General features: G+C 71.0%; 112 protein-coding genes (1 of these 112 running past the window's edge). 44 read left to right on the forward strand and 68 right to left on the reverse strand.

The genetic code is table 11. From position 1 onward, the window contains the following. Positions 1-40: 40 nt before the first annotated feature. Positions 41-1,849, reverse strand: a complete 1,809-nt coding sequence (locus AB0J55_RS35755; RefSeq protein WP_364258969.1) for a multicopper oxidase domain-containing protein — start codon at positions 1,847-1,849, stop codon at positions 41-43. Positions 1,850-2,038: 189 nt separating this feature from the next. Between AB0J55_RS35755 and AB0J55_RS35760 the strand changes: the two genes are divergently transcribed. Further along, a complete protein-coding gene (locus tag AB0J55_RS35760) occupies positions 2,039-2,833 on the forward strand; it encodes an HAD-IIA family hydrolase (RefSeq protein ID WP_364258972.1) in 795 nt (264 codons plus the stop codon). 37 nt (positions 2,834-2,870) lie between these two features. Next, the gene (locus tag AB0J55_RS35765; protein WP_364258975.1) at positions 2,871-3,671 is read left to right on the forward strand and encodes a metallophosphoesterase family protein; all 801 of its coding nucleotides are present in this window, start codon (positions 2,871-2,873) and stop codon (positions 3,669-3,671) included. Here the strand turns inward: AB0J55_RS35765 and AB0J55_RS35770 are convergent. The 12 genes from AB0J55_RS35770 to AB0J55_RS35825 all read right to left on the reverse strand — a co-directional run bounded on the left by AB0J55_RS35770 (position 3,668) and on the right by AB0J55_RS35825 (position 13,061). Continuing rightward, positions 3,668-4,042, reverse strand: a complete 375-nt coding sequence (locus AB0J55_RS35770) for a YccF domain-containing protein (RefSeq protein WP_364258978.1) — start codon at positions 4,040-4,042, stop codon at positions 3,668-3,670. The two genes, AB0J55_RS35765 and AB0J55_RS35770, sit on opposite strands and share 4 nt — an antisense overlap. After that, on the reverse strand, positions 4,042-4,794 hold the full coding sequence (locus tag AB0J55_RS35775; protein WP_364258981.1) for a PhzF family phenazine biosynthesis protein: 753 nt from the start codon (positions 4,792-4,794) through the stop codon (positions 4,042-4,044). Before AB0J55_RS35775 ends, AB0J55_RS35770 begins: the two co-directional genes overlap by 1 nt. Before the next feature lie 47 nt (positions 4,795-4,841). Beyond that, positions 4,842-6,257, reverse strand: coding sequence for a hypothetical protein (locus AB0J55_RS35780; protein WP_364258984.1), 1,416 nt, complete (start codon positions 6,255-6,257; stop codon positions 4,842-4,844). A 14-nt stretch (positions 6,258-6,271) separates the two neighbouring features. Then, the gene (locus tag AB0J55_RS35785; protein WP_364258987.1) at positions 6,272-6,823 is read right to left on the reverse strand and encodes a DUF3558 family protein; all 552 of its coding nucleotides are present in this window, start codon (positions 6,821-6,823) and stop codon (positions 6,272-6,274) included. Continuing rightward, the gene (locus tag AB0J55_RS35790; RefSeq protein WP_364258990.1) at positions 6,820-7,317 is read right to left on the reverse strand and encodes a hypothetical protein; all 498 of its coding nucleotides are present in this window, start codon (positions 7,315-7,317) and stop codon (positions 6,820-6,822) included. The genes AB0J55_RS35785 and AB0J55_RS35790 overlap by 4 nt, the downstream gene beginning before the upstream one ends. Before the next feature lie 72 nt (positions 7,318-7,389). Next, the gene (locus AB0J55_RS35795; RefSeq protein ID WP_364258993.1) at positions 7,390-8,091 is read right to left on the reverse strand and encodes an ESX secretion-associated protein EspG; all 702 of its coding nucleotides are present in this window, start codon (positions 8,089-8,091) and stop codon (positions 7,390-7,392) included. Positions 8,092-8,126: 35 nt separating this feature from the next. Then, a complete protein-coding gene (locus AB0J55_RS35800; protein ID WP_364258996.1) occupies positions 8,127-9,299 on the reverse strand; it encodes a type II secretion system protein GspK in 1,173 nt (390 codons plus the stop codon). After that, positions 9,296-9,739, reverse strand: coding sequence for a hypothetical protein (locus AB0J55_RS35805; RefSeq protein ID WP_364258999.1), 444 nt, complete (start codon positions 9,737-9,739; stop codon positions 9,296-9,298). The genes AB0J55_RS35800 and AB0J55_RS35805 overlap by 4 nt, the downstream gene beginning before the upstream one ends. Further along, entirely contained in the window at positions 9,736-10,311 is a 576-nt protein-coding gene (locus AB0J55_RS35810) for a 4Fe-4S single cluster domain-containing protein (protein WP_364259002.1), read from the reverse strand. The genes AB0J55_RS35805 and AB0J55_RS35810 overlap by 4 nt, the downstream gene beginning before the upstream one ends. Next, the gene (locus tag AB0J55_RS35815; protein ID WP_364259005.1) at positions 10,299-10,514 is read right to left on the reverse strand and encodes a DUF2997 domain-containing protein; all 216 of its coding nucleotides are present in this window, start codon (positions 10,512-10,514) and stop codon (positions 10,299-10,301) included. Before AB0J55_RS35815 ends, AB0J55_RS35810 begins: the two co-directional genes overlap by 13 nt. Beyond that, positions 10,511-12,124: an AAA family ATPase gene (locus AB0J55_RS35820; RefSeq protein ID WP_364259007.1), complete on the reverse strand. Its 1,614-nt coding sequence runs from the start codon at positions 12,122-12,124 to the stop codon at positions 10,511-10,513. Before AB0J55_RS35820 ends, AB0J55_RS35815 begins: the two co-directional genes overlap by 4 nt. A gap of 37 nt (positions 12,125-12,161) precedes the next feature. After that, a complete protein-coding gene (locus AB0J55_RS35825) occupies positions 12,162-13,061 on the reverse strand; it encodes a hypothetical protein (RefSeq protein ID WP_364259010.1) in 900 nt (299 codons plus the stop codon). Positions 13,062-13,165: 104 nt separating this feature from the next. On the opposite strand from AB0J55_RS35825, the gene AB0J55_RS35830 reads away from it, so the two are divergent. After that, complete coding sequence (locus tag AB0J55_RS35830) at positions 13,166-14,824, forward strand: AMP-binding protein (RefSeq protein WP_364259013.1); 1,659 nt, start codon at positions 13,166-13,168, stop codon at positions 14,822-14,824. 2 nt (positions 14,825-14,826) lie between these two features. On the opposite strand, the gene AB0J55_RS35835 is transcribed toward AB0J55_RS35830, so the two are convergent. Further along, positions 14,827-15,795: a R2-like ligand-binding oxidase gene (locus tag AB0J55_RS35835; RefSeq protein WP_364259016.1), complete on the reverse strand. Its 969-nt coding sequence runs from the start codon at positions 15,793-15,795 to the stop codon at positions 14,827-14,829. Positions 15,796-15,815: 20 nt separating this feature from the next. Then, positions 15,816-16,400, reverse strand: coding sequence for a TetR family transcriptional regulator (locus AB0J55_RS35840; RefSeq protein WP_364259019.1), 585 nt, complete (start codon positions 16,398-16,400; stop codon positions 15,816-15,818). 95 nt (positions 16,401-16,495) lie between these two features. Here AB0J55_RS35840 and AB0J55_RS35845 point away from each other — a divergent pair, with 95 nt between their 5' ends. After that, positions 16,496-17,113 carry an HAD family hydrolase gene (locus AB0J55_RS35845; protein ID WP_364259022.1) on the forward strand — a complete coding sequence of 206 codons (618 nt, stop codon included), beginning with the start codon at positions 16,496-16,498 and terminating at the stop codon, positions 17,111-17,113. On the opposite strand, the gene AB0J55_RS35850 is transcribed toward AB0J55_RS35845, so the two are convergent. After that, entirely contained in the window at positions 17,110-17,346 is a 237-nt protein-coding gene (locus AB0J55_RS35850; protein WP_354823406.1) for a hypothetical protein, read from the reverse strand. The genes AB0J55_RS35845 and AB0J55_RS35850 overlap by 4 nt on opposite strands. Before the next feature lie 130 nt (positions 17,347-17,476). Between AB0J55_RS35850 and AB0J55_RS35855 the strand changes: the two genes are divergently transcribed. Further along, the gene (locus AB0J55_RS35855; protein WP_004559993.1) at positions 17,477-17,863 is read left to right on the forward strand and encodes a cold-shock protein; all 387 of its coding nucleotides are present in this window, start codon (positions 17,477-17,479) and stop codon (positions 17,861-17,863) included. Here the strand turns inward: AB0J55_RS35855 and AB0J55_RS35860 are convergent. From AB0J55_RS35860 to AB0J55_RS35870, 3 genes are read right to left on the reverse strand one after another with little or no spacing between them, the layout of a single operon-like run. Beyond that, positions 17,860-18,336, reverse strand: a complete 477-nt coding sequence (locus AB0J55_RS35860; protein WP_364259025.1) for a DUF2771 family protein — start codon at positions 18,334-18,336, stop codon at positions 17,860-17,862. The genes AB0J55_RS35855 and AB0J55_RS35860 overlap by 4 nt on opposite strands. Positions 18,337-18,346: 10 nt before the next feature. Further along, on the reverse strand, positions 18,347-20,221 hold the full coding sequence (locus AB0J55_RS35865) for an MFS transporter (protein WP_364259028.1): 1,875 nt from the start codon (positions 20,219-20,221) through the stop codon (positions 18,347-18,349). Positions 20,222-20,271: 50 nt separating this feature from the next. Then, complete coding sequence (locus tag AB0J55_RS35870; protein WP_364259031.1) at positions 20,272-21,039, reverse strand: glutaminyl-peptide cyclotransferase; 768 nt, start codon at positions 21,037-21,039, stop codon at positions 20,272-20,274. A gap of 51 nt (positions 21,040-21,090) precedes the next feature. Here AB0J55_RS35870 and AB0J55_RS35875 point away from each other — a divergent pair, with 51 nt between their 5' ends. Beyond that, the gene (locus AB0J55_RS35875) at positions 21,091-23,385 is read left to right on the forward strand and encodes a DUF3027 domain-containing protein (RefSeq protein WP_364259034.1); all 2,295 of its coding nucleotides are present in this window, start codon (positions 21,091-21,093) and stop codon (positions 23,383-23,385) included. Beyond that, entirely contained in the window at positions 23,382-26,195 is a 2,814-nt protein-coding gene (locus AB0J55_RS35880; RefSeq protein ID WP_364259037.1) for a molecular chaperone Hsp90, read from the forward strand. Before AB0J55_RS35875 ends, AB0J55_RS35880 begins: the two co-directional genes overlap by 4 nt. A 27-nt stretch (positions 26,196-26,222) precedes the next feature. Here AB0J55_RS35880 and AB0J55_RS35885 read toward each other — a convergent pair whose 3' ends face one another. Further along, positions 26,223-26,450, reverse strand: coding sequence for a DUF2530 domain-containing protein (locus AB0J55_RS35885; RefSeq protein ID WP_310969660.1), 228 nt, complete (start codon positions 26,448-26,450; stop codon positions 26,223-26,225). Positions 26,451-26,532: 82 nt separating this feature from the next. On the opposite strand from AB0J55_RS35885, the gene AB0J55_RS35890 reads away from it, so the two are divergent. Then, positions 26,533-28,002 (forward strand): NCS2 family permease, encoded by a 1,470-nt coding sequence (locus AB0J55_RS35890; protein WP_364259551.1) that lies wholly within the window; start codon positions 26,533-26,535, stop codon positions 28,000-28,002. On the opposite strand, the gene AB0J55_RS35895 is transcribed toward AB0J55_RS35890, so the two are convergent. Continuing rightward, positions 28,003-28,554 carry a hypothetical protein gene (locus AB0J55_RS35895; RefSeq protein ID WP_364259040.1) on the reverse strand — a complete coding sequence of 184 codons (552 nt, stop codon included), beginning with the start codon at positions 28,552-28,554 and terminating at the stop codon, positions 28,003-28,005. A 101-nt stretch (positions 28,555-28,655) separates the two neighbouring features. Here AB0J55_RS35895 and AB0J55_RS35900 point away from each other — a divergent pair, with 101 nt between their 5' ends. Both AB0J55_RS35900 and AB0J55_RS35905 read left to right on the forward strand, forming a co-directional pair. Beyond that, entirely contained in the window at positions 28,656-29,087 is a 432-nt protein-coding gene (locus AB0J55_RS35900; RefSeq protein ID WP_364259043.1) for a MarR family transcriptional regulator, read from the forward strand. 113 nt (positions 29,088-29,200) lie between these two features. Then, positions 29,201-30,457 carry an MFS transporter gene (locus AB0J55_RS35905; protein WP_364259046.1) on the forward strand — a complete coding sequence of 419 codons (1,257 nt, stop codon included), beginning with the start codon at positions 29,201-29,203 and terminating at the stop codon, positions 30,455-30,457. Between the two features lie 235 nt (positions 30,458-30,692). On the opposite strand, the gene AB0J55_RS35910 is transcribed toward AB0J55_RS35905, so the two are convergent. From AB0J55_RS35910 to AB0J55_RS35930, 5 genes are all read right to left on the reverse strand, one after another. Continuing rightward, on the reverse strand, positions 30,693-31,508 hold the full coding sequence (locus AB0J55_RS35910) for an arylamine N-acetyltransferase (protein WP_364259049.1): 816 nt from the start codon (positions 31,506-31,508) through the stop codon (positions 30,693-30,695). Positions 31,509-31,611: 103 nt separating this feature from the next. Further along, positions 31,612-32,235 (reverse strand): superoxide dismutase, encoded by a 624-nt coding sequence (locus AB0J55_RS35915; protein WP_003088226.1) that lies wholly within the window; start codon positions 32,233-32,235, stop codon positions 31,612-31,614. Positions 32,236-32,425: 190 nt separating this feature from the next. Further along, positions 32,426-33,085, reverse strand: a complete 660-nt coding sequence (locus tag AB0J55_RS35920; RefSeq protein ID WP_364259052.1) for a biliverdin-producing heme oxygenase — start codon at positions 33,083-33,085, stop codon at positions 32,426-32,428. Between the two features lie 74 nt (positions 33,086-33,159). Beyond that, complete coding sequence (locus AB0J55_RS35925) at positions 33,160-33,756, reverse strand: TetR/AcrR family transcriptional regulator (protein WP_364259055.1); 597 nt, start codon at positions 33,754-33,756, stop codon at positions 33,160-33,162. 15 nt (positions 33,757-33,771) lie between these two features. Further along, positions 33,772-35,271, reverse strand: a complete 1,500-nt coding sequence (locus AB0J55_RS35930; RefSeq protein ID WP_364259058.1) for a glutamate-cysteine ligase family protein — start codon at positions 35,269-35,271, stop codon at positions 33,772-33,774. Between the two features lie 210 nt (positions 35,272-35,481). On the opposite strand from AB0J55_RS35930, the gene AB0J55_RS35935 reads away from it, so the two are divergent. The 3 genes from AB0J55_RS35935 to AB0J55_RS35945 all read left to right on the forward strand — a co-directional run bounded on the left by AB0J55_RS35935 (position 35,482) and on the right by AB0J55_RS35945 (position 37,396). Further along, positions 35,482-36,288: an RNA methyltransferase gene (locus AB0J55_RS35935; protein WP_364259061.1), complete on the forward strand. Its 807-nt coding sequence runs from the start codon at positions 35,482-35,484 to the stop codon at positions 36,286-36,288. 31 nt (positions 36,289-36,319) lie between these two features. Then, positions 36,320-36,931 carry a DUF2537 domain-containing protein gene (locus AB0J55_RS35940; protein WP_364259064.1) on the forward strand — a complete coding sequence of 204 codons (612 nt, stop codon included), beginning with the start codon at positions 36,320-36,322 and terminating at the stop codon, positions 36,929-36,931. 111 nt (positions 36,932-37,042) lie between these two features. Next, positions 37,043-37,396, forward strand: coding sequence for an MmcQ/YjbR family DNA-binding protein (locus AB0J55_RS35945; RefSeq protein ID WP_364259067.1), 354 nt, complete (start codon positions 37,043-37,045; stop codon positions 37,394-37,396). Here AB0J55_RS35945 and sepH read toward each other — a convergent pair. From sepH to AB0J55_RS35960, 3 genes are all read right to left on the reverse strand, one after another. Continuing rightward, complete coding sequence (gene sepH, locus AB0J55_RS35950) at positions 37,393-38,238, reverse strand: septation protein SepH (protein WP_364259554.1); 846 nt, start codon at positions 38,236-38,238, stop codon at positions 37,393-37,395. The two genes, AB0J55_RS35945 and sepH, sit on opposite strands and share 4 nt — an antisense overlap. 238 nt (positions 38,239-38,476) lie before the next feature. Then, positions 38,477-39,628 (reverse strand): ATP-binding protein, encoded by a 1,152-nt coding sequence (locus AB0J55_RS35955; RefSeq protein ID WP_364259070.1) that lies wholly within the window; start codon positions 39,626-39,628, stop codon positions 38,477-38,479. Further along, the gene (locus AB0J55_RS35960; protein WP_364259073.1) at positions 39,625-40,287 is read right to left on the reverse strand and encodes a response regulator transcription factor; all 663 of its coding nucleotides are present in this window, start codon (positions 40,285-40,287) and stop codon (positions 39,625-39,627) included. Before AB0J55_RS35960 ends, AB0J55_RS35955 begins: the two co-directional genes overlap by 4 nt. 111 nt (positions 40,288-40,398) lie before the next feature. Between AB0J55_RS35960 and AB0J55_RS35965 the strand changes: the two genes are divergently transcribed. The 6 genes from AB0J55_RS35965 (at position 40,399) to AB0J55_RS35990 (ending at position 46,832) form a co-directional block, all read left to right on the forward strand. Beyond that, positions 40,399-40,938 (forward strand): hypothetical protein, encoded by a 540-nt coding sequence (locus tag AB0J55_RS35965; RefSeq protein ID WP_364259076.1) that lies wholly within the window; start codon positions 40,399-40,401, stop codon positions 40,936-40,938. Then, positions 40,935-42,029 carry a peptidoglycan-binding protein gene (locus AB0J55_RS35970; protein ID WP_364259079.1) on the forward strand — a complete coding sequence of 365 codons (1,095 nt, stop codon included), beginning with the start codon at positions 40,935-40,937 and terminating at the stop codon, positions 42,027-42,029. The genes AB0J55_RS35965 and AB0J55_RS35970 overlap by 4 nt, the downstream gene beginning before the upstream one ends. Continuing rightward, positions 42,026-42,712 carry an ABC transporter ATP-binding protein gene (locus AB0J55_RS35975; RefSeq protein ID WP_364259082.1) on the forward strand — a complete coding sequence of 229 codons (687 nt, stop codon included), beginning with the start codon at positions 42,026-42,028 and terminating at the stop codon, positions 42,710-42,712. The genes AB0J55_RS35970 and AB0J55_RS35975 overlap by 4 nt, the downstream gene beginning before the upstream one ends. Beyond that, positions 42,709-43,914: an ABC transporter permease gene (locus AB0J55_RS35980; protein WP_364259085.1), complete on the forward strand. Its 1,206-nt coding sequence runs from the start codon at positions 42,709-42,711 to the stop codon at positions 43,912-43,914. Before AB0J55_RS35975 ends, AB0J55_RS35980 begins: the two co-directional genes overlap by 4 nt. Before the next feature lie 129 nt (positions 43,915-44,043). After that, complete coding sequence (locus AB0J55_RS35985) at positions 44,044-45,570, forward strand: amidohydrolase family protein (protein ID WP_364259088.1); 1,527 nt, start codon at positions 44,044-44,046, stop codon at positions 45,568-45,570. A gap of 47 nt (positions 45,571-45,617) precedes the next feature. Continuing rightward, entirely contained in the window at positions 45,618-46,832 is a 1,215-nt protein-coding gene (locus AB0J55_RS35990; RefSeq protein ID WP_364259091.1) for a glycosyltransferase 87 family protein, read from the forward strand. Here the strand turns inward: AB0J55_RS35990 and serC are convergent. From serC to AB0J55_RS36020, 6 genes are all read right to left on the reverse strand, one after another. Beyond that, a complete protein-coding gene (gene serC / locus AB0J55_RS35995; RefSeq protein ID WP_364259094.1) occupies positions 46,825-47,949 on the reverse strand; it encodes a phosphoserine transaminase in 1,125 nt (374 codons plus the stop codon). The two genes, AB0J55_RS35990 and serC, sit on opposite strands and share 8 nt — an antisense overlap. Positions 47,950-48,156: 207 nt before the next feature. Then, positions 48,157-49,497: a serine hydrolase domain-containing protein gene (locus tag AB0J55_RS36000; RefSeq protein ID WP_364259097.1), complete on the reverse strand. Its 1,341-nt coding sequence runs from the start codon at positions 49,495-49,497 to the stop codon at positions 48,157-48,159. 221 nt (positions 49,498-49,718) lie between these two features. Continuing rightward, complete coding sequence (locus tag AB0J55_RS36005) at positions 49,719-50,339, reverse strand: response regulator transcription factor (protein ID WP_364259100.1); 621 nt, start codon at positions 50,337-50,339, stop codon at positions 49,719-49,721. After that, positions 50,336-51,496: a sensor histidine kinase gene (locus tag AB0J55_RS36010; protein ID WP_364259557.1), complete on the reverse strand. Its 1,161-nt coding sequence runs from the start codon at positions 51,494-51,496 to the stop codon at positions 50,336-50,338. Before AB0J55_RS36010 ends, AB0J55_RS36005 begins: the two co-directional genes overlap by 4 nt. After that, positions 51,493-52,302, reverse strand: a complete 810-nt coding sequence (locus AB0J55_RS36015) for an ABC transporter permease (RefSeq protein WP_364259103.1) — start codon at positions 52,300-52,302, stop codon at positions 51,493-51,495. Before AB0J55_RS36015 ends, AB0J55_RS36010 begins: the two co-directional genes overlap by 4 nt. Next, positions 52,299-53,138 carry an ABC transporter ATP-binding protein gene (locus tag AB0J55_RS36020; protein ID WP_364259106.1) on the reverse strand — a complete coding sequence of 280 codons (840 nt, stop codon included), beginning with the start codon at positions 53,136-53,138 and terminating at the stop codon, positions 52,299-52,301. Before AB0J55_RS36020 ends, AB0J55_RS36015 begins: the two co-directional genes overlap by 4 nt. Positions 53,139-53,338: 200 nt before the next feature. On the opposite strand from AB0J55_RS36020, the gene AB0J55_RS36025 reads away from it, so the two are divergent. Then, on the forward strand, positions 53,339-54,625 hold the full coding sequence (locus tag AB0J55_RS36025) for an SDR family oxidoreductase (RefSeq protein ID WP_364259109.1): 1,287 nt from the start codon (positions 53,339-53,341) through the stop codon (positions 54,623-54,625). 14 nt (positions 54,626-54,639) lie between these two features. Beyond that, positions 54,640-55,242: a TetR/AcrR family transcriptional regulator gene (locus tag AB0J55_RS36030; protein ID WP_364259560.1), complete on the forward strand. Its 603-nt coding sequence runs from the start codon at positions 54,640-54,642 to the stop codon at positions 55,240-55,242. A 7-nt stretch (positions 55,243-55,249) separates the two neighbouring features. Here the strand turns inward: AB0J55_RS36030 and AB0J55_RS36035 are convergent, their stop codons facing one another. Continuing rightward, entirely contained in the window at positions 55,250-56,398 is a 1,149-nt protein-coding gene (locus AB0J55_RS36035; RefSeq protein ID WP_361101828.1) for a citrate synthase 2, read from the reverse strand. Positions 56,399-56,687: 289 nt separating this feature from the next. Between AB0J55_RS36035 and AB0J55_RS36040 the strand changes: the two genes are divergently transcribed. From AB0J55_RS36040 to AB0J55_RS36065, 6 genes are read left to right on the forward strand one after another with little or no spacing between them, the layout of a single operon-like run. Continuing rightward, a complete protein-coding gene (locus AB0J55_RS36040; RefSeq protein WP_364259113.1) occupies positions 56,688-56,990 on the forward strand; it encodes an urease subunit gamma in 303 nt (100 codons plus the stop codon). A 19-nt stretch (positions 56,991-57,009) separates the two neighbouring features. Next, positions 57,010-57,315 (forward strand): urease subunit beta, encoded by a 306-nt coding sequence (locus AB0J55_RS36045; protein WP_364259116.1) that lies wholly within the window; start codon positions 57,010-57,012, stop codon positions 57,313-57,315. A gap of 1 nt (position 57,316) precedes the next feature. Next, positions 57,317-59,032: an urease subunit alpha gene (locus AB0J55_RS36050; protein ID WP_364259119.1), complete on the forward strand. Its 1,716-nt coding sequence runs from the start codon at positions 57,317-57,319 to the stop codon at positions 59,030-59,032. After that, entirely contained in the window at positions 59,032-59,703 is a 672-nt protein-coding gene (locus tag AB0J55_RS36055) for an urease accessory UreF family protein (RefSeq protein ID WP_364259122.1), read from the forward strand. Before AB0J55_RS36050 ends, AB0J55_RS36055 begins: the two co-directional genes overlap by 1 nt. Next, on the forward strand, positions 59,693-60,376 hold the full coding sequence (gene ureG / locus AB0J55_RS36060; protein ID WP_364259125.1) for an urease accessory protein UreG: 684 nt from the start codon (positions 59,693-59,695) through the stop codon (positions 60,374-60,376). The genes AB0J55_RS36055 and ureG overlap by 11 nt, the downstream gene beginning before the upstream one ends. Then, positions 60,373-61,080 (forward strand): urease accessory protein UreD, encoded by a 708-nt coding sequence (locus AB0J55_RS36065; RefSeq protein WP_364259128.1) that lies wholly within the window; start codon positions 60,373-60,375, stop codon positions 61,078-61,080. The genes ureG and AB0J55_RS36065 overlap by 4 nt, the downstream gene beginning before the upstream one ends. Before the next feature lie 104 nt (positions 61,081-61,184). Here AB0J55_RS36065 and AB0J55_RS36070 read toward each other — a convergent pair whose 3' ends face one another. Beyond that, a complete protein-coding gene (locus AB0J55_RS36070) occupies positions 61,185-62,294 on the reverse strand; it encodes a lipase family protein (protein WP_364259131.1) in 1,110 nt (369 codons plus the stop codon). A gap of 88 nt (positions 62,295-62,382) precedes the next feature. Here AB0J55_RS36070 and AB0J55_RS36075 point away from each other — a divergent pair, with 88 nt between their 5' ends. Further along, positions 62,383-63,093, forward strand: a complete 711-nt coding sequence (locus AB0J55_RS36075; RefSeq protein WP_364259133.1) for a TetR/AcrR family transcriptional regulator — start codon at positions 62,383-62,385, stop codon at positions 63,091-63,093. Between the two features lie 46 nt (positions 63,094-63,139). Here the strand turns inward: AB0J55_RS36075 and AB0J55_RS36080 are convergent, their stop codons facing one another. Beyond that, on the reverse strand, positions 63,140-64,807 hold the full coding sequence (locus AB0J55_RS36080; protein ID WP_364259136.1) for a hypothetical protein: 1,668 nt from the start codon (positions 64,805-64,807) through the stop codon (positions 63,140-63,142). A gap of 229 nt (positions 64,808-65,036) precedes the next feature. On the opposite strand from AB0J55_RS36080, the gene pdxH reads away from it, so the two are divergent. From pdxH to AB0J55_RS36095, 3 genes are all read left to right on the forward strand, one after another. After that, the gene (gene pdxH, locus AB0J55_RS36085; protein WP_364259139.1) at positions 65,037-65,714 is read left to right on the forward strand and encodes a pyridoxamine 5'-phosphate oxidase; all 678 of its coding nucleotides are present in this window, start codon (positions 65,037-65,039) and stop codon (positions 65,712-65,714) included. Between the two features lie 65 nt (positions 65,715-65,779). Continuing rightward, complete coding sequence (locus AB0J55_RS36090) at positions 65,780-67,066, forward strand: MFS transporter (RefSeq protein WP_364259142.1); 1,287 nt, start codon at positions 65,780-65,782, stop codon at positions 67,064-67,066. Positions 67,067-67,089: 23 nt separating this feature from the next. Further along, positions 67,090-67,635, forward strand: coding sequence for a DUF3558 family protein (locus tag AB0J55_RS36095; RefSeq protein WP_364259145.1), 546 nt, complete (start codon positions 67,090-67,092; stop codon positions 67,633-67,635). A gap of 34 nt (positions 67,636-67,669) precedes the next feature. Here the strand turns inward: AB0J55_RS36095 and AB0J55_RS36100 are convergent, their stop codons facing one another. From AB0J55_RS36100 to AB0J55_RS36110, 3 genes are read right to left on the reverse strand one after another with little or no spacing between them, the layout of a single operon-like run. Beyond that, positions 67,670-68,494 carry an MBL fold metallo-hydrolase gene (locus AB0J55_RS36100; RefSeq protein ID WP_364259148.1) on the reverse strand — a complete coding sequence of 275 codons (825 nt, stop codon included), beginning with the start codon at positions 68,492-68,494 and terminating at the stop codon, positions 67,670-67,672. 20 nt (positions 68,495-68,514) lie between these two features. Continuing rightward, positions 68,515-69,384, reverse strand: coding sequence for an MBL fold metallo-hydrolase (locus tag AB0J55_RS36105; RefSeq protein ID WP_364259151.1), 870 nt, complete (start codon positions 69,382-69,384; stop codon positions 68,515-68,517). Continuing rightward, on the reverse strand, positions 69,384-69,962 hold the full coding sequence (locus AB0J55_RS36110) for a TetR/AcrR family transcriptional regulator (RefSeq protein ID WP_364259154.1): 579 nt from the start codon (positions 69,960-69,962) through the stop codon (positions 69,384-69,386). The genes AB0J55_RS36105 and AB0J55_RS36110 overlap by 1 nt, the downstream gene beginning before the upstream one ends. 65 nt (positions 69,963-70,027) lie before the next feature. On the opposite strand from AB0J55_RS36110, the gene AB0J55_RS36115 reads away from it, so the two are divergent. Genes AB0J55_RS36115 through AB0J55_RS36125 form a run of 3 tightly spaced genes read left to right on the forward strand, consistent with a single transcriptional unit; the run spans position 70,028 to position 72,632 of the window. Next, complete coding sequence (locus AB0J55_RS36115) at positions 70,028-70,933, forward strand: aldose 1-epimerase family protein (protein WP_364259157.1); 906 nt, start codon at positions 70,028-70,030, stop codon at positions 70,931-70,933. Then, a complete protein-coding gene (locus AB0J55_RS36120; RefSeq protein ID WP_364259160.1) occupies positions 70,900-71,394 on the forward strand; it encodes a GNAT family N-acetyltransferase in 495 nt (164 codons plus the stop codon). The genes AB0J55_RS36115 and AB0J55_RS36120 overlap by 34 nt, the downstream gene beginning before the upstream one ends. 20 nt (positions 71,395-71,414) lie before the next feature. Continuing rightward, a complete protein-coding gene (locus AB0J55_RS36125; protein WP_364259163.1) occupies positions 71,415-72,632 on the forward strand; it encodes an amidohydrolase in 1,218 nt (405 codons plus the stop codon). A gap of 48 nt (positions 72,633-72,680) precedes the next feature. On the opposite strand, the gene AB0J55_RS36130 is transcribed toward AB0J55_RS36125, so the two are convergent. The 3 genes from AB0J55_RS36130 to AB0J55_RS36140 all read right to left on the reverse strand — a co-directional run bounded on the left by AB0J55_RS36130 (position 72,681) and on the right by AB0J55_RS36140 (position 75,130). After that, positions 72,681-73,286, reverse strand: coding sequence for a Uma2 family endonuclease (locus tag AB0J55_RS36130; RefSeq protein WP_364259165.1), 606 nt, complete (start codon positions 73,284-73,286; stop codon positions 72,681-72,683). Positions 73,287-73,398: 112 nt separating this feature from the next. Beyond that, positions 73,399-73,944, reverse strand: coding sequence for a Uma2 family endonuclease (locus AB0J55_RS36135; RefSeq protein WP_364259168.1), 546 nt, complete (start codon positions 73,942-73,944; stop codon positions 73,399-73,401). A gap of 49 nt (positions 73,945-73,993) precedes the next feature. Next, positions 73,994-75,130, reverse strand: a complete 1,137-nt coding sequence (locus AB0J55_RS36140; RefSeq protein WP_364259171.1) for an acyl-CoA dehydrogenase family protein — start codon at positions 75,128-75,130, stop codon at positions 73,994-73,996. 101 nt (positions 75,131-75,231) lie between these two features. On the opposite strand from AB0J55_RS36140, the gene AB0J55_RS36145 reads away from it, so the two are divergent. From AB0J55_RS36145 to AB0J55_RS36160, 4 genes are all read left to right on the forward strand, one after another. Next, positions 75,232-75,813 (forward strand): TetR/AcrR family transcriptional regulator, encoded by a 582-nt coding sequence (locus tag AB0J55_RS36145; RefSeq protein WP_364259173.1) that lies wholly within the window; start codon positions 75,232-75,234, stop codon positions 75,811-75,813. A 41-nt stretch (positions 75,814-75,854) separates the two neighbouring features. Continuing rightward, positions 75,855-76,796, forward strand: coding sequence for a carbohydrate kinase (locus AB0J55_RS36150; RefSeq protein WP_364259176.1), 942 nt, complete (start codon positions 75,855-75,857; stop codon positions 76,794-76,796). A gap of 198 nt (positions 76,797-76,994) precedes the next feature. Next, on the forward strand, positions 76,995-78,308 hold the full coding sequence (locus AB0J55_RS36155) for a citrate synthase (protein ID WP_364259179.1): 1,314 nt from the start codon (positions 76,995-76,997) through the stop codon (positions 78,306-78,308). A 60-nt stretch (positions 78,309-78,368) separates the two neighbouring features. Then, positions 78,369-79,718: a deoxyribodipyrimidine photo-lyase gene (locus tag AB0J55_RS36160; protein ID WP_364259182.1), complete on the forward strand. Its 1,350-nt coding sequence runs from the start codon at positions 78,369-78,371 to the stop codon at positions 79,716-79,718. On the opposite strand, the gene AB0J55_RS36165 is transcribed toward AB0J55_RS36160, so the two are convergent. The 7 genes from AB0J55_RS36165 to AB0J55_RS36195 are packed head-to-tail and all read right to left on the reverse strand — an operon-like array spanning position 79,705 to position 85,267. Further along, positions 79,705-80,190, reverse strand: coding sequence for a GNAT family N-acetyltransferase (locus AB0J55_RS36165; RefSeq protein WP_364259185.1), 486 nt, complete (start codon positions 80,188-80,190; stop codon positions 79,705-79,707). The two genes, AB0J55_RS36160 and AB0J55_RS36165, sit on opposite strands and share 14 nt — an antisense overlap. Next, a complete protein-coding gene (locus tag AB0J55_RS36170; RefSeq protein ID WP_364259188.1) occupies positions 80,183-81,373 on the reverse strand; it encodes an ABC transporter permease in 1,191 nt (396 codons plus the stop codon). Before AB0J55_RS36170 ends, AB0J55_RS36165 begins: the two co-directional genes overlap by 8 nt. Next, a complete protein-coding gene (locus tag AB0J55_RS36175; protein WP_364259191.1) occupies positions 81,370-82,299 on the reverse strand; it encodes an ATP-binding cassette domain-containing protein in 930 nt (309 codons plus the stop codon). Before AB0J55_RS36175 ends, AB0J55_RS36170 begins: the two co-directional genes overlap by 4 nt. Beyond that, positions 82,292-82,840 carry a hypothetical protein gene (locus tag AB0J55_RS36180; RefSeq protein ID WP_364259194.1) on the reverse strand — a complete coding sequence of 183 codons (549 nt, stop codon included), beginning with the start codon at positions 82,838-82,840 and terminating at the stop codon, positions 82,292-82,294. Before AB0J55_RS36180 ends, AB0J55_RS36175 begins: the two co-directional genes overlap by 8 nt. Next, a complete protein-coding gene (locus tag AB0J55_RS36185) occupies positions 82,837-83,106 on the reverse strand; it encodes a helix-turn-helix transcriptional regulator (RefSeq protein WP_364259197.1) in 270 nt (89 codons plus the stop codon). The genes AB0J55_RS36180 and AB0J55_RS36185 overlap by 4 nt, the downstream gene beginning before the upstream one ends. A gap of 59 nt (positions 83,107-83,165) precedes the next feature. Continuing rightward, positions 83,166-84,707, reverse strand: coding sequence for a glycerol-3-phosphate dehydrogenase/oxidase (locus AB0J55_RS36190; protein WP_364259199.1), 1,542 nt, complete (start codon positions 84,705-84,707; stop codon positions 83,166-83,168). Further along, positions 84,704-85,267: a helix-turn-helix domain-containing protein gene (locus tag AB0J55_RS36195; protein ID WP_364259563.1), complete on the reverse strand. Its 564-nt coding sequence runs from the start codon at positions 85,265-85,267 to the stop codon at positions 84,704-84,706. The genes AB0J55_RS36190 and AB0J55_RS36195 overlap by 4 nt, the downstream gene beginning before the upstream one ends. Before the next feature lie 298 nt (positions 85,268-85,565). Between AB0J55_RS36195 and AB0J55_RS36200 the strand changes: the two genes are divergently transcribed. Next, positions 85,566-86,984, forward strand: coding sequence for an FAD-binding oxidoreductase (locus AB0J55_RS36200; RefSeq protein WP_364259566.1), 1,419 nt, complete (start codon positions 85,566-85,568; stop codon positions 86,982-86,984). Here AB0J55_RS36200 and AB0J55_RS36205 read toward each other — a convergent pair. The 4 genes from AB0J55_RS36205 to AB0J55_RS36220 form a co-directional block, all read right to left on the reverse strand. Next, positions 86,962-87,516, reverse strand: a complete 555-nt coding sequence (locus AB0J55_RS36205) for a gamma-glutamylcyclotransferase family protein (RefSeq protein ID WP_364259202.1) — start codon at positions 87,514-87,516, stop codon at positions 86,962-86,964. The genes AB0J55_RS36200 and AB0J55_RS36205 overlap by 23 nt on opposite strands. Before the next feature lie 65 nt (positions 87,517-87,581). Next, on the reverse strand, positions 87,582-88,679 hold the full coding sequence (locus AB0J55_RS36210; RefSeq protein WP_364259205.1) for an S-(hydroxymethyl)mycothiol dehydrogenase: 1,098 nt from the start codon (positions 88,677-88,679) through the stop codon (positions 87,582-87,584). A gap of 104 nt (positions 88,680-88,783) precedes the next feature. Then, positions 88,784-89,257 (reverse strand): HAD domain-containing protein, encoded by a 474-nt coding sequence (locus AB0J55_RS36215; RefSeq protein ID WP_364259208.1) that lies wholly within the window; start codon positions 89,255-89,257, stop codon positions 88,784-88,786. A 52-nt stretch (positions 89,258-89,309) separates the two neighbouring features. Continuing rightward, positions 89,310-90,161: a sigma-70 family RNA polymerase sigma factor gene (locus tag AB0J55_RS36220; protein ID WP_364259210.1), complete on the reverse strand. Its 852-nt coding sequence runs from the start codon at positions 90,159-90,161 to the stop codon at positions 89,310-89,312. 77 nt (positions 90,162-90,238) lie between these two features. Here AB0J55_RS36220 and AB0J55_RS36225 point away from each other — a divergent pair, with 77 nt between their 5' ends. Then, on the forward strand, positions 90,239-90,688 hold the full coding sequence (locus AB0J55_RS36225; RefSeq protein WP_364259213.1) for a carboxymuconolactone decarboxylase family protein: 450 nt from the start codon (positions 90,239-90,241) through the stop codon (positions 90,686-90,688). Between the two features lie 39 nt (positions 90,689-90,727). On the opposite strand, the gene AB0J55_RS36230 is transcribed toward AB0J55_RS36225, so the two are convergent. The 8 genes from AB0J55_RS36230 to AB0J55_RS36265 form a co-directional block, all read right to left on the reverse strand. Then, complete coding sequence (locus AB0J55_RS36230) at positions 90,728-91,990, reverse strand: peptidase C39 family protein (protein WP_364259216.1); 1,263 nt, start codon at positions 91,988-91,990, stop codon at positions 90,728-90,730. Between the two features lie 71 nt (positions 91,991-92,061). Then, complete coding sequence (locus tag AB0J55_RS36235) at positions 92,062-92,463, reverse strand: PaaI family thioesterase (RefSeq protein ID WP_191306884.1); 402 nt, start codon at positions 92,461-92,463, stop codon at positions 92,062-92,064. A gap of 52 nt (positions 92,464-92,515) precedes the next feature. Continuing rightward, on the reverse strand, positions 92,516-94,240 hold the full coding sequence (locus AB0J55_RS36240) for a TIGR03767 family metallophosphoesterase (protein ID WP_364259220.1): 1,725 nt from the start codon (positions 94,238-94,240) through the stop codon (positions 92,516-92,518). 145 nt (positions 94,241-94,385) lie between these two features. Continuing rightward, positions 94,386-94,973 (reverse strand): TetR/AcrR family transcriptional regulator C-terminal domain-containing protein, encoded by a 588-nt coding sequence (locus AB0J55_RS36245; protein ID WP_364259223.1) that lies wholly within the window; start codon positions 94,971-94,973, stop codon positions 94,386-94,388. A gap of 490 nt (positions 94,974-95,463) precedes the next feature. After that, positions 95,464-96,279, reverse strand: a complete 816-nt coding sequence (locus AB0J55_RS36250) for a carbohydrate ABC transporter permease (protein WP_364259226.1) — start codon at positions 96,277-96,279, stop codon at positions 95,464-95,466. Continuing rightward, a complete protein-coding gene (locus AB0J55_RS36255) occupies positions 96,276-97,172 on the reverse strand; it encodes a sugar ABC transporter permease (protein ID WP_364259229.1) in 897 nt (298 codons plus the stop codon). Before AB0J55_RS36255 ends, AB0J55_RS36250 begins: the two co-directional genes overlap by 4 nt. Further along, positions 97,169-98,458 (reverse strand): sugar ABC transporter substrate-binding protein, encoded by a 1,290-nt coding sequence (locus AB0J55_RS36260; RefSeq protein ID WP_364259232.1) that lies wholly within the window; start codon positions 98,456-98,458, stop codon positions 97,169-97,171. Before AB0J55_RS36260 ends, AB0J55_RS36255 begins: the two co-directional genes overlap by 4 nt. Before the next feature lie 100 nt (positions 98,459-98,558). After that, positions 98,559-100,187 (reverse strand): long-chain fatty acid--CoA ligase, encoded by a 1,629-nt coding sequence (locus tag AB0J55_RS36265; protein WP_364259235.1) that lies wholly within the window; start codon positions 100,185-100,187, stop codon positions 98,559-98,561. Between the two features lie 444 nt (positions 100,188-100,631). On the opposite strand from AB0J55_RS36265, the gene mihF reads away from it, so the two are divergent. Further along, positions 100,632-100,943, forward strand: a complete 312-nt coding sequence (gene mihF / locus AB0J55_RS36270) for an integration host factor, actinobacterial type (protein ID WP_051767699.1) — start codon at positions 100,632-100,634, stop codon at positions 100,941-100,943. A gap of 85 nt (positions 100,944-101,028) precedes the next feature. Next, positions 101,029-102,177 carry an isochorismate synthase gene (locus AB0J55_RS36275; RefSeq protein WP_364259239.1) on the forward strand — a complete coding sequence of 383 codons (1,149 nt, stop codon included), beginning with the start codon at positions 101,029-101,031 and terminating at the stop codon, positions 102,175-102,177. Here the strand turns inward: AB0J55_RS36275 and AB0J55_RS36280 are convergent. Next, positions 102,174-102,860 carry a 4'-phosphopantetheinyl transferase superfamily protein gene (locus AB0J55_RS36280; RefSeq protein ID WP_364259242.1) on the reverse strand — a complete coding sequence of 229 codons (687 nt, stop codon included), beginning with the start codon at positions 102,858-102,860 and terminating at the stop codon, positions 102,174-102,176. The two genes, AB0J55_RS36275 and AB0J55_RS36280, sit on opposite strands and share 4 nt — an antisense overlap. Positions 102,861-102,990: 130 nt before the next feature. Here AB0J55_RS36280 and AB0J55_RS36285 point away from each other — a divergent pair, with 130 nt between their 5' ends. Further along, positions 102,991-104,160, forward strand: a complete 1,170-nt coding sequence (locus AB0J55_RS36285) for an acyl-CoA dehydrogenase family protein (RefSeq protein ID WP_364259245.1) — start codon at positions 102,991-102,993, stop codon at positions 104,158-104,160. A gap of 60 nt (positions 104,161-104,220) precedes the next feature. On the opposite strand, the gene AB0J55_RS36290 is transcribed toward AB0J55_RS36285, so the two are convergent. Genes AB0J55_RS36290 through AB0J55_RS36305 form a run of 4 tightly spaced genes read right to left on the reverse strand, consistent with a single transcriptional unit; the run spans position 104,221 to position 107,489 of the window. Further along, positions 104,221-104,541 (reverse strand): hypothetical protein, encoded by a 321-nt coding sequence (locus AB0J55_RS36290; protein ID WP_364259248.1) that lies wholly within the window; start codon positions 104,539-104,541, stop codon positions 104,221-104,223. 58 nt (positions 104,542-104,599) lie between these two features. Further along, positions 104,600-105,235, reverse strand: coding sequence for a TetR/AcrR family transcriptional regulator (locus AB0J55_RS36295; protein WP_364259569.1), 636 nt, complete (start codon positions 105,233-105,235; stop codon positions 104,600-104,602). Further along, positions 105,232-106,755, reverse strand: coding sequence for an ATP-dependent acyl-CoA ligase (locus AB0J55_RS36300; RefSeq protein ID WP_364259251.1), 1,524 nt, complete (start codon positions 106,753-106,755; stop codon positions 105,232-105,234). The genes AB0J55_RS36295 and AB0J55_RS36300 overlap by 4 nt, the downstream gene beginning before the upstream one ends. Then, entirely contained in the window at positions 106,752-107,489 is a 738-nt protein-coding gene (locus AB0J55_RS36305) for an enoyl-CoA hydratase/isomerase family protein (protein ID WP_364259253.1), read from the reverse strand. The genes AB0J55_RS36300 and AB0J55_RS36305 overlap by 4 nt, the downstream gene beginning before the upstream one ends. Before the next feature lie 48 nt (positions 107,490-107,537). Here AB0J55_RS36305 and AB0J55_RS36310 point away from each other — a divergent pair, with 48 nt between their 5' ends. Next, on the forward strand, positions 107,538-107,867 hold the beginning of the coding sequence (locus AB0J55_RS36310; protein ID WP_364259256.1) for an amidohydrolase. 1,257 nt of this gene lie beyond the right edge of the window; only the first 330 of its 1,587 coding nucleotides appear in the window; it begins with the start codon at positions 107,538-107,540; its stop codon lies beyond the right edge, outside the window.

The following is a 107,867-nucleotide window of genomic DNA, read 5'->3' on the forward strand; positions in this document are numbered from 1 at the left end:
GCGCCCCCCCGGCCGGGGGCTTGGTGTGTGTTCGGGGGGTTTATCCCGCGCCTAACCACTCACGACCGGCGGCTCGGGCGGCGTCGTGGTGGTGGCCGCCGCCCGGGTGGACGTGGAACTTCGCCACCTCGGGCGGGTGCACGACGAACGGCCGCATCATGCCCTCGTCCTCGTGGTCGAGGATGTGGCAGTGGAACATGAACTCGCCGGTGCCCCCGCCGAACTGGCCGGCGACGCTCACCCACTGGCCGGGCCGCACGATGATCGTGTCCTTCCAGCCCTCCTCGTACTTCTCCAGCGGGATGTCGCCGAAGCCGCTGATCGGCGCCGTCGTCCGCTCGGTGGCCTGGTCGAACGTCGTGGTGAAGCTGCGCCGGAACAGGGCCTGGAACTCCGTCAGGTGGACGTGGATCGGGTGCGCCGGCCCGCCGTTCGCCACGTGCACCAGGTTCCACACCGCCCACCGGTCGTGGTCGATGAAGATCCCGGTGGTGTCGTCGAAGAGCCGCCCGTTCACCCGGAACGTCTTCAGCCCGCCGTTCGGGTCCTCGATCTGGATGATCCCCGGGCCGCCCGGGTCGGCGTCGACCTGCTGGAGGTCCCACATCTCCGGGTGGCCCGCGGCGTTGAGCAGCAGCGCGACCCAGACGTGGTCGTGGTCCTCCGGCAGCGTCGTGCCGTGCTGCAGCCGGACGTACGACGTCGACAACTTCGCCGGGAGCTTGAACGGGTCGTGCTTCGCCCGGTCGTCCACCCGGAACTCCATGAGGTCCGGTTCGATGCTGCCCAGCTGCGGGTCGGCGTTGCGCAGCTTCAGCTTCCGGCCCTTGAAGCGGCTGAAGTCGATCAGCACGTCGAACCGCTCGGCGGGGGCCACGGTCAGGCCGCCCTTCGGCAGCTCGGCGGGGGCGGGCAGCAGGCCGCCGTCGGTGCCGATCAGGCGGACGGCGTCGTTGACCGGCACGTTGTTCTCGTCGACCAGGTTGAGCGTGTAGAACCGCGAGTTCGCCGCGTTGAGCAGCCGGAAGCGGTACCACCGGGCGTCGACGTCCAAGTGCGGCCAGATCACGCCGTTGACCAGGTTGAACGGCCCGGTGAACGGGATCAGCGTGCCGTTCGGCAGGGCCGGGACCTTGAACAGCAGCTGCCCGGTGAGCTCCTGGGTCGCCGGGTCGGTGTCGAGGTTCCGGTCGGTGATGATCAGCGGGATTTCGTGGTCGCCGTGCGGCAGGCCGAGCGCGTCCTCCTCGTCGTCGCGGACCAGGTACATGCCCGTGAGACCGGTGTGGACGTTGAAGCGCGTGATCGCCATGGCGTGGTCGTGATACCACAGCGGCATCGCCTGCTGCTGGTTCTGGTACTCCGCCAGCTGCGACGTCCCCTTGAGCCCCGCGTTGTGCGCCCAGCCGTCGTTGCCGGCGTTGGTGCGGGCGCCGTGGAGGTGGACGACCGTCCACGACGGCAGGTCGGCGACGCCTTCGATGATCGAGTAGCCCGGCCGGTCCAGGTCGCGGCCCGGCCGGCTCGCCGGCCCGTCGGTGATCGGCCCCTGAACCGCGGCCAGCGGGAACTCGCCGTCGATTTCGTTCGACCACGAAATCCGCAGCTGCTTGCCGCTGCGCACTTCGATCGTCGGACCCGGGAAATGCCCGGCGTACGTCCACAGCGTACTTTCGGGCAATTCCGAGTGCAGCCGCTGCCGCTGCACGACCATCGGAATGGTGATCGTTTCCCGGCCGCGGGGCCGGAGCACCGGCGGAATGCGCAGCGGGTCGAGGAACTTGGTGAGCCCCCAGTTCGGCGCGGTGATCGGCCCGGCGGCCGCCGGGCGCTCGATGATTTCGGTCATTTGTTTCCCCCTTCGGTGCGGGGGCAGGAAGAATCGCGCGGCGGCGCGCACGCCGTCGACGTCGAAAAGTATTCCCCCGAACCCCCTCGGTGACCGGCAACACGACTCCCCGCGCGCTACCGGCAATTCCTACGGTACCCGTTTTCGGCGTGGACCGCAGGTGTCTCGCGCGCGTGATAGGTTCCGCACATGAACGAACGCCGGTGGACGTACCTCTCCGACATGGACGGCGTCCTGGTGAAGGAGGAGCACCTCGTCCCGGGGGCCGACGAGTTCCTCGCCGAGCTGAAGGCGAACGGCATCGACTTCCTGGTGCTGACGAACAACTCGATCTACACCCCGCGCGACCTGCGGGCGCGCCTGGAGCGCACCGGGCTCGACATCCCCGAGGAGTCCATCTGGACCTCGGCGCTGGCGACCGCGAAGTTCCTCTCGTCGCAGCGGCCGAACGGCTCGGCGTACGTCATCGGCGAAGCCGGCCTGACGACGGCGCTGCACGAGGTCGGCTACGTGCTGACCGAGCGCGACCCCGACTACGTCGTGCTGGGCGAGACGCGCACGTACAGCTTCAGCGCGATCACGCGCGCGATCCGGCTGATCGAGGGCGGCGCGAAGTTCATCGCGACGAACCCCGACGCGACCGGCCCGAGCCTGGAGGGCTCGATGCCCGCCACCGGGTCCGTCGCGGCGCTGATCGAGAAGGCCACCGGCCGCTCGCCGTACTACGTCGGCAAGCCGAACCCGCTGATGATGCGCTCGGCGCTGCGCCGGCTCGGCGCGCATTCGGAGTCGACGCTGATGATCGGCGACCGGATGGACACCGACGTGCACTCGGGCATCGAGGCCGGGCTGCAGACCATCCTGGTGCTCACCGGCATCTCCACCCGGGAGTCGGCCGAACGCTATCCGTACCGGCCCACACTGGTGATCGACTCGATCGCTGACCTGATCGGGCGGACCCTGGACCCGTTCGGCGAAGGCTGAGCGCGAGCCGGGCGGAAGCAGGGCTTATCGTCACCGGATGAGCAAGTCGACGTACGTGGTCGGCGACGTCCACGGGCACCGTGACGAACTCGCCGACGCGCTGAGATCCGAAGGCCTGGTCGACGAGGAGGACAACTGGTCCGGCGGTGAGGACCAGCTGTGGTTCCTGGGCGACTTCGTCGACCGCGGCCCGGACGGCGTCGGCGCGATCGACCTGGTCATGCGGCTCGAAGCGCAGGCGGCCGAGGCCGGCGGCCAGGTCCAGACGCTGCTGGGCAACCACGAGATCCTGGCGCTGGGGATGTACCACTTCGGCGACGAGCCGGTGCCGTCCGACTTCGGCCCGCGCAGCTTCGCCCGCAGCTGGGAGATCAACGGCGGCCTCCTGTCGGACCAGGACCGCCTGACGCCGGAGCACATCGAGTGGCTGACCGCGCGCCCGCTGGCCGCCGTCGCCGCCGACCACCTGCTGCTGCACTCGGACACGCTGGAGTACCTCGACTGGGGCTCGTCGGTCGGCGAGATCAACGAGGCGGCTCGCGAGATCCTCGAGGGCAGCGACATCGAGGCGTGGTGGGACGTCTGGCGCCGCATGACGACGCGATACGCGTTCCGCGGTCCGGACGGCGAGGAGAACGCGCAGAAGCTGATGGACGAGCTCGGCGGGTCCCGGATCGTGCACGGGCACAGCGTCATCGCGGACCAGCTGGGGATCCACCCGACGCAGATCGAGGGCCCGTTCCTGTACGCGGGCGGCAAGGCACTGGGCGTCGACGGCGGCCTGTTCGTCGGCGGGCCGTGCCTGGTGGTGCAGCTGCCGTACGAGCCGGAGTCCTAGGCGATCTCGACGATCTCCTTGCCGAGCGGCACCAGCGACACGGGGATCATCTTGAAGTTGGCGATGCCGAGCGGGATGCCGACGATCGTCACGCAGAGGGCAATGCCGGTGAAGACGTGCCCGAGGGCGAGCCACCACCCGGCGAAGACGAACCAGACGACGTTGCCGAGGCAGGAGGCGACGCCCGCGTCCCGCCGGTCGACGACGGTGCGCCCGAACGGCCAGAAGGCGTAGCGCGCGATCCGGAACGAAGCCAGCCCGAACGGGATGGTGACGATGAGGACGCAGCAGATGACGCCGGCGAGCAGGTAACCGACGGCCATCCAGAAGCCGCACAGGACGAGCCAGATGATGTTCAGCAGGGTGCGCATCAGACGTGCAGCTCCCCGCTCAGGACGGTGACGGCCTGGCCGGCGAGGTGGACGCGGTCGCCGTCCTGCCGGGTTTTCACGGTGCCGCCGCGGCTGGACGCCTGTTCGCCGGTCAGTTCGGCCTTCCGGAGCTGCTCGGACCAGTAGGGCGACAGGAGGCAGTGCGCGGAGCCGGTGACGGGGTCTTCGTCGATGCCGACACCGGGGGCGAAGAAGCGGCTGACGTAGTCGTTGCCGCTCTTGTTGTTTTTCGCGGTCACCAGGAGACGTCCGGTCCAGGTGTGCTTGAGCTTGCCGAGGTCCGGTTCGAGGTTTCTGACCGTTTCGGCGTCTGGCAGGACCGCGAAGAGGTTCTCGACGCCGCGGCCGGTGTAGAGGATCTCGACGCCGGGCAGGATTTCGGACAGGTCGTCGTCGGTCGGCTGCGGCGGGTCGGAGGGGAAGTCCATTTCGACCCAGCCCGCGTGGGCCCTGGCCCGCAGTTCACCGCTCTTGGTGACGTAGGTCTGCTCACCGCCGAGAACATGGGTGACGGCGAGGGTGGCGTGCCCGCAGAGGGCCACCTCGACGGCGGGCGTGAACCACCGGAGCGACTTCGTCGTGGTGACGAAGAAGGCGGTCTCGGCGTGCTTCATCTCGGCGGCGACGGCCTGCATCCAGGTCTCGTCGGCGGGTTCGTCCAGCAGGACGACCCCGGCGGAGTTCCCGGCGAAGGCGCGATCGGTGAAGGCGTCGACGATGAAGAAGCGCATGTCACCAATGTAGCCGGAGGTTTTCCGGCTTCCCTCGGGTCTGTCCCTTAGGTGGTCTCCCCGATGGTGGGCTTCACGACCTTTTCGCCGTCGGGCCCGCGTTCGGCCTTGAGTTCGAAGACATCCTCGTCGACGGCGTACTTGTTCTTGTGTTCTTTGTCGTCTTCTTTCTTTTTGCCACCGGCGGCGGTGGTGGCGCCGGGGTTGCCCGCCTTCCCCTTGGCGGCGGCTGCGGCGGTCGCTCCGCGCTCGAGGCGTTCACCGGTTTTGCTGCCGGTCTTGCCGCCTTCGCTTGGGGTTTCCTTGAGGCCGGCGCTACCGGAGACTCGCGACCCGGCGAAGCCGGTGCCGGGGCGTCCGGCGCCTTTGCTGCGGGTGAGGTCGTTGCTGCTGCCGGAGGTGCCACCGGTGGTGGTCCCGGGCAGGGCGAGCCCGTCCGGCGTCATGCGGCCGAAGGTGTTCGCGGCGGGGGTGGGGCGGAAGTTGGTGTTGCCGGTGAAGGTGCCGGTGCCGCTGGTGGTGCCTGGGGGGACGTAGGTGGTGCTTGGTGGCGTTGTGCCTGGTCCTCCGGTTCCGCCAAAGCCGCCGGTTCCGCCAGGTCCACCGGGAACGAAGGTGCCGGTGGTGCCGCCGGGTCCGGTTCCGCTGGGGCCGGTACCGCCGATGGTGGGGGTGCCGGTGAAGCTGGTGCTGCTGGTGCCGTGGAAGCCGCTGACGGAGGTGGAGTCCCCCTGCCCGAGCTGGGGAGGCGGGGTGTAGGTGGGCTGGGTGCTGGCGGTTTCGTGGTAGGTGGAGTCGAGGTTCTGAAGAACTTGAACGGCCTGCTGATGAGCGGCATCAGCCTGCTGCTGCTTGGCCTGGATGCCGGCCATGGTGGTGTTCATCCCGATGAGGTTGCCGGATTCGTACTGCTGCCGAGCCTTGTCCATCTCGGCTTGCTGGTCGAACCCGGTGGGTTCGGGCATGTTGGTCTTGGCGTAGTGCGCGGCAGCCGACTGCTGGGAGTAGTGGTTGGACGCCAGCTGCATCGCGTTTCCGGTTTGTTCGGTGTGCCCGGCCGTACTCTGGAAAAAGGTGTTCGCCTGGTCAGCCGCCGGCCCCTGCCACGAACCTCCCGCTGCGGTCGCGGCGTCACGGAACTGGTTCGACGCATCAGCGAGCCAGTTGCCGTAGACATTGGCCACCCGGCTGCGGTCGTTGAGATCTTCGAGGTCGAGGTTCTTGTGAACCATGTCGTACAGCACTTCGTGCGGCTGGCTCGCGTAGTTCTCGTTGGGCGCCGGCGCACCGCTGCGGAGCGTTTGCCCTTCTTGTAGGAGCTTCCCCTGGGCGACCGAGTAGTCCGACGCAGCCTGCTGGGTGAGCCGTTGCCCGTCGGCACCGTGGCCGTGAAGTTTCTGGGCGGTTTCCGCGTAGTAGTCACCCTCGGACTTGCGGTGCTGCGCCCGGTGCGGCTGACTCATGGCAGGACTCCGTATCAGTTGTTCTTCGGCAGAAGTGGCTCGACTTTCGGAGCGACGTCCTCGACCTTCTTGCACGCGCCGGCCGTGTCCGATCCGAAGCTGATCGACAGCAGGGCGCGCGAATCCCGCACCTGGAACCGGACAGCGCATTGGCCGGCAACGTGCAGGGGCTCCTGCTCTTCGACCGCCGGACGTCCGTTCACCTTCCCGTCGCTGGCCTGGGCGGGGTTGTTGACGTTGTCCTTGTAGTTCCCGCCGGCCTGCAGGACCAGCCCGACGTCCTGCCCCGGCGTGTCGCCGGAGGTTGGCTTGCTGGTCCGGCAGCTGTGCGTCGGATCCGCGACTGCCGGCTCGGCCTTGGGAAACCCTTCCCCGGCGAGGGCCTGGTCGAGCATCGTGCACGGGTTCAAGCCGGCGAAGGGATTACCCGGATCAGCAGTCGGGCTGGCCGTGGCAGGAACTGACGAGCTCGGGGTTGCCTGACCGCCGACTTGGCTCGTGCAGGCGACGAGTCCGAAACCCAGAGCGAGGGCAGCGAACGCGGCTGGAACGCGTCGTGCGATCAATGTTCCTGCAGCCCCTTGTTCAACTCGGCGAACGTCGTGCTGTGGGCGTCCTCGGTTTCCCGGTAGTTCTTGCGCGCGATCACCATGGCTTCGCGAGCTTGCTGGACACCGTCACGCATCTTTTCGAGGTTCGGTATCAACGACTCCGGGTCACCGTTGGCGACCTGCACGTTGAACTGGGCAACAGCCTTGGCGTAGTCGCTGCCGCCCATTTGAGCCGGGTTCGCCAACCGGTAGACATCGAAGAGCATCTTGCCGAAACCGTCGATGAAGAAGTCGCAAGCTTTGATGTAAGCCTGGAACCCTTCTTCGTTCACCGCGAACTGGCCGCTCTCCGCCAGCGCCTTCAGATGGCTACCACCTGTGCTGACCCGCTGAGCGGCCTCCGAGTCCACCGGCCCGTCGAGCAGCCCCGACAGGAAGTTCGACCCGGCGTCCCCGGCCGCGGCCGGGGGTGTGAACGACCCCGGGGCCCCGAACTGTGAACCGCCCATGACGCCCTCCCCGTCGTCTCGGCACCACCCTGCGTGGTTCCCTCGCACTGTACTAGTGACGAACCGGTGGCGTCAGTGGTTCCGGCCACGCTCGTGGAGCCAGGTCCGCAGGTGAGAACCATCCGAAGGGGTGAATCGGACCCGGGACTCGCCGCCCGGCAGCGGCTCCGAGAACATCAGGAAACGGCCGCCGTCGTTGTCGATGAACGTTGTCGTTCCGGCCGGGTGCAAGGGGCCCTGGCCGGTTCGGACGGACAGCTCGAACGTGCCGTACCGGTGCAATGGCCACGATGAGAACTCCGCGGCCGCGGCGGTGTCCTCGCGGGTGCCGGGTGCGACGAACGCCAGCTCCGCCAGGGGCACCGGCCGGTACGGCGGGAGCATCCCGACCACCAGGTCGGCCAGGCGGTCCGGCCGGGTCTGCGCGAACAGGATCTCCTCGCCCGCCAGCTCCGAAAACACGCCCAGGCCGTGGCCGATCGAGGCTCGATAAAACACCTGGCGGTCGTCCGTCACCTCCGCGGCCCGGACGATGATCAGCACCTCCGGCTGCGTCCACGCGCGCAACGTCTGCTCGACCTCGATGTCCAGCTTCTCCGGACCCGCCAGGCCGCGCGCCCGCAGGGAGTCCCAAGCCGCCGCCAGGATGCGTTCGTGCTCCTCCAGCGTGTGGCCCGGGCTGCGGATCTCGAACGGGTGCCAGTTCGCCGGGAGGCCCGTGCGGCGGACCGCGGCGGTGACCTCCGTCAGGCCCAGCGAAAATTCCTCCGGCACGTCCCCGAGCGTAGCGGAACCCCTACCCCGCGCCGTCAAATGTCGAGCTGGCGGACGCCCGTATCCGGCGTCTCCACCCGGCCGGCCGTCGCCCGTCCGCGGAGGCGGACGATCTCGTGTGGCTGCATGCCCAGCGCCACTCCGAAGGCTTCCACGTCCGGGAAGCCGCCCTGACGCCGGCGCTGCTCCAACGCCGATGCCACCTGCGCCGGCGAAAGACCCAAGGCCGCCAGCGACTCGGCCGGAGCCGTGTTGACATCGACCGGGGCGGGAGCCGGTGGTGGTGCATCCGGGACGTAAGCCTCGAGCATGTCGTTCTGCCGCAGGTCGCGCGTGCCGAGGCCGATCGTGAACACCCGCGCACCCGCGGACGTGCGCACCGCGATCCCGTCCCGGGCCAGGGAAAGCACCGTCAGCCGGGGTGGGAGCACCGTGTACCGCTCGTTGAACGTCGTGCCGATCGGCCGCAGCACCCGGACGCCCGCCCCCACCGTGAACGCCGACCGCCGCCCCTCCGGCACCTCGACCGCCGCCACTACCGCACCGTTGCCGAGGTCGCTCACGCCGTGCACCGCCGCTGTCCCGTCGCGCCGCTCCAGCGCGTCCTGCGCCGTGAACGCGGTCAGCGTGTCGCCCGGAAACGGCGGTGTGTCGCACTGGAAGCCCAGCAACACCGTGCCCACCTGATCCCGCGTCAGCGAATCGAGCGGCCCCGAAGGCCCGAACAGCCCCAGGACCCGCGCCGGCTGGCTGCCGCGCGCCAAGACACACAGCGCCCCGGACCGCAGGACGCCGTCGGTGACCCGCACCTGCGCGTGGAAGCCCGTCAGCTCGTCGAACGCCGGCGCCAGCACCGACGCCACCCCTTCCCGGCGGCTCAGGTCCGGGCCCACCTCGTCGTCGGTGTACAGCTCCAGCGAGTCGCCCTTGGCGAGGTCCCGGCGCCCGGTCGCGACGAACACGTCCTTCAGGAACCCGGCGTCCGTCACGGGCTCGACATCGCTGGAGAAGAACTTCTTCCGCACCATGATCCCGAGCCGCAGGTTGTCCTGGACGATCCGGTCGCCCCGGAGCAGCCGCGCGCGGGCGCCGCGGACCGCGCGGCCCGAGCTCACCTGGCCGCCCGGCAGCTCGCCGAGGCCGGGGAGGGTGACCGAGTCGTGGATCGCCTTGCCGAACTCGATCAGCCCGACCCTGGTCTCGGTCACGACGTGGCGGCCAGCGTGACGCTGATCGACTGGTCGGCGTTGACCCGCTCCGATTCGACGCGCATGCCCGCCTGGGCCGCCCGGTCCTTCAGCCGGGCCAGCACCGCTCGCTGCACCTCGGCCGCGTAAGCCTCGTCGACCGACAGGACCAGCCGCGACGCTTCGGCGGGCACCAGGCCGGGGCCGTCGACGTGCGCCACCTGGACGCCCTCGGCGCCGTAGGTGAACGTGATCCGCCTGCCCTCCCACTCGGCCGTGACGGCGTTGCCGTCGTCGGTGACCCGGGCGCGCAGGCCGGTCAGCGCGCGGGCCAGCAGGTCGCGGTGGCGCATCCGCGTCCGGACCGTGACGACACCCGGCTGCGCCTGCGCATGCGCGGCGAGGGTGGCCGCGTCGAGCTGGGCCAGCGCCGCACTGCGCAGCTTGAGCGTGACACTCATCGGTGATCCCCTTCGAGCAGCGCTTCGAGTACTTCGGTGGTGGCGAACCCGTTCAGCTCGATCCCGCCGTCCGGGGCGATCCGCAGCTCGAGGCGATTCGGCGTGGCGAAGATCGACTCGTCGTAACGGTCGCTCAGGAAGTGGAACCGCTGGTTCGACGACCCCACCCACGGCCGCGACGGCTCCGGCCGGTCGGCCAGAAACGGCCCGTCCACCAGCAGATCCGTCGAATCCAGCAACCGGGACGGCGGCAGGTCCTCCAGCACGTGCCCGGTGAACGTCATCACCGAAAGCCCCGCAGACCGGACTGCGGAAGCGAAGTGCCCCAACGGCTCCACCTGGTCGAAGGGCTCGCCGCCGAGCAGCGTGACGCCTTCGATGCCCTCGACCGCCAGCACCCGCGCGGCCAAGTCCCGCCACGACAGGGAAAACCCGCCGCGGGTCGTCCACGTCTGCGGGTTGAAACACCCCGGGCAGCGCACCGAACACCCCTGCGTCCACACGGCACACCGCACGCCCGGCCCCTCGGCGAGGGTGACGTCGACGATCCGGTGCAGGTTCAGGAGTTCCATTGCGACTGCTGCTGCGCGGCGGTGTCGTCCACCGAGGTGGAAGTGCGCCGGTAGTCCTCGGTGAACTCCGACGTCACCGTCTCCGCGCCGAGCAGGTCCTCCAGCAGCGGGATGTAGTCGAGGCACTTCGAGCCGGTCACGCCGTGCGTCTCGGCGCTGATCGAGCCGTCCTTGCCGATCGTCACGGTCACGCGGTGCGTCATACGTCGATCGTCCTCCCACTCGGTGACGCCGGAGGCGGCGGCACAACCGGTTCCGGAGCGGGCACCGAAGTGTCCGTCGCCGCGACAGCGCGCGTCTCCGCCCAGTTCCGGATGGCCAGGATCTCGTCGGCCTGGGTGACCGACAGCGGCACGGTCGACTTCACCGCCCGCACGAGGTCGTCGCGGCGCAGCGGCCGCTTTTCGGCGAACGCGTCGACCAGGCCGGACAGCACCGCCTGCTCGATTTCGGCGCCGCTGTAACCCGCGCTGAGGTCGGCGAGCTCGGCGAACAGCGCGTCGTCCATGGACAGCTCGCCGGCGACGAACGGGTCGGTGACGCGCTTGCGCAGGTGGATCCGCCAGATCGCGGCGCGCTCGGGCGCCGACGGCAGGTCGACGAAGAAGATCTCGTCGAACCGGCCCTTGCGCAGGAACTCCGGCGGCAGCGAGCCGACCTGGTTCGCGGTGGCCATCACGAACACCGGCGCCGACTTCTCCTGCATCCACGACAGGAACGTGCCGAACACGCGCCGCGCGGTGCCGCCGTCGCCACCGCCGCCCGCGCCCGCGAGGCCCTTCTCGATCTCGTCGACCCACAGCACGCACGGCGCGATGCCCTCGGCGGTGCGGATGACCGTGCGGATGTTCTTCTCGCTCGAACCGACCAGCCCGGCGAAGACGCGGCCGAGGTCCAGCCGCAGCAGCGGCAGCCGCCACATGTTCGCGACGCACACCGCGGACAGGCTTTTGCCGCAGCCGGGGACACCGGTCAGCAGCAGGCCCTTCGGCGCCGCCAGGTTGTACGCCGACGCCGCCGGTGTCCACGTCCCGGTGCGCTTGGTGAGCCAGCGCTTGAGCCGGTCGAGGCCGCCGACGGCGTCGAAGCTCGTTTCCGCCGGCACGATGTCGAGCATCCCGGACCGCCGCACGGCCTGGCGCTTCTCGGCGAGGATCAGCTCCAGGTCGCCCGGGTCCAGGCCGCCGCCCTCGACCAGTGCCCTGGCGAACGCGTTCTCGGCTTCAGGCAGGGTGAGGCCCCGCGCGGCGGCGACGATCATGTCGCGGTCGGCGCGGTCGATGCTGATCCGGACGTGCTGCCGGTGCGCGGCGACCATGCTGTCCAGCAGCTCGCCGATCTGGCGCTGGTCGGGCAGTGGGAAATCGACGACGGTGGCGTCGTGCTCCAGCTCCGGCGGCACGGGCAGCGACGGCGACACGAGGATCACGCTCAGCGGCACCGGCCGGGTCTTGAACGCGGCGGCGAGCTCGCGCAGCCGGCGCACGACCTCGGGATCGGGCCGGTGCCCGCCCTCGGAGACCAGCGACGGGTGCAGGTCGGCGAACACGAACACGGCGGGCTCACCCCAGCCGTAGACCCGCTCCAGCGCGGCGGACGCAGCGCGCGTTTCGTTGATCGGCGGCCCGCCTGCCGGGGCGAGCCCGGTGGTGGAGGACCAGACGTACACGCGACGCGGCGTCCGCAGCCGGTTGGCGTCTTCGGCGACCGCACGGATTTCTCGCAGCACCCGCTGCTCTTCGTGCGTCTCGACGACGAGCAGCGGGTAGCGCGCCTGCAGCAACTGGGTCAGCTCGTCGCGGAACCCGGCCATCGATCGCCCCCTCGAAGTCCTTTCGGACCCTACCAACTCACGCGCCGACGACCAGGACCTCGTACGTCGGGCTGGTGGGCGGGTAGCCGCTGTAAATGTGGGAGTTGACGACGGCGAGGCGGTTGCCCACCTTGATCGCCGAGACCGGCTGGTCGAACAGCGGATCGGTGATGGTCCCGTCAGCCGTGCCGTGGCTCAGATCGCCGTCGAGACACCACCGGGTGATCTTGTCGTCGAGCTGCACGGCCCAGAGCCGGTTTCCTTCGAGCACGAGGCTGACCACGCTGGGTGCGTTTACGCCGGCGATCTCCGAGCTGACCCCGGTGCGCGGATCGATCGTGTACACCTTGCCCGGCGTCGTCGCGGCCACGAGCAGGGTGTCGCCGGACGGCGTGGCGATGATGTCGTTCATGAAGAAGTCGCCCGGCGAACCGCCCGCCCCCGGCCCGCTCAGCGGCAGGGTGCGCGGGGTGCCGAGCCGGCCGCCCACGACCGGCACGAAGAACAGCTGCGGGTGGTACGAGTCGGTGAACCACGCGCCCTGCGGGGTCACCACCACGTCGTTGACGTAGGACGTCTGCGGGTCGCCGAAGGTGTAGTCCGCGACCTTCGCCTTGGTGCGGACGTCGTAGACGTAGGCCTTGCCGCCGATCGCGCCGGCGACGAACAGCAGGTCGTGGCGCCGGTCGAAGTCCACCCCGGCGGCCATCTGGCCCGGCGGCGCCTCGATGAAGCGCTCGGCCGTGCCGCGCCCGAGGTTTTCGCGGAAGATCGTGCCGGCGATGAGGTCGCCGGTGTAGTAGGTGCCGCCGCCGGCGGCGGTGATCCCCTCGGCGGACGTGGCGCCGGGCAGCACGATCACCTTCGTCGCCGCCGACGCCGGTGCGGCCACCGCCAACAGCAGGACCGCCGTGACCAAAGCCAGGATTCTCCGCATCGGATTCCCTCCCCTTTCCCAGGAATGATCCTGCCACCGAGCTGGCTGATCAGGCACCTGCTTCCTAGACTCGGCGGCAGTCACCGCCGACTTCAGGAGGCACCATGCCTGACGCGCCCGCCCTGCCGAGCTACGCCTCGGGGACGTCGCAGGTCCCGCTGCTCGGGGACACCATCGGCGACAACTTCGACCGGACGGTGGCCGCGTTCGGCGACCGCGACGCGCTGGTCGACCGGGCCGGCGGCGGCCGGTGGACCTACCGCGAGCTGGCCGCCGAAGTGGACGCGCTGGCGCTGGGCCTGGTCGCGCAGGGCATCGGCAAGGGCGACCGGGTCGGGATCTGGTCGCCGAACCGGGCGGAGTGGACGTTCCTCCAGTACGCGACGGCGAAGATCGGCGCCATCCTGGTCAACATCAACCCGGCGTACCGGTCGCACGAGCTGGCGTACGTGCTGAACCAGGCGGGGATCCGGCTGCTGGTCGCCTCGGACAGGTTCAAGACCTCCGACTACCCGGCGATGGTGGACGAGGTGCGCGAGAAGTGCGCCGCGCTCGAGCACGTCGTGATCCTGGGCGGCGAGGGCTGGCAGGCGCTGCTGGACGCGGGCCGCGGCGGCGACCCGGCGCAGCTGGCGCACCTGCAGGCCGGGCTGTCGGCCGACGACCCGATCAACATCCAGTACACGTCCGGGACCACGGGCTTCCCCAAGGGCGCCACCCTGTCCCACCACAACATCCTCAACAACGGCTACTTCGTCGGCGAGCTCTGCGGCTACACCGAACAGGACCGGGTATGCATCCCGGTGCCCTTCTACCACTGCTTCGGCATGGTGATGGGCAACCTGGCCTGCACCAGCCACGGCGCCTGCATGGTCATCCCGGCCCCGGCGTTCGACCCCCGCGCCACCCTCGAAGCCGTCGCGGCCGAGCGGTGCACGTCGCTCTACGGCGTGCCGACGATGTTCATCGCCGAGCTCAGCCACCCGGACTTCGGCGAGTTCGACCTGTCGTCGCTGCGCACCGGGATCATGGCGGGCTCGCCGTGCCCGGTCGAGGTGATGAAGCAGGTCATCGACCGGATGGGGATGAGCGAGGTGTCCATCTGCTACGGCATGACCGAGACGTCCCCGGTGTCGACGCAGACCCGCGCGGACGACTCGATCGAGCGCCGCGTGTCGACGGTCGGCCGGGTCGGGCCGCACCTGGAGGTCAAGGTCGTCGACCCGGAAACCGGCCTGACGGTGCCGCGCGGCGAGCCGGGCGAGCTGTGCACGCGCGGGTATTCGGTGATGCTGGGGTACTGGGAGCAGCCGGACAAGACGGCCGAGGCGATCGACGCGGCCCGCTGGATGCACACCGGCGACCTGGCGGTGATGGACGCCGACGGCTACCTCAACATCACCGGCCGCATCAAGGACATGGTCATCCGCGGCGGCGAAAACCTGTACCCGCGCGAGATCGAGGAGTTCCTCTACACGCACCCGGACATCCTCGACGCGCAGGTGATCGGCGTCCCGGACGAGAAGTACGGCGAAGAGCTGATGGCCTGGATCCGGATGCGCGAGGGCGCTTCACCGTTGACCGCGGAGGCCGTGCGCGAGTTCTGCAGCGGGAAACTGGCGCACTACAAGATCCCGCGGTACGTCCACGTCGTCGAGGAGTTCCCGATGACGGTGACCGGGAAGGTCCGCAAGGTGGAGATGCGCGAGAAGTCGATCACCCTGCTGGGCCTGGAAAACGCGGCCGCCACCAAGCACGCCTGAAGTCAGGAGACCGCTGCGGCCGCCTCCGCGATCGCCTTCGCGTCCTCTTCTCCGAAGGTCTCCTCTAGCTGCTCCGGCGAGTAGTCGACGTCGATCTGCTCCACCGGCATCCCGCGCGCCGACTCGATCGCGCCGAGGCGGCGCTGGGCGCGGTCGGCCGCGTACTGGACGATCTCCTGCGGGTCGTTGTCGAACGGCAGTTCCTCGAACTGGTCCTGCACCCACTGGATCATGTTCAGCGCGTGCGGCAGCAGCTCGCCCATCCGCTGCTGCACCGCGTCCCACAGGGAATCGTCGGCGGCCACGTGCCGGCGGCAGGTGAACGTGCCCCAGGCCATGTGGCGGCGCTCGTCGTCGCCGATGCGGCGGACCAGTTCCTGCATGCCCGGCAGGATGTCGTGCTGGGTGCAGATCAGCTGCCACGAGTAGTAGCCCGTCAGCGCCAGGCTGCCCTCGATCACGTGGTTGTACGTCACGCTCGCGCGGATCTGGTTCAGCGGGCTGGGATCGTCCTCCAGCGCCCGCAGCGACTGCGGCAGCTCTTCGTAGAACAGCTTGCGGTAGTGCGGGTTTTCGGCGACGAACGGGTGGAGGTCCTCGGTCAGCCCGACCGCGTCCATCCAGCGCCGGAACACCTCGGTGTGCTTGGCTTCCTCGAAGCAGAACTGCGTCAGGTACATCTCGTCGCCGAACCGGCCGGTCGCCGACATCGCGCGCATGAACGGCTGGATGTCCTCGGTGACGGCCTCCTCGCCGGCGATGAACTGCGCGACCAGGTACGTCGTGCTGCGCTTCTGCTCGTCGTTGAGCGTGTCCCAGCCTTCGCGTTCGCGGCTGAAGTCGATGTCGGCCGGGTTCCAGAACTTCTTGTTGCCCTTGACGAACAGGCGCAGCGGGAACGAGTCCCAGTTCAGCCCGCCCTTGCGCAGGGAGGAGAAGCCGGTCCGCAGTTCCGGCAGCGTGTCGGTCATCGTGTCACTCCGAAAGAGATTCAGTGGACGAATTGGCGGATGGCGGGGGCCATGACGGCGGTGACGGCGTCGGCCGCCTCGGCCGCCGAGTGCGTGGGAAGCACCAGGTGCGACAGGGAGAGCCGGACGACGGTCTCCGCGAGCAGGGCCGCGCTTTCGGCGGACAGCCCGGGTTCGAACTCCCGGTACTGCTCCGCGGCGAGGTCGGCGGCCGCAGTGAGGATCGGCTCGCCCTTCGTCGTGAGCAGGGGCAGCAGGTCCTCGCCCGCCTCGGTGCCGAGCGCCGCCGCGACCAGGCGGTTCTCCCGCGCGTGCTCGATCGTGTAGACGACGGCGTGGTGGATGCCCGCCAGGAGCCCGTCCGCCGTTTCGAACCGCTGCCGGATCCCGTCGAGGAACTCCGACGCGGTGCGCAGCGCCACCGCCTGGGTCAGCGCCGCCTTGTTGCCGAACTCGTTGTAGACCGTCTGCCTGCTCACGCCGGCTTTCGCGGCGACGTCGGCCATCCGCAGGCCCGCGTGGCCGCGGTCCGGCAGCAGGTCGGCGGCGGCGTCGAGCAGTGCTTCGCGCAGGGACGCCTTCGTCCGCTCGGTGAAGCTGGTCACACCCTCACCTTGACACAGATCGTTCCGCTGTCAAGGCGCTGTACATGATCGGTTGACGTGTAAAACTGTCGGTGCTGGCGGCTACGGTGTCGGTCGTGGGCATCACCGTGGGGTTCGACCTCGACATGACACTGATCGACGCCCGGCCGGGGATGGCCGCGGCGATGAACGCGCTGGGTGCCGAATCCGGCCTGCCGCTGGACGGCGAGGCGTTCGCGGCCAACCTCGGGCCGCCGCTGGACGACATCCTGCGCGGGTTCGAGGCGCCCGAAGAACGCATCCCGGGGCTCGTCGACCGGTTCCGCGCGATCTATCCCGAAGTGGTCGTCCCGAGCACGGTCGCGCTGCCGGGCGCGGTCGAGTCGCTCCGCGCGGTGCACGCCGCCGGCGGGCGCACGCTGGTCGTCACCGGGAAGTACGGGCCCAACGCGCAGCTGCACGTCGACGCGCTCGGGCTCGACGTCGACGAAGTCATCGGCGAGCTGTGGTCGACGCAGAAGGCCGAGGCGCTCCTGGCCCACGACGCCCGCGTGTATGTCGGAGATCACGCGGGCGACATCCGGGGTGCCCTCGCCGCCAATGCGATCGCGGTCGGCGTCACGACCGGGCCGTGCGATCGCGCGCTCCTGCTGAGCGAAGGGGCGGAGGTGGTGTTCGAGTCGCTGACGGAGTTCCCGGACTGGTTCGGGAAGACGTTCGCCGCGGTGTCCTAGTTCTTGGCGCGTGCCTCGATCACCAGGGCGATCAAGCCGAGCAGCAGGCCCAGCGGCGTGATGACCCCGGCGGCGACCGACAGCCAGATCGGCAGGTTCTCCAGGCCGGCGGCGAACATGATGAACACCGCCAGCACGGCGAGCATGCCGAGGCCGAAAAGCCCGATGCCGACGCGCATCAGGAACGGTTTTCCGGGAGCGGCCACGGCGGCCTCCTTCGTCGCCTTACTCATGACGGAGAGGGTATCCGGCGGTATCGGCTTCTCCCCAGGGCGTGTGGCGAGATACCCTTTACCCAGCGCGCCCTGGGTACGCCCCGGGCGCGTTAGTCATGAGCGGACAGCAGAAGGACTGGTGAGGGAAGTGCCGACCGGCAAGGTCAAGTGGTACGACGCGGAGAAGGGGTTCGGGTTCGTCACGCAGGACGGTGGCGCCGACGTCTACATCCGCAAGGCCGCGCTGCCGCAGGGCGTCGAGGGGCTCAAGGCCGGGCAGCGGCTCGAATTCGGCGTGGCCGACGGCCGCCGCGGGCCGCAGGCGCTCTCCGTCCGGCTGCTCGACCCACCGCCGTCCGTCGCCGAGGCGCGCCGCCGCCCCGCCGAGGAGCTGCACGGCCTGATCGAGGACATGATCAAGCTGCTGGAGCTCAAGGTGCAGCCGGACCTGCGGCGCAACCGCTACCCGGACCGCAAGCACACCAAGCAGATCGGCGAGATCCTGCGCGCGGTGGCGAGGGACCTGGACCCCTAAGCCTCCAGCCGCAGGCCCCAGACGTCGCTGGGCAGCAAGCCCGACTCGCCGGTGCTCGCGTTGAGCACGGCCGTGTACTTCTGCACGTCCACCGCGGAAATGCGGTCGGCGGGCGTAGGCGGTGTGACCGTGTAGGCGTAGCGGTCGAGCGACGTGAACGGGATCGGGTCGCTCTGCTTGTACTCGCCCTGCGGGGTGACGTACTCGTAGACGATCTGCCAGGGCGCGTCGGCGACCTCGCCGGGCACCGAGATCTGCACCGGCTTGCCCGGGCGGACCTTCAGCGTCCGCGTGTCGCCCTTGGCGCTGCACGGCTGCGCGAGTTTCTGCGAGTAGTCGCAGCTGAGCACCGGCGTGGTGTTGATCGTGTGGCCGTCGGCGTAGAAGGTGACCTCGGCCGGGCCGGGGGCCGAGCACCCGGCCACCGCGAACCCACCGGCCGCAAGCAGGGCCACCACCCGGGAACGTCGCATGCCGCGGAGCCTACCGGCGGGGTGCGGAGTCCCTGGGCAGGCCCTGGGCCGGGAAGCTGCCGGTCGGTTCCGGCCGCAGCGGCCGGTCGCCGCCGAGGCCCGGCACGAGCGAGCCGCCGCGGCGCACCAGGTACGTCTGGGTGAGGCCGACGGCCAGCACGACCGTGATCACCAGGAAGCCGATCCAGTACGTCGGCGGCAGCAGCAGGCCGACCGCCCCGCCGAGGCACCAGGCCAGCTGCAGCACGGTCTCCGAGCGGCCGAACGCCGACGCGCGTGACTCCTCGGGCAGGTCCTCCTGGATGACGGCGTCGAGACTGATCTTGGCCAGTGCGCTGGCGGTGGCACCGATCAGGCCGACGATCGCGGCCGTGGCCAGCCCGGGCAGGATCGTCGCGACCAGGGCGGCGAGAACACAGCCGGCCACGCAGCCGACGATCACCTGATCGGGACTGCCGAAGTGCAGGCGCGAGCCCAGCGCGTTGCCGAGGAACCCACCGGCGCCCGCCGCGGCGCCGATCACGCCGAGCAGCAGCAGCTGCATGAACGGCGTCTGCCCGCTGCCCTCGGTCTGGGCCTTGACCGCGAACGCGGCGAACATCATGAGGAAGCCGGTGAGCACGCGCACCGAGCCGTTGCCCCACAGCGCGACGACGATGTGGCGCCCCAGCGGCTGACGGCGTTTCTTCTCCTTGGGGTGCGCCGAGAGGGACGTCGGCACCTCGCCCTCGGTCGCCTCCACCCAGGCCGGGATCCGCATCGACTGCACCGCCGCGGCGACGCAGATGAGCGCGGTGAACCACAGCGCGCCCGCCGAACCGCTGATCGCGTTGATGCCGCTGGCCAGCGCGCCGAACACGCCCGCCGCGACCAGGCCGAACGTGGTCAGCCGGGCGTTCGTCTTGGAGAGCGTGATCTCCGACGGCAGCACCCGCGGGGTCACCGCCGCCTTGAGCACCGTGAACGACTTCGACAGCACCATCATCCCGAGCGCGGCCGGGTAGAGCAGCCAGTCGTCGAAGTGCAGCGCCATCACGACGGCCATCAGCCCCTGGCCGACCGAAGACGCGCACATCGCCAGCCGCCTGCCGCGCTGCACCTTGTCCAGCGCCGGCCCGATCACCGGCGCGACCAGCGCGAACGGCGCGATCGTGATGAGCAGGTAGAGCGCCACCTTGCCCTTGCTCTCGCCGCTGGTCGCGGCGAAGAAGAGCGTGTTGGCCAGCGCGATCGCCATCGCCGCGTCGCTGGCGTAGTTCAGCATCACGGCGTAGGTCAGCGAGGTGAGACCGGACTTCTCGGCGCCGTCGGCCTTCGTCGCGCGCTGGAAGGCGTCGACGGCCTGGCCGGTCAGCTGGCGGCTGCGCATCGCCGCCACCCGCGTGACGGTGATCTTCTTCGGCAGCTTCGGCGTGCCGCCCGGCGTCCGCGGTTCCTCCCGCGGCGGCGGCTCCGGCCGCGGTTCGCCCGCGTAGCCGCCGGTGTCGTAGTGCTCGTACTCGCCGCTGCCGGGATGGCGTTCGCCCTGGTAGAAGCCGCCGGGCGGCTCGCGGCGCACGGGCTCGGTGCGGTGCGGGTCGTAGGGCCGCGCCTCGCGCGGGGGCGGCCGGTGGTTCGTCGGCGCGGCCGCGGTGGGTGCTTCGTCGGCGTTCGGCACCCGGCCGTCGTGGAACCCGCCGCGCGGCGGCTGGACGGGCCGTTGGACCCGGGTCGGCGGCGGCGCGCTCTGGTGCGCGACGCGGGTGGGCGGCGGCTGGGTGCCTGCCGCGTCGCGCCAGTCCCTGGCCTGCGCCGCGCCGGGTTCCGGCGTCCAGCGCCGCTTGGACTTCCGGCCGCGCGGCTGACCCGGCGGAGTGCCGTCGGAGCGGGAGCCGAAGAGTGCCACGTGTCAATCCTGCCTCATCGGCGGCCGGTTCCGCCTGCTCATCCGTGCTTTCACGACGGTACCGGGACGAACCTCACCCGGAACGTGACCGGCCACTGCTTCCCGGTGAGCAGGAAATCGCCGGTGCCCGGAACGGCGGCGATACCGTTGAGCACGTCTTCGGCGCCCGTGGCGTTCACTTTCGCGCGCAGCTGACCTGCGTCGATCGTTCCGGTGATGCGCCCGGAGGCGGCGTCGATCCGCAGGACGGTGTCGGTGTGCCAAACGTTTGCGTAGACGTCGTCGCCGACGCACTCGAGTTCGTTGAGCTGGTCGCGGCCGACGTCGACGCTCCCGGTGACGGCGAAGGTCTTCGGGTCGCGGAAGGTGAGCTGCGAGGAGCCGTTGCTCATCACGAGACGCCCGTCGGCCTGGTGGCAGAGACCCCAGCCTTCGCCCTGGAAGGGCACGCGCCGCAGCTCGGCGAGGGTCTGCGCGTCGCGTTCGATGGCGAAGCCGTCCTGCCAGGTGAGCTGCCACAGCGTCGGCCCGAGGACGGTGACGCCCTCGCCGAACAGCGGTGACGGCAGGGTGGCGGTGGTTTTGGGCGGCCCGCCCGCCGGCCCGGCGGTGAGCGTGGATTGCCCGGCGAGCCCGGTGCTCTCGTACAGGGTGTCGCCGGCGAACTCAAGGCCTTCGGTGAAGGCGGCGGGATCGTGCGGGAGGGTCCCGAGGACCTGGACGGTGAGCCGTTCCGGGCCGGCGGGTTGTTCTTGGGCACCGGCGCAGCCGCCGAGCGCGGCGGCCAGCAGCAGGGCGGTGACGATCGGCGTGCGCACGATGAACAGCCTGGCACGGGCGCCGCGGATGCGTGCGGCACAATTGGCCGCATGACTCTGCTGCTGACCCTGGACGACGGTTCCGTGCAGCGCAAACTCGCCGATGCGGTGGAGTTCGCGCGAGCTGCGGTGCTGGAGGACGCACCCGAGGAGCAGCTCGGCGCGCACGTGGGGGTCACCCGCGAAGACGCGGTCACGGCGAGTCACCTGTTCGAGGCCCAGGTCCCGGGCTACGGCGGCTGGCGCTGGTCGGTGACGGTGGCCGTGGCGGGCGACGACGAGCCGGTGACGGTCAGCGAGGTCGTGCTGGTCCCGGGCCCGTCGGCGCTGGTGGCCCCGGCGTGGGTGCCGTGGGAGCGCCGCGTCCGCGCGGGCGACCTGGGCGTGGGCGACATCTTCCCGACGGACGAGAACGACCCCCGCCTGGCCCCGGCGTATCTGCAGTCGGACGACCCGGCGGTGGAGGAGGTCTCACGCGAGGTGGGCTTGGGCCGCGTCCACGTGCTGTCCCGGTTCGGCCGCACGGAAGCGGCGGCCCGCTGGCACGCGGGCGAGTTCGGCCCCCGGTCGGACATGGCCCGGAGCGCCCCGGACGTGTGCGGGACGTGCGGGTTCTTCGTGCCGCTGGCGGGTTCGCTGCGCGGAGTGTTCGGGGTGTGCAGCAACGACATAGCCCCGGCGGACGGCCACGTGGTGGACGTGGAGTACGGCTGCGGAGCCCACTCGGAGGTAGAGGTCGAGGTGACGTCCTCGGTCCCGGTGGCGGAGCTGGTGTACGACGATTCGTTGCTGGACTTCGCCCCGGCGCCGGAAGTGGTGGAGGCGGCCGCGGCGGAGGGCGAGACGGGGATCGCGGAGTCGGACGTGTCGCCGGCGGAGGTGGAGCCGGAGGTCGCGGAGGCTGACCCGGAGGCGGAGGTCGCGGAGCCGGGGGCCCCGGAGGCTGAGGCTGCCGTGGTGGAGGCTGCGGTGGTGCCGGCTGAGGCCGAGTCGGCGGCGGTGGCTGAGCCGGAAGTCGCGGAGTCGGAGCCTGCCGTGGCGGAGGCTGCGGTGGTGTCGGCTGAGGCCGGGTCGGCTGCGGTGGCTGAGCCGGTGGTGGCGGAGGCCGAGCCGCTGGTGGCGGAGACCGCGGATCCGGTTGCGGAGGCTTCGGTGGCGGAGCCTGAGGCCGGGTCGGCGGGGGTGGCTGGGCCGGTTGGTGCGGTGGCCGAGCCGATGGTGGCGGAGGCCGCAGATCCGGTTGCGGAGCCTGAGGCCGAGTCAGCAGCGGTGGCTGGGCCGGTTGGTGCGGTGGCCGAGCCGATGGTGGCGGAGGCCGCGGATCCGGTTGCGGCGGGTGAGCCGGAGGTTGTGGCGGAGCCGGTTGGAGTCGAGGCCGGGCCGGAGGATGCGGAGTCGGCAGTGGCGGCCGAGCCGGTCGAGGCGGCGGCTCCGGTGGTGGCTGATGTCGCCGAGCCGGCGGTGGCCGATGAGGCTGCCGAGGTGTCGGCCGTGGCCGAGCCGGTTGCGGCTGAGGTGCCCGAGCCTGCGGAGGCCGAGCCGACCCAGGCCGAGGTGACCGATGCTGTCCAGGTGGAGGGAGCCTCGGAGCCGGTTGCGGCGGAGGCTGAGCCGGAGATCGCGGAGCCGGGGGCCTCGGAGACGGAGGCTGCCGTGGCGGAGGCTGCGGTGGCGTCGGCTGAGACCGAGCCGGCGGCTGAGGCTGAGCCGGCTGGTGCAGTGACCGAGCCGGTGGTGGCGGAGGCCGCGGATCCGGTTGCGGTGGGCGAGCCGGCGGTTGTGGCGGAGCCGGTTGCGGCCGAGGCCGGGTCGGAGGATGCGGTGGCGGGCGAGCCGGTTGAGCCGGCTCCGGCGGCGGCCGATGAGATTGCCGAGCCAGCCGCGGCCGATGAGGCTGCGGAGCCGGCCGACGTGGCGGTGGTTGCTGAGCCGGTTGCGGGTGAAGTGCCGGAGCCTGCGGATGCTGAGCCGGCGCAGGCTGAGGTGACGGATGCGGTCGAGGGGGAGCCGGTGGTGGCTGAGGTGCCGGCGCCTGCGGGAGCGGAGCCGGCGCAGGCTGAGGTGACGGATGCGGTCGAGGTGGAGCCGGTGGTGGCCGAGGTGCCCGAGCCTGCGGAAGCCGAGCCGACCCAGGCCGAGGTGACCGATGCCGTCGAGGTCGAGGCAGCTCCGGAGCCGAGCCGGGGCGAGGTCGCCGATGCGGGCGCGCCTGTGGCTGCTGAGTCGGATGCGGCTGAAGTTGATCCCGTTTCCTCCGAGGTTGCCGAGCTTGCCGAATCGGGGGCGGCGTCCGTGGGGGACCGACCTGCCGATGAAGCGCAGGCCCAGCTCGACGAAGACCGGTGAGCGACTTCGCCGCCGCTCCCGGAGATCCCTTCGGGACCGCGCAGCTTCGGGACACCACCCTGCGCTCCTGGCGGGAGTCGCCCACTCGGCTGATCGAGGACACCAACGTCGAGCGTGACCTGCGCGTGGGAGCCTACCGGGATCGGCTCTTCGTCGAACTTGCGCAGAATGCCGCCGATGCCGCCATGGCCGGGGGCGCTCCCGGGCGGGTTCGGGTGTCTCTTGTGGACTCCGAACTCAGGTTCGCCAACACCGGCGCGCCGCTCGACGCCCGCGGTGTCGCGTCGCTCGCTTCGCTGCGGGCCTCCGGCAAGACCGGGGGGACCGTCGGGCGGTTCGGTGTCGGCTTCGCTGCCGTGCGGACCGTTTCCGATGAACCTCGCGTCCTCTCCACCAGTGGCGGCGTTGCCTTCTCCGCCGCGCGCACCAGGGAAGCCGCCGGTATCGATGGTGACGTTCCCGTTCTGCGGCTGCCCTGGCCCGCACCCGCCGAGGTTCCGGCCGGCTTCGATACCGAGGTGCGGCTTCCGTTGCGGGACGGCGTCGACGGGGCGCGGCTTCTGGATGAACTCGCCGAGGATGCCGGTGATCTGCTGCTCGCCCTGCCGTGGCTGGCCGAGTTCGAAGTGGACGGTCGCGTTTGGACACGGGGAGCCGATGGCGATGTCGTCGAAATCCGGGGACCGGTAACAAAAACGCGCTGGCTGGTCCATCGGGGTGACGTCGTATGGGCCGTCCCGGTCAAGGACGACGGCACGCCCGAGCCGCTCGAAGAAGACGTTCTGCGCGCGCCCACCCCGACCGATGACGGGCTTTCGCTGCCCGCCCGGCTTCTCGCGTCCGTTCCCGTCGAACCTTCGCGCCGCCGGGTGCTTCCCGGGGCCGAACTGACGGAGGCGCTTGAGCGGGCCGCCAAGGAGTACGTGGGGCTTGTCCGGCTCCTGCCGGCCGAGCATCGGTTCGCGCTCGTTCCCCGGCCCGGGTTTCCGAAGTCTACTGTGGATGCCAAGTTGCGCGACGAGGTGCTCGCCACCCTCAGCAGTGAACCGTGGCTGTCCACTCAGGATGGTGCCGAGGTTTCCGGCCGTCAGGCCCGGGTGCTCGACGTCGACGTTCCCGGGCTGCCCGCGCTGCTCGCCGACCTCGTGCCCGGATTGCTGAAGGGCTCTGCCCCCGCGCAGTCTCTGAAAGCCGTGTCGGCGCAGGTGATCGGTATCGAAGAGGTGCTGGAAACGCTGACCGGCGTGGCGAAAGATCCTGGCTGGTGGCGGGAACTCTACGCGGCTCTGGCGATCGCCGTCGAATCGCACGCCCTGGCCGGGGAACGGCTGGACGGGCTGCCCGTTCCGCTGTCCGACGGCCGGACGCTGCCGGGGGCCCGGGGCAGCCTGCTGGTGGAAGGCTCGACCGAACTGCTGGAACTGTTGTCCGATGTGGACATTCCGGGGCTGCGGCTGGTGCACCCGGCGGCGTCGCATCCGCTGCTGGAACGGTTGGGCGCCAAGCATGCCGATGCTCGGGAGCTGCTCAACTCGGATCAGCTGCGGGAAGCCGTCGAACGCAGCGTCGAAGATGTCCGGTCCGGTTTGGACGGTACGACGCTCGCCGGGGCCGTGCTGCGGCTGATCGCCGACTGCGGGGACGATGCCCCGCGCTGGGCCGGTGCCCTTGCCCTGCCCGGCACCGATACCTGGCGCCGGGCCGACGAGCTCGTTCTTCCGGCGTCGCCCCTGCTGGACATCTTCGACGAAGAGGTCTTCGAGGAGGATGGGGCGCTCGACGTCCTCGACGAAGACTTCGCCGGGGACTGGCCACAAAGCACACTCGAAGCCGCCGGGGTGCTCGACTCGTTCGCGGTCGTCGTCGACGACGAACCGCACGAGCCCGACCACGACCTGCCCGACGAAGAAGCCTGGTGGGACTCGCTGCCCGAGCCGCCCAGCACGCTCGTCGCGATCCGGGACCTCGATCTCGTCGCCGACGACGCCTGGCCCGCGGCCCTGCGCCTGCTCGCCGCGCGGCCCGGCACCTGGCACGCCCTGCGCACGCCGCTGGGACACGCGGCCTGGTGGATCGCCCAGTACGCCGTGCTCGAAGGCGCCGCGCCGAACGAGTGGCGGCTGCCGGACGCCGATCTGGCCGGGCTGTACGACGAGATCCCCGACGTCGGACTGAACGAAGACCTGCTCGAGATCGCCGGCGTGCGGGCGAACCTCGACCTGTCCAATGTGGACGAGGTGGCGGACCTCCTCGACCGGCTCGCCGATCCGGCGCGCACGGTTTCGCCCGGGCTGGCCACGCGGGCCTACGCCGCCGTCGTCGAGTCCGGGATGGAGCCGGAGGCGCCGCGGGCCGTGCGGGCCGCGGACGGGTCCGTTGTGGACGACGCACTCGTGCTGGACGTGCCGTGGGTCGCCGGGGCTCTCGAGCCCGGTCAGTACGTGGTCGCCCCCGAGGATCCGGAGCGGCTCGCGGACCTGCTCGACCTGCCGCTCGCGAGTGGCGCGCCTGCCGAGGTGACCAGCGAAGGCGAGTACGCGCCCTGGGCCGAGCTGCCCGCGCTGAAGCTGGTCGCGGACCAGCTCGGCATCCGGCTGCCCGACGGCGGCGTCCTGGTGCACGACCCGCTCACCGTGCGCATCGAGGGCGCCGAGCACGACGTCCAGTGGTGGTCCGACGACCGGCTGCACGCGGCCGACACGTCCGAGGGCCTGGCGCGCGCGTTCGCCTGGGCGGCCGGGCGCTGGCCCGACCGGCACCTGATCACCGCTCTCCTCGACGACCCGTCGCCGCGGACGCTGCTCGCGTAAGCCGCAGAACGGCAGAGCCGCGGAACGTCAGAGCCGCTGGGCCGACTTCGAGCCCCGGCGGGCGGCGGCGCGCTGCCAGGCGATGATCGCCATCCCGATGAAGCCGAGCGCGAAACCGGACAACGCCGTCTGCACCCACAGCCCCGAAGTCGTGAAGAAGAGCACCACCAGCGCGACAGCCCAGATCGAGGTGCCTACGATCACCACCGGCGTCAGGTCGGTCAGCTTCTTGGGCAGCTCCGGCGTGTGCCGCAACGAGCCCGTAACCTCCGGTGGATTGATCGGTTCACTCACGAGGTGCAGGGTACTCCGCAGCAGCGAGAGAATGGGCAGGCGAATGGCGGAGCAGGAGACGACCCGCACCGGGACGTCCACACTGGACCGGTTCTTCAAGATCACCGAGCGGGGCTCGACCGTGCCGCGCGAACTGCGCGGCGGGCTGGTCACCTTCGTCACGATGGCCTACATCGTGGTGCTGAACCCGCTGATCATCGGCAGTTTCTCGGCCGACGACGCGGGCGCGCACAAGGACGTCCTCGGCGGCATCCTCCCGGTGCCGCAGGTCGCCGCGGTGACCGCGCTGGTCGCCGGCGTGATGACCATCCTGATGGGCCTGGTCGCGAACTACCCGTTCGCCATCGCGACCGGACTGGGCATCAACAGCCTGGTCGCGGTCACCATCGCCCCGCAGATGACCTGGCCCGAGGCGATGGGCCTGGTCGTCATCGAGGGCGTGATCATCGTGCTGCTCGTGCTGACCGGGTTCCGCACCGCGGTGTTCCGGGCCGTGCCCGCCGCGCTGAAGTCGGCGATCGCCGTCGGCATCGGCGTCTTCATCTGCCTGATCGGCCTGGTCGACGCCGGGTTCGTGCGCCGGCTGCCGGACGCCGCGCACACCACCGTCCCGGTGGGTCTCGGCATCAACGGCTCGATCGCCTCCTGGCCGACCGCGGTGTTCGTGGTCGGCCTGCTGGTCACCGGCATCCTGGTCGTGCGGAAGGTCAAGGGCGCGATCCTGATCGGCGTGCTCGCGTCGACCGTGCTGGCCATCGTCGTCGAGGCGATCGTCAAGGCCGGGCCGTCGCAGGGCACCAACCCGAAGGGCTGGAACCTCGGCTACCCGGCGCTGCCGGACCAGGTGCTCGGCCTGCCGAACCTGTCCCTGGTGGGTGACGTCTCGTTCGGCGCCTGGACGCGCCTGCCGATCATCACCGTCGTGCTGCTGGTGTTCACGCTGGTGCTCGCCGACTTCTTCGACGCCATGGGCACCATGACCGGCCTCGCGAAGGAGGCCGACCTGCTCCCGGCCGACGGCCAGCTGCCCAACGTCGGCAAGGCGCTGTTCGTCGAGGGCCTCGCGGGGGCGGCCGGCGGCTTCGGCTCGGCCAGCTCGAACACGGTGTTCGTCGAGTCGGCCTCCGGCATCGCGGAGGGCGCGCGGACCGGCCTGGCCAACGTCGTGACCGGCGTGCTGTTCATCGCCGCGATGTTCCTGACCCCGCTCTACCAGGTCGTGCCGGTCGAGGCGGCCGCGCCGGCGCTGGTCGTGGTGGGCGCGATGCTGATGTCGCAGGTCCGCGACATCGACTTCACCGACTACTCGATCGCGCTGCCGGCGTTCCTGACCATCGTGGTCATGCCGTTCACCTACTCGATCGCCAACGGCATCGGCGCCGGCTTCGTCAGCTACGTCGTGATCCGCGCGGCCACCGGCAAGGCGCGCCAGGTGCACCCGCTGATGTGGGTGATCGCGCTGGCCTTCGTGGCGTACTTCGCGGTGGGGCCGATCCAGGCGGCGTTCAAGTAGTCAGCCCCGGATCTTCAGGGCTTCGTCGAGGATGCCCCGGTTGCGCTCGAATTCGGCGACCGGGGCCTCGAACCGCACCGTCACCAGGGCGTCGCCGGCGCCGAGGCCGACCACGGTCACTCGCCGCGGCACGCCATCGCGGGAGTAGGTGAAGTCCCATTCCGCGGCGTCCCGGTCGGCGATCGGGGCGTGCCCGGCCACTGTGCCGCCCTGTGAGCCGGCCAGCGCGCGCAGCCCGCTCACCGGATCCTCCTGCGTGATCGCCACCCGGTCGGTCTCGAGCAGCAGCTCGCCTTGGCGGTAGGTCGCGCGCTCCTTGTCGCGGCTCACGCTCCACGACGGCACCGGGATCTCGATGGCCGAGCCGGGCCCGGTCCCGTCGGCGAGCTGGTAGATCTCCAGCTTGCCGACGGCGATCGCTGGCGGGTGCGACGACGACGGCGGCGGCGGCGCGGCCGCGGGTGCGTCGTCACCGCCGCCGAGGAACTGCGCCGCCACGATCGCCAGCACCGCCGCGCCCACCACGGCCGTGCCCACCAGCTTCTTGTTCATCCGGCCCCCAGGTCTCGTCCTCGGGAGGACGCACGGGCCGCGGACCGGGTTGCGGCAGAGATCACCCGTGCAGCCGAAGTTTCGTAAGGTATGCTAACTATATGTCCGGCGACACGCACGAACGCTCCTTGGCGAGCCGTCTGCGTCTCGCGGTGGTCCGGCTCAACCGCCGGCTGCGGGCACAGCGCGTCGGGGACGACCTGACGTTGACGCAGGTCGCCGCGCTGTCCACCCTGCACAAGTGCGGTGCGCTGACCCCGGGTCAGCTCGCCGCGAAGGAAGGCGTCCAGCCACCTTCGATGACGAGGGTGATCGCCGCGCTCGAGGAGCTGGGGTTCGTCGAGCGGCGCCCGCACCCGACCGATGGCAGGCAGGCCATCGTCGAGCTGTCCGAGAGCGGGCTGGCCTACGTGCAGAAGGCCATTTCCGTGCGGGAGGCCTGGCTGGACCGGCAATTGGCGGAACTCGGCGACGATGAGCGCGAAGTGCTCTCGAAAGCCGCTGAGATCATCGACAGGATGGCGGGGAACTAACCACGGTGACGGCCACGGGTAGCGAAACCAAGCGTTCGATCCAGACCACTGCTACCCGGGACACGGCCCCACCGCCGTCCGCTTCACCGCCCTCCGCAGCCAAGCGCGGCGGCATGTTCGCCTCCCTGCGGGTCCGCAACTACCGGCTGTTCTTCACCGGCCAGGTCATCTCGAACATCGGCACCTGGATGCAGCGCATCGCCCAGGACTGGCTGGTGTTCACCCTCAGCGGCAACAACCCGATCGCCCTCGGTGTCGCGGTCGCGCTGCAGTTCACCCCGACGCTGCTCCTCTCGCTCTGGGCCGGCGTCCTCGCCGACCGCGTCGACAAGCGGCGGCTGCTCACCTGGATCCAGACGGCGGCGTGCCTGCAGGCCGCCGTGCTGGGCGTGCTCGACATCAGCGGGATCGTCGCGCTGTGGCAGGTCTACGTCCTGTGCTTCACCCTCGGCGTGACGGCCGCGCTCGAGGTGCCCACGCGGCAGTCGTTCGTCGCCGAGATGGTGGGCCGCGACCAGATCGCCAACGCCGTCGCGCTCAACTCGTCGATCTTCAACATGGCGCGGATCGTCGGGCCGGCGATCGCCGGGTTCGCGATCACCTGGATCGGCACCGGCTGGCTGTTCATCGCGAACGCGCTCAGCACGGTCGCGGTGATCACCGGGCTGATCCTGATGAACCCGGACAAGCTGTTCCGCGTCGCCGCGGTACCGCGGGAGAAGGGGCAGCTGGCCGAAGGCCTGCGGTACGTCCGCCGCCGGTCGGACCTGATGACGGTGATGGTGCTGGTGCTGTTCGTCAGCACGTTCGGCATCACGTACTTCAGCTCGCTCCCGATCGTCGCGGCGAACGTCTTCCACACCGCGGCCGACGGCTACGGCCTGCTCTCGACGCTGGTCGCGGTGGGCACGTTCACCGGCGCGGTGATGTCGGCCCGCCGGGGGACCAAGGGACGGCCGCGGGTCCGGCTGATGCTCGTCTCGGCGTTCTTCCTCGGCGTGTTCGAGCTGATCACCGGGTTCATGCCGACGTACCTGACGTTCGGCCTCGGCCTGATCCCGCTCGGCTTCGCCACGATGACGTTCCTCAACACGGCGAACGCGCTGGTGCAGACGTCGGTCAGCCCGGAGATGCGCGGCCGCGTGATGGGGCTGTACGTGCTCGTGCTGATCGGCGGCAACCCGGTCGGCGGCCCGATGGTCGGGTGGATGGCCCAGCAGTTCGGCGGGCGGTCTCCGTTCTACATCGGCGGGGCGGTTTCGGCCGTGGCCGCGGTGGTGTGCGCGGTGGTGCTGATCCGGCGGGGTGGCGTGTCGTGGCCGGTGAAACGGGGGCTCGGGCTGCGCGTGCTCAAGCGGACGAAGGCTTGACGGGGCGTATCGGTTCGAGTTCACGCCGTGACCGTATCGGCGGCCACCGACAAAAACTCCGCTTCGAACACCCGGTGTCCCTCGAAAGAGTGAGATCGGGGTCTCCGCGCCGAACCTCTTGCCGTCGAAGATGAGGTTAGGCTAACCTCATACACGTCCGCTTCGTGGTGGGAGCGGCAGTCAGTTCGGGAACGGACGGAGCCCCGGCCCTGGGAACCCCAGGCCGGGGCTTCGTTCACGTCAGCGCAGTGTCCGGCTGGGGCGCGCCGTGCGTCAAGGGACTCTCACCCGGCGGTACCGGCAGCCGCGTCAACGTCATCCCGAAGTACACGCGGTACGCCAGGCGGATCGCTTCCGGAGAAGGCAGGCGAACCTCGTTCCGCACCCCGTCGACCGTCTCGATCAGCCTGTCGCCGGACAACGTCACCCGGCCCTGGGACGTCGGGCGGGAACACGTCAGGGACTGCGTGAAGTGCGACTCCGGCGACGTCGTCTGCCACCACGCCATCGGGACGAAGTCGGCCAGCGGGCGCGGGCGGCGCTCCAGGCGGTACTGCGGCTTGCCGTCCATGACCACGTCGATGTCGCCGTGCGGCGCGTCCAGCAGCAGGAACTCGCCCTCGGGGTCGTGCTGGGCGTCGACGGCGGACAGGCGCAGCGGATACCGGGAGAACCGGCCGAAACCGACGTCGACCAGCCAGTCCTCCGACGAGTCCAGGGAAACGACGATCGCCGCGTGGTCCAGCGGCGGGCCGGGCGTGCCGTCGGCGTGGAACACCTGCGCCGCGTGCAGCGAAGCGTCGTACCCCAGCGCGCGCAGCAGGGCGGCGAAGAGGCCGTTCAGCTCGTAGCAGAACCCGCCCCGGCGGCGGTGCACGACCTTGGCGAAGAGGGCGTCCTCCGCCAGGACGACCGGCTCGCCGAGGTGGCTGCTCAGGTTCTCGAACGGCACCGCGGCCAGGTGGCGCTCCTGCAGGTGACGCAGCGTCGCGAGATCGGGCGCCGCCGGCCGGGCGACGCCGAGGCGGTCCAGGTACGCGTCGATGTCCATGCGGCCAGCCAAACACCTCGACCGCGGTCGAGGTCAAGCCATTTTCACCCGGCGACGAAAAACGGGGCCCTCCCGGAAGGGAGGACCCCGTCAGCGCGGAAAATCAGCCGAGCAGCAGGCCGTTGCCGCCCGCGACGGCGTTGTCGAAGCGCTTGGAGATCTCCGCCCAGTTGAAGATGTTCCACAGGGCCTTGACGTAGTCCGGCTTCACGTTCTTGTAGTCCAGGTAGAACGCGTGCTCCCAGACGTCGACCAGCAGGATCGGCACGGTCGGCAGGATGAGGTTGTTGTGGTGGTCGCGCAGCTGCTGGGTGATCAGCGTCTTGCCGATCGGGTCCCAGGACAGCGCGCCCCAGCCGTTGCCCTGGATCGTGGTCGAAACGGCGGTGAACTGCGCCTTGAACTTGTCGAACGAGCCGAACGCCTCGTCGATCGCCGCGGCCAGCTCGCCGGTCGGCTTGTCGCCGCCTTCCGGCGACAGGATCTTCCACCACACGACGTGGTTGGCGTGGCCGGCCAGGTTGAAGGCCAGCGTGGTCTCCAGGCCGACGATCGAGCCGAAGTCGTTCGCTTCGCGGGCGGCTTCGAGCTTGTCGAGCGTGTCGTTCGCGCCCTTGACGTAGGTCGCGTGGTGCTTGCTGTGGTGCAGCTCGTTGATCTCGCCGGAGATGTGCGGCGCGAGGGCGCCGTAGTCGTAGTCGAGATCGGGCAGCTCGTAGCGGGCCATTGGCCCTCCTTCTGTCTTCGACACAAGTTTCCGGTACCGAACCTAGTAGCACACGCCCCTCCGCGGCGAGCGGGGGCGTGTCGTGATCACCGCCTGGGATGACCGGTTCGTAGGTGGCGTACCCCGGAGGCGCACCACCCGAAACCGAGCCTGCAACCTGAACTTAACTGGAGGTCAACGGCCTGTGAGATCAGGCACGGAACTCGTCGAGCCGCGAGGCCAGCTCCTCGAACACGGCGACGTTGCACTCGAACGCCACCAGCGTCTCGTCGATCACCCGCGCCCGCTCGTCCTCGTCCCAGGGCGCGTTGTCCAGCTTCGCCCGGTAGGCGTCACGGAAGCGCGGAGCACTGCCGATGCCCTCGAAGTGGTAGAAGAGCGTACCCGCTTCGGCGACGTCGTACTGGCGTTCCAGCAGCCGCCGGATCGCCTGGCCGCCCGCGATGTCGCCCAGGTAGCGCGTGTAGTGGTGCGCCACGTACCCGCCGGCCCACGACGACGCTTCGCGGATCCGCGCGACGTACTCGCGGGTGGAATCCAGCGGCGTGATCGTCGAACGCCAGTCCGGGCCGACCAGGTGGGCGAGGTCGCGCTCGAGGTTCGGCAGCCGCCGCAGCTCGTCAAACACGAACTCGCGGCCGATCGGGTCGGCCGCCATCCGGTCGCTCGCCGCCTCGATCGCGCCGTAGACGAAGTAGTACTGGATCGCCAGCTGGGTGTAGCCCTCCTGCGTCAGCTCGCCGCCGAGCAGGGCGCGCATGTACGTGGAGTAGTTCGCCTTTTCGTGCACCTCGAGCGTCGACGCGCGCAGGGTCGCCGAGAACGGGCGGGCGTCCGTGGTCACCGACATGGGCAGGCCTCCCGGGCGATCGATCTGACACGCTGTCAGAAAGAGCGTAGGGCATAGTCCGGGGTTAGGCCACCCTAAATCGTCGCGCCGACCGCCCGCAGGACGAATCGCACGGCCGCTTCGACGACGTCTTCCAGCTGCTCGGCCGGCCCGTCGACCAGGGTGCGGTTGCCCAGCGCGGCGGTGATCATCGGGATCAGGACGTCCGGGTCCTCGGCCGGCCAGCGGCCCAGGTCGACGCCGCCGGCGAGGATCGCGCGCAGGCGGTCGGTGATCGGGTCGGCGTGCGCGCTGATCCGGCGGTACGCCGCGGGCGCCAGCGCCGACGCGAGCGCCGTGCCCGGCGGCATGTGGTACTCCGCCAGCACCCGCAGCTGCAGGCGGACGAACGTGGCCAGCTGGTCGACCGGATCGGCCTGCGCTTCGACGGCTTCGGTCAGCCGCGTGACGTACTGCGCCGCCTCGTCCTCGACGAACGCGACGAGCAGGCTTTCCTTGTCCGGGAAGTGGTTGTACAGCGCCGTCCGGCCCACGCCGGCCGCCGACGCGACCCCGGCGAGCGTGATCGCGTCGAAGCCGCGTTCGTAGAGCTGGGCGCGCAGGACGTCGAAGACCCGGGTCCGCACCTCGCGCCGGTGTGCCTCCAAGGACGCACCGAGAATCTTCGGCATCCCCTCAGGCTAGCGTCAATCGGCCACCGGCCACGTGTGAACCGGTTCGCCCGACTCCGACAGCTCCAGGTAGCGCGCCAGCATCAAGCTGAGCGCGGCCTCGCGGTCGAGCCCGCGTTCCTGGGCGCGCAGGACGTAGTCGCGCTGCCAGGTCGCCCCGGTCCGCCGCGCCAGGCACCGGCGCTCGATGATCCCGAGGTAACGCTCGCGGGCCTCGTCGGAGACGTCGGAGCGGCGCAGGCCCTCGTGGGCGAGCGGCAGCAGCACGCGCAGCGCCAGCTCGTCCGGCGGGATCCAGCCGATGCCCGGCCAGTACAGCTGGCCGTCGAAGCCGCGGCGCGCGCCGGCGTAGAGGTTTTCCTCGGCCGCCTGGAACGACATCTGCGTCCACACCGGGCGATCCGCCTCGGCCAGCGCGCGCTGCGCGCCGTAGAAGAACGCCGCGTTCGCCACCGTGTCGACGACCGTCGGGCCGGCCGGCAGCACCCGGTTCTCCACGCGCAGGTGCGGCAGCCCGTCGACGACGTCGTACACCGGGCGGTTCCAGCGCCAGATCGTCCCGTTGTGCATGCGCAGCTCGGTGAGCTTCGGCGCCTGCCCCGCGTCGAGCGCTTCGATCGGGTCCTCGGTGTCGGTTTCCGGGAGCAGGCCGGGGAAATAGCGGACGTTCTCCTCGAACAGGTCGAAGATCGACGTGATCCAGCGCTCGCCGAACCACACCCGCGGCCGCACGCCCTGGTTCTTCAGCTCCTCCGGCCGGGTGTCGGTCGCCTGCAGGAACAGCGGGATCCGGGTCTCGTGCCACAGCGCCTTCCCCAGCAGGAACGGCGAATTCGACGCGAGCGCGATCTGCAGCCCGGCCAGGCACTGCGCCGCGTTCCAGTGCGCGGCGAACTCCTCCGGCGCGACCTGCAGGTGCAGCTGCACGCTGGTGCAGGCCGCTTCCGGCAGGATCGACTCCGCGTAGCTGCGCAGGCGTTCGGGCTGCTGGCCCGGCAGCGCCGCGCCCTCCATGGCGAGCACCGTGCGTTCGCCGCGTGCGGCGAAGATCTGGTCGTTCAGCGTGGCGTAGCGGGCCTTGTTGGTGAGCCACTTCTGGTCGAAGTGCTCGTGCTTCAACGTCGGCAGGATGCCGATCATCGCCAGCGACGACCCGGTGTCACGGGCCTTCGCCGCCGCGCTGTCGAGGTACGCGCGGAGGTCGTCTTCGAGCTGGAGGGCGGAATCGCCGGCCAGCGGCCGCGGCGGGACGTTCAGCTCGATGTTGTGCTGGCCCAGCTCGGTGGTGAACGACGGGTCGTCGAGGGCCTCCAGCACCGCGGTGTTCGTCATCGACGGGCGCAGCTCGCGGTCGACCAGGTTCAGCTCGACTTCGAGCCCGATGTTCTTGCGGGGGAACGAAAAACTGCCGTCGGTGAGCATCCGTGCCAGCGTGTCCAGGCAGCGCTGCACCTTGCGGCGGTACCGTCCTCGGTCCAGCGTGTTGAACTGCTGAGCCTCGAGGTCCATCCCCATGACCATCCCTGCTTCGTGTCGGCGTGGACTAGGACGTGTTTCAGGCCCCGGCGGACAACCGTTACACAGCCGATGCAGCCGGGCTAGCGGCCAAACTGGTGCTCTCCGTCACGGGCAGTTAACCGAAAGCGGATTGGCCCCGTTCGTACCACGGGGTGGTGGACGTTCGGACCAGTGCAGCGCCCGGCAAGCGGGTGACAGACTGGGCGGATGGGCGTGATCCACATCGACCACTCCGGCGATCCGCGCGTCGACGATTTCCGCGACCTGTCCACTGCGGACCGTCGGCCCGACCGGCCCGGCGGCCGGGGCCTGGTCATCGCCGAAGGCACCGTCGTCGTCTCGCGGCTGCTGGCCTCCCGTTACCCGGTACGCGCCCTGCTGGGCGTGCAGCGGCGGTTCGCCGAGCTGGCCGAAGACCTGGCGGGCCTCGACGTGCCGCAGTACGTCGCCTCCGCGGAGACGATGGCCGACGTGGTCGGCTTCCACCTCAACCGCGGGATCCTCGCCGTCGCCGACCGGCCCGCGCCGCTGACGGTGGCGCAGGTCGTCGACGGCGACGGTCCGGTCGCGGTGCTGGAAGGCGTGGGAGACCACGAAAACCTCGGCGCGCTCTTCCGCAATGCGGCCGCGCTGGGCGTGAGTGGCGTGCTGCTCGGGCCCGGTTGTTCCGACCCGCTGTACCGGCGCAGCGTGCGCGTGTCGATGGGGCACGTCCTGCGCGTGCCGTTCGGGCACCTGACGGACTGGCCGGGCGGGCTCGACGACCTGCGGGCGCGCGGGTTCTCGGTCGCGGCGTTCACCCCGCGGCCGGGTTCGGTCCCGCTGCGCGAACTGCGGGCGCACGCGCCCGGGCGGGTGGCGTTGCTCTTCGGTGCCGAAGGTCCCGGACTGACCGAAACGGCGCTCGCGGCGGCTGATCACGCCGTCCGGATACCCATGCCGGCCGGAGTCGATTCACTGAACATCGCCACGGCCGCCGCCGTTGCCTTCTACGAACTGGCCCGGGGCGGCTAAAGTTCTGATCTCCGAGGCGGGAAGGGGCACCATGGAGCTGCGGATCCGCGGCGAGCGCGCCGTGCTGGCCGGCCCGGGCGGGGAGCACGCGCGCGAGGTGGACCCGCACAAGCTCGCGATCGGCGCCGACCTGGCCCAGGCCCTGCACGAATGGGCCCGCGTGGCGTCCGCCGTCTCCGCCGATTCCGGGGAAGAGGCGGGCGCGGTGGTCTCGCAGCGCGGGCGTCAGCTCGCCGGACGGCTGGCCGCGGTGATGGGCACGACCGTGCGGTTCGTGGACCCGGTGACGGGCGCCGACACCGTGGTCGAACCGCCCCCGCCCGCCACCGCGGCCAGCCACCGGTTCGTCCGCGCGGTGCTCGGCCCGCCGGGCCCGCCGGGGGAGCCGACCCCGTGGCTGACCGGGCTGACCGTGTCGGCGTTCATCGCGGCCGTGGTCGTCGTCGCCATGCTGGCGCTGGCTTCGACGCTGGCCCGGGAGACGAGTGGCTGGCTGGCCCTGGTGGCGTCGGTGATCGTGACGGCCGGGATCACGCCGTCGCTGTGGCTGATCCGGCGTACGCCGATCCTGCGGTGGGCCGCGTACGGCGCGGCGGGCGGGGTCGTGATCGCGTGGGTCGGGGTGCTGGTGATCGCCTTCTAGCGCAACCGCCGGCGGCCAGGAGAACCGGCCTCGGCCATCCCGGCGGCCGCTGCGGCCTTGCCGATGTCTTCGCGGCCACCTCGACCACCGGTGCGCCGCTAGCCTGACGGGATGGAGCAGCTGGACGCGTTGCGGAAGTTGTGCCTGGCCCTGCCGGAGGCGACCGAGCGGCTGAGCCACGGGTCGCCGGCGTGGTTCGTCCGCGGCAAGAAGACGTTCGCGATGTTCGCCGACGACCACCACGGCGACGGCAGGCTCGCCTTCTGGTGCCCGGCCCCGCCCGGTGCGCAGGAGGAACTGGTGCGCACCGAGCCGGAGCGGTTCTTCCGGCCGGCGTACGTCGGGCACCGCGGGTGGCTCGGGGTGCGGCTCGACGTCGACGTCGACTGGGCCGAGGTCGACCGGATCGTGCGGGAGGCGTACCGGCAGGTCGCGCCGAAGACGCTCGCGGCGCGCGTGGACTAGCCGCGCTGCGAGCGGACCCCGAGGAGCACGTCCTCCCAGGACGGGACGATCGGGTGGTTCTTCTTGGCCTTCGGCCGCGGCTCGGGTACTGCCGCGTCTTCGTCCGGGTCCACCGGGACGCGCGGGATCTCGCGGGTGTCGTCGTCCGGGTCCGGCTCGGCCGACGGCAGCTGGGCGCGCTCCGGCTCCACGGAATCCAGCGTCGGCTGGAACTCCGTCTCGCGGGCCGGCGCGAGGGCGCGGACCGTGCGCGGCGGGCGGTAGGCGTTCGGGTCCAGCAGGACCTCGGCGTTCTCGTCCAGCGCCGTCACCGTGCCGCCGTGCGCACCCGGCGAGAACGCCCAGTGCGCGCGGTTGTCCGACCGCCCGGCCTTCCACCGGAGCACGACGACCCAGCGGCCGTCGTCGCCCTTCCAGGAGTCCCAGGTGGCCTGCGAGTAGTCGTGACCGCGGACGCCGAAGCCGTATGCGACGACCTCGCCGAGCGTCTGCACGTCGGGGCCGTCCTCGCGGACGGGGTGGGCGCTCTGCGCCAGCTCGGCGGTCCGGGACCGCTCGAGCAGGACCGGGTAGGCGTAGCGCTCGACGCGCTGCGTCGAGACACCGGCGCTCGCGGCGACCTGCTCGACGGACTCGCCGGCCCGGATGCGCTGCTGGATCTCGCGTGGCCGCATCTGGCTCTCCAACTCGATTTCGATCTGGCCGAGGCGGGTGATGTCACCCCGCGCCGCCGCGCGCAGTCGCTCATCAGCCGGGAGCAGGAAACGAGTACGGCTCGCCGGGTCTTCGAGCACGATGGACTTCCCGTCCTCGTGCAGTCCGACCACTCGCAGCGCCCGCATTGTTCTCGCCTCCCCGATCTTCTTCACCGTTGTGGGTACCCACGTTAGAACGGCGCGTCGGCTTGACGTGCGAGGCGCGCCGAGTCCGCACCGAACTGCCCACTGTTCATTTCGCGTCTTCCGCATCCTCGCCGAGCCAGGTCAGCGGCATTGGGGTGACACGCCGGACACGCAAAGTCACGATCGAGTGGATCGAGCAGGGGGCGGACTTGTCGACATCGCGAGGTCGCCGCGCCGGTCACGCCGGTGGCAGCCGGATCACCATCGCCAGGCCGCCGCGCCGCCCCGGCTGGGCCTCCGCGCTTCCCCCGTGCGCCTGCGCCACCGACCGGACGATCGACAACCCCAGCCCCGCGTTGCGTGTGTCCCCGGTCCGCTCCGCGCCTCCCAACCGCCGGAACGGCTCGAACAACGTCGGCACCGCCTCGGGCGGCACCACCGGTCCCGAGTTCCGCACCTCCAGCGCCGGGTCCCCGCGCACCTCCACGTACACCCACCCGCCCGAGGCGTTGTACGTGATCGCGTTGACCACCAGGTTCGTCACCAGCCGCTCCAGCAGGACCGGGTCGCCCGCCACCACCCGGGGGCGCAGCCGCGTCTCCACCGTCACCCCGGCCGCCGACGCCGCGGCCGACGTCGCCCGGACCACCGCCGCCGTCACCTCGTCCAAGCGGACCGGGGCGCGCGTGTGTAGGCCGCGGTCGCTGCGGGCCAGGACCAGCAGGCCCTCGATCATGCGCTCGCTGCGTTCGTTCGTGTGCAGCAGGTGCGTGCCGAGCTTGCGCAGCTCCGGCGGCACCTCGGGGTCGGCCATCGCGACCTCGATCAACGTCCGCTGGACGGCCAGGGGCGTCCGCAGCTCGTGGGAGGCGTTCGCGACGAACCGCTTCTGACTGTCGAACGACTCCGCCAGCCGGTCGAGCATGCCGTCGAAGGTGTCCGCCAGCTCCTTCAGCTCGTCGGGCGGGCCCTCCAGGTTGATCCGGCGGTCGAGCTTGCCCGCCTCCAGCCGCCGGGCCGTCGAGGTGATGTCGTGCAGCGGCCGCAGCGCCCGGCCCGCCATCAGCCAGCCGAACAGCACCGCCAGCGCCGCCGTCGCCACCAGCGCGATCGCCGAACCGACCACCAGCGTCGACAGCGTGGAAGAGCGGTAGGTGTCCAGCGAACCGCTGAGCAGCTGCACCGCCACGCCCGGGGAACCCACGACCGTGCCGGCCTGGGCGCCGTACAGCGCGTCGGCCGAGCCGATCGTCGTCGAGGCGACCCGGGCCGGGTCCGGCAGCGTGCTCTGCACCAGCAGGTATTCGATGACGACCAGGATCGTGCCGGCAAGCAGGAAGAGTCCGCCGTACCAGGCCGTCAGCTTCGTCCGGACGGACAGGCCGGTCACGGCGCGCCGAACCGGTAGCCCGCGCCCGGCACGGTCTCGATCACCGGCGGGTCACCCAGCTTGCGCCGCAACGTCATCACCGCGACGCGGACCGCGTTGGTGAACGGGTCCGCGTGCTCGTCCCACGCCTTCTCCAGCAGGTCTTCCGCGCTCACCACCGTGCCTTCGGCCCGCATCAGCACCTCAAGCACGGCGAACTCCTTCGGGGACAACAGCAGGAACCGGCCGTCGCGGGCCGCCTGGTGCCGCGGCAGGTCGAGCACGACGCCGTCGCGCTCCAGCACCGGCGGCAACGCCGGCCGCGCGCGCCGCGACAGCGCCTGGACCCGCGCCACCAGCTCGGCGAACGCGAACGGCTTCGTCAGGTAGTCGTCGGCACCGAGGCCCAGGCCGGCGACCCGGTCGGTGACGTCGGCGGCCGCGGTCAGCATCAGCACCCGCGCCTCGCCGCCCGCCCGGACCACGGCGGCGCAGACGGCGTCGCCGTGCACCTTCGGCAGGTCGCGGTCGAGCACCACGACGTCGTAGCCGTGCACGCCGACCCGCTCCAGCGCCTGTTCGCCGTCGTAACAGACGTCGACGGCCATCGAGAAGCGCCGCAACCCCTCCGCGACCGAGTCGGCCAGCAACCGCTCGTCCTCCACCACCAGCACCCGCACCCGCCCAGTCTGCGCAGGCGGGCCATAAGGACCGCATAAGCGACGCCGCTTAGCGCGCCCGAATCCCCCGATCCGTAGACCTGGCAGCCGACCGGACGAAAGGAGCGAGCGATGCGGACACGGATCGTCGTCGCGGCGATCGGGGCGGCCCTGCTGCTCGGGGGCTGCGGCGCGAAGACCGACGACGGGTCGAAGGTCGCCTCGATCTCGACGCCGCCGAAGAGCGGTGGCCCCACAGCTGCCGACAACAGCGGCAAGAGCGACGAGGACAAGATGCGGGACTTCGCCAAGTGCATGCGCGAGCACGGCGTCGACATGCCCGACCCGAAGCCGGCCGGGGACGGCAAGGGAGGGACGATCGCGATCCAGGGCGTCGCGCCTGGCGACGGAAAGCTCGATGCCGCGTCGAACGCGTGCAAGCACCTCATGCCCAACGGCGGCGAGATGAAGCCGCCGAGCGCCGAGGAACTCGACAAGATGCGCAAGGACGCCAAGTGCATGCGGGACCACGGCATCGACATGCCGGATCCCGATCCGAGCGGCAAGGGTGCGACGCGGATCGGCGGGCCGGGCGACGACCCGAAGAAGTTCGAAGAGGCCGCCAAGGCGTGCGGGCTCGGCATGAGCGTCGGTTCCCAGGCGGGCAAATGACCGACGTGACCCACCTCAGGCCGCGCCGCCGCGGCCGGACGCGCTGGTTCGTCGCCGGTGCCGTCCTGGTCGTGGTGCTGGGCACCAGTTCCGTCGTGATCCTCACGCGGGTGTCGAGCGCGACGCCGGTGAAGGAGGCCGCGCCGCCGCCGGTCGAGACCGCCGAGGTCGTCAAGACCGACCTCAGCGAAGAAGAGGAGGCCGACGGCACCCTCGGCTACGGCGACGAGTCGGTCGTCGGCGGCCGCAAGCCCGGCACGATCACGTCGCTGCCGGACGCGGGTGCCACGCTGACCCGCTGCAAGCCGGTGTACGGAGTGGACGCGAAGCCGGTGCCGCTGTTCTACGGCACGTTGCCGTTCTACCGCGACCTCGCCGCGGGCGTGGACGACGGAGCCGACGTCAAGCAGCTGGAGGAGAACCTCAAGGCGTGCGGGTTCGGCGGGTTCGGCACGCCGGACAAGAAGTTCACCGCGGCGACCGCGGCCGCGCTGAAGAAGTGGCAGAAGTCCCTCGGCCTGGAGCAGACCGGCTCGTTCGGCCAGGGTGACGTCGTGCTGGCGGCGGGCGAGCTGCGGGTTTCGGCCGTCCCGGCCAAGCTCGGTTCGCCGGCTCAGGGCGAGGTGGTCAAGACGACCGGCACCGTCCGTTCGGTGCAGGTCAAGCTCGACGCGGCCAAGCAGGGCCTCGCCCAGCAGGGCGCGAAGACGTCGGTCACGATCAACGAGAAGACGACGACGGGCACGGTCACCGACGTCGGGCGGACCGCCGTCGAGGGCAAGGACCAGGCGGGCCAGGACGACGGCAAGCCCAAGATCACCGTGACCGTCCGGCTCGACGACCCGGCCGCCGCCGGCTCGCTCGACTCGGCCCCGGCGAGCGTCCGGTTCACCAAGGACGTCCACGCCGGCGTGCTCGCGGTCCCGGTCGGCGCCCTGCTGGCGCTCGCCGAAGGCGGGTACGCGGTCGAGGTCGACGAAAACGGGCAACGCCGGCTGATCGCTGTCCAAACCGGACTGTTCAGCGGCGGGAAGGTCGAGGTCACCGGAACCGGGCTGGCCGCGGGCATGCGGGTGGTGACGACGTCGTGACGCCCGTCCTGCGCGTGCACGAGGTCACGCGCACCTACCCCGGCGGGGTCGCCGCGCTCGACGGCGTCTCGCTGTCGCTGGAAGACGGCGAGATGGTGGCGATCGTCGGGCCGTCCGGCTCCGGCAAGTCCACGTTGCTGCACCTGATGGGCACCCTCGACCGGCCGTCGTCGGGCCGGGTGGAACTGCACGGCCACGACGTCGCCGCGCTGCCCGACCGCAAGGTCTCGGCGCTGCGCTCGCGCTGGATCGGGTTCGTGTTCCAGCAGTTCTTCCTCGACGAAGGGATGAGCGCGGTGGACAACGTGTGCACCGGCCTGCTCTACGCCGGGGTGCCGCGGCGACAGCGGCGCACGCGGGCGCTGGCCGCGCTCGACCGCGTCAAGCTGGGACACCGGGCGTGGCACCGGCCCGGCGAGCTCTCCGGCGGTGAACGCCAGCGGGTCGCCATCGCGCGGGCGGTGGTCAACGACCCGGCGATCCTGCTGGCCGACGAGCCGACCGGCAACCTCGACACCGGCACCGGGGCGTCGGTGCTCGCGCTGCTGGGGGAGCTGTCCGCCGACGGCACCACGATCGTCGTGATCACCCACGACCGCGAGATCGCCGCGGGCATGCCGCGCCGGATCGAGCTGCTCGACGGGCACCTGCGGCTCGACACCGGCCTGGCAGGTGCGCGATGACTCTGGTGAAACTGCCCGAGCCGGCCCGGCTGAAGCCACCGGACGTCGTCGCGCTCGGCGCGCACGGCATGCGGACGCGGCCGGTGCGCGCGGTGCTTTCCGCACTGGGCATCGCGATCGGCGTCGCCGCGATGGTGGCGGTGCTGGCGATCCCGGCGTCCGGCGCCCAGGCCCTGCACGACCGGCTGGCCGCGCTCGGCACGAACTTGCTCACCGCCGGGCCGGGGCAGACGCTGTTCGGCAAGAACGCCGTCCTGCCGGACAACGCCGTCCCGATGGCCAAGCGCGTCGGCCCGGTCCAGGCCGCCGCCGGCACCGGGACGACGTCCGCGAGCGTCCGGCGCAGCGACAAGATCGCGCCGGACGACACCTCCGGGCTCGCGGTGTACGCGGCGCGGCCGGACCTGCTCGGCGTGCTCGGCGGCAAGGTGCGGGCGGGGGCGTTCCTGGCCGCCGGCAACCAGGACTACCCGGTGACGGTGCTCGGTTCCCAGGCCGCGGCCCGCCTCGGCATCGACCACATCGATCCGGCGCGCCCGCCGCAGGTGCTCATCGGGACGCGGTGGTTCACCGTCGTCGGCATCCTCGCGCCGATGCCGCTGGCCCCGGAGATCGAGCGGTCGGTGCTGGTCGGCTGGGACGTTGCGAAGCGGCTGCTGGAGTTCGACGGCCATCCGTCCACTGTGTACGTCCGCGCCGAAGAGTCCTCAGTGGACGCCGTCCGGTCGGTGCTGGCCGCGACGCTGAACCCGCAGGCGCCGAACGAGGTCGAGGTGCGCCGCCCGTCGGACGCCCTCGCCGCGCAGAAGCTGACCGACACGACCTACAGCGCGCTGTTCCTCGGGCTCGGCGGGGTCGCCCTGCTCGTCGGCGGCGTCGGGGTGGCGAACACGATGGTCATCTCGGTGCTGGAGCGGCGGCGCGAGATCGGCCTGCGCCGGGCGCTCGGGGCGACGAAACGGCAGATCCGCGGGCAGTTCCTGGCCGAGTCGGTGCTGCTGTCCGGGTTCGGCGGGCTGGCGGGGGTGCTGGCCGGGGTCCTGGTGACGGCGGGGTACGCGCTGAGCCAGGGGTGGCCGGCGGTGCTGCCGTCGGCGGCGCTGGCCGGCGGCGTGGGGGTCGCGGCGCTGGTCGGGGCGGTGGCGGGGGCCTACCCGGCGGTGCGGGCGGCGCGGCTGGCGCCCACGCGCGCGCTGGCCTGAGGGTGCACGAATGCCGGGTGACGAGTTACGCGTCACCCGGCATTCAGCACGCTGGAAGATCTCGGCTCGATCGGTGCGGTGTTGGATTGAGGCTGCGGGGGAGGGAGCCGATCGAAGGGCGGGACGGCAGTGCTGCGAACCGAGGCGAACCGGCGTGACTTCCTGCGGTGGCTGGCGACGGCGGGAGCGGGCCTGGCCGCCGCCGGGGTCGCGCCCGCCGTGTTCGCGCAGGAGGCCGCGGCCGCCGGCACCGGCGTGGTGGTGGTGACCGGGGCGACCCTGATCGACGGCACCGACGGCCCGGCCCGGCCGGACTCCGCCGTCGTGCTGGTCGGGGACCGGATCGCCTGGGTCGGCCCGGCGGCCGACGTGCCGCCGTGCGGCAGCGCCCGCGTCGTCGACGGCCGCGGCCGCTACCTCGTGCCGGGCCTGTGGGACATGCACGCCCACGGCATCGACTACGAAGACCTCTGGCCGCCGCTGTTCCTGGCCAACGGCGTCACCGGCATCCGCGAAATGCAGGGCTACGACGAAAACCGCGTCACCCGGGACAAGATCGCCCGCGGCGAGCTGCTCGGCCCGCGGGTCGTGCTGGCCAGCGCGATCATCGACGGCCCGGTGTCGCTGCTCGGCCCGCCGGTCGTCAAGGTCGCCGACGCCGCCGAGGCGCGGGCTGCGGTCCGGACCGCGATCGCCCAGCGCTCGGACTTCGTCAAGGTGTACTTCTACCTGCCGAAGGACGCCTTCGCTGCGATCGCCGACGAATGCCGGCGCCACGGCCTGCCGTTCGCCGGGCACTGGCCCTACCGGCTCCGCCTGCTCGACGCCGCCAAGGCCGGGCAGCGCAGTTTCGAGCACCTCTTCGGGCTGCCGATCGCGACGTCGAGCCGCCGGAACGAGATCCTCGCCCGGCTCGACGCGACACCGTTCGACCCGAAGGCCCCGCGCGACTTCTTCAACCTGGCCCGCGAGCTCGACCGGCAGGCCGCGCAGGCGTACGACCCGGCCGCGGCGGCCGAGCACTTCGCCGGGCTCAACACCTACGGGAGCCGGCTCAGTCCGACGTTCACGGTCAACCGGGTGATCTCGCGGCCCGCCGACGCCTACGCGCACGACCCCCGGCTCAAGTACGTCTCGCAGGACATCCGGGACCTCTGGGCGGACCGGCTGCCGCTGTTCACCCCGGTCACCGCCGCCCAGGCCGCCCAGCAGGAGGCCTACTTCGAGGCGCAGCTGCGGCTCGTCGGGGAGGCGCACCACGCCGGCGTCGGGATCCTCGGCGGGACCGACTGCCAGAACCCGTACGTCTTCCCGGGATTCAGCCTGCACGACGAGCTCGGCTGGCTGGTCGAGGCCGGGCTGAGCCCGCGGCGGGCGCTGCAGGCGGTGACCCGCGACGCGGCCGCCTTCCTCGGCCGGGCGCACACCGCCGGGACGATCACCCCCGGCAAGGAGGCCGACCTGGTGCTGCTCGACGCCGACCCGCTCGCCGACATCGCCGCGGTCCGCCGGGTCGACACGGTCGTCACCGCCGGCCGCGTCCTCGGCCGGGCCGACCTCGACCGGCTGCTGGCCGACGCCGAAGCCGCGGCGAGCCGTCCGGTCACCGCGGCGAACGCCAGGTCAGTGCGGTTGCCGGTGCACGGCTGCTGCTGAGCCCCGGGTAATCTCGGCCGGTCGAAGACCTGGCTCGAGGGGGCGCGTTGACTGGGCGGAAGCTGGCGTGGTCGCTCGCCGTACTCGAAATCGCCGCTGTGGTCCTGGTGCTCGTGCTGAAGCGCTTCGACGGCCTCGACCTCGAGGTCTACCTCGGCGGCGCGAAGGCGCTGGCCGAGCAGGGCTCGCCGTACGACGCCTGGGTGCCGACCACGCACCGGATCCTGCTGCCGTTCACCTACACGCCCTTCGCCGCCGCGGTGTTCCTGCCCGGCACGCTGCTGCCGTTCGCGGTGACGATGAAGCTGGTCAGCATCGCGTCGATCCTCGCGACCGGCGTGGTCGCCTACCTCTACGTCGCCACGCTCAACGGCTCGCTCACCGACGCCTCGAAGGTCCGGGGACGGACGGTGGCCGCGCTGGTCGCCATCGGCGCGCAGCTCGCCGGCGCGCTGCTCGAACCGGTGCGTTCGACGCTGGGCTTCGGGCAGATCAACGCGCTGCTCATGGTGCTGGTGGTGCTCGACGTCCTGCTGCCCGGCGAGCGGAAGCGCACGAAGGGCCTGCTGATCGGGGTGGCCGCGGCGATCAAGCTGACCCCGGCCGTGTTCGTCGTCTACTTCCTGGTCCGCCGCGACTTCCGGGCGGCCGCGCAGGTGGCCGGCGGGTTCCTGGCGGCCGGCGCGCTGCTGTGGCTGATCCGGCCGTCGGCGTCGTTCACCTACTGGACCAAGCTGGTCTTCGACGCGGGCCGCATCGGCGGCGTCGACTACGTCGGCAACCAGTCGCTGCACGGCCTGGTCGTGCGCGCCGGCCTGCCGGAGTTCGGCTGGGTGCTGGCCGCGCTGGCCGTGATGGCCCTGGTCGCGGTGGTCATCGCGCGCGCCGAGCCGGTGCTCGGGCTCACCGCCTGCGCGCTCGGCGGGCTGCTGGTTTCGCCGATCTCGTGGACCCACCACTGGACGTGGTGCGTGCCGCTCCTGGTGCTGGCCGGGTGGTACGCGTGGCGCTTCGACCGCGCGATCCGGTGGGTGGCGGCCGCGGTCGTCGCCGCGGGACTGGCGTTGTTCATCGCGGGCCCGATGTGGTTCGCCCCGCGCCCGGCGCCGTCTTTCGGCTGGTGGCTGGCGACGGAGTCCTACGAGCTGTTCGCCCTGGTCCTGCTGGTGCTCGCCGCGTTCGGCGCCCGCCGCCTGGGCACGAAGAAGGGGACCCCCGCCGCGGCGGCGGAGGCCCCCTCCAAGGAGCCTCAGGTCAGCTGAGCCGCTCGACCACGTACTCGATGGCCTGCGTCAGCTTGGTGACGTCGTCCGGGTCGATGGCCGGGAACAGGCCGACGCGCAGCTGGTTGCGGCCGAGCTTGCGGTACGGCTCGGTGTCGACAATCCCGTTGGCGCGCAGCACCTTCGCCACCGCGGCGGCGTCGACGTCGTCGTTGAAGTCCACCGTGCCGACGACCTGCGAGCGCAGCTCCGGGTCCTTGACGAACGGCGTGGTGTAGCTCGTCTTCTCGGCCCACTCGTACAGCCGCGACGAAGAGTCCTTCGTGCGCGAAGTCGTCCAGGCGAGGCCGCCCTGGCCGTTCATCCACTCGATCTGCTCGGCGAGCAGGAACAGCGTGGCCACGGCCGGGGTGTTGTACGTCTGGTCCTTGCGCGAGTTGTCCAGCGCGGTGGTCAGCGACAGGAACTCCGGGATCCAGCGGTCGCTGCCGCCGATCTCGCCGATCCGCTCGACCGCGGCCGGGGAGGCCAGCGCGATCCAGAGGCCGCCGTCCGCGGCGAACGACTTCTGCGGCGCGAAGTAGTAGACGTCGAAGTCCTCGGCCTTGACCGGGAGACCACCGGCGCCGGAGGTGGCGTCGATCGCGACCAGGGCGCCTTCGCTGCCTTCGGGGCGGCGCACGGGCACGGCCACGCCGGTCGACGTCTCGTTGTGCGCCCAGCCGACCAGGTCCGCACCGGCTTCGTAGGCGATGTCGGGCGCGCTGCCCGGCTCCGCCTTGACGACGATCGGGTCGGCCAGGAACGGCGCGCCCTTGGTCACGGTGGCGAACTTCGAGGAGAACTCGCCGTAGGTGAAGTGCTGCGCGCGCTCGCGGACCAGGCCGAAGGCGGCCGCGTCCCAGAACGCCGTGGTGCCGCCGTTGCCGAGGATCACCTCGTAGCCCTCGGGCAGGGAGAACAGCTCGGACAGGCCCGCCCGCACGCGTCCGACGAGGGACTTGACCGGCTTCTGCCGGTGCGACGTGCCGAGGTAGGTGGAGCCGGACTCCGCCAGCGCACTCAGCTGCTCGGCGCGGACCTTCGACGGTCCGCAGCCGAAGCGGCCGTCGGCCGGCTTGAGGTCTGCGGGGATGGTCAACTCAGCGTCGGTCATGTGGTCAGTCTCTCAGGTCGGGATACGGCTGGTGAAGGGGGTTATTCCGCGTTCAGCATGTGGAACGCTGGGCCGGACGGCGGCATCGGGGCAGGTCGCCGTGGGGGTAAAAACACGGTTTCCGTCGTGGCGTCCGCCCGGTAGCTTCACGCCGTTGTGAAGGCCCCGCTCACCACCCTGGGGGTGTGAGCGGGGCCCGTCAACCTCTCACCGCCAGTTCTCGACGCCGCCCGGGACCGGCGCGGCCGGGTCGTACGGCGTGCGCGTGAAGATGAACGTCGCCAGGTCGAGGTGGGTGGCGACGCCCTCGGCGTTCCGGCCGACTTCGAGCGTCTCCCCGGCGTAGTAGGCGTCGAGGCCGACGTAGGTGTCCTTGCCGACCGGGCGGAAGCGCGAGCTGCGCCCGGCGCCCTCGACCGGGGCGAGCAGCAGCAGGCCGTCGGCCTGCAGGCGCAGGTGGTAGGGCGTCGGGCCCCAGTGCCAGAGGCCGGTCAGCGCGAGCAGCTCCGGGTCGGCGGGCGACGGCAGCCACTCGGCGGGCAGCCGCGGCTCCAGCTCGTCGGTCATCGTGATGAGGTCGAGGCAGAGCTGGGTGATGCCGACGCCGGACGTCGAGTTGGCGAGCACCAGCGCGCCGGTCTGCGCGGCCGGGTCGACCAGCGTCACGGCGAGGAACCCCGGCATCGAGCCGGTGTGCCCGGCGAACCGGCGGCCCTGGTAGCGCACGAGCATCAGGCCGAGGCCGAACCCGGTCGTCCAGACGTCGGTGTCGTCGACGGTGACCATGGTCCGCATCTCGGCGACGGTCTCCGGCGCCAGCACGCCGCCGGTGTCGCCGCCGAGGAAGGCCGTCCAGCGGCCGAGGTCGTTCGCCGTGGACCACAGCTGCCCGGCGGGGGCCATCGCGCCGGCGTCCGGGCTCGGTTCGGGCAGCAGGACGTCGGCGAAGGGGTGCACGGCGAAGCCCTCGGCGTGCGCGCCGACCGGGTGCGGGGTGGTGCGGGTCATCCCGAGCGGGCCGAGGACCTCCTCGTCGAGCACGGAGAGCCAGCTCTTGCCGCGGTGGCGCGCGAGGAGCTCGCCGAGGACGCCGTAGCCGACGTTCGAATAGTGGAACCGCGCGCCGGGCCGGTGTTTGGTCGCGCCTTCGGCGAGGCTGGCGACCAGGGCGTCCCAGTCGGCGCCGGGGGTGCGTTCCCACCACAGACCGGGCGATTCGGACGTCAGGCCGGAGGTGTGGGACAGCAGCTGGGCGACGGTGGCGGCGCCGAACGGCGTGCCGGGGACGTGCTTTTCCAGGGGGTCGTTGAGGTCGAGGAGGCCCTCGTCGCGCAGCCGCATGACGGCGGTGGCGACGAGCGTCTTGGTGATCGACCCGAGCCGGTACTGGGTGTCGGTGCCGGGTTGTTCCTCGCCGACCCGCCCCCGGCCACCGGACCAGACGATCCCACCGTCCCGCACCACGGCGGCGACCAGCGAAGGAGCCCGGCAGACGGCCTGCTCGTGGGCGATCCGGCGGAGGAGAGCGTGTTCGGTCGAGGCAAGCATGGGGGCATTCTGCCGCGCTCCCGCGCCCGAAGCAGGTCCTGCCCGCGCGCAAAAGGTCAACTCGCGTGATTGAAGGGCCAACTCGCGTGATTGAAGGGTCGACACGCGTGATCAGAGGGTCGACACGGTGTGGGCGCCGGCTGCGGCCGTGTCGACTTCCCAATCACGCGTGTCGGCTTTCCAATCACGCGTGTCGACCCTTCCGGCACGGCCGGGTGGGGTCAGCCGAGCAGGTTGCGGGACATCGCCGTGGTCACCGCGGCGGTGCGGTCCGAGACACCGAGCTTGCCGAACACGCGCAGGAGGTGGGTCTTCACCGTCGCTTCGCTGATGTGCAACGCGCGGCCGATGTCGGCGTTCGTGCCGCCCTTCGCCACCAGCCGCAATACCTCCACCTCGCGCGCCGACAGCGGCTGCGGTTCCGGGTTGCGGACCCGGTTGACCAGCTTCCCGGCCACCGACGGCGCCAGCACCGTCTCCCCGCGGGCCGCCGCGCGGATCGCGTTCGCCAGCTCCGCGCGGGAGGCGTCCTTCAACAGGTAGCCCGACGCGCCGGCCTCCACCGCGCGCAGGATGTCGGCGTCCGTCTCGTACGTCGTGAGCACGACGATCCGGCGGCCGGGCTGCTCGCGCAGGATGCGCCGGGTCGCGCCGACGCCGTCGAGGCCGGGCATCCGCAGGTCCATCAGCACGACGTCGGGCTCGGCGACGCGGTCGAGCGCGACGGCCTCGTCCCCCGAGCCCGCCTCGCCGACGACCGTCAGGTCCGCCTCGGCTTCGAGCATGCCGCGGAGGCCTTCGCGGACGACGGGGTGGTCGTCGACGAGCATGACGCGGATCAAGCCGGCACCTCCAGGGTGAGTTCGGTGCCGCTGGGGCCACTCCGGACGCTCAGTGTGCCACCGACCTGCTCGGCCCGTGACCGCATCCCGCGCAGCCCGAACCCGGTGGCGTGCTCGGGATCGAAGCCGGTGCCGTCGTCCCGTACCGACAGCCGTACCGAACCGTCCACAACGGACAAGCGGATCGACACCGCCGACGCCGCCGCGTGCCGGCGGACGTTGTTGAGCGCTTCCTGCGCGCCCCGCAGCAGGACCACTTCGCCCGCCATGCCGATCGACGGGAGACCACTGTCCACTTCGTACCGGACCGGCACGCCCGTCTCGTCGGCCAAGCGGTCGGCCTGCCGCCGGACGGCGTCGACGAGCGAGCCGGCCGCGAGGTCGGCGGGGGCCAGCGCGGCGACCATCGCGCGGGCCTCGGTGAGGTTCTCGCGGGCCGTGCGCGCGGCCAGCTCCGCGTGCCGCCGCGCCGCCGCCGGGTCGGTGTCCAATTCGGACTCGATGGCCTGGGCGAGGGTGACGATGCTGGTGAACCCCTGGGCCAGCGTGTCGTGGATCTCCCGGGCGAGCCGTTCGCGCTCGGCGGCGGTGCCCGCCTCCCGCGAGAGGCGGGCGACCTCGGCCTGGCTCGCTTCGAGTTTCGCGATCAGGTCCGCGCGGCCCCGGCTCTCTTCGATGACGTGCCCGATGAACTTGCCGCACAGCACGCCGAAGACGACCAGGATCGCCGTCATCGGCAGCATGATGTGCAGCGTCGGGCCGGTGAACCCGTTGTTGACGATGGCCGCCGCGGGGTTGGCCAGGATGGCGATCGTGGTGAGGACGGCCGCCGGCCTGAACTCGAGCGTCGAGAACAGCAGCGGGCAGGCCATGAAGAGGATGAACCCGGACGTCCCCTCGGCGACCATGGCCACCGCGACCAGCACCAGAACCAGGACGGCGAACACCCACCGCTGCGGCAGCGACGAGTCGTCGTCCCGGACCAGCCGGCGGCCCCAGGCCAGGTAGCTCAGCGCGAGCGCGGTGAGCGCCCCGGCCGCGACGGCCGTCCGCTTCGGCTCGGCGCCGTCGAGGATCACCAGCGTGGTCGTGGCCAGGTACGCCACCGCGAAGAGGATCTCCCAGAGCCAGTTGAACCGGTCCCAGGCGTCCTTCACTTCGTGTCGGTCCACCGGAAGGTCAGCCGCGCCAGCACCGCTCCCACCACGCACCAGATCCCCAGCACCAGTGCCACCCGCGGAAGTTCCCATGCCCCGGCCATCTCCATCCTCACGGCGCCGTCCGGCAGGAACACCGACCGGAACCCCTGGCAGATCCACTTCAGCGGGAAGAACGACGCGATGTCCACCATAACTTTCGGCAGGTTCGTGATCGGCGAGACGAACACGCCGGAGATGAACTGCAGCACCAGATACAGCATCTGCACGATGGCGACCGCGCCGTTCGTGGACTTCGCCAGCGAGCTGATCGCGATCCCGAGCAGCGTGCACGAGACGATGCCGAGCGCGAACACCCACAGCAGCGTCAGCCACTTGGCCGGGTCCGACGGCAGCTGCAGCCCGAACAGCAGGACGGCGACGCCGGCCATCAGCACCGTCTGGGCCAGGCTCGACACCGCGACCAGCACCATCTTGCCGACGAAGTAGGACGCCGGCGGCATCGGCGTGCCGCGCAGGCGCTTGAGCGCCCCGGTCTCGCGGTCGGCCGAGACGCCGGTCGCGATGCTGTTGAACGACGTCGACACGATGCCGGAGCCGATCATCCCGGCCGCCAGCAGCTGGCCGGAGGTGACGCCGTCGAGCTTCGTCGGACCGTCCAGGATGGACCCGAGCAGGATCATCAGCACCGCGGGCAGGGAGAAGGTGAACACCACCTGTTCCTTGTGCCGGAAGAACTGCCGCAGCTCGGTGCCGCCGCGAGCCAGCCCGAGTGACAGCGGGCCCGGCAGGATTAGGGTGGTCATGCCTTGTCTCCGATCAGGTCCAGGTAGATGTCCTCCAGGCTCGGCCTTGTCACCGTCAGCCCGGCGAGCTCTCGACCCCCAGCCGAGAGTTCGGTGACGAGCTTGGTGGGGTACGCGGTGCGCTCGACGTGCTCGCCGCGTCCGTCGGTCCAGCGCACGGTGGCTTCGGCGGCGGCCCGGCCACCGAGGTTCTGCGGGGTGTCCTGGGCGACGATCTCGCCCCGCGCGATGACCGCGACCCGGTCGGCGAGCGCTTCGGCCTCGTCGAGGTAGTGCGTGGTCAGCAGGATGGTGGTGCCCTCGGCGGCGAGGTCGCTGATCAGCGCCCAGAACTGCCGCCGCGCCTCCGGGTCGAAGCCGGTCGTGGGTTCGTCGAGGAAGAGCAGCTCGGGACGGCCGATGATGCCGAGGGCGACGTCGACGCGACGGCGCTGGCCGCCCGAGAGCGCCTTGACCCGGGTCCGGGCCTTCTCGGTGAGCCCGACCTTGTCGATCACCTCGTCGGGGTCGCGCGGGTCCGGGTAGTACTTCGCGAAGTGCCGGACGGTCTCGGCGACGCTCAGCTCGGCGGCGTCGGTCGCCGTCTGCAGGACGATGCCGAGCCGCGACCGCCACGCGCGCCCGGCCTTGCCGGGGTCCTCCCCGAGCACGGTGACCTCGCCGGACGTCCGCTGCCGGTGGCCTTCGAGGATCTCGACGGTGGTGGTCTTGCCGGCGCCGTTCGGGCCGAGCAGGGAGAACACCTCGCCCGGGGCGATGTCGAGGTCCAGCCCGGCCACGGCGAGGTGACCCGGGTACTGCTTGCGCAGGCCGCGCACGCTCACTGCTGTGGTCATGGCTCAAGCCTGGCCCGGGCGGGCGCGGGATCCGACCAACGCCCGGCTGAATCCGGCTGTCCACCGTTCGGTGGACACCGGCGCTTGGTTCCACGGGAAACCACGAAAACGCTGTCATATCAGCAAAATCCCGAGCATCCGCGCCCGCGGAACCGCCGCGCGGGTGAACCCATTGTTGACAGGTTGTCTAACATGACAGAATGTCTCACAAGTGGGTGACCGCCAGCGACGGTGTCCGCCTCTCCGTCACCATCGACGGCCGGAGCGACGGGCCCACGGTCGTGCTCGTGCACGGCTACCCGGACAACAGCTCGATGTGGGACGGGGTAGCCGCGTCCCTGCGGGTGAAACACCGGGTCGTCACCTACGACGTCCGGGGCGCGGGACAGTCGGACAAGCCGTCAGGACGCGCGTCCTACCGGCTGGACCAGCTGGCCGACGACCTCCGCGCCGTCGTCGAGGCGGTGCAGCCGACCGGCAAGGTGCACCTGGTCGCCCACGACTGGGGCTCGATCCAGACCTGGCACGCCGTCACCGGCGACGGCCTGCGCGGGCGGATCGCCTCCTACACCTCCCTCTCGGGCCCGAGCCTCGACCACGCCGGCGCGTGGTTCCGCGCCCAGCTGCACCGCCCGACACCGAAGCGGCTCAAGAACGCGCTGAGCCAGTTCCTGCACTCGTGGTACATCCTCGCGTTCCAGGTCCCGCTGATCCCGGACCTGCTGTGGCGCACGGGCTTGCTGGGCAAGCAGATCCAGCGGATGGAACCGGACGCGGCACCGCCGGAGAAGTCCGACGGCCTGCACGGGCTGCAGCTCTACCGCGCCAACATGTTCACCCGGCTGTCGCGGCCCGCGCCCCGGCCCGCCGACGTCCCGGTGCAGGTGCTGGCCCCGACCGGCGACGCCTACGTCACGACGGCGCTGCAGACCGAGATCGCCCGCTGGGTGCCGGACCTGCGGGTCCGCCGGATCGTCGGGACGCACTGGGTGACCCGGGCGCGGCCGGACGTGGTCGCCGCCGCGGCCGCCGAGCTGGTCGAATACGCCGAAACCGGGGTCGAAAGCCGCGGGCTGCGCCGGGCGCGGGTGGACGCCGGGCCGTTCGAGCACCGGCTCGTCGTGGTCACCGGCGCGGACAGCGGGATCGGCCGGGCCACCGCGCTGGCCTTCGCCGAGCAGGGCGCGGACGTCATCGTCGCGGACGCAGCCGGTGCCGGAGAAACGCTGAAGCTGCTGGAAAACCACGGCGTCGCCGAGTACACAGTGGACTCTTCGGACGGCGAGGCCGTGCACCGCTTCGCCGAGCGGGTCCGCGCCGAGCACGGTGTCCCGGACATCGTGGTCGACGATGCGGGTCTCCACGGGTCCCGCGCGTTCGCGCCGATGCTCGCCGAGCGCGCCGAAGGCGGCCGGGTCCTCACCCTCGCATCGGCGGCCGTGCTGCGGGAAATTCTGCGTGCCGCGGAAAAGGGCCTCGCTCCGTGAGCCGGCCGCGGCGGATGTCACCGCAGGCCCGCCGGGACGACCTGATCCGGGCCGCGCTCGACCTCTTCGGTTCGCGGGCGCCGGAGCTGGTCACGGTGGACGACATCGTCGCCCGCGCCGAGGTGTCGCGGCCGTTGTTCTACCGGTACTTCTCCAGCCTGCGGGAACTGCAGGTGGAAGCCCTGCGCACGGTCACCGACGGGCTGATCGACGGCCTGGCCGGGCTCGAGGAGGGGCCGCCCGAGACCCGGCTGCGCGCCGCCGTCCGCGGCCTGATCGACGTCGCTGACCACTACCGCGCGGGGTACATCGCGTTGCTGCGCAGCGGCTCGGTGATCGCGACGTCCGAGACGGACGCGGCGATCGACGAGGTCCGCAACCGCGCGGTGGCCCTGATCCTGGACGCTCTCGGCGTCGCCGAGCCGTCACCGCTGCTGTCGCTGACCCTCCGCTGCTGGACGGCCGTCGTCGAGGGTGCCCTGCTGAGCTGGCTGCAGGAACGCAGTGTCGCCCGGGAAGACCTCGACACCTGGCTCGTCGACCAGCTCACGGCCATGCTCGGCGCCACCGCGCAGCACGAACCGGCCGGCACCACGGGGGTACCGGCCGGTTCGTGAACGAGCGTCAGTGCTTGGTGACCAGCTCCCAGCCCTCGACGTCCTCGGGGCTGCGCGGCGCCGGGCCGACGTACTTGGCCGACGGCCGGACCAGGCGTCCGGTGCGCTTCTGCTCCAGGATGTGCGCGGCCCAGCCGGCGGTGCGGGCCGAGCTGAACATCGCGGGCATCATGTGCGGCGGAACCTGGGCGAAGTCCAGGATCACCGCGGCCCAGAACTCGACGTTGGTCTCGATCGGGTGATCCGGGCGCCGCTCGCGCAGCTCCTTCAGCGCGGCCTGCTCCAGCGCGGCGGCCGCCTCGTAGCGGGTCGCGCCGAGCTCCTGGCAGGTCCGGCGCAGCACGCGGGCCCGCGGGTCCTCGGCGCGGTAGACGCGGTGGCCGAAGCCCATCAGGCGTTCCTTGCGGTCGAGGATGCCCTTGACCAGGCCCTCGGGGTCGCCGGTGCGTTCGACTTCTTCGATCATCGGCAGCACGCGCGCCGGGGCGCCGCCGTGCAGCGGGCCCGACATGGCGCCGATGGCGCCGGACATGGCGGCCGCCACGTCGGCGCCGGTCGAGGCGATGACGCGGGCGGTGAAGGTCGAGGCGTTGAGGCCGTGCTCGGCGGCCGACACCCAGTAGGCGTCCAGGGCCTTGACGTGCGCGGGGTCCGGCTCGCCGCGCCAGCGGACGAGGAACCGCTCGGTGATCGAGTGGGCCTCGTCGACGCGGGTCTGCGGTACCGCGGGCTGGCCGATGCCCCTCGCCGACTGGGCGACGTAGGACAGCGCCATCACCGAGGCGCGGGCCAGCTGCTCGCGGGCCTCTTCGTCGGTGATGTCGAGCAGCGGGCGGTAGCCCCAGATCGGGGCGAGCATGGCCAGCGCGGCCTGGACGTCCACCCGGACGTCGCCGGTGTGCACCGGCAGCGGGAACGGCTCGGCGGGCGGGAGGCCGTGACCGAACCGGCCGTCCACGAGAAGGCCCCAGACGTCGCCGAAGGTCACCTTGCCGGCAAGGTCCTCGATGTCGACGCCGCGGTAGCGCAGGGCACCGCCGTCCCGGTCGGGTTCGGCGATTTCGGTGTGGAAGGCGACGACGCCTTCCAGACCCGGTCGGAAGCCGTCGTCGGGTTGGCCGGACGGCTGTGGCTTGCTGATCGTGGAGGTAGTCACTGTTTCGCGGAACCTTTCGGTGCGCTTTTCCCCGGCTGGTTGGTGCTGGTCGCGCGGTTGGGACAGAGCGCACTGAACGCGCGCCACATCGCACGGATGGATAGACCTTGCTCTCTTGACCGGCCAGTGGCAATCGAAAGAAGCGGTGGTTTCGGTCACGATTACGAGAACGATTCAGTCACACGCCGGGCCAGGCCGGAGAATTTTCACCACTCAGTGTGACGAAGACCAGGTAAATCCTGTGTTTCCGAACCAGGCGATCCCGCGTTACGGGTGATAGACCTAGCGGATGCACCTCAGCCCGCAGGAGCGCGACAAGCTGCTCATCCACGTGGCGGCGGACGTCGCGCGGAAGCGGCTGGACCGCGGCGTCCGGCTCAACTACCCCGAGGCGGTCGCGCTGATCACCGACCACGTCCTCGAGGGTGCCCGCGACGGCCGGACGGTCAGTGAACTGGTCGCCAGCGGCCGGACCGTGCTCTCCCGGGCGCAGGTGCTCGACGGTGTGCCCGAAATGGTCGACTATGTGCAGGTCGAGGCCACTTTCCCGGACGGCACGAAGCTCGTCACCGTGCATGACCCGATCGTGTGAATCTGTGAGGAGCAGCGGCGTGCGCCCTGGCGAGATCATCCCCGGTGCCGAGCCGGTCGAGCTGAACCCCGGCCGGCCGCGCGTCCGGCTGCTGGTGCGGAACCTCGGCGACCGGCCGGTGCAGGTCGGTTCGCACTACCACTTCGCGGCCGTGAACCCGGGCCTCGAGTTCGACCGGGAGGCCGCCCGCGGCCACCGGCTCGACGTCCCGGCCGGGACGTCGGTGCGGTTCGAGCCGGGTGTCGAGCGCGAGGTCGACCTGGTGCCGCTGGCCGGCGCGCGCCGGGTCCCCGGCCTGCGGTCCGAATACTCCGGGGAGTTCTGAAATGCCGCAGATCGACCGCGAGCGTTACGCCGAACTGTTCGGCCCGACCACCGGCGACCGGATCCGGCTCGCCGACACCGACCTGCTGATCGAGGTCACCGAGGACCGCTCGATGGGGCCCGGCGGCTCCGGCGACGAGGTGCTCTTCGGCGGCGGCAAGGTCATCCGGGAGTCCATGGGCCAGGGCACGGCGACCCGGGCCGAGGGCGCACCCGACCTGGTCATCACCGGCGCGGTGATCCTCGACCACTGGGGTGTCGTGAAGGCCGACGTCGGCGTGCGCGACGGCCGGATCGTCGGCATCGGCAAGGCGGGCAACCCGGACACGATGGACGGCGTCGACCCGGCCCTGGTGATCGGGCCGTCCACGGAGGTGCTGTCCGGCAACGGCAAGATCCTCACCGCCGGCGGCATCGACTGCCACGTCCACTTCATCTGCCCACAGCTCGTCGACACGGCCTTGGCCGCCGGGCTGACCACTTTGGTCGGTGGCGGCACCGGGCCCAACGAGGGCACGAAGGCCACGACCGTCACGCCCGGCGCGTGGAACCTGGGCCGGATGCTGTCCGCCATGGACGGTTACCCGATCAACGTCCTGTTGCTGGGCAAGGGGAACACCGTCCGGCCCGAGGCGCTGCGCGAGCAGCTGGCGGCGGGTGCCGGCGGGTTCAAGCTCCACGAGGACTGGGGCACCACCCCGGCCGCCATCGACGCGTGCCTGACCGTGGCCGACGAGGCCGGGGTCCAGGTGGCCATCCACACCGACACGCTGAACGAGGCCGGCTTCCTGGAATCCACTGTGGACGCCATCGGCGGCCGTTCGATCAACGCGTACCACACCGAAGGCGCCGGCGGCGGGCACGCGCCGGACATCATCCAGGTCGTCTCGCTGCCGAACGTGCTGCCGTCGTCGACCAACCCGACTCGCCCGCACACCGCGAACACCCTCGACGAGCACCTCGACATGCTGGTGGTCTGCCACCACCTCAACCCGTCGGTGCCCGAGGACCTCGCCTTCGCCGAAAGCCGGATCCGGCCGACCACGATCGCCGCCGAAGACGTGCTGCACGACATGGGCGCGATCTCGATGATGAGCTCGGACTCGCAGGCGATGGGCCGGATCGGCGAGGTCATCATCCGGACGTGGCAGACGGCGCACGTGATGAAACGTCGTCGCGGCGCCCTGCCCGGCGACGGCGCGGCCGACAACCTGCGCGCGCGTCGCTATGTCGCCAAGTACACGATCAACCCGGCCATCGCGCACGGCATGGAGACCGAGATCGGGTCGGTCGAGGTCGGCAAGCTCGCGGACCTCGTGCTGTGGGAACCGAAGTTCTTCGGCGTCCGCCCGCACGTGGTGCTGAAGGGCGGCTTCCCGGCGTGGGCGGCGATGGGCGACGCGAACGCGTCCATCCCGACGCCGCAGCCGGTCCTGGCGCGGCCGATGTTCGGCGCTTCGATCGGGGCGGCCTTGAGCCTGCACTTCGTCGCGCCGTCCGCTTTGGACAGTTCGCTGCGCGAGACGTTCGGCATCACGCGCCCGCTCGTCGCCGTCTCGGACATGCGGTCGCGGACGAAGGCGGACATGGTGCTCAACGACGTCACGCCGGACGTCCGCGTCGAGCCGGACAGTTTCGCGGTGCACGTCGACGGCGAGCTGATCGAGCCGCAGCCGGTGACCGAACTGCCGATGGCGCAGCGGTACTTCCTGTTCTGATGGACCTCTCGGCGCTGATCCTCGCGGACTCCCGGTTTCCCGGCGGGGGACACGTCCACAGTGGCGGGCTGGAGGAAGTCGTTTCCCGCCGGCTGGTGACTTCGGTGCGGGACCTGCCGGGGTTCCTTTCCGGACGGTTGCGGACGGCGGGATTCCTGGCGGCGGTTTTCGCTGCCGCTTCCGCGCACGCGGCGGCCGCCGGCGGGGACTGGTCGCTTTTGGACAGTGAGCTGGACGCCCGCACGCCGTCAATCGCGCAGCGCGAGGCGTCTCGGGCGCAAGGCCGCGGAACCGCGCGTGCCGGGCGGATCGCCTGGCCCTCGCCGGTTCTGGAGGGACTGCTGGCCGCGACCCCGCGGCCGCACCACCCGATCGTGCTGGGTGCGCTGGTCGGCGTCGCGGGCGGCTCGCCGTACGACGCGGCGATGGCTGTCGCCTACCTGTCGGTGAGCGGCCCGGCGAGCGCGGCTGTGCGCCTGCTGGGGCTCGATCCGTTCGCCGTCAACGCCGTGGTCGCGCGGCTGGACCTGGCGGCGGTCTGTTCGGCCGCGGCCGCCGTGGCGGGCGACGACCCGGCGTCGCTGCCGTTGCCGGGGTCGCCCGCGTTGGATCTGTTCGCCGAGGCCCACGCCCGGCACCACCGAGAAGAGGTGCGTCTCTTTGCCAGCTGAAGGCCACGGCCACTTTCACGCGGTCAGCTTCGACCCGACGGTCAGCGAACCGGACCACTACGACCCGGCGCCCGCCGCGGGCCGCGCGTACCGGATCGGCATCGGCGGCCCGGTGGGCTCGGGCAAGACGGCGCTCACCGCGGCGTTGTGCCGCGCGCTGGGCGACGAGATCAACCTCGCGGTGGTCACGAACGACATCTACACCACGGAGGACGCGGACTTCCTGCGCCGGGCGGGGGTGCTGGACCCCGAGCGGATCGAGGCGGTCCAAACCGGAGCTTGCCCGCACACGGCGATCCGCGACGACATCACGGCGAACCTCGACGCGGTCGAGCGGCTGGAGGAGAAGTTCCCGGGCCTGGACCTGGTGATCATCGAGAGCGGCGGCGACAACCTGACGGCGGTGTTCAGCCGCGGCCTGGCGGACAGCCAGATCTTCGTCGTCGACGTGGCCGGCGGCGACAAGGTCCCGCGCAAGGGCGGCCCCGGCGTCACGACGGCGGACCTGCTGGTGATCAACAAGACCGACATCGCCCACCTGGTGGGGGCGGACATGACGGTGATGACGTCGGACGCGCACCGGATGCGGGGATCGTTGCCGGTGATCACGCAGTCGCTTGTGGACACTCCGGACGCGCCCGAGGTGGCCGGCTGGGTCCGTTCCCTCCTGTGAAGGCCCACGCCCGGCTGACGGCGTGCTTCGACGGCTCGCGCACGGTGTTGCGGGAGCTGCGCTCGATGGCGCCGCTGACGTTGTTCCCCCGCCGTGGCCGCGGACCGGCGGCGGTGGTGCACCTGGTCAACTCGGCGACCTCGCCCCTGGGCGGGGACGACCTGCTGCTGTCCGTGCGGGTCGGACCGGGCGCTTCGCTCCGGTTGTCAGGGGTGGCGGCTACGCTGGCCCTGCCGGGTCTGCACGGCGAGGCATCTTTGTCCACTGTGGATGTCGTGGTGGAGCCGGGCGGGTCGTTGGAGTACCTGCCGGAGCCGACGGTGGTGACGGCCCGGGCCCGGCATTCGGCGGTGTTCCGGGCTGTGTTGGCGCCGGACGCGTATCTGCACACGCGGGAGGTGCTGGTGCTGGGGCGGGCCGGGGAGAAACCGGGTTCGCTGACGACTGCGCTGTCGGTCACGCGGGGCTCGGTGCCGGTGCTGCGCCAGACGCTTTCGGTGGGGGACGCGGGCTTGGACGGGAGCCTGGCGGTGCTGGCGGGCCGCCGGGTGCTGGCCACGGACCTCGTGGTGGGCGGGCCGGAACTGCCGGCAGCTTCGGGTGAATGGTGGTCCCGGACGCCGCTCGCCGCGGGCGGAACCTTGGTGACTTCCCTGGCGCCGGACGCCGTGACGGCGATGAAGGGGCTGGGCGAGGCGTTCTGAGCAGCCCCCGTTTTCCACGCTACCGGGAGGCACCGACAGTTCCCGGTGACTCGCGCCGCTCGCCGGGGAGGACCCCCTGCGTCCCTCCCCGGCGAGCGGAACACTCAGAACTTCGTGCCGAGCCAGCTCATCGCCGCCGGGCCGCCGATCGACACGCCGGCGATGTGCTCCAGCAGCGGGAACTCCTGCCACGTCACCTTCGCGCCGAGCGCCTTCCAGCGGTCGCGCAACCCCGTTCCCACGCTGAACGGGATCAGCTCGTCCAGCGTCCCGTGGTACAGGTACACCGGGGCTTTCGGCGCCGTCGTGCCCAGGTAGTTCGAAGCCAGCCGGGCCTGCCAGTGCGGCTCGTGGATCGGGTCCGGCACCGTCACGAAGTCCTGCAGGTGCGCGAACGGCGCCGCCGCGCCCAGCTCCACCGTGCACGCCTGCGACACCCGGGCCACCGCCTCGCGGCCGCGGTCGTTCAGGATCGACGCGAACGGCACGTCCGGGTACGCCGCCGCGAAGCCCGTTGCCGCACCGAGGACCAAGCCGAACGCCGCGCCGCCGTCGTTCGACGCGAACACCGCGTTCAGGTCCGCCGGGACGCCGCCCGCCGTCACGCCCACCACGTTCAGCGAAGGCGCGTACGTCTCCTGCAGCTCGGCCGCCCACGCCGCCGCTTGGCCGCCCTGCGAGTAGCCGAACACGCCCACCGGGCCCGACGGCGACAGCCCCGCGCCCGTCACCCGGGACGCCGCGCGCGCCGCGTCGAGCACCGCGCGGCCTTCGGACTGGCCGACCGCGTACGTGTGCGTGCCCGGCGTTCCCAGTCCTTCGTAGTCGGTGACGACGACCGCCCAGCCCTGCGTCAGCGCCTGCGCCAGCAGCGCGCTTTCGTTCTCGATGCCGTGGGCCAGCAGGTTCGACGGCGCGCACTGGTCGCCGAGGCCGTGCGTGCCGACCGCGTACGTGATCAGCGGGCGCGGGCCGCCGCGCAGCCACGGCGTCGGCGGCACCAGCAGCGTGCCGGAGACCGCGTTCGGCGCGCCGGTCGCCGACGTCGAGCGGTAGCGGAGGTGCCAGGCCCTGACCGGGGCCGGGAAGGGGCCGACGAACACCGTCGTCGGCTGCTGTTCCAGCAGGACCCCCGGTTCGGCCTGCGCCGTGGGTGCCGTGGGGACGGCTGCCGCGAACAGGAGCGCGACGGCGACCAGTAACCGACGAAGCATCGTTGCCTCCGGTGTTTGGTAATCGAGGTTTTCACAATTTAGCCAGGCCGGTAGGATCCGGCAATCCCTCGGAAGGAGGAGACCACCGTTGGCTCGCACGTACGGCGGCGTCGCACCCGAACAACGTCGCGCCGACCGCCGCGAGCGGCTGCTCACGGCCGGGCTCGAGCTGTTCACCACCGCCGGCTTCCGGCAGACGAAGATCACCGAGATGTGCGCCCGCGCCGGCGTCTCGACGCGGAACTTCTACGAGGAGTTCACCGGCAAGGAGGACGTGCTGCGCATCCTCCACGACCGGATCAACAGCCTTGCCCTCGAACACGTCACCGCCGCGCTCGGCAAGGTCGCCGAAGCCGACGCCATGACCCGCATCGCCACGCTGCTCGACGTCTTCATCGACACGGTCACCGTCGACCCCCGGCTGCCGCGGCTCAACTACGTCGAAGCCGTCGGCGTCAGCGCGGAGCTGGAGCAGCAGCACCAGGTGTGGGTCGACCGCTGGGCGGCCTTCATCGAGACGGAGGCGCGCCGCGCGGCCGCCCACGGCGCCGCGCCCGACCGCGACTACCGGCTGACGGCGATCGCCCTGGTGGGGGCGGCCACCGGACTGCTGCGCGAGTGGCAGGCGCACGAGCCGCCGCTGCCCGTCGAGGACGTCGGCGCGGAACTGCGCGCCCTGATGCTGGCGGCCATCATGCGGCCGGAAAAAATCTTGGATATCCCGGGCAACCCCGGCGGGGCCCCGGACGTGAAGGAGTCGAGCCGGGAGGGGGAACCGGGGGGAGGCCGGCTCACGTGAGGGCCCTTTCCCGGCTGCGGACGCCGGGAAAGGGCCCTCACGGACCTTACGGGGTCCGCGGGGCCGGCAGGCCCAGGTCGACCGGGCCGGCCGTCCGGCACATGTCGTGGCACGTGTCGTCCAGCGTGCAGCACAGGGAACAGATCGGGCCGTCCTGCTTGGCGCAGTCGGCGACGTCCGGCAGTTCGTACGGGTCGCCGCAGGCCGAGCAGGTGTGCGTCGCCCGCAGGTCGGCACCTTCGACCGCGACCGTGTTCTCCCGCGCCAGGTAGTACTTCCCGCGGGTGGCCACCGCGAGCGTCGGTACCGAGACGATGGCGATGACCAGGGCGAGCAGCGGGCTGAACGCGGCCAGGAACGGCCCGAACGCGCCGAAGTACGCCACGATCGACACCGCCGACGCGACCACCATCGAGCCGAACCCGACCGGGTTGATCTTGTGCAGGTAGGCCCGCTTGAACTCGATGTAGCGCGGCGAGAGGCCCAGCGGCTTGGCGATCACCAGGTCGGCGCAGACCGCGCCGATCCACGCGATGGCGACGTTCGAGTAGAAGCCGAGGATCTTGTTCAGGAACCCGAACGCGCCGAACTCCATCAGCGCGAGCGCGATCCCGCAGTTGACCAGCACGTACCAGACCCGGCCGGGGTGCCGGTGCAGCACGCGGGAGAAGAAGTTCGCGAACGACAGCGAGCCGGAGTAGGCGTTCGTCGTGTTGATCTTGATCTGTGAGACGACGACGAACAGCGCGGCGAACGTCAGCGCCACCGGCCCGAGCGCCGGCTTCACCGCTTCCAGGTACGGCGCGATCGGCTCCAGCGCGTGCGCCTTCCCGACGACGCCGAGCGCGAGGAACGCCAGCAACGCGCCGCCGATCTGCTTCGCGGCGCCGAGGATCACCCAGCCTGGCCCGGCGGCGAGCACCGCGGCCCACCACGACCGCTTGTTCTCCGCCGTCTTCTCCGGCATGAACCGCAGGTAGTCGGCCTGTTCGCCGATCTGCCCGATCAGCGACAGGGCGACACCCATCCCGAAGCCGAACCCGATCGCGGAGAACCCGGCGCCGGCGCCCTCGGTACCGCCGAAGTGGGTGAATTCCGCGAACCTGCCGGGCTCGCGGACGAGCACGACGACGAACGGCAGCACCAGGCCGGCGATCCACAGCGGCTGCGTCCAGGTCTGCATCTTCGCCACCGCGCCCATGCCGTAGAGGGCGAAGGGCAGCACGATGAGCGTGGCCAGGAGGTAGCCGACAGGCAGCGGGATGCCGAGGGCGAGCTCGAACGCCTGGCCCATGATCGAGCCTTCGAGCGAGAAGAAGATGACGGTGAAACTCGCGTAGACGAGCGACGTCAGCGTCGACCCGAAGTAGCCGAAGCCGGCGCCGCGGGTCAGCAGGTCCATGTCCACTCCGGACTTCGCGCAGGCGGCCGCGATGGGCACGCCGGTCACGAAGATGACGACGGCCGCGGCGAGGATCGCCAGCACGCCCGAGGTGAAGCCGTAGGAGAGGACGATGCTGGCGCCGATCGCGAAGTCGGCGAGGTAGGCGATGCCGCCCAGCGCCGTCGTCGCGACCACGAACGGGGACCATTTCCGGAACGAATGGGCGGCGAAGCGCAGTGAGTAGTCCTCGCGGTTTTCGTTCGCCGCGAGCGGGGCGTACCGGCGTTTCGGCGGGGCACTCTTTTCGGCGCTGGACAGGGTCTCGGTCATGCCTGCCTCCGGGGGTGGTGGGGAACGGGCCGAAGGTAGGTGCGTCCTGTATCGATCCTGGTCCGGCGGGTAACGCAGGGGTTACGGCTTGTTGTCCTGCAGTTACGGCTGGATGGCGAAAAGGGGTGTCGGGTGTCACCGTTAGGTGGGTTCCGCTGCCGGTCCCGAAGCCCTAACGTGCCTAGAGCCGAAGTCGACTGATGCCCCGACCGGGCGTGGAGGTTTGGCGATGATGCCGGAGATCGAGGACCAGGTGGAAGACGCCGTAGTACGCCTTCCCGGAATGCGCGTGGCCTACGACGGTGCCGCGTTCGACGAATCCGCGCTCGCCGCCACCTGGACCGATCAGCTGCAGGGCTGGCTGAACCAGGCGGTCGCGGCGGGCATCGCGGAGCCGAACGCGATGGTGCTCGCGACGGCGGACGCCGAAGGCCGGCCGTCGTCCCGCACGGTGTTGTGCAAGGGCCTCGACGACCGCGGCGTGGTGTTCTACACGAACTACACGTCGTCGAAGAGCCATGACCTGACGGCGACCCGGTACGCCTCGGTCACCTTCCCCTGGTACGCGCTGCACCGTCAGGTCCACGTCCGCGGCGAGGTCGAGAAGGTCGGCGTCAAGGAGACGGCGGAGTACTGGGCCCAGCGCCCCCGCGGGTCGCAGCTCGGGGCGTGGGCGTCGCCGCAGTCCCGGGTGGTCGACGGCCGCCGGGCGCTGGACAACGCGCTGCACGGGATCGAGCGCCGGTTCGCGGACGTCGAGCGGATCCCGGCCCCGCCGCACTGGGGTGGCTGGCGGATCCGGCCGGACCTGGTCGAATTCTGGCAGGGCCGCGAGGACCGGATGCACGACCGGCTGCGGTACGTGCGCGACGACGACGGCTGGCACATCGAGCGCGTCGCGCCTTGAGCCGGGCTGGCGGGCGAGGTAAATCACCTGCGCGGTGATAGTTAGCCCCGCTAAGCTCATCTGTCGTGACTGGTGAACCGGGGACCTTGCCGCCCCGCTCGGGCCTCCGCAAGCTCCTCGGCCGCATCGTCGTCGACACCCGGCCGCTGAAGATCGCTGCCTTCCGGCGGCTGTGGCTGTCCACTGTGGTCACCGCCGTCGGGACGCAGCTGACCGCCGTCGCCGTGCCCAAGCAGGTCTTCGACCTTACGGGGTCGTCGGCCTACGTCGGGCTCACCGGGCTCGTCGCGCTCGTCCCGCTGCTGATCTTCGGGCTGTGGGGCGGCGCGGTCGCCGACGCCGTCGACCGGCGGAAGCTGCTGTTCGTCACCAACGTCGGCGTCGCCATCACCTCCGCGCTGCTCTGGCTGCAGGCCTTCGCGAACTTCGGCTCGGTGTGGCTGGTCCTCGGCCTGCTCGCCGTCAACCAGGCGTTCTTCGCGATCAACATGCCGACGCGCGGCGCCGTCGTCGCCCGGCTCGTGCCCGCCGAACTGCTGCCGTCCGCGAACGCCCTCAACACCACCATGTCCACCTTCGGCGCCGTCTTCGGGCCGCTGCTCGCCGGCGCGCTGATTCCCGTCCTCGGGCTCTCCACCCTCTACCTGATCGACGTCGTCGCCCTGACGATCACGCTGTTCGCCGTCTGGCGGCTGCCGTCGATCCCGCCGCTGAACGGCCCCTCGCGCCGCGCCGGTGTCCGCGACGTCGTCGACGGCTTCCGGTACCTCTCCGGGCAGAAGGTCCTGCTGGCCTCCTTCGTCGTCGACATCATCGCGATGGTCTTCGGCATGCCGCGGGCGCTGATCCCGGAGATGGCCGAGCGGACGTTCGGCGACCCGCCCGGCGGCGGCCCCGCGCTCGGCTGGCTCTACGCCGCCCTGCCACTGGGCGCGATGCTGATCGGGCTCTTCTCCGGCTGGCTGACGCGTATCCACCGACAGGGCGTCGCGGTCGTCGTGTCGATCTGCGGGTGGGGCGCGGCGGTCGCCGCATTCGGGCTCGCGCACTCGCTGTGGCTCGCTGTCGTCTTCATGGCGCTGGCGGGCGCTGCGGACATGGTCAGCGCGGTCTACCGGATGGCGATCCTGCAGGTCGCGACGACCGACGAGATGCGCGGCCGGCTCCAGGGCGTGTTCACGGTGGTGGTCGCCGGCGGCCCGCGGATCGCCGACCTGACCCACGGCTGGGGTGCGGCCGCGTTCGGCACGACGGCGGCGGCGACCGGCGGCGGGCTGCTGGTGATCGTGCTGGTGTGCGCGTCGATGTTCCTGCTCCCGGCGTTCTGGCGGTACCGGGCCCCCACGGCGTGATCGATCCGGGCTAGGGTGCGGACATGCGCACCCTAGTCGTCGCTTTTGTCGCTTTTGCCGCGTTGACTGCTTGCTCTTCGGGAGAGAAACCGGCGCCGTCGTCGTCCGCCGCTCCGAAGCCCGCCCCGAGCACGAACGCCGCCGCGGCGGCCCTCGACCCGTGCCGGCTGCTGCCCGCCGAAGCCGTGTCGAAGGCGCTGTTCCTCGACAACCTCAAGGCGGTGCCGGGCCCGGTCCAGAACAGCGCGGCCAACGGCGGCAAGGCCCGCAGCTGCGAGTACCAGCACGACGGCAAGGCCGCGGGCGCGCTGGCGGTGACCCGCTACGAGGGCAAGCAGGGCAAGCCGGCCGAGATGCTGGCGTCGATCAAGAAGGCGAAGCCGGGCGCGAAGGACGTCCCGGGCTTCCCGGACGGCGCGGTGTACTACGTCGACGAGCAGAAGACGGCGACCCTCGCCTCGGCCGAGCTGGTGTCGGGCACGCCGGTGCTGATCAACTACACCGGCCCGGCGAAGCTGACGGCGGAGCAGATCGCCCCGCTGGTCAAGCAGGCCCTCGCGGCGAGCTGATCAGGTCCGGCCGGCGAGCCGTCGCTCCCCGCCGTCACCGGCGCAGGGCGGCGAACTCGATCGGGCTGTGCGCGGAAAACACCGTGACCTCGTCCTGGTGCGCCCGCGCCAGCTCGTGCAGGCGCGCCAGGTTCTCCAGCCTCGGCCCGCGCAGGGTCTGGACGATGTTCTGGAACGCCGTCAGGCCCGGTGGGCAGTGCGGCGCCACCGGGTCCAGCTGGCCGTGGAAGAAGTACGCGTCGCCGGCGTGCAGGAGCCAGCCGTGGCCCGTGTCGATCGCCACGCCCGTGTGGCCGCGCGTGTGGCCCGTCAACGGGACCAGCAGGATCTCCTCCGGCAGGCCCTTCAGCGACCGGACCGCCTCGAACCCGAACCACGGCTCGCCGGTCTCGTCGTACGTGCTCCACAGGGGGCGGTGCGCGAACTGCGCCGCGCGGTAGCGGTTCTTCTCCGCCGCGTTCGCCGGGGCCGTCGCCGCCCGGTGCTCGTCGGCGCGGACGTGCACCACCGCGTTCGGGAAGTCCGCCAGGCCGCCCGCGTGGTCGACGTCCAGGTGCGTCGCCACGATGTGCCGGACGTCGGCCGGGTCGAGGCCGAGCGCCTTGATCTGCGCCACCGCCGTCTCGGCCGCCTCGACGCGGGCGCCGACCAGCGCCATGAACGGGCGGCCCAGCCACTCGCCGGGGTGCGTCACGCCGCGGGTGCCGAATCCCGTGTCGACCAGCACCAGGCTGTCGCCGGTCTCGATCAGCAGGCAGTGGGCGACCAGCTCCGCCCGCCGCAGCAGGCCGGGGCGGCCGTCGAGGAACTTGCCGCCCGCCGGCCGCATCGTCCCGCAGTTCAGGTGGTGCACCTTCATACGCTGCTCCTGCTCGTTTTTCAGGGGGCCGGGTGACGAAGCCCCCGGCCCGGGGCGAGGCCCCGGTTGTCACCAGCGCTCAGCCGGAGGAACTCGGTCTCGTCGTGCGCGGCGAAGACAGTCACCTCGCCGCCGCGCTCCTGAACAAGCTGGCGCAGGCGGCGGTGGTTGTCCAGTCTGGCGCGCTTCACCGTCTCCATACGGCCCTCGAACCACTTCAGCCCGGGCGGGCAGTGCGGGGCGGCCGCGACCTGGCCGTGGAAGAAGAACGAGTCCCCGGCGTTGAGCAGCCAGCCGTGGCCGGTGTCGACGGCGATCCCGGCGTGGCCGCGGGTGTGCCCGGACAGCGGGACCAGCAGGATCTCCGGCGGCAGTCCGTCGAGCTCCCGGACGGCGTCGAAGCCGAACCACGGCTCGCCGGTGTCCGCATAGGACGTCCACTGTGGACCATGGGCGAACTGGATCCGGCGGTACCGGCCGCGTTCGTCGGCGCGCGGTTCGGTGAACGCCCGCAGCTCCTCGGCGTAGACGTGCACCCGCGCCCACGGGAAGTCGATCAGGCCGCCGGCGTGGTCCAGGTCGAGGTGGGTCAGCACGATGTCGCGGACGTCCGCCGGGTCGAAGCCGAGGGCGCGGACCTGGGCGATCGCGGTCTGCGCGGGGTCGGCGACCGGATTGGACCGGCGGACGAACCCCGCGCCCAGCCAGGCGTTCCGGTCGACCGCGGCGGGTGTGCCCATGCCGGTTTCGACGAGCACCAGACCCGTGCCGGTCTCCAGCAGCAGGCAGTGGCAGACCATGGTGGCGCGCCGGAACAGCCCCGGCCGTCCGTCGATCAGCCGGCCGCCGAGCGGGCGCATGGTGCCGCAGTTCAGGTGGTGGACGCGCATCAGGAGAACTCCCGGTCGAGGGTCGTGTGCAGGTGGGTGGCGACGGCGCGCAGCGGCGCCAGGTCACGGCGGGTGCGGGCCAGCAGCAGCCCGCCTTCGATCGCGGCGAGCACGATCGTCGCGAGCTCGTCGGCGCGGGCGGCGGAAAGTCCTTGTGTGGCAAAGTATTCAGCGAGGACGCCGTGCCACGACGCGTATCCGTCGACGCAGGCTTCCCGGATGGGCTCGCTCGCCGCGGCGGCGTCCAATGCGACCGTCGCGAGTGGACACCCGCGCTGGAAGTCCGATTCGGTCAGGAAGCCCGCGAGCGCGTCGACGGCCCGGTCGATCGCCGTCGCGGGATCGGGGGCGTCGGCCAGGATGGCTTCGAGCAGGGCGCCGGTGCGCTCGCTCGACAGCCGGACGGCTTCGGCGGCGAGCTGCTCCTTGCCGCCGGGGAAGTGGAAGTAGAGCGACCCCTTCGGCGCGCCACCGGCCGTCGTCAGCTGGGTGAGGCCGGTGGCGTGGTAGCCCTGCGTCTGGAACAGGTCGGCGGCGGTGTCGAGCATCCGCTGCCGCGTGTCGGTGCGGCGAACCATGCCGGAACCGTAGCGCAAACTATGACGACCGGTCTAGTTAGTTCGAGGCTCGGTAAGGTCGTGCCATGGGCAACCCGACCGGTCAGCAGTTCGAGATCACCCGCGGCAACGCGCGCGCCGTCGTCACCGAAATCGGTGCCGGCCTGCGCGCGTTCGAAGTCGGCGGCGTGCCGTACGTCGAGGAATTCCCCGAAGACGCGAAGCCGCCGATGGGCGCCGGGCAGATCCTGCTGCCCTGGCCGAACCGCACCAAGGGCGGCCAGTGGAAGTTTCAGGGGGAGACCCAGCAGCTGGAGATCACCGAGGAGGCGCGCGGCAACGCCATCCACGGCCTGACCCGCCACCTCGAGTGGGAGCTGATCGAGCACGCCGAGTCGTCGATCACCCTGGCCGTCGACGTGGAGGTGCAGCCGGGCTGGCCGGTGCCGCTGCGCGCGAGCGTCACCTACGAGGTCGCCCCGCGGGAGCTGATCGTCACCCACGAGATCCGCAACGAAGGCGAGCAGCCGATCGGCGTCGGCGTCGGCACGCACCCGTACTTCCGGCTCGGCGACGTCCCGACCGACGAGGTGACCCTCACGCTGCCGGCGAGCCGCGTCCGCCCGTCGTTGCCCGGCGAGCAGATGCCCTACGCCGAGGAGCAGGACGTCGACGGCACGGAGTACGACTTCCGTGGCGGGCGGCTCCTGGCCGGTGTCAACCTGGACACCGCATTCGGCGGGCTGGCCGCCGCCGAGGACGGCCGGCACCACATCGTCCTGGCCCACGGCGAGCAGCAGCTGCTGGTCTGGACCGGCCCGGACTTCCGCTGGGCGCAGGTGTTCACCCCGGACGACCTGGTCGGCCGCGGCCGGGCGGTCGCGATCGAGCCGATGACCTGCCCGGCCGACGCGCTCAACACGGGCACCGACCTGATCGAGCTGGAGCCGGCGTCGTCGTGGTCGGGCAGCTGGGGCATCCGGGTCCCGTGACACCCCTTCGCCTGAGCGTCGCCGACGCGGGCGAAGTGCTGACGCTGCAACGCGCCGCGTACGTCACCGAGGCGCGGGCGCACGGCGACCTCGACCTGCCGCCGCTGCTGGAGACCCTGGACGAGACGCGGGCGGCCCTGTCCGGCCTGTCCTGGGGCATCCGGGAGGCAGGCCGCCTGGTGGCGTCGGTGCGGCTGACGGTGTCGGGGCACGTCGGCGTGATCGGCCGCCTGGTCGTGGCGCCGGACCGGCAGGGAGCCGGGCTGGGCGGCGGGCTGCTGCGGTTCACGGAGTCGGCGGCGCCGGCGGAGGTGACGCTGTTCCGGCTGTTCACGGGCTCGAAGAGCGACGGGCCGCTGCACCTCTACGCCAAGCACGGGTACCGGGAGACGCACCGGACACCCGAGCACGACCACGAACTGGTGCACTTGGAGAAGGCCCGCGTGCACGCGCCCGGGTGAGTTCGTTAGCGTGGCGAACTATGGCGAAGGCAATTGTCGGGGGCTATGTCGTCCCCATCGACGGTGATCCCATCGAGGGCGGCACGGTCCTGATCGACGGCGGCCGGATCGTCGCGGTCGGCACCGAGGCCGACGTCGACATCCCGGAGGACGCCGAACTGGTCGACGCGGCCGGCACCTGGGTGCTGCCCGGCTTCATCGACGCCCACGCCCACCTCGGCGTCCACGAGGACGGCGAGGGCTGGGCCGGCAACGACACGAACGAGATGACCGACCCGAACGGTGCCCGCTTCCGCGCCGTCGACGGCATCGACCCGTACGAGCCCGGCTTCGACGACGCGCTGGCGGGCGGCGTCACGAGCGTCGTCATCAAGCCCGGCTCGGGCAACCCGATCGGCGGCCAGACGATCGGCGTCAAGACGTGGGGCCGCAGCATCCTGGACATGACGTTCGCCGAGCACGTCAGCGTGAAGAGCGCGCTCGGGGAGAACCCGAAGCGCGTGTACGGGGACAAGAAGCAGACGCCGTCGACGCGGCTGGGGGTCGCGGCGATCCTGCGCGAGGCGTTCACCAAGGCCCGCAACTACCAGGCCAAGCGTGCGCACGCGGAGTCCGAGGGCAAGCCGCACGAGGTGGACCTGACGCTGGAGACGCTGTCGAAGGTCCTCGACGGCGAGCTGTACTGGGACCAGCACGTCCACCGCGCGGACGACATCGTGACGGCGATCCGGCTGGCCGACGAGTTCGGCTACAAGCTGGTGATCAACCACGGCACCGAGGGCCACCTGATCGCGGACCTGCTGGCTGCCCGGGACGTCCCGGTGATCCTCGGGCCGCTGTTCACGACGAAGTCGAAGGTCGAGCTGCGCAACCGCACACTGCGGTCGGCGGGCATCCTGGCGCGGGCCGGGGTGAAGATCGCGATCACGACGGACCACCCGGTGATCCCGATCAACTTCCTGGTGTACCAGGCGGCCCTGGCGGTGAAGGACGGCCTCGACCCCGCGACGGCCCTGCGTTCCCTGACGATCAACCCGGCGTCGATGCTGGGCCTGGACGGGCAGATCGGGTCGCTTGCGCCGGGACTGGACGCGGACGTGGTGCTGTGGAGCGGCGACCCGCTGGACGTGATGAACCGGGCGCTGCGCGTGTTCGTGCGGGGTGACGAGGTGTACCACTTCGACGAGTCACTGGGCGAGGGCGTGTCGAAGGACCGCCGGTACCGGGAGACCCGCTGAGTTTCGGGCGGCACGCCGGTAACCGGGCGGTTCCGGCGTGCTGCCCGATCAGCCGAGAAGCGCGTCGAGGTCGAGCTTCACCGGGAACGGGACGTCGGTGGTGAAGGTGCCGGTGACCGCAGGGGCGTCCATGTAGCCGAACTCGCCGGCTTGGTGGCACGCGACCAGCGAGATGGGCCCGCTGGTGTCGATGATCCAATAATGCGGGATTCCTGCGTCGGCGTACTCGTCGTGCTTGACCTGGTAGTCGGTGCGCTTCGAGCCAGGCGAAACTATTTCGACTACCACGACCACCTCATCGGCGCGATACATGTCGTCTTCCTGATCCACGCGAGCACTCGCCTCGCGGTACGTGATCAGCAGGTCGGGACGGCGCGAGAACCCGGGTTCACCGCGGGGGGCCAAACCGAGGTTCACGTCGATGTCCGGCGTGAAGTCGAGGTCCGGTGGCAACTGCGATTCGAGCTGCCGCCCCAGCAGGTATGCGGCCTTGTTGTGCTTCCGGCTGGGACTGGGGGACATCACGACGCGGCCTTCCACGAGTTCGGTGAAACCTGTATCGGTCTCACCGAGCGCCGCGTACTCCTCGATCGTCAGCAGGTGATCGGGGATTTCCCACCGGCTGGCCGGCTTCGGCTGGGGCACTGCACTCACAGCCTCTCCTCACGTCCCCGGGATTGTCTCACGGCTCAGGTACAACCATCAGTAACGCTATCTGTACCGAGCGTGTGACACCTTGCCTCGAACCGGCGAACCCGAGCACGGCTCACGGGACCAAGGCATCCAGGTCGAGCTTCACCGGAAACGGCACGTCAGCCACGAAGGTCCCCCTGACCGCCGGCGCGTCCGCATAACCCGAGCCGTTGGCCTGGCACGCAATCAGCGAGACCGGCCCCGTGATGTCCACGATCCAGTAGTGCGGGATCCCCGCGTCCGCATACTCGTCGTGCTTCACCTGGTAGTCGGTGCGCCGGGAGTCCGCGGCCACCACCTCGGCGACCACGAGCACCTCGTCGGCCCGGAACAAGCCGTCGCCGCGGGCGATTGCGGCGCGGCCGACGATCAGCAAGTCCGGGCGGCGGGCGAAGCCGGGTTCGCCGCGCGGGGCGAGGCACAGGTCCAGGTCGTTGCGGACGACGAACGCCAGCCCGCGTGGCAGCTGCCGCTCGAGCTGCCCGGCCAGCAGGCACACGGCCACGTCGTGCCTCCGGCCGGAGCCGGGCGACGTCACCAGGCGGCCTTCCATCAGCTCCGTGAACCCGGTGCCGTCGAGCGCCGCGTACTCCTCGATGCTCAGCAGATGACCGGGCATGGTTCCACGGTATCCGTCGCGGGCGTGGGACAGCCTTCGCTCGATCGGGTCAGGCTTTCTTGAGCTCCCGCGCGATGACCACCCGCTGGATCTGGTTCGTCCCCTCGAAGATCTGCGGCACCTTCGCCTCCCGCATGTACCGCTCCACCGGGAAGTCCCGCGTGTACCCCGCGCCGCCCAGGACCTGGACCGCGTCCGTCGTCACCTTCATCGCGCCGTCCGTCGCCACCAGCTTGGCGATCGACGCCTGCCGCTGGAACGGCATCCCGCGGTCGCGCCGCCGGGCCGCGTCCAGGTAACAGGCTCGCGAGGACTCCACCACCGCCGCCATGTCGGCCAGCAGGAACTCGACGCCCTGGAAGTCCGCGATCGGGCGGCCGAACTGCGTCCGGCCCTTCGCGTACGCCACCGCCTCGTCCAGCGCCGCCTGCGCCAGGCCCACCGCGCACGCCGCGATCCCGAGCCGGCCCGAGCTCAAGGACGCCAACGCGATCCGGAGCCCCGCACCCGGGGCGCCCAGGAGCCGCGACGCAGGCACCCGGGCGTTGTCGAAGATCATCTGGGCGGTCGGGGACCCGGTGAGCCCCATCTTCCGTTCGCGCGGGGCCGCCGAGAGGCCTTCGGTCGCCGCCGGGACCAGCAGGGTCGAGATCTCCGCGTCACCGGTGCGGACCATCGTCGTGTAGAAGTCCGCCACCCCCGCGTGCGTGATCCACGCCTTCGTGCCGTTGACGACGTAGTCCGAGCCGTCCAGCCGCGCGCGGGCCGAGAGCGCCGCCGCGTCCGAGCCCGCCTGCGTCTCCGACAGCGCGTACGCGCCCAGGAGCGAGCCTTCGAGCATGTCCGGCAGCCACTGGTCGCGCTGCTCGTCGGTGCCGTACTCCGACAGCGCGTAGCAGGACATCGTGTGCACCGACAGCCCGACGCCGACCGTCATCCACGCCGTCGCGATCTCCTCCAGGACCTGCAGGTAGACCTCGTACGGCACCGCGCCGCCGCCCCAGCGCTCGGCGTACGGCAGGCCCAGCAGGCCGGACTTGCCCAGCAGGCGGAACTGCTCGCGCGGGAACTGCTCGGCTTCCTCCGCCGCTGCCGCTCGCGGGGCGAGTTCGTCGCGCGCGATTTCCCGGGCCAGGGCGACCAGGTCCTCGGCGTCCGAGTCGGGCAGCAGGCGTTCGGCGGGCATCGTTGTCCTCCAAAGCGGTACTGAGAACAGTACTGTGGGCCGGTTCAGAGTACAGTACGACGGGACTGGGGTGGCCGGAAGACGTAGGAGATAGTGAGCCGATGCGCCCCGAACCCCGCCGCCGGCCGACCGCTCGCCAGCGCGCCCTGCTCGCCGACCTCGAGGCGCTCTTCCTGGCCGAAGGCTTCGCGGACTTCACCCTCGACGACCTCGCCGGCCGCCTCCGCTGCTCGAAGTCGACGCTCTACGCGCTCGCGCCCAGCAAGGAGCAGCTCGCCGTCAAGGTCGTCACCCAGTTCTTCCGGGGCGCCGCCGAACGGATCGAGGAGCGCATCGCCGGCATCGACGACGCCCGCAAGCTCATCGCCGAGTACCTGGCCGGCGTCTCCGAGCACCTCAACCGGGCGTCCGCTGCCTTCATGCGCGACCTCGCCGGGTTCGCGCCCACGCGGGACGCCTACCAGCTCAACAGCCGGTTCGCCGCGAAACGGCTCCGGCAGTTCATCGACAAGGGTGTCGCCGACGGCGTCTTCCGGGACGTCCACGCCCGGCTCGTCGCCGAGATGACCGGGCTGATCATCGAGGGCATCCAGACCGGGGTGCTCGGCGGGCGGACCGACGTCTCCGACGCCGAAGCGTTCACCGCTCTGGGGGAGCTGCTGCTCGGGGGTCTCGACAAATAGCGGACAGGAATTGTCAGCCCGGGGTCAATTAAACTGCCCGCGTGATCGTCGTAGGCGGAGAAGCTCTGGTCGACCTGGTTCCCGGCGACCCCCTGGATTCCACTGTGGACGGTGGGCTGCGCGCGCTGCTGCCGCGCCTCGGCGGCGGACCGTACAACGTCGCGCTGGCCGCCGGCCGGCTCGGCGTGCCGGCCGCGTTCCTCTCGCGGGTGTCCACCGACCGCTTCGGCGAAGCGCTGGTCGACCGGCTGCACGCCTCCGCCGTCGACACGTCGCTGCTGCAGCGCGGCGGCGAACCGACGACGCTCGCCGTCGTGGCGCTCGACGCGAAGGGCGCCGCGCGCTACACGTTCTACGTCGAAGGCACCGCCGATCGGCTTGTCGAAGACCCCGGTCCGCTGCCGGAGAACGTGACCGCGCTCTCACTCGGCACGCTCGGCCTGGTCCTCGAGCCGGGCGCCTCCGCGTACGAGGCGATGTTGCGGCGCGAGGCGGCCCGCGGCGTCCTGACCGCCCTCGACCCGAACATCCGCGAGGCGCTGATCACCGACCCGGCCGCCTACCGGGCGCGGTTCGCGTCCTGGCTGCCGGACGTCCGGCTGCTGAAGATCTCCGACGACGACGCCGCGTGGCTCACCGGCGGCGCCGACCCGGTGGCCGCGGCGAAGACGTGGGTCGAGTCCGGTGTGGACGCCGTGGTGCTCACCCGGGGCGCCGACGGGCTCTCCGTGATCACCGCCGCAGGTGAGCTGGCCCACGTGCCGTCGCGAAAAGTCGCCGTCGTGGACACCATCGGCGCGGGCGACACCGTCCAGGGGGCGCTGCTGGCGTGGCTGCACACCCACGAGGCCGCCGACCTGGCCTCCCTCGACGCGGACGCGTGGCGAGAGGCGCTGGCTTACGCGGCGAAAGCGGCGTCGATCACGGTGTCCCGCAGCGGCGCGGAGCCGCCGACTTCGGCGGATCTGGCGGCCACCGTGTGAACCTGGTCCCAAAGGGGGCCCCAGGAGCAACGTCACCGCTGCGCGAAAGCGGGTTTCTCGACTAGCGTGGTGGGGCATTCTTCATACCCCAGCGGGGCGGTGTGCAGCGAGGCGCCAGTGTTTCCTCGCGTGAACACGTGGCTACCTGTGGAACCTACAGGCGCCGCCGGCCCGTGCCCGAACGTGAGAGGGACTTGCATGTCCGACGCGACGACTGCGGGGCAGTCCGGCGGAACCGCGAAGCTGACCCTGCCGAATGGCGAGCACGAGTTCAAGATCGTGCACCCGGTCGAGGGCGCGCCGGGGATCGAACTGGGGAAGCTGCTGGCGCAGACGGGGTACATCACCTACGACCCCGGTTTCGTCAACACCGGCGCCGCGTCGTCCGCCATCGCCTACATCGACGGTGACGCCGGCATCCTCCGCTACCGCGGCTACCCGATCGAGCAGCTGGCCCAGAAGTCGACCTTCATCGAGGTCTCCTACCTGCTGATCTACGGCGAGCTGCCGACCCAGGCCCAGCTGGCCGACTTCACCGAGAAGATCCAGCGGCACACCCTGCTGCACGAGGACCTGAAGGCGTTCTTCAGCGGCTTCCCGCGCGACGCTCACCCGATGCCGGTCCTGTCGAGCGCGGTGTCGGCGCTGTCGACCTTCTACCAGGACTCGCTCAACCCGTTCGACGAGCCGAACGTGGAGCTGTCGACCGTCCGCCTGCTGGCGAAGCTGCCGACGCTGGCGGCCTACGCCTACAAGAAGTCGGTCGGCCAGCCGCTGCTGTACCCGGACAACTCCCTGGGCCTGGTGGAGAACTTCCTCCGGATGACCTTCGGTTTCCCCGCGGAGCCGTACGAGGTCGACCCCGAGGCCGCCAAGGCGCTCGACCTGCTGTTCATCCTGCACGCCGACCACGAGCAGAACTGCTCGACCTCGACCGTGCGCCTGGTCGGCTCCTCCGAGGCGAACCTGTTCGCGTCGATCTCGGCCGGCATCAACGCCCTGTTCGGCCCGCTGCACGGCGGCGCGAACTCCGCGGTGCTGGACATGCTCGAGGGCATCCAGCGCGACGGCGGCGACGTCGCCAAGTTCGTCGAGCGGGTGAAGAACAAGGAAAAGGGCGTGAAGCTGATGGGCTTCGGGCACCGGGTCTACAAGAACTACGACCCGCGCGCGAAGATCATCAAGAGCACGGCCGACGAGATCCTCGGCAAGCTGAAGGGCGGCGACCAGCTGCTCGACATCGCGAAGAAGCTCGAGGAGACCGCGCTTTCCGACGAGTACTTCATCGAGCGGAAGCTGTACCCGAACGTGGACTTCTACACCGGCCTGATCTACCGGGCGCTGGGCTTCCCGACGAAGTTCTTCACGGTGCTGTTCGCGCTGGGCCGGCTCCCGGGCTGGATCGCGCACTGGCGCGAGATGATCAACGACCCGGCCACCAAGATCGGCCGCCCGCGGCAGATCTACACCGGCCACGCGTCGCGGGACTACACCCCGATCACCGAACGCTGATCGCTTTCCGTAAGCGCCCCGCCGTGCACCTGCGCGGCGGGGCGCTTATCGTTGTGCGCCGTGACTCGTGAAGCGCCCGTCGTCCTGTGGTTCCGCCGTGACCTGCGGCTCGGCGACCACGCCGCGCTGCTCGAGGCGTCGAAGCACAGCAAGCACGTGCTCGCGTTGTACGTCCTCGACGAGCACCTGCTGGCGCCCGGCGGTGCCCCGCGGACGGCGTTCCTCTACGGCTGCCTGGAGAAGCTGAACGAGCAGCTCGGCGGCCGGCTGATGCTGGTGCGCGGCGAACCGGCGGTGGAAGTGGTCCGCGCGGCCCGCGCGATCGGCGCCGCGGCGGTGCACGTCAGCGCCGACACCGGGCCCTACGGCCGTCGGCGGGATGCGTCGGTGGCGAAGGCGTTGGGGGAGCACAACATCGGCTGGGTCGAGACGGGGTCGCCGTACGCCGTGACACCGGGGCGCGTCACCAAGCCGGACGGCGAGCCGTACCAGGTCTTCACGCCGTTCTTCCGCGCCTGGACCGCCCACGGGTGGCATTCGCCCGCCGACACCGGACCGTCCCTTGTGGACTGGGTCGAGCCGCCGAAGTCGCTGGGAATCCCGCGCCCACCCCAGGTTTCCGCGACCCTGCCCGAGCCGGGTGAGCAGGCCGCGCTGGACGTCTGGCACGCGTTCCTCGCCGACGGCATCGAAACCTACGACGCCGACCGCGACCGGCCGGACCGGGACGGGACCACGCGCCTTTCGCCGTACCTGCGCTGGGGGAACATCCACCCGCGGACCATCCTGGCCGACCTTTCCGGCGACGACCGCGCGGGCGCGAAGTCGCTGCGCAGCGAGATCTGCTGGCGCGAGTTCCACGCCGACGTCCTGTGGCACCGCCCGGAAACGGCCCGCCGGAACTACGACAAGCGCTTCGACGCGATGAAGCACGACGACGACCGCGAGGCGTTCGAGCGGTGGTGCGCCGGCCGGACGGGCTACCCGATCGTGGACGCCGGGATGCGGCAGCTGCTGGCGGAGGGCTGGATGCACAACCGGGTCCGGATGGTCGTCGCGAGCTTCCTGGTGAAGGACCTGCACCTGCCGTGGTGGCTGGGCGCCCGCCACTTCATGCGGCACCTGGTGGACGGCGACCTGGCATCGAACCAGCTGAACTGGCAGTGGGTGGCGGGCTGCGGCACCGACGCGGCCCCGTACTTCCGCATCTTCAACCCGACGACCCAGGGCGAGAAGTTCGACCCGGACGGCGACTACGTGCGCAAGTACGTGCCGGAGCTGCGATCGGTGCCGGGGAAGGCGGTCCACAAGCTGAAGGACCGGCCGGCGGGGTATCCGGAGCCGATGGTCGACCACGCCCACGAGCGGCAGGTTTCGCTGGAGCGGTACGGGAAGATCACGTCCCGCTGATCGCGCGGACGCGCCAGACGACGGCGAGTGCGGGGTCGCCGGTGGCGCTCGGCTCGATCCGTTCGACGGTGAAGCCTTCGCGCTCGTAGAAGGCGCCGGCTCGTTCGTTGGCCGCGAAGTGCTCGATGTACAGCCGTCCGGCGTCGGCGGGCAGCTGCGCGGTCAAGGCGTCGAGCAACCGTGGGCCGAGCCCGCGGCCGCGCTGCCCGGGGTGCACGTAGAGCTTGTAGACCACGTGGTCGGGACCGTTGCGGCCGCGTTGCCCGACGCCCACGAGCTCGCCCTCCTCGGCGACGACCACCAGCCCGCCCCGCACGGCTGCCGAAAGGTGCGTCTCGTTCCACCAGTCGCGGACCTGCGCGTCCGCCGCGGCCGCGCCGATCAGCGGGGCGTAGTGCGCCCGGACGTGCACCTCCCCGAACCGGCGGATCGCCGCCACGTCGGCTGCTACGGCCGGCCGGACCTCAGCCACGCAACGCCTCCGACAGCTTGATCCGGCTGCCGATCCGCAGCACGCTGTTGCCGTAGATCTTCCCGCCCAGCCACGTCAGCAGCGCGACCGACGCCACCGTCAGCGCCAGCGACAGCCCGATCTCCCAGCCCGCCGCCGCGCCCGTCGAAATGCGGGCCGGCATCAGGATCGGGGACAGCAGCGGGATCAGGGACACGATCCTCGTCGCCGAGCCCGCGGGGTTCTGGACCAGCAGGTTGAACCCCGCGATGAACCCGACCACCAGGATGATGTTGAGCGGCCCGACCACCGACTGGGTGTCCTCCTGACGCGACACCAGCGATCCCAACGCGCCGTAGATCGTGGCGTACAACAGGAATCCGAGCAGGTACCAGAGCAGGCCCCACAGCACCGCGCCCGTCGCGAAGCCCGACAGGGTGAACACGCCGGTCACCGCGGCCGCGCCCAGGCCGACCACCGCGAGGATCACCAGCTGGGTCAGGCCGACCAGGCCGAGGCCGATCACCTTGCCCAGCAACAGCTGCCACGGCCGCACGCTGGCGAGGAGGATCTCCACCACCCGGCTCGACTTCTCCTCGACGACGCCCTGGGCGACCATCATCCCGTAGGTGATGATGCTCATGTACAGCAGGAACGCCACGACCAGGCCGACGACCAGCCGCTGGGTGTGGTCCGCGGGCTGCGGCGAGAGGGCGTCGTCCTGCACGTGGGTGGCGTTGACCCTGGCCATCACCTCGGCCGGTTCGAGCTGCGCCGACGACAGGACGCCGTCGAGCACCTGCTGCTGCGCGACCTGGTCGAGCACGTGGCGGAGCTGGTCGTCCAAAGAGGACTTGTAGGTGGCGGTCAGCTGGGCCGCGCTGCCCGAGACGAGCGCGTCGAAGTCGCCGTTTTCGACCTTCTGCCTGCCCTCCGCGCCGTCGGTGACGACGACGGTGGTGATCTCGCGGCCCGCCAGCGCCGCCTCGGTCTGCAGCTGCCGGGCGATCCCGATGGCCTGGCCGGTCAGCCCGACGGTGCTCTTGTCCGACGAACCGGCCAGCGCCGTCTGGAAGACGACGTAACCCAGCAGCAGCACCAAGAGCACCGCGGTGCCGACCACGAACGACCGCGTGCGCAGCCGCGTGTTCAGTTCGCGCTTCATCACGAGCCAGACCGCCCGGCGGCCACTCAGCGTCCTCATCGCGGTTCCTCCCCTGGGGACCCGGCGCCGTCGGAGACGGCGTCGCGGAAGAGCTCGGTCAGCGAGCGGCGACGGCGGCTGAACTCGGTGACCGGCCCGGTCGCCAGCGCCGCGGCGAGCACGGCCTGGTCGTCCGCGCTCGGTTCGAGGTCGAGCACGGTGGTGGTGCCCTGCTGCTCCAGCACCCGCACGCCGGCCAGTCCCGCGGCCCAGCCGGGCTGGGCGGCCGGCGCCGTGACGACCAGCTTGCTGCGCGCGCCGGCGGTCAGCTCGGCGACCGTGCCGACGGCGACCATCCGGCCGCCGCGGATGATCCCGACCCGGTCGCACAGCCGCTCGACGAGGTCGAGCTGGTGGCTGGAGAACACCACCGGCACCCCCGCCGCGGCCTTCTCCCGCAGGACCCCGCTCATCACGTCGACGGCGAGCGGGTCGAGACCGGAAAACGGCTCGTCGAGCACGAGCACCGCGGGGTCGTGCACCAGCGCGGCGGCCAGCTGGACGCGCTGCTGGTTGCCCAGCGACAGCTTCTGCACTTCGTCCTTGCGACGCCCGGCCAGCCCGAGCCGGCTGATCCAGTTCTCCGCGTTGCGGTGGGCTTCGCCGGCGCTCAGCCCGTGCAGCTCCGCCAGGTAGACGAGCTGGTCGAGCACCTTCATCTTCGGGTACAGCCCGCGTTCCTCCGGCATGTAGCCGATGTGGGTGCGGGTCTCGTGCGTGACCGGCCGGCCGCCGAACCGGACCTCACCGCCGTCGGCGGCCAGCACACCCAGCGCGATCCGCATGGTGGTGGTCTTGCCGGCGCCGTTGCTGCCGACGAAGCCGAACAGCTCGCCGGCGCGGACGTCGAACGAGACGCCGTCCAGCGCGACCTTGGCGCCGTAGCGCTTGGAGATCCGGTCGATCTCCAGTGTCCCCTCAGGCATGCCCCATCCCCTCTTCGAAATCCTCGGGGTCGTCGTCCGGCAGCGCCCAGCCCAGCACGATGGACGGGATGGTGGTGCCGGTGACCAGCAGCGCGGACAGCATCATCGCGCCGCGCAGGCCGCCTTCTTCGGTGTGGGCGACGACGATGCCGTAGATCATCGCGACGATCATCAGGTAACTCAGGATCTGGAAGGCGACGTAGGTGACGCGGTGGCGCCACTCGCGCTCGCGTTCGTCGAGCAGCCGCGAGAAGCCGCCGCTCATCCGGCCGGTGAGGATCCGCAGCAGCACGAACGTGCCGCCGCCGACCACCACGCTGCCCACCCAGAGCACGCTGAACAACCAGTCGCCGTGCGCGGTGAAAACGGCCGCGCCGGCGATCAGCCCGAGGTCGGCGAGCCCCAGGATCGCGGCGAGGGCACGGCGGCGCCGCCGGGTGCGCCAGCCGGGCATCCGCTTGGCGTGCCGCAGCTCCCGTGCGTCCATCTTGTCCAGCTGGCGTTCCCAGTAGGCCGCGAGCCGGCCGGCCGGTTCGGTCATGTTCCCCCCTCGCGGTAGACCTGGGTGGACAGCGGCGTGAACGGCTCACGGCCGAACACGGCTTCGACCGGCAGGCCGAAGACGGCGCAGATCCGGAACGCCAGGTCCAGGCTCGGATAGTGGTCGCCCCGCTCTAGCGCGCCGATGGTCTGCGGGTTGACCTCGACGGCGTTGGCGAGCGCGGCCCTGCTCATCCCGCGTTCGGCGCGAAGCACGGGAAGCCGGTTGTAGATCGGCAGCTCTTTGCCGCGTCTGACCGGACTCATGCGCCATACTGTTGCAAAAACCCAACGGGACGTCAAATCAAGAGAACATCAAGCGCCGGCTATGCGAGGAGACCGGCCAGCGACTTGTCGACAAGTTCCGCCACCCGCGCCGCCGCGGCCTCGGCGTCCGCCGGGACCAACGCCAGCCGCGTCCGGCGTTCCAGGACGTCCTCGACATCCAGCGCACCCTCGTTCCGGACCGCCCACACGACTTCGGCCGCCGTGATCTCCGTACCCGGCCCGACGGGAGCCGCGAACTCCGCGTCCAGCTCGCCCAGCGCCGCCACCCGCGGTGCTTCCGTGCCGTACCGGCCCACCAGCCGCGGCGAGGCGTCCACAAGGGACAGCTCCGGTCGCGGAGCCGCGCCCAGCAACGGCAACCGTGCCGTCCGGCACGGCGCGGCCCGGAGCCCGGCCAGGCGGACCGCCGCGTCGACCGCGTCCTCGGCCATCCGCCGGTACGTCGTGAGCTTCCCGCCGACCACCGTCAGCAGCCCGTCCGAGCCCGCCAGGACCGCATGCTTGCGGGACAGGTCCGCCGACCGGCCACCGCCCTCCACCAGCGGACGCAAGCCCGCGTACGAACCGGCGACGTCCGCCCGGGTCAGCGGCCGGGCGAGCACCGACGAAGCCAGCGACAGCAGGAAGTCCACATCGGACTCGGGAACCGTGGGTACCGGCGGGATCGGGCCGGACACCGGCTCGTCCGTCAGTCCCAGGTAGACCCGGCAGTCCGGCTGGGGGAGCAGGAACACGAACCGGTTGGTCTCCCCGGGCACGCCGATGTTCACCGACGTCGTCCCCATCGGGACCGTCCCCGGCGCCAGCACCAGGTGCGACCCGAGCGACGGCCGCAGCCGGACCGCACCCGTCAGCGTCCCCGCCCACACGCCCGTCGCGTTGATCACCTGACGCGCGTGGATGTCCACCGTGGAGCCGGAAAGGCCGTCCACGGCCGTGACCCGGTCCGCGGACACCGAAGAAGCCGAAAGCCGCGTGAGGATCCGGGCGCCGAACGACGCCGCCGTCCGCGCGAGGGTGACCACCAGCCGGGCGTCGTCGACCAAGGCGCCGTCGTAGGCCAGCAATCCGCCGCGCAAGCCGCCAGGGGCCAGGCCCGGCGCCAGCGCCAGCGCCTCGGCGGCCGGGATCGAGCGCGGCCGCGGCAGGACGGACGACGGCGTGCGCGCCGCCCGCCGAAGCACGTCGCCCGCCCGCAGGCCGGCCGCGACCATGCGCTCCTGGAGCCGGGAAGTGCCGGGGTACAACGGAAACAGCTGTGGCATCGCGCGGGTCAGGTGCGGTGCGGTGCGCGTCATCAGGATCCCGCGCTCCACCGCGCTCTCGTGCGCCAGCCCGAGTTCGCCGTGGGCCAGGTACCGCAGGCCGCCGTGCACCAGCTTCGACGACCAGCGCGACGTCCCGAACGCGAGGTCGTGCGCCTCCACCAGCGCCACCGACAGGCCCCGCGAAGCCGCGTCCAGCGCGATGCCCGCGCCGGTGACCCCGCCGCCGACCACGACGACGTCGACCCGCTCGCCCGCCGCCAGCTCCGCGAGCTCGCGTTCGCGGCGCCGCGCGTTGAGCGAGCCGGACGTCATGGCTTGAGCGCCGCGTCGAGCACGTGGGTGAACTCCGCCATCAGCGCCGCCTCGGGCAGGTCCGCCGTGGCCGGCCGCAGCGAGAACGCGAACGACTGCACCACCAGCAGCACCGACCGGGACTGGACGGCGACCGGCGCCCGCCGGATCGAACCGTCCTGGTGCCCGGCCTCCAGCAGCTGGTGCAACGCCTGTTCGGCGAACTTCTGCGTCGCGCCGAGCCGCTCCACGATGTACGGGAGGACGAGCTCGGGGTCGACGTCGAGCAGGGTGCGGAACAGCGGATCGGTCGACAGCGCCCGCACGCCGGCCGCCGCGATCAGCACGAGCCGGTCGCGGCTGTGCGCGGCGTCGGCGCCGCGTTCGCTCGCCGTGCGCAGCAGCCCGCTGAACTCACGGGTCATCAGCGCCGCGAGCACGCTGCGGACGTCGGGGAACCGGCGGTAGACCGTCATCCGGCTGACGCGCGCGGTGCGGGCGATTTCGGCGAGTGTGGTGCGGCGCACACCGACGGCCAGCACGCACGAGCGAGCGGCGTCGAGCAGCACGTCATCGGCCACGCGCGTCGCCGTCTGGCGGTTGCGGGTGTCCGCGAGCGCCGAGGAACCCGCGGTCTGGGTGGTGTGACGTTTCACGTCCATATGTCACACTGTAGTCGTGAACCCGCTCATTGACCACCGCCTCCGCCGGTCTTGGACCGAGGACGCCGCCGGCGCCGCCCCGCTGCCCGCGCGGGCGGCCAAGTGGCTCGACCAGCGTATCGGTCCGGTCGCCCCCGCCGCCGCTCCAGCGCGGGAAATGCCGGTGGAAATACCGTCACCGAAACTCGCGAAGTCTGCAGAGGACGCGCTGGCGAAGGTGGTCGGCGCGGAGAACGTGCTGGTGGACGCCCCGGCGCGGCTCGCGCGGGCGACCGGGCTGTCCTACCTCGACCTCCTGCGGCGCCGGGTGGCCTCGGCGGAGTTCCCGGTGCCGGACGCGGTGGTGCTCCCGGCCGATCCCGACGAGGTCCAGGCGGTCCTCGACGTCTGCGTCCGGCACGACGTCGGTGTGGTGCCGTTCGGCGGCGGGACGTCCGTGGTCGGCGGGGTCGCGGCGCTGCGCGGCGAGAAGCCGTCGGTGATCGCGCTGGACCTCGTCCGGCTCGACGCGCTCGTGTCGGTGGACGCCGAGTCGCGCATCGCCGTGCTGCAGGCGGGGGTCCGCGGGCCCGCGGCGGAGGAGCTCCTCGCCGCGCACGGCCTGACCCTGGGGCACGTGCCGCAGTCGTTCGAGCGCGCCACGATCGGCGGCTTCGCGGCGACGCGCTCGGCGGGCCAGGCGTCTTCGGGGTACGGGCGCTTCGAGGACATGGTGACCGGCGTGCGGCTGGCCACCCCGCGCGGTCCGTGGAAGCTCGGCGTCGCGCCGGCGTCGGCGGCCGGGCCGGACCTGCGCCAGCTCGCCGTCGGCAGCGAGGGAACCCTCGGCGTCATCACGGAAGTCGCGCTGCGGGTGCGGCCGGCGCCGCAGGTCCGGCGGTACGAGGGGTACGCGCTGCCGGGCTGGACGGCCGGCGCCGAAGCGGTGCGGGACCTCGCGCAGCACCACGCGCTCGCCGACGTCACCCGGCTGTCCGATGTGGACGAGACCGAGGTGTCCCTGGCGCTGAACGCGGGCCTGAAGACGGCGGCGCTGCGCCGTTACCTGGCCGCGCGGGGCGTACGACGGCCGTGTTTCCTCATCGTCGGCTGGGAAGGCACCGCGCACGACGTGGCGCGGCGCCGCCGTGAGACGACGCGGCGGCTGAAGGCGGCGGGGGCCGTGCGCGTCGGCAAGGCGCTCGGTGAATCGTGGCGGCACGGCCGGTTCGCCGGCCCCCGGCAGCGGGACGTCCTGCTGGACATGGGAGTCTGCGTCGAGACGCTCGAAACGGCGGCCTACTGGTCCAATGTGGACGAGCTGCGTGACGACGTCCGCGCGGCCTTGACCGCCGCGCTGGGCCGTTCGATCGTCATGTGCCACATCTCCCACGCGTACGAAACGGGTGCGTCGCTCTACTTCACGGTGCTGACGGCCCGGGACTCCGGTGATCCGGTCGGCCAGTGGCAGCGGGCGAAGGCGGCGGCGTCCGAGGCGATCGCCGGGCTGGGCACGATCTCGCACCACCACGCCGTCGGCGTCGACCACGCGCCCTACCTGAGCGCGGAAATCGGCTCGCTGGGGGTGGAGGTGCTGCGGGCGGCCAAGTCCGCGGTGGACCCGACCGGGATCCTCAACCCGGGTAAGCTGGTGTGACGACTTCGCACGGCACGCCGTGGCCCTCGGCGGCGACGCCTTCGAGCTTCGCCGCCTCGGCCTGCGGGACGTCGGCGGTGCGCACCGGGACGCCGTCGACCAGCAGCGGGTAGCGGATCGGCGCGGCGCCGACGTAGGTGTGGACCTCGGTCAGCCGGGTGCCGTCTTCGAGCGTGATGTCGGGGTCGGTGAGCCGGGCCAGGTGGTAGCGGGTGCCGCGGCCTTCGCAGCGGTCCAGGACCGCGAGCTGGTCCGGCGTCACGAACCAGATGGCGTGGTCCTCGGCGCCCGGCAGTGCGGTGAGGGTGGCCGGGCGCTGGTCGTCGACCACGCGGAAGCCGGCGGCCCACACCGCGGCGAGCCCGGCGCAGCGCGCGTGCGCCACGACGACCGGGCCTTCGAGGCCCAGCCGCGCCCGCAGCCAGGTGATCTTCGTCGGGTTGGCGTTCGAGCCGTAGGCCAGCACGGCCAGCCGGTCGCGCCAGCCGGCGGGGGCGGTGTCGAGCGGGTGCCCGACGCCGTCGACGTGCACGAACGAGTAACCCGGCCGGGTGCCCGGATAGGGCTCCGCCGGGTACTCGTCGTCGGTGAAGAGGGTCAGAACGTCACCACGCTGCGCAGGACGTCACCGTGGTGCATGCGCTCGAAGGCCTGCTCGACGCCGTCGACGCCGATCCGCTCGGTGACGAACTTGTCGAGCGGCAGCCGGCCCTGCAGGTAGAGGTCGACGAGCATCGGGAAGTCCCGGCTCGGCAGGCAGTCGCCGTACCACGACGACTTCAGCGAGCCGCCGCGCGAGAAGAAGTCGATCAGCGGCAGGTCGTCCAGCCGCATCTCCGGCGTCGGGACGCCGACCAGCACGACGGTGCCGGCCAGGTCGCGCCCGTAGAACGCCTGCCGCCAGGTCTCGGGCCGGCCGACGGCGTCGATCACGACGTCGGGGCCGAATCCGCTGGTGGCCTCCTGCATGGCCTCGACGACCTGCGCCTCGGACAGGCCCTTGCTGTTGACGGTGTGCGTCGCGCCGAAGTCCTTCGCCCAGGTGAGCTTCCGGTCGTCCATGTCGATGGCGACGATCGTGGTCGCCCCGGCGAGCTTCGCCCCGGCGATGGCGGCGTCCCCGACGCCACCGCACCCGATGACGGCGACCGAGTCCCCGCGCGTGACGGCGCCGGTGTTGATGGCCGCGCCGAGCCCGGCCATGACACCGCAGCCGAGCAGCCCGGCCACGGCGGGTTCGGCTTCCCGGTCGACCTTTGTGCACTGTCCGCTGTGGACAAGAGTCTTTTCGAGGAAGGCCCCGATGCCGAGCGCGGGCGACAGCTTGGTGCCGTCCTGGAGCGTCATCGGCTGGGCGGCGTTGAAGGTCGAGAAGCAGTACCACGGCTTGCCGCGCTTGCAGGCCCGGCAGGTGCCGCAGACCGCGCGCCAGTTCAGGATGACGTAGTCACCGGGCTCGAGGTCGGTGACGCCTTCGCCGACGGCCTCGACGACCCCCGCGGCCTCGTGGCCGAGCAGGAACGGGAAGTCGTCGTTGATCCCGCCTTCGCGGTAGTGCAGATCGGTGTGGCAGACCCCGCAGGCCTGCACGTTCACGACGGCCTCACCGGGACCGGGATCGGGCACGAGGACGGTCTCCAGCGAGACGGGCTCGCCCTTACCTCGCGAAACGACCCCCTGCACCTCGTACGGCATGCGAATCCACCTTCCGGCTCTGGCTGGTCCTGCCCGCAGCTAATCACGGATCACGCGGACATGGCGACATCCGCATGAGTGACCTTTGCGCAACGGGTTGCGCTTTACGCAACTGTCCGCCGCCAGGTGGCGATGGTGGTGAAGTCCTGGCCGGTGAGGCCGGTGCTCGCCTCGACGGTGTGCACCAGCGCCGGCCCGGGGTGGTGGCGCACGACCCACGCCCGGTCGGCGCCGGTGGTTTCGTCGTCCAGCCAGGCGAACGGGCGGCCGGCCGCCCACTCGACGATCGGCCGGGTTTTCCAATGAAGTCCGCGATCGTCGCCTTCGGGGACGTCGAGCACCGGCAGTTCCGGGAGACCGAGCAACGGGGAGACGCACTCGTTGGCGTCGGCCAGCCACGTGGTCGCCCAGACGAGGTCGCACCCGAGAGCCAGCAGCCGTGGACCGAGGCTCGGGTCGACCCGTGACAGCAGGGGATTGCCCAGGTCGGCGTTTGGGAAGGTCTCGTACTGCCCGGAACTCCGCCCGAAGGGGATCAGGGGGCCGTCGATGTCGAGGAACAGCAGAGGGCGGCGCATGATCTCCGCAGTCTGGCACGGCGGCGCGGGCCTCCGGCCCCCGTCTTCCACGCTACCGGGACCCACCGACAGTTCCCGGCGGCTCCGGCAGCTCCATCGACGCGAGCTTCACCGGGTCCGTCACCGCCGCGATGTTCGTGATCCGGCCGTCCACCACGGTGAACGCCACCACCGACATCGGTGTGCCGTCGCGCCACGCCACCACGCCCGGGAGGCCGCCCACCAGTACGCGGCGGCCGTCGTTGGCCGCTCCGAAGCGGGCGCCTGCCGCCACCTTCGTCGCTCCCAAGACCACCACCAGGCCGTCCGGGGTGTCGATCGTCAACCGGACGTCCGGGTCGAGGATGCGCAGCAGCTGCTCGAAGTCGCCGTCGCGGGCGGCCGTCAGGAATGCCTGGACCACCTCGCGCTGGGACGGCCCGGACGGCACCGGAGGCGTCCGGACCTTGCGGCGGGCGCGGCTGGCCAGCATCTTCGCCGCCGCCGTCGATTTGCCCAGGATGCGGGCGATCTCCTCGAACGGCACCCCGAACAGGTCGTGCAGCACGAACGCCAGCCGCTCGCCCGGGCCGAGGGACTCCAGGACCACCAGCAGCGCCAGCCCCACCGAGTCGGCCAGCTCCGCGTCCGCCTCCGGGCCCTCCTCGGCCGCCACCACGATCTCGTCGTAGGGCGACTCGGGGCGCGACTTCCGCGACCGCAGCACGTCCAGGCTGATCCGGCCGACCACCGTCGTCAGCCAGCCGTCGAGGTTCTCGATCTCCGCCGCGTCCTGGCGGGCCAGGCGCAGCCACGCCTCCTGGACCGCGTCTTCCGCGTCGGCGTGCGAGCCCAGCAGGCGGTGCGCCACCGCGTGCAACCGGTCGCGCCGGGCTTCGAACGCCGCGGCCACGGTGTCGGACATGTCGTTACCTTCCTCGATCCTGCTCCGTCGTGGACATGACGGGCCCGGAGGGGCACAGGTAACCGATGGAGGAAACGATGGAACCACGGCTGAAGAGCACGAGCAGCCCCGAGGTGACCGGCGCGGTCCAGCAGCTGTTCAAGGTGGTGCACGCCGCCGGTGTCGACCCGTTGCTGCTGGAGCTGGTCCACCTGCGGGCCAGCCAGATCAACGGCTGCGCCCCGTGCACCTACGCCGGTGTCCAGTCGGCGAAGAAGCAGGGCGAGACCGACGACCGGCTGCACAGCGTCGTCGTCTGGCGCGAGACGCCGTTCTTCACCGAGCCGGAACGGGCCGCGCTGGCGCTGACCGAAGCCGCCACGCGGATCGAGGATGGCCAGCCCGGCGTGACCGACGAGATCTGGGCGGCCGCGGCCGCGCACTTCGACGAGCAGCAGCTGTCCGCGATCGTCCTGCACATCGCGCTCAGCGGCTTCTTCAACCGGATCAACCGCGCGATCCGGGAGCAGGCCGGCAAGACCTGGTGAGCCCGGCGGGGCGCCGGTCGCGGCGCCCCGCCGACCTCGTCAGGCCGGGGTGATGATGTAGGCGATGCCGCCGGGGCCGCCCGCGACGGTGCCGTCCGCGCGGTAGCGCTTCGTCCGCTGCCAGATCTTCTCGAACTGGTCGCGCTGGTAGACGTTGCGCACCCGGTCGTTGCTGCTGGACGCCGGGTCGTTGGCGATCACGTCGCCGTCCTTCGTGAAGCCGACGACGACCATGATGTGCCCCGCCGTCCCGTAGCCGGCGCCGTCGAGCTCCGACGACAGGAACGACTGCGACGTGATCACCGGGATGCCGCGGACGATGTACTCCTCCAGCTCGTTCAGCGAGTGCAGCCGCGTGATGTGGCCGCGCAGCCCGCGCGACGCCGCGTACGCGGTGTTGAACGGCCAGTTGCCGGTGCCGTCGTAGGCGTGGTCGTAGGTGTAGCGCGCCGCGAACGCCACCTGCGGGTCGACGTAGTCCGCCGGGATCCACGACATCTCTTCGGCGGACGGCTTCCTGCCCCAGTACTCGGCCACCATCTCGGTCGACGTCGGGCTGCACCAGGCTTCGCCGCCCCCGCCGTACTGCGGGAACTGTCCTTTGTGGAGGTTCTGCGCGTACGCGGGCACCTTGAGCTCGATCCCGGCGGCCCGCCCCGGCTTCGTCGTCTGGACGTCGAAGCGGTCCGGGACGGCCGAGGTCATCGCGCCCAGCAGGCTGACCGACGGCGTCGCGTGCGAGCCGGCTTCGCGGTACAGGCTGATTCGCAGGTGGTAGGACTTCAGCGTGACGCCGGCCTTCATGACCAGCGTGTCGACGTCCACCATGGCGTTGGCGTCGTCCTGGCCGTCGACGCTGGTGCGCAGGATGTCGGCGTCACCGCTGGCCCAGCGGCCCATCACGTACCACGCGGTTTCCGCACCCGCCGACGTCCGGCCCTGCGCCTCGACCTGCAGCCAGGTCTTCGCCGGCGTCTTGGCGTTCCACGACGCCACCAGCTGCGTGGCGCCGAACCCCGGCCGGTACGACGGCGACGTCCACTGGCCGTATTCGTAGGTTCTCGTCGTGCCGAGCTCCGGTTCGGTGTGCTGCACCGTGCCGATCGGGTGCGTGATGCGCAGCCCGTCGCGCGTCGGCCCGAGCCCCGCGAAGCCGCCTTCGTGGAAGCGGCCGCCGGTCCATTCGTGGTAGTCGATCGCCTCGTCGTCGCGGGGCCGGACGGGCCCGGCCTCGGCGACCTGCGTGGTTACAACGGATAACACAACCACTGACAATAAGGTGAACAACTTACGTACGCGCATCCCGGCTCCCTGATCGGCCCACCCAGTAGGCAGGGATTTTCGCCGGTTCGGCCGGGTATGTAAACAGGTACCTACAGGACGGCCTGCGTCTGTGTCACTTTCGCGACCAACTTGCCGTCGTCGTCGTGGATTTCGGTCTCCACCACGACGAACTTGCGCCCCGCGTGCAGTGGTCTGGACGACGCAACGGCGTAGCCCGAACGCACCGCCCGCAGGAAGTTGGTCTTCGATTCGACGGTCGTCGTGCCCTGCCCGCCCTCGGGCAGGTTGAGGAACGCGCACACGGCGCCGGTCGAATCGGCCAGCGCCATGAGCGCGCCCCCGTGCAGCGCACCACCGAGCGTGCAGAGGCTCTCGTCCCACTTCAGCCGGCTGCGGACGAGCTCGCGCCCGTGCTCCAGCACTTCGACGCCGAGGCGTTCGGAGAACGGCATGGAGCGGTGGAACAGCTGCGTGCCTTCAAGATCGGTCATACCCGGCAGCTTGCCCGAAGACCCGCCGCCGGGCGATGACCTCCGGGGTAACTCAGCTCAGCGGGTTCACCAGGAGCAGTTCGGTGTTGTGGTCCTCGGCCGCGCCGACGCGGCCCAGGCTGACGTGGATGTCGTTGTAGGACAGTTCGCGGTACAGCGACGCAAGCGCTTGCGGCGTCCGGGCGTCGTAGTCCGCCGCGTACGGCGCTTCCGCCTCGATCAACGTCGTGAACAGCGACAACGTCCCGTCCGCGTTGTCTGCCACCTCCACGATCCGGGCGTGCTGCGGGAAGTCGACGTGGGACGCGGTGTTGATCTCCCAGAAGCCCTGCTGCGGCGTGTTGCCCGCGTGCGGCGTGATCTTGTTGAGGTGCGTGTGGCCGTTGACCCAGGCCAGCACGTTCGGGAACCGCTTGAGCAGCGCGACGAACGCGTCGCCGTCGAGCCGCGGGTCGAGCAGGTGGCGCGAGTCCGGCAGCAGGTTGGTCATCGTGCCGCTGGTGTGGTGGCTGAACAGGATGAACAGCTCGTCGGTGACCGCGTGGGTGACCTTGCGGCCGAAGAAGTCGTAGTACGCCGAGCTGTTGCGCTTCAGCGTCGCCTCGACCCAGGAGTACTGCGCGAGGCCGATCGAGCCGTCGGCGAACCCGGCGTCGGTGGTGGTGTCGAGGCTGATCCCGGTGACACCCGGCGCGATCCGGAAGGTGTAGTAGACGTTCTGGCCGTCGGCGTTGGCGCTGGTGAAGCCGTGCCCGGCCGGGCCGGGGCCGGTGTTGGCGGTGTCGAGGTGCGCGCGGACGAACTCGCCGGTGCTGAACGGGCGCCGTCGCGCGTCCGGCGTGACCTCGCGGATGGTGCCGCTGCCGCCGAACAGTTCGGCGACCGGGACGCCGGAGCCGCTCTTGATCGCGTCGGCGAGCTTCTTCGCGGTGGTCTCGTCCTTGCCGATCACCTTGTACCGGCCGGTGTACCAGGCGTCGATGCCCGGGATGTTCGCCGGCAGGGAGCCGACGATGCTGTCGTCGTGGTTGCCGAAGGTGCAGAACCACGGGACGTCGAGGCCGGGCGCGGTGAAGGTCTTCGTGGCCGCTTCGAGCAGGCCGGGCAGCTGCGGGAAGCCCTTCGCCGAGTACTTGTCGCCCACGCCGGGGATCGAGGGGTTCCAGTACTCGTCGTTGCCCGAGCTCTGGACGCCTTCGTAGGCGTTCGGGTCGCCGGAGTTCGGGGTGACGCTGCCGCCGTTGAGGACCTTGAGGAACCAGTCGAGCTCGATCAGCTCGTGGTTGTCGGTGTTGTCGCCGGTGGTGACCATCAGGTCGAACGGCCGTCCGGTGAACGGGCCCTGCCGCACGCTGTTGACGCGTTCGACGAGCGCGCTGGTGGCGACGGTGCCGAGGACTTCCTGCGGCCGGTGCGCGGAGCCGATGAAGGGGTGCAGGTACTCGAACCGCGCGGGGCTCTCGGCGTCGGTGATGTGCAGGTCGGTGAACTGGACGAACGAGCTGAGGGCCCGCCGCCGGTCGTCGCGCCCGCTCTTCGGGGTGGCGAGGTCGCTGCGCACGACCAGCGGCCACCCCGGGCCGGCGGACAGGCGCGAGTAGGTGCTGGTGCCGCCGCCCGTGGCGACCTGTTCGAGTGTGGTGCCGGAGGTGGTGACCGAGCGGGTGCTCGTGAGCCGCAGGGCGCGGTCGAGGGCGTTCGCGGTGGGCGTGCACAGCAGCAGCCCGAGACCGGCGGCGCCCGCGGTGGCGAAGGTGCGCCGGGTGAGTTCGGCCATGGTTGTTCGCTCCCCAGTCTTCTCGGTTGCCCAGCACGCTGCCGGGCTTGCGTGGACGCGGGGTGAACGTGAAAAACATTCACCGTGACAGTTGAGTTCACCCTGTCACAGCTGCCGAGGTGGGGTGTACCGCCGAAGGTTGTGGTCATTTCCTCCGTTGGGCGAGGCCGTCGAGGATGACTTCGGTGCCGAGCGCGAAGAGGTCGTCGGCGGTGAGCCCGGTGAACCCGAGGGTGCGCGCGTTCGGGTAGGCCTTCAGGTTTTCGAGGAACTCCTTCGCGGCTTCCGGGTTCGGCTTCTCCGGCCGTTCGACCGAGGCGAGGACGTGCGCGGCGAGCAGCCGCGCGATGCCCGCGGTGTCTTCCGGGGTGAAGCCGGCTTCCAGGAGGATCCGGGCGGTCCGCTCGATGTGGGCGAGCCGGTTCGGTCCCGGTGGCCGTTCCCGCAGCAGGGTGGCGGCATCGCGGTGTCGCAGCAGCATGGCGCGGAACTGGTGGAGGCCCTGTTCGAGCTGGCGCCGCCAGTCCTGGGTCTCGTCGATCTCGAACGCGTCTTCGCAGACGGCCTCGGCGAGGAGGTCGAGGAGCTGGGCCTTGTCCTTGACGTGCCAGTACAGCGTCGGCGAGCTGACGCCCAGCTTCGCGGCGAGCCGCCGGGTGCTCAGCTCGGCCAGCCCCACCTCGTCGAGGAGCGCGAGCGCGGCTTCGGTGATCTGACGACGATCGAGAGGCACGCGGAGGACTCTATCAGTGATAGAGCCGCCCCTTCTCTATCGGTGATAGAGGCCGTCGCTCTATCAGTGATAGAGTTCTCTCTATCACTGATAGGGGGAGCGAGGATGCGCTGGTGGATTGGGGGGTGCTCGCTGGTCTTCGCGATCGGCACCGCACTGCAGAACTTCGTGGTGATCGACGCTGAACTGGTGGCGCGGGCAGCTGCGCTCGCGGGCACGCCGCCGTCCGACGGCTTCCTGAGCGGGTTGCGTCTGGTCGGCGACTTGTACCTGGTGGGCAACCTGCTCGGGCTGCTCGTCCTGACCGGCCGCCGCTGGACGTTCTGGCTGGTCTTCGCGGTGAACGCCACCCAGGCGGCGGGCGTGTTCGTCATCCCGCCGCCGGTGTGGCGCGCCACCCTGGACCTGCACGGCTGGCCCGGGCTGCTGCCCTCCGCGATCACCGACGGCGGCGCGCTGCTGCTGACGCTCGCCCTGCTGTGGTGGCGGTTCAGCCCTGCAACCCGGACTCGGCCACCCCGCGCACCAGGTACCGCTGCAGGAACGCGAACAGCAGCACGATCGGCAGGATCGACACCGCCGCCGCCAGGAACAGCAGGTTCAGCTGCGGGTTCTGCGCCGTCAGCAGGCCCGACAACGCCACCTGGACCGTCCACGAATCCGGCGACTGCGCGATGATCAGCGGCCACAGGAAAGCGTTCCAGCTGCCGATCACCGTGATGACCGCGATCGCCGCGAAGAAACCCTTCGAGTTCGGCACCACGATCCGCCGGAACACGCCCCAGCGCGAAAGCCCGTCCACCCGCCCGGCCTCCTCCAGCTCCCGCGGGAAGCCGAGGAAGTACTGCCGGAACAGGAACACGCTGAACGCGCTGAACAACCCGGGGATCACCAGCCCGCGGAAGTCCGACAGCCAGCCCAGCGACGAGACCACCACGAAACTCGGCACGAACGTCACCGACGTCGGGACCATCAGCGTCGCCAGCACCGCGTAGAACACGAACCGCGAGTGCCGGTAGGGGATCCGGGCCAGGCCGTAGCCGGCCAAGGAGCAGACCACGAGCAAACCGGCCGTCTGCAGGGTCGCGACCACCAGGGAGTTCAGCAGGCTGCGCGCGAACGGCACGTCCGAAAGCGAAAACAGCCGCGAGAAGTTCTCCCAGTGCACTGTGGACGGGAAGAACGTCCAGTGCGGAGACGTGATGTCCGCTCGCGAAGCCAGGCCGTTGCGCAGCAACAGGTAGAACGGCAGCAGGAACACCACCGCCGCCACCACCAGGGAAGCCCACCGCAGGAACGCCCTCATGACACCCGTCCGAAGCGGAACACCCGGCCCTGCAGCAACGTCACCAGGGCGATGAGCAACGCCAGGATCACTGCGCCCGCGCTGCCGCGGCCCAGGTCCTGGCCGCCCGATCCCAGCGACGTGTAGTACAGGTACACCAACGGCGGCCGGGCGAACGGCGGGTAACCGCGCGAGTCGCCCATGATGTTGTAGAACTCGTCGAAGGCCTGGTACGCGTTGATCAGGTTGAGCAGCAGCACCGCCACCGCGGTCGCGCGCAGCTGCGGCAGCGTGATGTGGCGGAACACCTGCCAGCCCGGCTTCGCGCCGTCGAGCCACGCCGCTTCGTACAGCCGCACCGGGATCCGCTGCAGGGCCGCGATGAACAGGATCATGTAGAACCCCAGCTGCAGCCACAGTCGGGCGGTCACCAGGACCACCCAGTACAGCGGCGGGTGCACCGTCCCGGTCCAGGCCACCGGGTCGACGCCGAAGACCGAAAGCACCGTGTTCGCGAGTCCGTACCGGACACCCGAGAACAACGACGTCTTCCAGATCAGCGACGCCACCACGTACGAACACGCGAACGGCAGGAAGAACACCGACCGGAAGAACGCCCGCGCGAACCGCAGCTGGTTGACGCCGAGGGCCAGCGCCAGCGACAGCACGAACGTCAGCGGCACGATGAACAGCGCGAACACGCTGAACGTCCCGAGGCTGGACAGGAACGGCTCGTCGGTGAGCATGTGCGCGTAGTTGTCCAGCCCGACGAACTCGGTCGGCGTCACCGTGTTGCGCGCGTCGAAGAACGACAGGTACGCGCTCCAGCCGATCGGCAGGTACGCGAACACCGCCAGCCCGATCAGGAACGGCCCCACGAACAGCCAGAACGCGCGCGCATCGCGCCGCTTCATCCGAAGAGGCGCTTCAGCTCGGCGCGAGCCACCTCGACGGCCGTCTTCACCTGCGCCGCCGGGTCCGCGCCCTCCTTCGCGATCTTCGCGACCGCGTCGGACAACGCCGTGTTCGCCTGCTGTGTCCACACCGGACCGCCGACGAGGTGGCTGTTCTCCTTGACGAACCGGGCCGCGTCGGCGGCCGGGCCGGACTTGAGGCTGTCCGCGCGGCCGACCAGGCTCTGCCGGGCCGGGACGTGGAAGCCGAACTTCGTCGCGAACTCCAGCTGGTCCTGCGTCTGGTCGACCCACAGCCACTTCACGAACGCCTTGGCCTCGGCGACGTGCTCGCTCTTGGCGTTGACCATCGCGCCGTAGGCACCGACCGGCACCGACGGCGCGCCGCTGCCGTCCAGCTTCGGGAACGGCAGGACGCCGAAGTCGTCGTCGAACGCCTGCCGGATCTTCGGCACGTTCCACAGCCCGGTCCACTGCATCGCCGTCAGCCCGTCGATGAACGCGCCCGGGTCCGACCAGTCCGCCGGTGCTCCGAGCAACAGGGAACCGTTGGCGTTCAGCGTGTGCAACTTCGCCAGCGCCGTCGCCGCGCGCGGGTCGTCGAAGCCGACTTCACGGTTGCCGTTCTTCAGGTAGTCGAGCCCCGCGGACCACAGCAGCGGGCCGGTGAGCACGCCGACGCCGCCGTCGTTGCCCGCGAAGAAGCCCTTGACGCCGTCCTTGGTCAGCTTCGCGGCCGCGTCGACCAGCTCGTCGACCGTCTGCGGCGGCTGGACGCCCGCCGCCTGCAGCAGGCTCTTGCGGTAGAAGAGCACCTGCGTGTCGGTGGCCTGCGGGATGCCGTAGACCTTGCCTTCGACGGTCTGCGCGGCCAGCACGGCCGGGCTGAAGTCACCCTTCACCGGCGCGATCACGTCGTCGAGCGGGACGACCTGGTTCTGCCGGACCCAGTCGATCTTGACCTGGGCCTCGAAGACGTCCGGCACCTTGCTGTTCTGCAGCGCGGTGACGATCTTCGAGTCGTAGTCGCCCGGGTTCCACTGGACGTTGACGGTCGCGCCGGGGTAGCTCGCCGCGTACCGCTTGACGGCGTCCTGGACGCCTTCTTCGCCGTACGCGTGGTACCACTGCTGGAGTGTGACCTTCGGGGCGTCCGACGGCGGCGGGCCCGCCGAGTACGCCGTCGAGGGCGGCGGGTCACCCTGCCGCCCGGTGTTCGACCCGCAGGCCGCCGCCAGCGCGCCCACGCCCGCGAGCGCGAGGAAACTCCGCCTGTTCCGCTGCATCCCCAGAACCCCTCCGACGTGCTCCGAAGGCCACCATAGGGGCGTTAGGTTCCCCCATGGTGGCCGTCCCAAGCGTGAAGACTCGCCGGAGATTTACCCGTTAGAGCTGGGCGATGTCGAGCTTTCCCTCGGAGTAGGACGCGCGGATCCGCTTCTTGTCGAACTTCCCGACGCTGGTCTTGGGAACTTCGTCCACGAACGTCCAGTTCTCCGGCAGCTGCCACTTCGCGACCTTGTCGCTCAGGTAGTCCCGCAGCTCTTCCGGCGTGACGCTCTGGCCCTCCTTGAGCACAACGGCGACCAGCGGCCGCTCGTCCCACTTCTCGTCGGGGATGCCGACGACCGCGGCCTCGGCCACCGCCGGGTGGCCCATCACCTGGTTCTCCAGGTCGACCGAGGAGATCCACTCGCCGCCGGACTTGATGACGTCCTTGGCGCGGTCGGTCAGCGTCAGGTAGCCGTCGGCGCTGATCTTGCCGACGTCGCCGGTGCGCAGCCAGCCGTCGTGGAACTTGTCCGGGTCGACGTCGGAGCCGCCGTAGTACGACGCGGCGATCCACGGGCCCTGGACCTCGAGCTCGCCGACGGCCTCGTTGTCCCAGGGCAGCGGCTCGCCGGAGTCGCCGATCAGCCGGGCGCGCACGGACGCCGGGAACCGGCCCTGCGTGTAGCGGTAGTGCCAGGCGTCCTCGCCGGTCGCACCGGCGGGCGGCCGGGCCACGCTGCCCAGCGGCGACGTCTCCGTCATGCCCCACGCGTGCAGGATCGAGACGTGGTGGCGTTCCTCGAACGCGTGCATCAGCGACGGCGGCACCGCCGACCCGCCGACGACGACTTCGCGCAGGTGCGAGATGTCCTGCGGGTTCGCCTCCAGGTGGGCGAGCAGGCCCTGCCAGACGGTCGGGACCGCGCCGGCGAACGTCGGCTTCTCGGCGGCCAGCATCGCCGAGATCGGCGCCGGCTGGAGGAAGCGGTCCGGCATCAGCAGCGACGCGCCGACCATCAGCGCCGCGTACGGCAGGCCCCACGCCATCGCGTGGAACATCGGCACGATGGCCAGGGCCTTGTCGCTCTGCGCCAGGTTCATGCTGTCGCTCATGCAGACCTGCATCGAGTGCAGCCAGATCGACCGGTGCGAGTAGGCGACGCCCTTCGGGTCCCCGGTGGTGCCCGAGGTGTAGCACATCGCGGCGGCCGAGCGTTCGTCGACGTCGGGCCAGTCGAAGGTGTCCGGCTGGGCGGCCAGCAGCTCGGCGTAGGAGTGGACCTGGACGCCGTCGGGCGCCTGCAGCGACGCGGCGTCGCCGTTGGCCACGATGACGTGCCGGACGGTCTTGAACTCGGGCAGCTGCTTCGCCAGCAGCGGGACGAGGGTGCCGTCGACGATGACGACGTGGTCCTCGGCGTGGTTGGCGACGAACACGAGCTGCTCGGGGAACAGCCGGATGTTCAGCGTGTGCAGCACGGCGCCCATCGCCGGAACGGCCAGGTAGGCGGCCATGTGCTCGGCGTTGTTCCACATGAACGTGCCGACGCGCTGGTCGTCTGTCACACCGAGTCCGCGGAGGGCGTTCGCGAGCCGGGCGGCGTTGCGGCCGAGGTCGCCGTAGGTCTCCCGGCGGGCTTCTGAACCGGTCCAGGTGATGACTTCGCTCGCCGAGTGCACCGACGTGCCGTGGCGAAGCAGGTTCGCCAGCGACAGCTGGCCGTCCTGCATGGTGCTCAACATGGTCGCTCCCGGGGGTCGTTCGCCGGTGGGCTGGGGTTGGGCCGACTCTAATGCGGATCGGGTGAAGCGGGCATGGTCGACAACGGCTCCGTTCGGTCACGGTCGTAGCGCGATCGGGCGACGACCGGACGATGATCAAGATCATCAATTTTTCGACTTTTCCTTATGTGCAAGGAAATGTGCGCGAGAACAGGCGGTAGCGGAGGCTTCACTTCCGGGTGAGAAGGGCCACGCGGGCCCCTTCTTGGGAGCGTTTCCGCAGGCCGGAGCGGGTTGCCCGGTATCACCTCCGGGGGTAATAAGTGCGTGTCGGTTGCACGGCCACGAAGCGGGTGGCGTTTACTGGGCCCGTGGCAAGAGACGGCTGAGCAGCGCTTGCAGGAGCAAGCACTCACAAAAGCTGTCGGCCGCGAAAGCGGAGACCTGAGAGGAAAGGACACTACGTTGGCTCTGCCTACGTTGACTCCGGAGCAGCGCGCCGAGGCCCTGGCCAAGGCCGCCGAGGCTCGCAAGGCGCGTTCGGAGCTGCTCGCGTCGATCAAGTCCGGCAAGGAGAGCATCGAGAAGGTGCTCAAGCAGGCCAAGGAGAACAAGACCATCGGGAAGACGAAGGTCACCCAGCTGCTGAAGGCCGTCCCCGGCCTCGGCGCGGTGAAGGTCGCCGCCCTGCTCGAGCAGGCCGGCATCGACCCGGACCGGCGTGCGGCCGGCCTGGGCGAGCGCCAGCGCGAGGCGCTCATCGACGCGCTCAAGTAAGCGCGTCACCAGGAGCTGACCGCGAGGGGAGTGTCGCTGGCGACACTTCCCTCGCGGATCTCCCCTCGCCTGGGACGCTGGAGACGTGAGCTCACCTGATCCGGCGACCCCGGCTGACCTCGCCGCCCGCTATCAGCGAGGCGACTTCCTCTTCGCGACGGCCCAGCGCGCACTCCTCGCGCAGGGCACCATCCGGGCCGTCACCGAGACGGACCCGCGACGGCTCGCCGCGGTGATCCCCGGCGTGCTGGCCGAGACCGGTGCCCCGCTGGCCGTCGGCGTCCTCCCGTTCGACACCGGGCCCGACACGAAGGTGCCGGGCCACCTCGTCGTGCCCCGGACCGTCCACCGCTCCTCCGGCGCGCCGTCTTTTCCGCGGGAAGTCCTGCCGGCGCCCGTGCGGGTGCGTGCGGTGCCGTCTCCGGAGCTGCACATGGCGTCGGTGCGCGCTGCGGTGGCGGCGCTGGCCGCGCGTGACCTGCGCAAAGCCGTCCTGGCCCGCGCTCTGGACCTCGAGTTCGACGCGCCGTTGCCCGCCGAGAGCATCGTGCGGAACCTGGCCGTCGGCAATCCCCGCCACTTCACGTACGCGGCCGAGCTGCCGGGCGGGCGCTCGCTCGTCGGCGCGACGCCCGAGCTGCTGCTTCGCCGCACCGGTCGCACGGTGTTCTCCTCGCCGCACGCGGGGTCCATGCCGCGTGCGGCGGACCCGGTCGTCGACCGCGCGAACGGCGAGGCGCTGCGGACGTCCCGCAAGGACCAGCTCGAGCACGCGGTGGTGATCGACTACCTCGTCGAGGCGCTGCGGCCGTTCTGCCGGACCCTGGACGTCCCGGCCGGCCCGGAGCTGGTGACGACGCCGGCGATCTGGCACCTGCGCACCCCGATCACGGGTGAGCTGGCGGACCCGGACATCACGGCCCTGGACCTGGCGGCGGCCCTGCACCCGACCCCGGCGATCTGCGGCACCCCGACGGATGGCGCCCGCGAGCTGGTCAAGGAGCTGGAGCCGTTCGACCGCGACTACTACGCGGGAGCGGTCGGCTGGGTGGACGCGGCGGGCGACGGCGAGTGGGCGGTGGCGATCCGCTGCGCGGAGATCGCCTCGACGTCGATGCGGCTGTACGCGGGCGGCGGGATCGTGGCGGCGTCGGACCCGCAGGCCGAACTGGACGAGACGACGGCGAAGTTCCGCACGCTGCTGACGGCGATGGGCCTGGAGGACGTCGCTTAGGGGACCCAGTGCTCCTCGGCCACCGACAGCTCCTCGGTGGTCAGCACCGCGATGGCCGCCCGATAGCCGTCTGCGGCCTTCAGGTCCACCAAGCGGGTCGTCGCCGGGTCGAGGGCCGGGTCGCCTGAGGAGACCAGGCTCGCCGGTTCGTCGTAGCGGGAGAACGTGATGCTCTGCAGCGGGATGCGCAGGCCCTTGCCGGTGGCCTTCATCACCGCTTCCTTGCGGGTCCAGTAGACGAAGAACGCCGCCGCCTTCTCCGCCGTGTCCAGGCCCGTCAGGTGCTCCGCCTCCGCCGGGCTCAGGGCGTACTCGATCAGGCCGTCGTCCGCTTTGCGGGTGGCCGTCTCGACGTCCAGGCCCACCGGGACCGACGGGGTCGCCGCCACGCCGATCAGGTCGCCCGAGTGCGAGATCGACAGCGTCAGGTCCGCGCCCGGGATGCGCGGGCGGCCGTGCGGCTTGCCGCAGTCTTCGCAGGTCGCGTCGAACTTCACGGACTCCGGCGCCAGGCCGAGCCGCTCGGCCGCGACCGTCTTCGCCAGGACGCGGCCGGTGAGGAACCGCCGCTTGTCGGCCTCCTGCCGGTAGGCCTCGAACCGGCCCTGTTCGACGTCGTCGAGCAGGCGCAGGAAGCGATCTTCGGCGGGCAACGGCGACGACCAGCGGACCTCGATCTCCATCACCCCTCCGATCCTTCCGGGCCCGGCAGCCGTTGTCACGAATTCCGGCCGAGGTCTGGGGTTATCCAGGGGCGAAGAGGTACCCTGGGCTAAGCAAGCGCTTAGCCAGTGTCGGAGGAGCAGCTACCCCATGGACTTTTCACTCAGCACCGAAGAACGCGAAGTGCGCGACTGGGTCCGCACGTTCGTCCAGCGGGAGCTGGTCCCGCTGGAGCAGGAAGTCCTCCGCCGCGAGCGCGCCCACCAGCCCGGCCTGACCGGCGAAGAGCTCAAGGACCTCCAGCTCAAGGCGAAGGAGTCCGGCTTCTGGGGCGTGCTGACGCCGGAGGAGTACGGCGGCATGGGCCTGTCCGCCGTGATGGCCGCGCTGCTGGAGGCCGAGCTCGGCCGCACCTTCGTGCCGTTCCGCTTCGGCGGGGCCGCCGACAACATCCTGTTCCACGCCAACGAGGAGCAGAAGCAGACCTACCTGCTGCCGACCATCTCGGGCGAGCGCAAGTCGTGCTTCGCGATCACCGAGCCGGGCGCCGGGTCGGACGCCAAGGCCATCCGGACCACCGCCCGCAAGGACGGCAGCGACTGGATCATCAACGGCGAGAAGACCTTCATCACCGGCGGCAACGAGGCCGACTTCACCATGGTCTTCGCCATCACCGACCCGGAGAAGGGCGCGAACGGTGGCGTCACCTGCTTCCTCGTCGACCGCGAGGCCGGCTGGAAGTCCGAGTACATCGACACCATGGGCGAGTGGGGCCCGGCGTCGCTGATCTTCCAGGACGTCCGCGTGCCCGAGACACAGATCCTCGGCGAAGAGGGCCGCGGCTTCGAGCTGGCCATGCAGTGGATCGGCCAGGGCCGCTACCTGCTGCCTGCCCGCGCGATCGGCTCGTGCGAACGGCTGATCCAGATGGCCATCGAGCACGCCAACACGCGCGAGACGTTCGGGCAGAAGATCGCCGAGCGGCAGGCCATCCAGTGGATGATCGCCGACTCCGGCGTCGAGCTCGAGGCGCTGCGGTGGCTGGTGCTGCACGCCGCCTGGCAGGTCGACCAGGGCGTGGATTCGCGGCACGCGCAGTCGATGGCGAAGCTGTACGGCGGCCAGAAGGCCAACGAGATCGTCGACCGCGTCCTGCAGATCCACGGCGGCATGGGCTACACACGGGAGCTGCCGGTCGAGCGGTGGTACCGCGAGCTGCGGCTGCTGCGCATCTACGAGGGCACCGACGAGATCCAGCGCCGGACCATCGCGCGCAACCTGCTCAAGGGGCACGTGAAGGTCGGCGGGACGCTGGGCTGAGAACGCGAGAAGCCGTCAAGACCGCCTTTTCGCGGCGGTCTTGACGGCGCTTCGGCTTGCCTACTTCTTGTTGCGAATGGCGATCGGGACGCCCGCGAGGTCCTCTTCGTTGCACAGGAGCTTCACGTCGTAATACGGCGAACCCTGGCGGTCGTCGTAGTCGAGGTGGATGGCCAGGACGTCGAGGGGCTCGCCCAGCCACTCCTGGGCCTGACGTAGCCACTTGGCGCAGCGCTCCAGAGCCGCGGGGAGATCGTCGTCACGGAACTCGACAGGGCGATAGGGGACATCCTGCACCTGATCGCGGGGGCTTTCCGGCGCCGGGAGGCCCGGCGCGAGACCCGAGTCGTCCAGTTCCAGTTGGATCGTTTCCTCAGTCACCCTTCGAGCGTCCCCCACCCGCGCCGTCTGGGCAAGGCGTACACAGGTAAAAGCGCCGCTAAACGGACACCCCCCACTCTTTCGCGACGATTTCCCGGCACCGCCGCAAGTCGGTGACACCCGGCGCCGACGTGCACCCGAGTGCCCTCGACGCCAGCTCCGCGTAGTGCTCCGCGAGCTCGTCCAGCGCCAGGGGGCCACGTGGGGAATACCACCTCGCGACGCCGCTGCACATCTCCAGCAGTGCCAGCCGGGTCACCGCCGGGTGTTCGACCCGGAACACCCCGGCTGCCACGCCTTCGTCGATAGCTGACGCCCACAGCCGCTCGTAGGCGTCCCGCAGGGCCACGACGGGCTCGCGCGCGGCCGGGGACAGGACGTCGACTTCGTTGTCCACCACCCGGGTTTCCGCCGGGCCGACGGCGTGCGCGAGGACGTGCAGCGCGACCAGCGTCCGCAGCCGGTGCACCGGGTCGCCGCCGCCCGCGGTCGCTTCGCGGGCCGCGTCGAGCAGCCGGTTCAGCGCGGTGTGCATGATCTCCGCGAGCAGATCCTCCTTGGTGCCCATGTAGTGGTACAGGCTGGCCGAGGAGAGTTCGGCCTCCTGCGCCAGATCCCGGATGCCGGTGCCGTGGAAGCCCTTGGTGGCGAACAGCTTCACCGCGGCGGCGCGCACCCGCTCCCGGCTGCTCAGAGCCATGCCTGCACCTTCGCGTCCCAGGACCCGGCGCGCGGGTCGGCGACCTTCCGCAGCTCGCCCTTGGCGACCCGCTCCGACGGTGTCATCGGCAGCTCGCCGGCGAACGCCCAGAACCGCGGAACCTTGAAGTAGGCCAGTTTCCCGGCGCAGAACGCGGCCAGCTCGGCGGGGTCCGGCCGGTCGCCGTCGCACACGACGTACGCCTTGACCTCCTCGCCGCGCAGCTCGTCGGGCACCGCGACGACGGCTGCCAGCCGCACCGCCGGGTGCAGCAGCAGCGCGCGCTCGACCTCGTCGGCGGAGATGTTCTCGCCGCTGCGGCGGATCATGTCCTTCGTGCGGCCGACGTAGTAGACGCGGCCGGCGGCGTCCATCCGGGCCAGATCGCCGGTGTGGAACCAGCCGTTCGCGAACGCCTTCGCGGTGGCCTCGGGATCGTCGTGGTAGCCGTGCATCAGCCCGATCCCGCGGATCAGCAGCTGCCCGGTTTCCCCGCGCGGCACCGGCTTCCCGTCGTCGCCGGCGATCAGCACCTCGCGGTCGCGGGACGGCCGTCCGATGCAGCCGGTGCCGACGGTCTCGTCGTGGTCGGCGGCGGTCATCCGGATGTCGCCGCCGGTTTCGGTCATCCCGAACGCCTCGTACCACGGCACGCCCCACCGGGCCTCCAGCTCGGCGTGCAGCTCGTGCGGGATGGCGGACGCGCAGATCGCCCGCACGCGGTGGTCGCGGTCGGCTTCGGACGGCTCCTGGCGCAGCAGCAGCGTCGGCATCAGGCCCAGGCAGTAGAACCAGGTGACGCCGTGCTCGCGCACCTTCGCCCAGAAGGTGCTGGGGTGGAAGCGGTCCAGGACGACCAGGGTGGCCCCGCCGGCGAGTCCCAACGCGACGTTCCACTGTGGATCGATGTAGTGGAACGGCTGCGCGGTCAGGATGACGTCGTCCTCGCCGACGGCGGGGAAGTCGGTGGCCAGGCTCACCGCGAGCGTCGTCCAGTAGCGGTTCGGCAGGACGCAGCCCTTGGGGGCGCCGGTGGTACCGGAGGTGTACTGGATGTTGACCGGCAATTCGGGCACGGGGGTGAATTCCGGCGCCGCGCCGGCCGCGACGAGCCGGTCCGGCGTGACCACCTCGGTGAGGCCGATCCGGCCGAGGAGATCGGTGAATTCGGGTGCGGCGACGGCCAGTTTCGCGCCGGAGTGGCGGAGCACGTGGGCGCCGTCGAACTCCTGGTAGTTCGTGTTGACCGGCACCAGCTGCGCGCCGATCTTCGCCAGGGCGAGCCAGATCAGCGGGAACTCCGGCTGGTTGCGCAGCATGACGGCGACCCGGTCGCCGGGGCCGATGCCGCGTTCGGCCAGCGCCGCGGCGATCCGGGAGCTTTCGCGGTCGACGTCGGCGAAGGTGAACGTCCGGCCCAGGTGGTCGAACACCCAGGCCGTGCGCCCGGGCCACAGCGCCGCGGCCCGCGTGACGAGCTGGGCGAGCGTCCCGATGTCGGAGAGGGGGGTCACGCCCGGCTCCGGAAGGCTTCGGTGGACGCGGCGACGGCGGCCGAGTGCTCGGTGATCAGGGCGTGGCTGACCTCGAGTTCGAGGGCGGGCTCGAGGTCGGTGCTCGCGTCGAGGACCCGCTTCGCCATCGCTGCGGCGGCCGGCGGGTGCTCGGCGATCCGCTTCGCCCAGCTCAGCGCCTCCGCCTGGAGCTGCTCGGCCGGGACGGCGGCGTTGACCATGCCCAGCTCGGCCGCCTTCCGGCCGTCGAAGCGCTCGCCGAGCAGCAGGAGCTCCTTCGCCTTGAGCGGGCCGACCAGCAGCGGGAGCAGCCGTGACGCCGCGCCGGTGACGCTCAGGCCCAGCGAGACCTCGGGGAACGCGAACACGGCGTCCTCGGCGGCCAGGATCAGGTCGCAGCCGAGCGCGAACTCCGCGCCGGCGCCGATCGCGTAGCCGTGCACCGCCGCGATCACCGGCTGGCGCAGCCCGCGCAGCCGCCGCGTGACGTCCTGGAGCCGGTCCAGCCGGGTCCGCGAATCACCCGGTGGGGTGGGTTCCTTGAGATCGTGGCCGGCGCAGAAGGCGCGCCCGTTCCCGGACAGCACGACGACGCGCGCGTCGCTGCGCGCAGCCGCGTCGAGGGCGGCGAGGAAGTCGTCGACCAGGACGGCGGCGACCGCGTTCAGCCGCTCGGGCCGGTTCAGCCGGATCTGCGCGATGCCGTCCTCGACGGCGAACTCCACGGTGGGCATGAGGGCGATGCTAGACGTTCGATCGATCGATCGATAGCCTCTGGATTCATGAAGGTCGACGCGGTCTACGAGAACGCCACGGTGTGGACGGGCACGGGCCTCACCAGCGCACTCGCCGTCCTGCACGGCCGGGTGGTCGCACTCGGCGACGATGCCCGCGAGCTGTCCGCGCGCGCCCGCGTCGACCTCGCCGGCGGCTTCGTCGTGCCCGGCTTCCACGACGCCCACAACCACATGGCGTGGTTCGGCATGGGCCTCGACGACGTTCCGCTCAGCGACTGCCGCAGCGTCGAGGAGGTCTACGACGCCGTCGCCGCGCGCGCCGCGACGCTGCCGCCCGGGAGCTGGGTGGTCGGCAGCGGGTACGACCAGAACAAG

Source organism: Amycolatopsis sp. NPDC049688 (genome assembly GCF_040674975.1).
In the GTDB taxonomy this organism is placed as follows: Bacteria; Actinomycetota; Actinomycetes; order Mycobacteriales; family Pseudonocardiaceae; genus Amycolatopsis.

Excerpts from the sequence above, each read along its gene's own strand:
- AB0J55_RS35755 (WP_364258969.1), bottom strand. The coding sequence starts at position 1,849 with ATGACCGAAATCATCGAGCGCCCGGCGGCCGCCGGGCCGATCACCGCG.
- AB0J55_RS35760 (WP_364258972.1), top strand. The coding sequence starts at position 2,039 with ATGAACGAACGCCGGTGGACGTACCTCTCCGACATGGACGGCGTCCTG.
- AB0J55_RS35765 (WP_364258975.1), top strand. The coding sequence starts at position 2,871 with ATGAGCAAGTCGACGTACGTGGTCGGCGACGTCCACGGGCACCGTGAC.
- AB0J55_RS35770 (WP_364258978.1), bottom strand. The coding sequence starts at position 4,042 with ATGCGCACCCTGCTGAACATCATCTGGCTCGTCCTGTGCGGCTTCTGG.
- AB0J55_RS35775 (WP_364258981.1), bottom strand. The coding sequence starts at position 4,794 with ATGCGCTTCTTCATCGTCGACGCCTTCACCGATCGCGCCTTCGCCGGG.
- AB0J55_RS35780 (WP_364258984.1), bottom strand. The coding sequence starts at position 6,257 with ATGAGTCAGCCGCACCGGGCGCAGCACCGCAAGTCCGAGGGTGACTAC.
- AB0J55_RS35790 (WP_364258990.1), bottom strand. The coding sequence starts at position 7,317 with ATGGGCGGTTCACAGTTCGGGGCCCCGGGGTCGTTCACACCCCCGGCC.
- AB0J55_RS35805 (WP_364258999.1), bottom strand. The coding sequence starts at position 9,739 with ATGAGTGTCACGCTCAAGCTGCGCAGTGCGGCGCTGGCCCAGCTCGAC.
- AB0J55_RS35810 (WP_364259002.1), bottom strand. The coding sequence starts at position 10,311 with ATGGAACTCCTGAACCTGCACCGGATCGTCGACGTCACCCTCGCCGAG.
- AB0J55_RS35815 (WP_364259005.1), bottom strand. The coding sequence starts at position 10,514 with ATGACGCACCGCGTGACCGTGACGATCGGCAAGGACGGCTCGATCAGC.
- AB0J55_RS35820 (WP_364259007.1), bottom strand. The coding sequence starts at position 12,124 with ATGGCCGGGTTCCGCGACGAGCTGACCCAGTTGCTGCAGGCGCGCTAC.
- AB0J55_RS35825 (WP_364259010.1), bottom strand. The coding sequence starts at position 13,061 with ATGCGGAGAATCCTGGCTTTGGTCACGGCGGTCCTGCTGTTGGCGGTG.
- AB0J55_RS35830 (WP_364259013.1), top strand. The coding sequence starts at position 13,166 with ATGCCTGACGCGCCCGCCCTGCCGAGCTACGCCTCGGGGACGTCGCAG.
- AB0J55_RS35835 (WP_364259016.1), bottom strand. The coding sequence starts at position 15,795 with ATGACCGACACGCTGCCGGAACTGCGGACCGGCTTCTCCTCCCTGCGC.
- AB0J55_RS35850 (WP_354823406.1), bottom strand. The coding sequence starts at position 17,346 with ATGAGTAAGGCGACGAAGGAGGCCGCCGTGGCCGCTCCCGGAAAACCG.
- AB0J55_RS35860 (WP_364259025.1), bottom strand. The coding sequence starts at position 18,336 with ATGCGACGTTCCCGGGTGGTGGCCCTGCTTGCGGCCGGTGGGTTCGCG.
- AB0J55_RS35875 (WP_364259034.1), top strand. The coding sequence starts at position 21,091 with ATGACTCTGCTGCTGACCCTGGACGACGGTTCCGTGCAGCGCAAACTC.
- AB0J55_RS35890 (WP_364259551.1), top strand. The coding sequence starts at position 26,533 with ATGGCGGAGCAGGAGACGACCCGCACCGGGACGTCCACACTGGACCGG.
- AB0J55_RS35895 (WP_364259040.1), bottom strand. The coding sequence starts at position 28,554 with ATGAACAAGAAGCTGGTGGGCACGGCCGTGGTGGGCGCGGCGGTGCTG.
- AB0J55_RS35900 (WP_364259043.1), top strand. The coding sequence starts at position 28,656 with ATGTCCGGCGACACGCACGAACGCTCCTTGGCGAGCCGTCTGCGTCTC.
- AB0J55_RS35905 (WP_364259046.1), top strand. The coding sequence starts at position 29,201 with ATGTTCGCCTCCCTGCGGGTCCGCAACTACCGGCTGTTCTTCACCGGC.
- AB0J55_RS35910 (WP_364259049.1), bottom strand. The coding sequence starts at position 31,508 with ATGGACATCGACGCGTACCTGGACCGCCTCGGCGTCGCCCGGCCGGCG.
- AB0J55_RS35915 (WP_003088226.1), bottom strand. The coding sequence starts at position 32,235 with ATGGCCCGCTACGAGCTGCCCGATCTCGACTACGACTACGGCGCCCTC.
- AB0J55_RS35920 (WP_364259052.1), bottom strand. The coding sequence starts at position 33,085 with ATGTCGGTGACCACGGACGCCCGCCCGTTCTCGGCGACCCTGCGCGCG.
- AB0J55_RS35925 (WP_364259055.1), bottom strand. The coding sequence starts at position 33,756 with ATGCCGAAGATTCTCGGTGCGTCCTTGGAGGCACACCGGCGCGAGGTG.
- AB0J55_RS35930 (WP_364259058.1), bottom strand. The coding sequence starts at position 35,271 with ATGGGGATGGACCTCGAGGCTCAGCAGTTCAACACGCTGGACCGAGGA.
- AB0J55_RS35935 (WP_364259061.1), top strand. The coding sequence starts at position 35,482 with ATGGGCGTGATCCACATCGACCACTCCGGCGATCCGCGCGTCGACGAT.
- AB0J55_RS35940 (WP_364259064.1), top strand. The coding sequence starts at position 36,320 with ATGGAGCTGCGGATCCGCGGCGAGCGCGCCGTGCTGGCCGGCCCGGGC.
- AB0J55_RS35945 (WP_364259067.1), top strand. The coding sequence starts at position 37,043 with ATGGAGCAGCTGGACGCGTTGCGGAAGTTGTGCCTGGCCCTGCCGGAG.
- sepH (WP_364259554.1), bottom strand. The coding sequence starts at position 38,238 with ATGCGGGCGCTGCGAGTGGTCGGACTGCACGAGGACGGGAAGTCCATC.
- AB0J55_RS35965 (WP_364259076.1), top strand. The coding sequence starts at position 40,399 with ATGCGGACACGGATCGTCGTCGCGGCGATCGGGGCGGCCCTGCTGCTC.
- AB0J55_RS35970 (WP_364259079.1), top strand. The coding sequence starts at position 40,935 with ATGACCGACGTGACCCACCTCAGGCCGCGCCGCCGCGGCCGGACGCGC.
- AB0J55_RS35980 (WP_364259085.1), top strand. The coding sequence starts at position 42,709 with ATGACTCTGGTGAAACTGCCCGAGCCGGCCCGGCTGAAGCCACCGGAC.
- serC (WP_364259094.1), bottom strand. The coding sequence starts at position 47,949 with ATGACCGACGCTGAGTTGACCATCCCCGCAGACCTCAAGCCGGCCGAC.
- AB0J55_RS36000 (WP_364259097.1), bottom strand. The coding sequence starts at position 49,497 with ATGCTTGCCTCGACCGAACACGCTCTCCTCCGCCGGATCGCCCACGAG.
- AB0J55_RS36015 (WP_364259103.1), bottom strand. The coding sequence starts at position 52,302 with ATGACCACCCTAATCCTGCCGGGCCCGCTGTCACTCGGGCTGGCTCGC.
- AB0J55_RS36020 (WP_364259106.1), bottom strand. The coding sequence starts at position 53,138 with ATGACCACAGCAGTGAGCGTGCGCGGCCTGCGCAAGCAGTACCCGGGT.
- AB0J55_RS36025 (WP_364259109.1), top strand. The coding sequence starts at position 53,339 with ATGTCTCACAAGTGGGTGACCGCCAGCGACGGTGTCCGCCTCTCCGTC.
- AB0J55_RS36030 (WP_364259560.1), top strand. The coding sequence starts at position 54,640 with ATGTCACCGCAGGCCCGCCGGGACGACCTGATCCGGGCCGCGCTCGAC.
- AB0J55_RS36040 (WP_364259113.1), top strand. The coding sequence starts at position 56,688 with ATGCACCTCAGCCCGCAGGAGCGCGACAAGCTGCTCATCCACGTGGCG.
- AB0J55_RS36050 (WP_364259119.1), top strand. The coding sequence starts at position 57,317 with ATGCCGCAGATCGACCGCGAGCGTTACGCCGAACTGTTCGGCCCGACC.
- AB0J55_RS36055 (WP_364259122.1), top strand. The coding sequence starts at position 59,032 with ATGGACCTCTCGGCGCTGATCCTCGCGGACTCCCGGTTTCCCGGCGGG.
- AB0J55_RS36070 (WP_364259131.1), bottom strand. The coding sequence starts at position 62,294 with ATGCTTCGTCGGTTACTGGTCGCCGTCGCGCTCCTGTTCGCGGCAGCC.
- AB0J55_RS36080 (WP_364259136.1), bottom strand. The coding sequence starts at position 64,807 with ATGACCGAGACCCTGTCCAGCGCCGAAAAGAGTGCCCCGCCGAAACGC.
- pdxH (WP_364259139.1), top strand. The coding sequence starts at position 65,037 with ATGATGCCGGAGATCGAGGACCAGGTGGAAGACGCCGTAGTACGCCTT.
- AB0J55_RS36095 (WP_364259145.1), top strand. The coding sequence starts at position 67,090 with ATGCGCACCCTAGTCGTCGCTTTTGTCGCTTTTGCCGCGTTGACTGCT.
- AB0J55_RS36100 (WP_364259148.1), bottom strand. The coding sequence starts at position 68,494 with ATGAAGGTGCACCACCTGAACTGCGGGACGATGCGGCCGGCGGGCGGC.
- AB0J55_RS36105 (WP_364259151.1), bottom strand. The coding sequence starts at position 69,384 with ATGCGCGTCCACCACCTGAACTGCGGCACCATGCGCCCGCTCGGCGGC.
- AB0J55_RS36110 (WP_364259154.1), bottom strand. The coding sequence starts at position 69,962 with ATGGTTCGCCGCACCGACACGCGGCAGCGGATGCTCGACACCGCCGCC.
- AB0J55_RS36115 (WP_364259157.1), top strand. The coding sequence starts at position 70,028 with ATGGGCAACCCGACCGGTCAGCAGTTCGAGATCACCCGCGGCAACGCG.
- AB0J55_RS36125 (WP_364259163.1), top strand. The coding sequence starts at position 71,415 with ATGGCGAAGGCAATTGTCGGGGGCTATGTCGTCCCCATCGACGGTGAT.
- AB0J55_RS36135 (WP_364259168.1), bottom strand. The coding sequence starts at position 73,944 with ATGCCCGGTCATCTGCTGAGCATCGAGGAGTACGCGGCGCTCGACGGC.
- AB0J55_RS36140 (WP_364259171.1), bottom strand. The coding sequence starts at position 75,130 with ATGCCCGCCGAACGCCTGCTGCCCGACTCGGACGCCGAGGACCTGGTC.
- AB0J55_RS36145 (WP_364259173.1), top strand. The coding sequence starts at position 75,232 with ATGCGCCCCGAACCCCGCCGCCGGCCGACCGCTCGCCAGCGCGCCCTG.
- AB0J55_RS36155 (WP_364259179.1), top strand. The coding sequence starts at position 76,995 with ATGTCCGACGCGACGACTGCGGGGCAGTCCGGCGGAACCGCGAAGCTG.
- AB0J55_RS36170 (WP_364259188.1), bottom strand. The coding sequence starts at position 81,373 with ATGAGGACGCTGAGTGGCCGCCGGGCGGTCTGGCTCGTGATGAAGCGC.
- AB0J55_RS36175 (WP_364259191.1), bottom strand. The coding sequence starts at position 82,299 with ATGCCTGAGGGGACACTGGAGATCGACCGGATCTCCAAGCGCTACGGC.
- AB0J55_RS36180 (WP_364259194.1), bottom strand. The coding sequence starts at position 82,840 with ATGACCGAACCGGCCGGCCGGCTCGCGGCCTACTGGGAACGCCAGCTG.
- AB0J55_RS36185 (WP_364259197.1), bottom strand. The coding sequence starts at position 83,106 with ATGAGTCCGGTCAGACGCGGCAAAGAGCTGCCGATCTACAACCGGCTT.
- AB0J55_RS36190 (WP_364259199.1), bottom strand. The coding sequence starts at position 84,707 with ATGACGTCCGGCTCGCTCAACGCGCGGCGCCGCGAACGCGAGCTCGCG.
- AB0J55_RS36210 (WP_364259205.1), bottom strand. The coding sequence starts at position 88,679 with ATGCCGTACGAGGTGCAGGGGGTCGTTTCGCGAGGTAAGGGCGAGCCC.
- AB0J55_RS36215 (WP_364259208.1), bottom strand. The coding sequence starts at position 89,257 with ATGCGCCGCCCTCTGCTGTTCCTCGACATCGACGGCCCCCTGATCCCC.
- AB0J55_RS36220 (WP_364259210.1), bottom strand. The coding sequence starts at position 90,161 with ATGTCCGACACCGTGGCCGCGGCGTTCGAAGCCCGGCGCGACCGGTTG.
- AB0J55_RS36225 (WP_364259213.1), top strand. The coding sequence starts at position 90,239 with ATGGAACCACGGCTGAAGAGCACGAGCAGCCCCGAGGTGACCGGCGCG.
- AB0J55_RS36230 (WP_364259216.1), bottom strand. The coding sequence starts at position 91,990 with ATGCGCGTACGTAAGTTGTTCACCTTATTGTCAGTGGTTGTGTTATCC.
- AB0J55_RS36235 (WP_191306884.1), bottom strand. The coding sequence starts at position 92,463 with ATGACCGATCTTGAAGGCACGCAGCTGTTCCACCGCTCCATGCCGTTC.
- AB0J55_RS36240 (WP_364259220.1), bottom strand. The coding sequence starts at position 94,240 with ATGGCCGAACTCACCCGGCGCACCTTCGCCACCGCGGGCGCCGCCGGT.
- AB0J55_RS36250 (WP_364259226.1), bottom strand. The coding sequence starts at position 96,279 with ATGAGGGCGTTCCTGCGGTGGGCTTCCCTGGTGGTGGCGGCGGTGGTG.
- AB0J55_RS36255 (WP_364259229.1), bottom strand. The coding sequence starts at position 97,172 with ATGAAGCGGCGCGATGCGCGCGCGTTCTGGCTGTTCGTGGGGCCGTTC.
- AB0J55_RS36260 (WP_364259232.1), bottom strand. The coding sequence starts at position 98,458 with ATGCAGCGGAACAGGCGGAGTTTCCTCGCGCTCGCGGGCGTGGGCGCG.
- AB0J55_RS36265 (WP_364259235.1), bottom strand. The coding sequence starts at position 100,187 with ATGTTGAGCACCATGCAGGACGGCCAGCTGTCGCTGGCGAACCTGCTT.
- AB0J55_RS36280 (WP_364259242.1), bottom strand. The coding sequence starts at position 102,860 with ATGGAGATCGAGGTCCGCTGGTCGTCGCCGTTGCCCGCCGAAGATCGC.
- AB0J55_RS36285 (WP_364259245.1), top strand. The coding sequence starts at position 102,991 with ATGGACTTTTCACTCAGCACCGAAGAACGCGAAGTGCGCGACTGGGTC.
- AB0J55_RS36305 (WP_364259253.1), bottom strand. The coding sequence starts at position 107,489 with ATGCCCACCGTGGAGTTCGCCGTCGAGGACGGCATCGCGCAGATCCGG.